This window comes from Aeromonas sp. 82P (genome assembly GCF_051919365.1).
GTDB lineage: Bacteria > Pseudomonadota > Gammaproteobacteria > Enterobacterales > Aeromonadaceae > Aeromonas > Aeromonas veronii.
Map to the genome: position 1 here is coordinate 1,855,940 of NZ_JBQBEV010000001.1, position 115,083 is coordinate 1,971,022.

Sequence of the window (115,083 nt, forward strand, 5' to 3'; positions counted from 1 at the left end):
GAACTGGCGGTAGTGGAAGGGGCGGGGGGCTGGTATCTGCCGCTCGATCGCAAGCATCTGCTGTCGGACTGGGTGAAACAGGAGAACATGGCGGTGATCATGGTAGTGGGGGCCAAGTTGGGTTGCCTCAACCATGCGCTGCTCACCTTTGCCGCCATCCGCAACGATCAGCTGCCGGTGGCGGGGTGGGTAATTAATCGGCTCCATGGTTCCATGAGCCATTATCAGGAAAATCTGGACACCCTGAGGGGCTTGCTGCCTGCCCCCTTCCTCGGCGAAATTCCGTTTATAAACAATCCGCTTGAAGCCGATTTGCAGGGGCGTCTCGATATCTCGCCGCTACTTTGACGGCATATTCAGCGAACATTCATCGAATCTCCCTAGAATGTCGACATTAACATGATCAGGTGGGGATCCCGAGTGATCCCCGGTCATGTCCCTTATCTTCACAAGGAGTCTATATGAAGCGAATTATGCTATTCCTGGTGACCAACCTGGCCGTCATGCTGGTGCTGGGGGTGGTACTCAATATCCTGTTCTCGGTTCTGGGGATCAACAAGTCCAGCATTTCCGGGCTGTTGGTGTTCTGTGCCGTGTTCGGTTTTGGGGGTTCCTTTATCTCCTTGCTGATGTCCAAGTGGATGGCCAAGCGCAGCTATGGCGTCCAGGTCATCGAGCAACCCCGTAACGAGACCGAGCACTGGCTGGTGAGCACTGTGGCCCGTCAGGCTCGCGAAGCGGGTATCAAGATGCCGGAAGTGGGGATCTACGACTCTCCCGAGATGAACGCCTTTGCAACCGGCGCCCGCCGCGATGATTCGCTGGTGGCGGTCTCCTCCGGCCTGCTCTACAGCATGAGCCGTGACGAGGCGGAAGCGGTACTGGCCCACGAGGTTAGCCACGTGGCCAATGGCGATATGGTGACCCTGACCCTGATCCAGGGTGTAGTGAACACCTTCGTGATGTTCTTCGCCCGGATCGTGGCTGGCGTGATCAGCAACTTCTTCAGCTCCAACAACGAGGAAGAGAGCAGCAGTACCGGCGGTTTTGCCTACATGATCACCGTGTTCGTGCTGGAGATGCTGTTCGGCATTCTGGCCTCCATCATCGTCATGTGGTTCAGCCGTCAGCGTGAGTTCCGTGCCGATGCCGGTGCCGCCAAGCTGGCCGGTCGCGACAAGATGATTGCCGCCCTTGAGCGCCTCTCCCGCGGTGCCGAGCCGCAGCTGGAAGGCTCCATGATGGCCTTTGGCATCAACGGCAAGCGCTCCATGAGCGAGCTGTTCATGAGCCACCCGCCCATCGAGCAGCGTATCGCCGCCCTGCGTGGTTGATAGATACTGAATGACGGGGGATCACCCCGAATAAAAAACGGCTGCCTTCGGGCAGCCGTTTTGCTTTTCAGCGTTCTTTAAAGCTTGAAGTGTCCCATCTCCTGACGCAGTACCCGTGACAGCTGCTTGAGCTTGGCCGCCTCTTGCGACACGTGGCGGGCGGCATCCCCCGATTGCTCGGAGAGGGAGGTGATGTTGCCGACGGTGGAGACTACCTCGTTGGCGGCGGTCGACTGCTCGCGCAGGGTGTGGCTGATCTCTCCCATCAAGCCGGTGAGGTTGGAGGCGTGGCTCTGGATGCTGGCGATCGCCTCGCCGGTCTGGTTGGCCAGCGTGACCCCGCGAGAGACGTTGTTGACCGTGTTCTCCATGCTGCGGATGGAGGCATCCGCCCCACTCTGGATTTTGCTAATCATCCCGGTGATCTGCTGGGTTGAGGCCGCCGAGCGACTGGCCAGATTGCGCACCTCGTCGGCCACCACCGCAAAGCCGCGACCCTGTTCACCGGCCCGCGCTGCCTCGATGGCCGCGTTGAGAGCCAGCAGGTTGGTCTGATCGGCGATACCGCGGATCACCCCGATGATCTCCGAAATCTGCTGGGTATGGCCGTTGAGCTCGGAGATGGTGCTGGCTGCATCCCCCACAGTGGTGGAGATATTCTCGATGCTGCCAAGCGTCTCTTTAATGACCCCTGACCCCTCCTCCAGGGTATTGGCTGAGACCTTGCTCAGCTCGTCGGCATGGGTGGCATTGTCGGAGAGGTGACTGATGCTCACCACCAGCTCCTCGATGGCGGCGGCCATGGTCTGGGTGCTGGTTTGCTGATCGGTGGCAAACTGGGCGGTCTGCTCGGCAATTTGGGCGATGCTGTCAGCAGAGTGGGACAGCTCCTCGGTGGAGTGGGAGACCTTGGCGATGATCCCCTTGAGGGTGGTCTGCATACCGCCGAGCAGGCCGATCAGGCTCTCTTTCGATCCTGGCGGCACCTTGATGGGGCGCGAGAAGTCCCCTTCCGCCATCATATGAAGATCGGTCTTGAGCTGTTCGACCGAGGTGCCCACCAGATCGAGCAGGGAGCGATAGGTGCGCCAGAGGAAGAACATCAACACCAGACCGAGGGCGATAAAGAGATAGCGCAACATATCGGTATTGGCGATGGCGCTCTCGACTGCCTCATGGTTGCGCTGCTCCATCATCACGTAGAAGTCATCGATGGGGGACATGATGCGCCCCTTGTTCTGGTGATAGGCCTTGTCATGCATCATGGCGATGGCTTTTTGCTGGTTGGCAACCGGATCGCCATCGCTCTGCTGCACCAGCTTGAAGGCGGCGACCTCGGTGTTGACCAGGGCATCCGAGTTGTTTTTGGCCTCGTTCAGTTTGGCGAGTTCGCCGTCGGTGAAACCGGCATCCTTCATCAGGTCGATCAGGCCACGGCGAACATTGCTGTCGGGGCGGGGATTCTGGCCGTTGGCGGCGACAAAGTCCCAGTAGATACGGTTGTAGCCATCCGGTCTCGGCTGTTCGCCGTTGCGAATGGCCAGGATCCGCATGTACTGCTGTTCGTAGGCTGGATCCTTGGTGATGACATAGGTGCGCCCGAGTCGGGTCAGATCATCGGAGGATTGGCGCAGCTCATCGGCCAGCAGGTAGGAGACATATTGTTGTCGATAACTCTCTTCCAGTTGTTTACCCGCCCAGCTATAGGCGAAAAACACCAGTGACAGCAGGACCAGGGTGATGACGGATAGCAGCAGGTTGAGCTGAAAGGCGGGCTTGTTCTGTTCCATGGTATGGGCGTCCTTTCCCTATGGCTGAGTGTCGTATGGAGCATCGCCAAGTCAATGGCTGGCAAGGCTTTTTGCTCTGAGAGTATAGGAAGGGAAACTCACAGATGAAGGCGGTGGGGACAAATTAAGGGCGGGTCAGGTGAACAAGTGTGGATAAAGATGACCGGGGTCAATTCCCCGGTCATCTGGATTGGTGTGAGTTAATGCGGCTCGATCACCCGATCATAGGATTTCAAGGTCGGTGAGCGGCACGGCGCAGCAGGCAAGGATCTTGCCCTCTGCCCGCTCGGCAGCGGTGATGGCGGGGGCATCCGGGTGGTCAACATCACCAGAAACCAGCGTCTGCTTGCAACTGCCGCAGATGCCGGCGCGGCAGCTCCATGGCAGCTCTACGCCTTGCTTGTTGGCCTGATCCAGCACTGTGCCCTGATTGTTGCCGGTAAAGGCTTGGGCGCCGATACGCAGTTGCACCGTCTGATGGGGGCGGGCCACCGAGAGAATGGCGCCGCCAAAACTCTCCTGTTTGATCCGTGCGGCCGGAACGCCGAGGGCTGCAACTTTGGCGGCAGCATCGGCCATAAAGCCGTGGGGGCCGCAGATAAAGACCTCTTTTTCGGCCAGCCCTTTGATCTGTTGCAGATGCTCATCATTGAGCCGTCCTTGCAGCCCCTGCCAGTGATTGTCCGGCTGGCTCAGGATCAGGGTGAGGGTCATCCCCTGCTGCGCCATGACGTGCAGTTCGCTGGCGGCGGGAATGTCCGCTTCGCTGCGGCACAGGTGCATAAAGTGAACCTCTTCCAGCTCCCCGCGTAGCGCCAGGGTGCGGGCTATCGCCAGCATGGGGGTGACGCCGGAGCCTGCGGAGAGCAACAGGAGGTTGCGCTCAGACCCTAAGTGAAACTCACCAGCGGGGTTGGCGGCCAGCAGCCGATCACCCACCTGCAACTGCTGGTGCAGCCAGTGGGAGATGCGGCCACCCTCCACCTTCTTGACGCTGATGCTGTAACGCTCCGGTTGATCCGGTGTGGAGCTCAGGGTATAGCGGCGCTGAATCCGCTCGTTTTTGATATCGAGACTGATGGGCAGATGCTGGCCCGGCAGGTAGTCGGGCAGGGGCTCGCCATCGGTGGCTTCGAACCAGAAGGTCTCCAGATCCCGCGCCAGCGGTTCGCGGGCCACGCAGACCAGCTCCCGCTTCTTCGGCGCGGCGGCGGGATAGACCACCGGACGGGTACGCTCCAGCACCTCGATCTCGCTGCCTGCCTCAATCCATCCCTCGTTCAGCGCCACCATATTCTGGCCGAAGTAGACCTCGCCATCCTCGCCACGGCGGTAGCGGGTAAGGGTGGCCAGCGGCTCTTTCAGGGCGTTGAAACGATCGGTGCCCGCTTCCACCGTGGTCATGATGCAGCGGCTGCAGGGCTTGACCACCTTGAATTCCACCTCGCCGATGCGGATACGCACCCAGCTGTCCTCCTCGAAGGGCTGGGTGTTGCTTGCCACCAGATTGGTGCGGAACTGGCTCATCTGGTGCAGCGCATCGGAGCGCAGATTGAGATCCTCCAGAGAGGCCTGGCTTATCAGCAGCAGCGGATAACCGTCGGCAAAGCTGACCCGGGTGCCGGTCTTCTCGCGAAAGCGATCAGAGGTTTCACCCAGCCAGAGCAGTTGCACCGTCTCCCCTGCCACCCGGCTTAGCCAGCCATCGGCTTTGGGGTCGGTGTGCAGGGCGGTGAAACGGTCGCTCCAGACTCCGGTAGCTTGCGGGGCGCGGCTGAAGTCGACCTCTTGCAGGGTGAGCGGTTCAAAGCCCGGATAGCGCAGTTGCAAGCCTCCTTCGATGGGGGTGGCCACGACCTGTTGCAGCTGGGGATGGGTACGGGCGGTGATAAAGGTGCCGTCCGGTTTGACCACCATGTAGCGGCGATCCCCTGCCAGTCCCTCTTCGGTCACCCGGGCGCGAGCCAGCGGCATACCTGCAGTCGATTTGATGGGGTAGAGGTGAATGCTGTCTAGCCTGGGCATCTTCATATCCTTGTGACGCGGCGCGATCGCCTGGAAAAAGGGGAACATAACGGTTCCCCGACGATCCGGCAATCCTTTCAAGGGGGCGGTCTATAGTTGGGAAAACAGAACAAGAGGGCATCGGGATGAAAATAAGCTGGTTGCTGGCGGGGAGCCTTTTTTGCCACGGGCTCTGGGCGCAGGAGCTGACCCTGACCACGGGAGAGTATCCCCCTTACTGCTCCGAGACGCTGAAATATCAGGGGCTTATCCCCCATGTGGTGAGCGAGGCATTCAAGAGTGAGGGGGTGAGCGTCAAGTTCCAGTTTCTGCCCTGGAAGCGGGCCTTTCGCTTGTCGGAGGAGGGAGTGGTGGATGGCACTGTCCACTGGTATGAGTCGAGCGAGCGGCGCAAAACCCATCTCTACAGCGATCCCATCCTGAGCGAAACCTATGTCTGGTTCTATCTCAAGTCCGATCCGCTGGAATGGCGCAGCTATCAGGATCTGGCGGATCGCAAGCTGGCTGCGGTCAGTGGCTATACCTACAATGCAGATTTTTTTGCAGCCATCGCGCAGGTGCCGCTGCAGGTGCAGTTCGTCACCCGGCTGCGCCAGAGCTTTGATCTGCTGCTCTCCGGCCGCGCCGACCTGACGCTGGAGAACATCGATGTCGGCTACTACTCCCTGCGTCAGTTCTACCCGGCCAGCACGGTCGATCTCTTTGCAACCCATTCAAAACCCGTGATGAAGGTCGAAGGTCACCTGTTGATCAGTCGCAAGCGCGCCAACGCTGACGAGCTGATCAAAACCTTCAATCGGGGCCTCGCCAAACTGAAAGCCAGCGGTCAGCTGGAGAAGATGTTACTTGAGTCACGTTCTGGTCTCTATGAACCATAAAGTGCAACATTTTTTGATCCTGATTCGCTAATCAGTACAAAAAAGCGGCCATTATCGACTCAGTTCCCAGTTTCTAACGCTTTCGCTTCTTCCCCATCCGGCCACCGTCCGCTTCGGCTACACGGTATCAAGCGCCATCGGGTGGGGCCTGTCACACAAAAAGAAGAAAGCAATGTATGAGCAAACAACTGGACATGACCCCATTGCCGGATCTCTCCCTGAAAACGGGAACAGGCCCGGTGCGTACCCGGCTACCCGTTTGGCGGCCAGCCCTGCCACCCTGCAATCACGCCTGCCCGGCCGGAGAAAATATCCAGGCCTGGCTCTCTTTGGCGCAGGCCGGCCGTTTTGAGGCGGCCTGGCAGACCCTGATCGAAGAGAACCCCTTGCCCGCCATTCATGGCCGGGTCTGCTATCACCCCTGCGAGAGCGCCTGCAACCGCGGTCAGGTGGATGAATCCGTCTCCATCCACGCCATCGAGCGCTTCCTCGGCGACGAAGCGCTGGCCCGTGGTTGGCTGCCTGCGCCCCCTGCGCCCGCCAGCGGCAAGAAGGTGCTGGTCATTGGCGCTGGCCCCTCCGGCCTCTCCTGCGCCTGGCACCTCAACCGGCTCGGTCATCAGGTGGAGATCCGCGAAGCGGGGCCGCTGGCGGGCGGCATGCTGCGTTTTGGCATTCCCGCTTACCGTCTGCCTCGCGATGTGCTGGATCGGGAGGTAGCCCGTATCGTGGCGGCCGGAGTGACCCTGACCCTCAACCACAAGGTGGAGGATGTGCTGCGCGAGCGTGACGAGGGGGGCTTTGATGCCGTCTTTATGGCCATCGGCGCCCATCTGGCCAAGCGGGTCGATATTCCGGCCCGTGAAGCGGGCAAGATCCTCGATGCGGTGAGCTTCCTCGAACAAGCCAGTCTGGCCGAAGAGCAGGGCTTACCGCCACCCAAACTGGGACGGCGGGTGGCCATCTATGGCGGCGGCAATACCGCCATGGATGCGGCCCGTACCGCCCGCCGTTTGGGCGTTGAAGAGGCAATGATCATCTACCGCCGCGACCGGGACCATATGCCGGCCCACGCCTTTGAAGCCGACGAGGCCGAGGAGGAGGGGATCAAGATCAACTGGCTGCGCAGCATCCGCCAGCTCGACAGCACCAATATCGAAGTGGAGGTGATGGCGCTGGATGCCGAGGGCAAGCCAGTGCCCACCGGCAAGTTTGAAACCCTCGAAGCGGATTCCCTTATTCTGGCGCTCGGTCAGGAGGTCGACCTCTCGGTGCTGGAGAGCATTCCCGGCGTGCGGGTCAACAAGGAAGGGGTCGTACAGGTGGCGGGCAACCTGATGACGGATGTGCCGGGTCTGTTTGCCGGCGGCGACATGGTGCCCTCCGAGCGCACCGTCACCATCGCCACCGGCCATGGCAAGAAGGCGGCGCGCCATATGGATGCCTGGCTGCGCGGTCGCCACTACCACAAACCGCTCTCCTACCCGCTGGTGGGGCCGGAGCAGTTGCAACTCTGGTTCCAGACCCACGCCCCGGCCAGCAGTCAGCCAGTCAAACCGGCGTGGGCACGGGATGACTTTGGCGAGATCATCGGCGGGCTGGATGAGGTAGCCGCCCGTTACGAGGCGGCGCGTTGTTACTCCTGCGGCAATTGCTTCGAGTGCGACGGCTGCTATGGCAGTTGCCCCGAGCAGGCCATCGCCAAGTTGGGGCCGGGCAAAGGCTATCAGGTGGATGCCGAGCGCTGCACCGGCTGCGGTGCCTGTCACGACCAGTGCCCTTGTCACGCCATCGAGCTGCGCCAACCGGAGGAGTCCTAATGAGACATGAACTGATCATGGTCGACGGCAACGAAGCCGCGGCCCGGGTGGCCTACCAGCTGAGTGAAGTGTGTGCCATCTACCCCATTACCCCGAGCTCGACCATGGCCGAACTGGCCGATGCCTGGGCGGCGGAGGGACAAACCAACCTGTGGGGCAACATTCCCACAGTGGTGGAGATGCAGAGCGAAGGGGGGGCTGCTGGTACGGTACACGGCGCCCTGCAGGCGGGGGCGCTCGCCACCACTTTCACCGCCAGTCAGGGGCTGATGCTGATGCTGCCCAACATGTACAAGATCGCCGGTGAATTGACCTCGGCGGTGTTCCATGTGGCGGCCCGCTCGCTGGCGGCTCAGGGGCTGTCGATTTTTGGCGACCATCAGGATGTGATGGCGGCGCGCAGCACCGGCTTTGCCATGCTTGCCTCCGGCTCGGTGCAGGAGGCGCAGGACCTGGCCTTGGTCGCCCACAGCGTCACCTTGCAATGCCGGGTGCCCTTTATCCACTTCTTCGACGGGTTCCGTACCTCCCACGAGGTGAACAAGATCACCGCCCTGCATCGGGATGAAATTCGCGCTCTTATCGACAACGACTGGGTGCGGGCCCACCGCGCACGGGCCCTCAACCCGGATCATCCCGTGATGCGCGGCACCGCCCAGAACCCGGATACCTATTTCCAGTCCCGCGAGAGCGTCAACCCCTTCTACGAGGCTGTACCGGCGCGGGTGCAGCAGTGCATGGACAACTTGGGCGAGCTGACCGGCCGCCACTATCGGCTGGTGGAGTACCACGGTGCGCCTGATGCCACCGATGTCATCGTGCTGATGGGCTCGGGGGCGGCCACCGCCCGCACCACCGTGGATTGGCTCAACCGGCAGGATCGCAAGACCGGGGTACTGGTCATTCGCCTCTATCGCCCCTTCCCGGTACAGGCGCTGCTCGACGCGCTGCCGCAGGGCGTGCGGCGCATCGCCGTGCTGGATCGCACCAAGGAGCCGGGGGCGGGCGGCGAGCCGCTGCTGCTGGATGTGCAGAGCGCGCTGATCGACGGTTTGCAGCGCGGCCTTATCAAGCGGCTGCCCTGGCTCAGTGGCGGTCGCTATGGCCTCTCTTCCAAGGAGTTCACCCCGGCCATGTGCGCGGCTGTGTTCGAGGAGCTGGCATCCGATGCGCCGCGTCCGCGCTTTACCGTGGGGATTGTCGATGACGTATCCGGCCTCAGTCTGGCCTGGCACCCCATCGGCGATCTGGAGCCTGCCAGCCGGGTGCGGGCCCTGTTTTTTGGCCTTGGCGCAGACGGCACAGTCGGCGCCAACAAGAACAGCATCAAGATCATCGGCGAGCTGGAGGGGTTCCACGCCCAGGGCTACTTCGTCTACGACTCCAAGAAGTCGGGCTCGCGCACCGTCTCCCACCTGCGCTTTGGCCCCGAGCCCATCGACGCCCCCTGGCTTATCGAGCAGGCGAGCTTTATCGGCTGCCACCAGTGGGGTTTTGTCGAATCGGTCGATCTGCTGGAGCACGCCGCCGAAGGGGCGACCCTGCTACTTAATGCTCCCTATGAGGCGGACAAGGTGTGGGGCCAGCTGCCCGAGCGGCTACGCGCCCGTATTCGCGCCCTCAATATCCAGCTCTACTGCATCGATGGGGATCGGGTGGCCGAGCAAAACGGCATGGGCAATCGCATCAACACCATCATGCAGACCTGCTTCTTCGCGTTGGCTGGCATCTTGCCGCGGGATGAGGCGATTGCGCTGATCAAGGAGAGCATCGAGAAGAGTTATGCCCGCAAGGGACCCGAGGTGGTGGCGCGCAACTTCGCGGCAGTGGACGATACCTTGGCTCACTTAAGCAAGGTGGTCATTCCGGCCGGTGAGGAGCAGATCAGCGACTATCCGTTGCCGCTGGCACCAGGGGGCAGCGAGTTTGTCCAGCGGGTCACCGGCGAGATGCTGGCGGGGCGTGGCGATCTGATCCCCGTCTCCATGCTGCCGGTGGATGGCACTTACCCCACTGCCACCAGCCGCTTCGAGAAGCGCGATATCGCCCGCGAGATCCCGATTTGGCATTCGGATATCTGTATCCAGTGCGGCAACTGCGTCTTTGTCTGCCCCCACGCGGCACTGCGGGCCAAGTTCTACCATCAGGACTGGCTGGCGACCGCCCCCGAGGCAGCCCAGTCGGTGCCCGTTACCGCCAAGGGATTCCCCGACAGCCGCTACACCCTGCAGCTCTATCCGGAGGATTGCACCGGCTGCGGTCAGTGCGTGCAGGCCTGTCCGGTGCGGGTCGGGGCCGATGAGGAACACGAGGGCGAGCGCGCCATCACCATGATGGACAAGGCGCCCCATCTGGCTGGCCAGAAACAGGCGCTGCGCTGGTTCGAGAGTCTGCCTTGGCCTGCCCGCGAGCGGGTGGATTTCTCCACGGTGCGCGGTGCCCAGTTCCTCGAACCCCTGTTCGAGTTCTCCGGTGCCTGCGCCGGCTGTGGCGAGACCCCGTACCTCAAGCTGCTGACCCAGCTGTTTGGCGATCGCATGCTGGTGGCCAATGCCACCGGCTGCTCCTCCATCTACGGCGGCAACCTGCCGACCACGCCGTGGGCCAAGAATGGCGAAGGGAAGGGTCCGGCCTGGTCCAACTCCCTGTTCGAAGACAACGCCGAGTTTGGCTTTGGTTTTCGTCTCACCGCCGATCAGCATCACGGGCAGGCGGTGGCGGCCTTGCAAGCGATGAAGGGGGAGTTGGGTGAGGCATTGGTCGAGTCGCTTATCAACGCTCCGCAGCGGCTGGAGTCGGAGATCCGTGCCCAGCGTACCCGGGTCGCGCAAGTGCGGGAGCGGCTGGAAGAGGTGAAATCCGGCAAGGCCCGCGAGCTGCTGTCACTCATCGATCAGCTGGTGCGCCGCTCGGTCTGGATCATCGGCGGCGATGGCTGGGCCTATGACATCGGCTCATCGGGGCTCGATCATGTGCTCGCCTCCGGGCGCGATGTGAACGTGCTGGTGATGGATACCGAGGTCTACTCCAACACTGGCGGCCAGATGTCGAAATCGACCCCGCTCGGTGCCGTCGCCAAGTTCGCTGCGGGGGGTAAGACGCTGGCCAAGAAGGATGTGGCGTTGCAAGCCATCTCCTACGGCAACGTCTATGTTGCCCGCATCGCCTTTGGTGCCAACCCGCAGCAGGCGCTGCAGGCCTTGCGCGAAGCGGAGGCCTACCCGGGCCCGTCGCTTATCATCGCCTACAGCCACTGTATCGCTCACGGTATCGATATGGAGTTTGGCCTGACCCAGCAAAAACGGGCCGTCGCCTCCGGCCACTGGCCGCTGATGCGCTACAACCCGGTACTGCGCAGTGCGGGGCAGAACCCCTTCAGCCTCGACAGCCTGCGCCCCTCCATTCCCCTTGCGGAATACCGGCAGGAGGAGACCCGTTATCGGGTACTGGCCCAGAGCTATCCGGAGGAGGCCGAACGGCTGATGCAGGTGGCGCAAAAAGTGGCGTGGCAGAAGTGGGCCACCTACGAGGAGATGGCCACCCGCGAGGCCAGCCATTTCCATCCGCCGGTGTGAGGATTGGTTAAGTGAAATATAACCAAGCGGGCCAATGGCCCGCTTTTTGATCGAGATTGTAAGTCTTTGCTATTGACCGAAATATTTATTTTTACGGCAAGCATAAGTCAATGTGGAAGTAATATATGAGAAATAGTTGTTGTCATTGTTGATATGCTATTCATCCTAGTGGATAATTTCCTCCTTGAATTTTTATGGGTGTAAGCTATATGGCAGGAACACAAATAATTCCAGAAAAAATAACAAGTCCAATCCAGCTTATGGCTGCGTGGTTTGTCATGTTAGTATTACTATCGTCAGTATTATTAACGGCTGCATCAAAAATTGAAAAGCCAGAATGGGCTGCTGGTTATTTAATTGTATTTACATCGGTACTGGTTTTACTAGTCATCGGTTGTGTTACCTTAATGCTGACTAAGTTCAGACCACATCTACAAGATGGAAAAGAATATGCACAATGGTTGAAGGATAAAGGTATGTATTCTTCTAGCGTTTTCATTGAGCAAAGTACATCTGCATTTAAAGGTTCTGGAAATGTGAATAGAAAATTTGTCATGGATTCGAATGTTATAAATGATGTTTCCGTTAATGTAGTTAATACATATGACTCCAATGTAATGGTTGATGCTTTAAGAACTGATGGTTTTAATGCTGATATTTATGAACCAGAAATGGAGCCATATCAAAATCATTCTGCACATGAATCTATTTGGCTTGGTTATCGTGTGAACCCTACTATCGCTACTAGAGTAATTCAATTGGCAGTTAAAATTTGGCCGCACTTGAAATATGTTCACTTATCTAATGATGGAGGATCACCGCCTGATGAAGTTCATGATCAAATATTTATTGGGGGCTCGACAAGTACGGCTGTGAGTTATGGTATAAAAGAGTGGTTATCTCAAGATTTTGAAAGATTGAATGAGTCGATGACTTATATTGATCTGCATGGGGTAGTGAGGGATAAATATTGAGTTTGCTTGGTGGGAAAGTATTTCTGGTATGGTGGAGTTAGCTCGCCAAAGAATATAGCGTTCGGTCTATATCTAGTAACAATGATGCGAAGTAAAAGTGTAAAAGATACTGGGGTAGGTAATATCTCGTTAGAGAGATGATGACTTTAAAAGTCACTAAAAGTGGGAATGATATGCTGCAACCTTGGCGGAGTTTCTCCACCTGCAGAATAAGGCTGCCTTTTCCCTCCAAGGCAGGTAAGCTGCGGGGCACATAGCGTCAAGCAGGAGAAGGGACGATGACAGAGCAATATATCGCCGGGACGATCGGCATTCTGGGGGCGGGGTGGCTCGGGCTGCCGCTGGCACGGGCCCTGCTGGCGGCAAGCAAGCAGGTAGCAGTCACGGTCAGTAGCGCCGAGAAGGCGGCCCGCCTGCAGGGGGAGGGGATCAACGCCTATCCGCTGACCATCTCTGCCAACATGAGCTCTGCCGAGATGCCCGTTGCTGATCAACAAGCGCTGTGGCCCATCCCCTGCGAATCGCTGGTTATCTGCGTACCGCCCAGCAAGACCGATGACTATCCGCAGGCGGTGGCAAAGGCCTGTCAGCTTGCCAAAGCGAGCGGCACCCGACGGGTGCTGTTTGTCAGCGCCACCTCGGTATGGGGGGCGGGCCAAGAAGAGGGTGAGCTGCCCAAACCGCGTCATGCCCGTGGCGAGCGGATGCTGGCGGCGGAGCAAGCGGTGCTGGCGGCCGGTTTCGAGGCGGTGATGATAGTGCGCCCCTCCGGCCTTTATGGCCCGGAGCGCCATCCTGGCCGTTTCCTCGCGGGCAAAACTCTCGATGGCGGCGCCCAGTCGGTCAATCTGGTTCATCTGGACGATGTGGTGGCGGCTTGCATGCTGCTGCTGGAGCGGGGCAAGGACGGGGATGTCTTCAACCTGAGCGCGCCGGTGCATCCGCGCCGCGAGCAGTTCTACCCCTTTGCGGCGCGTCAGCAGGGGCTGCCTGCGCCGGTCTTTATCGAGCCTGCCGGTGAATTTCAGCCCATCGACGGTCAGCTGATCTGCCAGCAGATGGGATTCAACTATCGCTGGCCCGATCCGGCCCACTGGTTTGCCGAGCTGGCCGCCTCGGGCAATTGAGGTTTGCCAAGGGGGTGATCGCCCCCTATCATGCCGCCATCCATGAGAGAGAGGCGGTAATGATGGTAGATACAAAACGTCACCCCGATGGGGAGTTGTTGCTGAGAACCCTGGCTATGCCAGCCGATACCAACCCCAATGGCGACATCTTTGGTGGCTGGATAATGTCCCAGATGGATATAGGTGGGGGCATTATGGCCAAGGAGCTGGCAAAAGGACGTATTTGTACCGTATCCGTCGAAGGCATGACCTTTCACAGTCCGGTCAAGGTGGGCGATGTGGTCTGCTGCTACGGCCGCTGCATGAAGATCGGCCGCAGCTCCATGAAGCTCAAGCTGGAGGTGTGGGTCAAGCCGGTACTGCGGGAAAACGATGCCCAGCGCTACTGTGTGACCGAGGGGATCTTCACCTATGTCGCCATCGACGAACAGGGCAAATCCCGCCCTGTTCCGGTGAGTGCCTGATTAAATCAGCCGGGCATTGATGATGGATATTTCCTGCTCAAGCCCGGTTTTTTGCCGTATCATGCGTTCCAGCATCTCTTCCGAGCCCACATATTGCAGGGTGTCGAACAGGCAGAGATCGCATTGAGGGTCCCGTCTTATCTGATAGACGGTGGCCAGCTCCACTTGATGACAATTTCCTTGTTGATCATAAAACGTCACGTTGTACCGAAGTTCTTTCGCCATGAGACAAGGTCCTTCTGGTTGGGTGGAACAGGGACTATCAGCTTAGTCGGCGTGAATGACGTTTGTGATGGTCGCAACAAAAAGCAAAGGCGGGCGGTTGTTAGCCAATGAAAAATAGTTATCGCATTCTTGGCACCTCCCTGCTGACCCTGGGGTTGGTAGGCTGTTTCGAGGTGCCGGATCAGAACCATCTGGTCACAGCTCAAGGGATTGTGCCGGGACTCGACTGCCAGCGTCCGCCGCTGGTAGCGTTGGCGACCACGGCGCTGCCCCGTGAATTCGGGGTGACGGTGTGGAATCTCTACAAGGGCCAGCGCAAGAACTGGCGTGAAGGGATGGACAGTTATGCCAAGGGGCAGGATCTGGTGCTGCTGCAAGAGTCGGCCACCCGTCCAGATATGCTCGACTGGCTGCGCGCCGGTGATTTCCAGTGGCAACAGCTGCAAGCCTTCACCCAGGGCGGCGTCTCGTTCGGGGTGATGACGGTGGCCAAGACCCCGCAGGCTTTCGTCTGTGGCGTGCGCTCCCCCGAGCCCTTGCTGCGCATTCCCAAATCCGGGCTGGTGAGCCTCTATCCGCTGCAGGGCGATCCTGACGGCGTCATGGTCATCAATATCCATGCGGTCAACTTCGAGCTGGGGATGGCCACCTTCCGCGAGCAGCTCAACGATTTGACTGCGCTGGTGCGCCGCCATCAGGGGCCGGTGATCCTGGCCGGGGATTTCAACACCTGGAGCGACAAACGTCAGTTCTGGTTAAGCAAACTGGTGGACGAGTTGGGCCTGCAAGAGGCCGTGCCGGTGCCTGATTTGCGCCGCACCGCCTTCGGTCGCCCGCTGGATCACCTCTACTACCGCAATCTGGACCTGGTTGAGGTGAGTTCACCGGCCACCGACAGCTCCGATCACAACCCCATTATTGCGCGCTTTGCCGCCCAGTCTGTGACCCCCTGATCGGGGATGATGTGCGCGTGCTGGCCATAAAAAATCCGGCGCCTGATGGCGCCGGATTTTTTTATACGCAACTGGCAGCAGGGGCCAGCTCGGAATGACCCGCAAGGATTACTGGTAGAGACCCAGATTCGCTTTGGCGTAGGCTTCGAAATCGGTGCAGCCACCGATGTGCTGCTCATCCAGGAAGATCTGCGGCACGGTATTGACCGGCTTGCCGGCGCTCTTGGCCAGATCTTCTTTGGTGATGCCTTCTGCATGGATATCCACGTAGCGGAATTTGAAGTCATCGCGCTGTTCGGTCAGCTGCTCGGCGATCTGTACGGCACGGACACAGTAGGGGCAACCCGGGCGACCAAAAATCACTGCAAACATATTTTCTCTCCGTTTTTTAAGCCGTTTATGTATGGCCGTTGATATGAGGCAGGCAACAGCATAGCCCTGCCTCGTGGCGACTTGAAGCCGAAATTATCGATACCCTGATTCGAGTGGGCCTATTGGCTCAGCTCTCATCGGCGATCTGGATCGGCTGCTGCTGATAGATGCTCTCCAGCACCCCCTTCTCGAATACAGTCCAGGGCCACGGCGCCTTGCTGGCACGGTAGCGCTCATGGGTGGCCGGATCTTGGGACAGGCCGCGCTGGAACATCACGAACGCCTTGCGCTGGCCGCCTGCCGTGTCGATAAAGCCCACCAGATTGGAGGTGCCGGTGATGGTACCTGTCTTGGCATGTACCTTGTTCTTCATCATGGGGGCGGTGACACTGCGCCGCCACGCCAGGGTGCCATCCACCTGAGAGCTTGGCAGCAGCTTGATCAGGCCAAGCTCGGCATCATTTTTCTGGATGAAGTTCAGCACCGACATCATCTGACGGGCGCTGATGAGATTGTGAGCGGAGAGACCGGAGCCGTCAGCCAGGGTGGCATTGCCCAGATCGATGCCGTTCTTGGTCAGAATGGCGCGCACCGCCATGGTGCCGCTGCGATAGCTGCCCGGCTTGTTGTAGTAGTGACGGCCCACGGTTTTGAGGAAGGTATCGGCATAGAGGTTGTCCGATTTCTTCAGCATCTTGGCCAGCATCACCGGCAGGGAGACCGAGTAGTGGGTGCCGAGGGTCTCTGCCCCTTCCGGGGCCTTGTGGGTGACCCGCAGCAGGCCATCATGCTTGATACCGGCACGGTTCATCGCCCAGCGGATGTTGTCCCAGCCCCAGGCTTCCACGTCGTGGATGGCGAAACGCAGTCCCTGTGGCTCCTTGTTCGGAGTAATGCAGCCCTTGAGCTCGTAGAAGTTGCCCTTGGCCATGTCCACTTCCAGTGCGCAGAACTGGCGTGCCATGTCGCCATAGCTCATCACCTCAACGTTGTCGGCACCGATGCCGATGGGCACGCCGGTAGCCACATTGCCGACCGCCGGTTTGCCAATCTGGGTGGCAGTGATGGTGCCGTAGGCGCAGTTCTTGTCGATGATGACCGAGGAGACGGGCGCTGCGAAGCAGAGGGTCTGATCCCCCCACGACCAGCCGTTGCCGCGCTCGTAGCCGTTGTAGGCGCCGGTGTTGACGTAGACATTGCCCTTGATGCTGGTGACGCCGAGCTGTTTGAACAGGGCCAGCAGATCCATGCGGGAGAGGGTGGGGTCGCCGACGAAGTTGATCCAGATATCGCCGTTGATGGTGTCACCCTGTTTGGCACCAGGCTGGGCCTGAATGTCGGTGGCGAAGCGGAAATCGGCGCCCAGCTCGAGGCGGGCTGCCAGTGCGGTGAGCACCTTCATGGTGGAGGCGGGGGCGATCATCTGATCCGCGTGGCGGGCGAACTCGACGCCGTTATTGCCCTGCACCATGATGGCGTACTGGCCACCCTGAGGGGGCGTCAGCGGGGCGGCGTGAGCCGCCAGAGAAGAAAAGAGAGCACAAAAACCAATCAACAGCCGCTGCATAACATCCTCTAACGTGACGAAGGGCCCGGCAGTGGTGCCGACCCTGATAATTCAACCCGCCGATGCGGGATCGACGGGGGTAATGCAATTCATGCCATGTATGCCGGTCGCCATCATGCCATCGAGTTGGCGGTACGATAGCGACCCTCATAATCAAAAATTTTCTCTTTTATCTGCCAGAAGCGACCCGATTTGCGGGCGATGACAAAATCCGGATGACGGAACTGGCTTTGCGCGGCCAGCACGCTCGCCAGGGTGGCAAATTCGGGCTCCAGCCCCGGGGCGGGCCAATGATGACGCACAAAGTGCTGTTGAAACAAGCGCCGTGCGCCCGGGGAGTGAAATCCGAAGTATTCACTGAGGGTCAGCCCATCCTCATCGTGGTAGGTCACCTCCAGCCGCTCCCCCTGTTTGCCGCGCCCTGCTGTGAGGGTTAGCCCGGCGCAGCGGATCACCATGCAATCCTTGAGATTGAGCGCCTCTTTAAGCTTGTCGTCAGGGTCCACCAGCAGCTGATCGCAGCTCTGGCAGCGGCGGGCGGCGATGTCGTTCTCCGCGCCGCAACCGGGGCAGATCTTGGCGCGAAAGCGGTAGTCGCACTCCTCGCGGTTGCCCTCATCATCTTCAAACAGCCCCTGACAGCGGCGACCGTAGTGCTCGATCACCTTGCCATCCTCGTCGGTTTTGCCCCAGAAGGTGTTGGCAAAACCGCAGGCGGGGCAGGGCACCTGTACCGGCTCGGTACCGGCGTGGGGGCGAGGCTCCCCCACTTCGGGGGCAAACAGGTTGAAGTTGTTGCCCGCATAGTCGAGCACCAGACAATCCTCCTTGCCCGGCGAGAGGCGCAGGCCCCGCCCGACGATCTGCTGATAGAGGGAGACCGACTCGGTGGGACGCAGCATCACGATAAGATCGACATGAGGGGCATCGAAGCCGGTGGTGAGCACCGCCACGTTGACCAGAAACTTGAGCTCCCGCGCCTTGAAGGCGTTGATGAGGGCATCGCGCTCCGGCCCCGGGGTCTCGCCGGTGATAAGGGCCGCCTGCTGGCCTCTGGCGCCAAGCAGACCGTGAATTTCGCGGGCGTGTTCGACGGTGGCGGCGAAGATCATCACCCCCTGCCGGTCGGCGGCATACTCCAGCACCTGACTCAGGATATGGGGAGTGACCCGCTGCTGGCGTTTTAGCTCGCCGTTAAGATCCGCCTCGCTAAAGAGGCCGTTCTCCCGCGCCACCAACTTGCTGAAGTTGTAGTGGACGATGGGGGCATCCACCATGCGTGGCGGCGTCAGGTAGCCGTTTTTTACCATAAAGCGCAGCGGCAGCTCGAACACGCAGTCGCCGAACAGCCGCTCGCCGTGGCTCTTGACCATGCCGTGGTAGTGGCGCCGGTAGATCCAGCCCAGTCCGAGCCGATAGGGGGTGGCGGTGAGACCGAGGATCTTGAGGGCCGGATTGGCGGCCTTGAGGTGGCCTAACACCTGATGGTACTGGCTATCGTCATCGAGCGAGACCCGATGGCATTCGTCGATGATAAGCAGCGAGAACGCACCGTCGAAGGCATCCAGATTACGGGCGACCGACTGCACCGAGCCGAACACCACCTGGGCGCTTGCCTCCTTGCGATCCAGGCCGGCAGCGAAAATATCGGCCTTGAGCCCCCACGCCTCGTACTTGGCGTGGTTTTGCTCCACCAGCTCCTTGACGTGGGCCAGCACCAGCACCCGACCGCGTGCCTTGCGGGCCAGTTCGGCAATCACCAGACTCTTGCCAGCCCCGGTGGGCAGCACCACCACGGCGGGATCCGGGTGTTTGCGAAAGTGGCTGATCACGGCGTTGACGGCGTCGGTCTGATAGGGTCTGAGAACGAACATGAGGGCGTGGCGTTTTGGCATGGTACGGCGCAGGGTGGCGCCATTATAGGGTGCTTGCTGCCACAAAAACAGCGGGCCGGCATGATGCCGACCCGCAGGGTGCTTGGTTGCTGATCAATGGAACGGGAAGATGTAGTTCATCCAGCTTGCCATGCGCAGCAGCACTTTGCGCATCACAGATACATGGTGGAAGTACTGGGTGTAGACCGCAGCCTGCCCGCTGGCACCGGCAATCATCTGATACTTGGCCCACTCGGGGTCGGTAATGGAGATGACTACCGGCAGGCGACCCGGACGCACCGCCGTGGTCTGATCCAGCAGACCGGCGTTGGCCTGCACGTTACCGGCGGCAATGGCCGGAACCACGGCGGTCACCTTGCCTTTGAAGATTTTGCCGGGTACGCCATCGATCACCACTTCGGCCTCATCACCCACCGCCAGTCGCTGCATGCTGTTCTGCCAGAACCAGCCGACGTAGGCGGTGTCATCCTTGTGGATGAAGGTCATCACCGGACGATACATGAAGGGGGTGGCGATCATGCCGGGGCGCAGGGCCAGCTGCACCACATGACCATCGCTCGGGGCATAGACCACGGTTTGTGACTGCTGGTACTTGGCTTCCATCAGCTGGGCCTGCAGATCGTTCAGGGTGGCTTTCTGCTGGTCAATCTGGGCCACGATGTCATCCACGTTGGCCTGGGTGACGTCGAGGTCACGCTGCTTGCCCACGCCACGGCGCATCAGGTCGCTGGCGCGATCCCTATCCAGCCTGGCGGAGCGCAGTCTTGCCTCAATGGACTTGAGGTGCTCGCGGTTGGATTCGACCCGTGCGGTGAGGCTCTCCACTTTCAGGCGGAACGGTTCGTCATCGAGGCGAAACAGCACGTCGCCTTTTTTCACCGGCTGGTTGGCCTGCACCGGAACCTCAACGACCCGGCCCTTGACCAGCGGCACTATGGGGGTGGAGACGTAGTAGTTGCGCGCCATCTCGGAGTAGGGGTGGTTGTAGTTCATCAGCATGATCAGGGTGCCGATGAGCAGCACGCCGCCCAGTGCTGCGGTGGGGACGGTCCACTTGTTGAGCGGGATGCGGAAGATTTTGAATATGGCGACACACAGCGCCGTGTAGGTCAGGATCAGTAGCAGGTCCATGGTCTATCCCTGTTGCTCACTCTGTTCGATAGTGTTGATACGGCTCTTCAGATCCGCCAACTCCTGCTTGAGGGCCGCCAGCTCCTCTTCATCTTTTTGCAGCCGCTGGCTAAAGCCCCAGCCCCGATCGGGGCGATAGATAGTTGCCCAGATCCAGAGGAAGGGCCACAGCACATGCAGGGTAAACAGGCTGACCCAACCTGCCACGTGAATGGCATCCTGATGAGGGTGATTCCGATGTTTGGCAATCTCGTAAGGAATATCGTGGATAACGATGACTCCATAAAAAATGACCAGCCCGACAAAGACGAGCAGACCAAGTGCAAAATAATCAAGGGCCATTTATAACCTCCACTGGCATGACGCACAGCTTAATCATTGGTTCCAACAAGCACTAAAGCAATTAAGAATCACACATTTATCGTCAGTTCGCCCGGAATCTTAAAGCTATTCGCTGTATTGAAGCTGAAGCCGTCCAACAGTTGTCTTATTAGTCTTTTTGCCATTAAAAAAGGCGCCATCAGGCGCCTTTTTGTGCTGCTTTCGCTGCATTTTTTGCTGTTTTTACCCTTCGCTGGTACTGCTGACCAGCGGCTGGCGGAACTTCATCAGGAAGGCCACGGTAATGGCCGCCGTTGCAGTCAGGCCGATGATGGTGGAGGTCCCCATCTCTAGCCCGAACCCGATGGGGGCGTTGGCCAGATAGGTGATCACCACAGCAGTCATGAACATGGCGGGAATGGTGCAGATCCAGTGCAGCTTGCCCTCTTTGATGAGGTAGGCGGCAGCGGCCCACAGCATGATGACGGCGGTGGTCTGGTTGGCCCAGCCGAAGTAGCGCCAGATCACCCCGAACTCAGCCTTGGAGATGATGAAGCCAAGGATAAACATGGGGATGGCGATCAGCAGACGCTTGGCCAGCGGCTTCTGGGTCATATTCAGGAAGTCCGCCACGATCAGGCGTGCACTGCGAAATGCGGTGTCACCGGAGGTGATGGGCAGGATCACCACGCCGAGGATGGCCAGAATGCCGCCGACTGTGCCGAGCAGGCTGGTGGAGACTTCGTGTACCACGGCTGCCGGGCCGCCGTTGGCCATGGTCGCGTTGAGTGCTTCGGTGCTGTCGTAGAAGGAGAGACCCAGGGTGCACCAGATAAGGGCGATGATCCCTTCACCGATCATTGCGCCGTAGAAGATGAAGCGGCCGGATTTTTCGTTCTGCATGCAGCGCGCCATCAGTGGTGACTGGGTGGCGTGGAAGCCTGATACCGCGCCACAGGCGATGGTGATGAACAGCAGCGGCCAGAGCGGCAGTTCGGTCGGGTGCAGGTTGGAGAAGTCCATCCCGGTGTTGTAGAAGCCTTTGCCGGAGGCGATCAGGCCAACGATGAGGCCGACCGACATGAAGACCAGCAGGGCGCCGAAGATGGGATAGAAGCGACCGATGATCTTGTCGATGGGGACTATGGTCGCGAGGATGTAGTAGGCAAAGATTGCCACAATCCAGTAGACCAGATCGGTGGAGGTGAGGTTGGCCAAGAGGCCTGCCGGGCTCAGCACGAATACCACGCCCACCAGCATCAGCAGCACCACGGCAAACAGGTTCATGAAGTGCTTGGCGGCGGTGCCCAGATGTTCACCGACCACGGTTGGCACCGAGGCCCCCTTGGCGCGTACCGACAGCATGCCGGAGAAGTAGTCATGTACCGCACCGGCGAAGATGCATCCAAAGACGATCCACAGCATGGCGACCGGGCCGTAGAGGGCACCCAGGATGGGGCCGAAGATGGGGCCAACGCCTGCGATGTTGAGCAGTTGAACCAGATAGACTTTCTTGTCCGACATCGGGACATAGTCCACCCCGTCAGCCATGGTGATGGCGGGGGTTTTCAGCTCGGGTTTCGGGCTGAATATCCGTTCGATGAATTTGCCGTATATGAAGTAGCCGGCCACAAGTAAGCCGACACAGAGGAAGAACCAGATCATTGCTACGCTCCTGCATTGTTATTTTTTAGTGTGCAGAGCGAGTCTAAAACGGTTGTGCCTGACTGGCAGGTGAAACTCCCCGAGCGGCGCTTTGGCGTGCCGAGCGGTCGGCGGCTGTGATCAGGCGCACACTCCGCAGTTCAGTCCAGCCCCAGCTGATCTTTGAGCTCCTTGAGATAGCGACGACTGACCGGCACCCGGGCGCCGCTCGGGGTGACAATCTCTGCCAGCTGGTTATCAAGCAGCCGGATCTCGAAGATGGCGTTGGGGGATACCAGATACTGGCGGTGGCAGCGCAGCAGCGGGCTCTTTTCTTCCAGCGATTTGAGGGTGAGCTGGGTGTGGAACAGCTCGCCCTGACAGGCCACATGGACCCCGCCCAGATCGGAGAAGGCATACTCCACTTGCGCGATGGGCAGCAGCCTGACCCGATTGTGCAGATAGCCCGGAATATGTTCGATAGTCGGGGCCAGCCGCTCGATGGGCTGCGGGGAGATATCCTGCTTGAGGCGAGCGAGGGTCTTGGCGAGCCGAGCGGGCTCCACCGGTTTGAGCAGGTAGTCGAAGGCGTTCTCTTCAAATGCCTGAATGGCATATTCGTCAAAAGCGGTGACAAAGACGATGCGGGGCAGGGGGTCGAGCATGGCGACCAGCTCCATGCCGCTCAGCTTGGGCATCTGGATATCGAGGAACACCACATCAGGCTTGAGGCGCTGAATAAGCGGCAGCGCCTCGATGGCGTTGGCCGCTTCCCCCACGATCTCGATGGCAGGATCGCAGGCCAGCTGTTGCCTCAGCTCTTCGCGGGCGTAGTGTTCGTCATCGACAATCAGGGTGCGGATCATGGTTGCTCCTTGGGGATGGTGAACGAGACCCGGGTCCACTGTTCCGGCTCGCAGGCAATAGTCACGCCATAGCGCTCGCCAAAGGCGCTTTTCAGTCGCCGATCGACAATGGTCATGCCCAGACCGTCGCCAGCGGGGTGCGCTTGCCAGGTGCCTGCATTATCTTCCACATGGATGGTGACGCTGGTGGGATGCTCATCGGTATAGAGGCGAATGCGCCCCTGCTCCAGCAGGGTCGAGATGCCGTGCTTGATGGCATTTTCGATCAGCGGTTGCAGGGTGAAGCTGGGCAGGTGCAGTGTGGCCAGATGGGGCGGGATCTCGTTTATCACCGTCAGCCGATCGCCAAAGCGGGCCAGCTCGATCTCCAGATAGGATTGGCAGTGCTCCTGCTCCTCCTGCAGGGTCGCAAGGCCGCTCTGTCGCTTGAGGTTCTTGCGAAAGAACAGCGAAAGATGCAACAGAAGGTCTCGCGCCTTGTCCGGATCACGCCGGGTGATGGCACTGATGGTGTTGAGGGTGTTGAACAGAAAGTGGGGGTTGATCTGGGCCTGGATAAGTTTCAACTCGGACTGCACCAGCAGTCGCTGATGCTGCTCCAGCCGACCGGCCAGCAACTGCTGTGACAGCAGGTTGGCAATCCCTTCCCCCAGGGTGTGGTTGATCTTGAGAAACAGCCGCTTCTTCGGCTCGTACAGCTTGATGGTGCCGATCACTCCTTTGTCCCCCTGCAGCGGGATCACCAGCACCGAGCCCAGCTGGCATGCGGGGGAGAGGCTGCAGCGATAGGGCTGGCTGTTGCCATCGGCAAACAGCACCTTGTTCTGGGCGATGGCCTGCATGGTGATGGCTGACGCGATGGGGGTACCCGGCAGATGGTGATCTTCGCCGGTGCCGATAAAGGCGAGGATCTGCTCGGTGTCCGTGATGGCGACCGCCCCCACACCGGTCTCCTCCTGAATGATGCGGGCAATCTTGTTGCTCGCCTCCGGGGTAAAGCCCTGACTCATGATCCCCACTGTGCGGTTGGCGATATTGAGCGCCTTGGCGGAGAAGACCCGGGAGAACTTCTCATACATCCGCTGCTGGTCGCGGATCATGCTGATAAAGAGCGCCGCGCCGCAGGAGTTGGCCAGAATCATCGGGGTGGCGATGGTGCGCACCAGCAGCAGGGATTTGTCGAACGGGGTCGCCACCAGCAGAATGATCACCATCTGCATGATCTCGGCATAGAGGGTGGTAAAGAAGGCGATGCGTGGTTCAAACAGGGCATCCGTTCGCCCCGAGCGCATCAGTCGCCAGTGCACTATGCCCCCGAGCAGCCCTTCACAGGTGGTGGAGATGGCGCAGGCGAGATCGGTAAATCCCCCCAGCGTATAGCGGTGCAGACCGCCGGTCAGCCCCACCAGAAAGCCCACCAGCGGCCCCCCCAATAATCCCCCCAAGACGGCGCCGACCGCCCGGGTGTTGGCGATGGCATCGTCGATATCGAGGCCCACATAGGTACCGAGTATGCAAAAGCTGGAAAAGATGATGTATATCAGTATCTTGTGAGGTAGTCTCACGGAATAGTTGGCCAGCGGGCGCAGCAGCGGGCTTTTCGAGAAGAGATAGGCGATCACCAGGCTGACGCTCATCTGTTGCAGCAAGGAGAGGACCAACTGCATAAAAAACGCTCCTCATAAGCCAGCTGAAAAAATAGCCAGCCCGTGAATAAGTGTGATCAGGATCTTGTTCTGTTGGCCCAACTGGGCGCAACGGGACGCCAGTTTGCCAGAACAAGTGGATAAAACCATATTAAATCAGCATGTTAAATTGATATTTGTGTAAGCGGCAGCGGGTTGATATTGATGGATGGAGCATGAATGTATCCGCTGGATACGCCACACGGAGGTGGCATGCTCCGCCCAGCCCCTTGGCTGGGCGTTTTTATACATGATCAGATGGCAACTTGTTGGTGGGGATTCGTGCAATTATTCCGGTTTGTCCAATGAGTTATCCCCAGCTTCTGGGGATAACTCAGAATGCAAAGTAGTAACAGAAGCGGCGGGTCAGATTGAAGAACTGCCGCTGTCCCTCATCCAGTTCCTCCTGTTTGATAAAGGCACTGATGGTGCGTTCATCTTCCCGCAGATCGATCATGGCGACCGCTTCCGGCCGCTGGGCCTTGATATAGGGCAGGATCTTCGGCTTGAGGGGCATGGTGGGTTCGGTAGAGAGCACCAGCGCAATGCTCTCGTCGGAGAGTTTCACCAGGGAGCCCGGTGGGTAGACCCCCAGCACCTTGACTAGCAACTTGACCAGATTCTGGTCGAACTTCTTCTGGGATAACTTGTAGAGCTGGCTGATGGCCTGACTCGGTGCCGCCGGCGTGCCACTGTTGCGGGGATGAAGCAGCTCGTCGTAGAAGTCGACCAGTCCGATCAGCCGCGCCAGCGGCGGGATCTCCCCCCCCTTGATCCCCAGCGGATAACCGCTGCCGTCGAGCCGTTCGTGGTGCAGATGGGCTACCTGACGAATTTTGGGCTCAAAGGCATTGAGTTGGTTCAGCATGTCAAATCCGTACTGGGGATGCATCTTGAGGAAGTTCTGCTCGGCCTTGTTTAGCTCACCACGCTTTTGGGTGATCTGGCTGGGAATTTTCAGTTCACCTATGTCGTGGATAAGTCCCGCAAGGCCGGTCTCTTCCAGCTCGATGGGATTCATCCCCAGTTCGCGGGCCATCAGCATGGCAATAAAAGCCACATTGAGGCTGTGTTGCAGCAGGATATCGGTGTGGGGGCTGCGAATAAGGTGGAGCCCGAGAGGCCCTTCATGCTGACTGAGGGTGAAGGCGGCATTGCGGACAATCTGGGCGGTATTGGCCAGCCCCTCATCCGGTTTGAGGTTCAGCGCCCCGAGTGCATCACGCAGCTCGCTCATGGATTGGCCAAAGGCTTTGTCGGCGGCGCGCATGGAGCGGCGAAAGGCCTTTTCGTCAAAGGGGGGCGGGCCCGAGGCAATCAGCTCTTCCAGCTCATCAAGATCAGGCCCGGCATCCGGGATATCGCCGCGCAGCAGCGGCTCTATGGGCAGATCGCTCTTGTCGGGGTCGACCATCAGCAGGGTGAGATCAAGATGACGGAGAATGTCGAGTTGCTGCTGATCCTTGATCTTGAAGGTATTGAACATAAACGGGTGGTTGGTCCATCCCGTGGGGAGATGGATATAGTGGCCTACTCTCAATTGCTCTATCGAGGCTTGGATCAGTGCCATCGGTTAACCTGCATTTCGTGAATGCCTACTCAACAAGCTAGCAAAATCCGATGGATAGACAACTAAAAATCCATTTCGGGGCCACGGAGCACCCCCTGCTGTGATGGTGCGCACGAGCGCCGTGCTTCTCCTCTTAATTCGCGCTTAAGTTTTACTTCCTACGCTGGCCCCGTCTTTTTGTTGGCTTGACCGGCCCGCTGCGCTGCAGGCCGGTATGTAGGAGTTGTTTATGCGTGTAACCCTCGGTGTACTGCAGACCAATCTGTTGCTGGTGCTCTTTTTCGCCCTGGTACTGAACTGGCCAATCTTTATGCATTTCTATACGGTGCTTAGCGCCCTGACCCATGTCAAAGCCGGATTTGCCATCTCGATCCCGCTGGTGCTGATCGCGGCGCTCAATGCCGTGTTTATTCCCTTCACGTTCCGGTTTGTGCTCAAGCCCTTTTTTACCGTGCTCATTCTGACTGGCTCCATCGTCAGCTACGCCATGCTCAAATACGGCGTCATCTTTGATGCTGGCATGATCCAGAACATAGTGGAGACCAACAGTGGTGAGGCGGGGGCCTATTTGAATGGCTCGGTTGCGTTCTGGTTTCTGCTGACCGGGCTGCTGCCTGTTCTGGTGCTCTGGTCACTGCGGATCCGCTATCCGGTTCGCTGGTATCAGGGGTTGGCGTGGCGGGCTGGTGCACTGGCTATCTCTCTGCTGTTTATCGGGGGCGTCGCGTCACTTTACTATCAGGATTACGCCTCGGTCGGGCGCAACAACAAGTCTCTGGCCAAAGAGATTGTGCCTGCCAACTATGTGCACGGCCTCTACAAATATGGGCGGGATGTGCTGTTTGCCACGCCGATCCCCTACCAGCATCTGGGGACAGATGCCAGGGTGGTGGCACGGGGAAGCAAGCCGACTTTGATGTTCCTGGTAGTGGGGGAGACGGCGCGCAGCCAGAACTACTCCCTTAACGGGTATGGCAAGGCGACCAACAGCTTTACGGCAAAAGAGCAGGGGGTGGTGTCGTTCAAAGATGTGCGCTCCTGCGGCACGGCTACTGCGGTTTCGGTGCCCTGCATGTTCTCCAACCTCACGCGCCGTGGCTACGATGACCAGCTCGCCAGCTCCCGTGACGGCCTGCTCGATGTGCTGCAACATGCCGGAGTCTCGGTGTTGTGGAAAGAGAACGATGGCGGTTGCAAAGGGGTGTGCCGCAATGTGCCGACCATCGAGATCCTCCCCAAATCCTATCCTGCGCTCTGTCAGGGGGAGTCTTGCTATGACGAGGTGTTGCTGGAGGGACTGGATCAGCAGATTGCCGGCATGAAGGGCAACAAGCTGGTGGCCTTTCATCTGATGGGCAGCCATGGCCCGACCTATTTTCGTCGTTACCCTGCCAGCGAGCGCGTCTTTATGCCGGACTGCCCGCGTAGCGACATTGAAAACTGCAGCAACGAAGAGCTGGTCAACACCTATGACAACACCATCCGCTACACCGATAAGGTGGTGGGACTGCTGATAGACAAGCTCAAGTCGCTGGAGAGCCAGTACGATGTGGGACTGGTCTATCTCTCCGATCACGGCGAATCCCTCGGGGCCATGGGGCTCTATCTGCACGGCACGCCATACAAGTTCGCGCCGGATGATCAGACCCGGGTGCCGTTGCTGACCTGGTTCTCGCCTCAGTTGCAGGCCGATCGCCAGCTTGATATGGGTTGCCTGGCGGCGGAGGCGAGCAGTCAGCGCTTCTCCCATGACAACCTCTTTCACTCCATGCTGGGGATCATGGATGTGCAGACGAGTGTTTACGACAACAAGCTGGATCTGTTCAAGCCATGTCGGGCGGGCTAAACCGCCAGCAAGCACACAATAGAAAACGGCAGCCAGTGGCTGCCGTTTTGTTATCTCGCAAGATCAGTGTCTTACTTCTGCTCCATGATGATCTGCAGCAGATCTCCCTCCAGCAGGGCACGTTTGACCAGCGCAAAGCCGCCATAGGTTGGCTGGTTCTGGAAGCGCGCCTTCACGATGGGCAGGCCACGGTGGAAGCTCGGCAGGGACTGGTGCTCTACGCAGCGGCGGATAGCCGGGAAGAGGATCTCTTCGGCAGCGGTGATTTCGCCGGCGATCAGCACCTTTTGCGGGTTGAACAGGTTGACCGTGATGGCCACGGCTCGTCCCAGATGCTCACCCACGTTCTCGATCACGCTGCGGGCCAGTTCATCGCCTGCCAGCGCCGCCTTGCACACCTCCTGAATGGTGATGTGCTTCTCCTGCAGCGCGCTCTGGTGGCCGCGGCTGATGAGCTCCTTCACCTTGTCGATGATCGCTTCGTTGGAGGCGATGGTCTCGAGGCAGCCGAAGTTGCCACAGTGGCAGCGCTTGCCGAGCGGCTCGACCTGGATATGGCCGATCTCGCCGACGTTGCGGTTCTGACCGAGGAACACCTGACCCTTGGTGATGATCCCCGAGCCTGTCCCCTGATGGACGCTCACCAGAATGGAGTCCATGCAGTCGCGGGACTCGCCGAAGAAGTGTTCGGCCAGCGCCAGCGAGCGGGTGTCGTTGCCCACGTAGCAGGGGAGGTTAAAGTGGTTTTCCAACAGCTTCGCCAATCCCAGATTGCGGATCTGGTACTTGGGGGTGTAGATGACCATACCGGATTCCGGGTTGACCAGACCCGGCATGGTGAGGGCTATGCTGATGAGATTGCGGCTGCGCTCGGCGTTGGCGTCGATGAAGGCGCCAATTTCCCGCAGCAGCATGTCGACCACGGGTTGCTGGTCGATCTCGGTCACCTGAATGACGTGCCGGTCGAGCTCCTTGCCATCGAGGTCATAGAGACTCAGTTGCAGGTAGCCGCGGCCCAGCTTGGCAGAGACAAACTGAAAGCGATGTTTGATGGTGGTCAGGGAGATGGCACGCCGCCCGCCGGTTGAGGCTTGCGGAGAGGTCTCCTTGATCAGGCCATGCTCGATCAGTTGCCGGGTTATTTTGGTCACGCTGGCCGGGGCCAGCTGACTCAACTCGGCAATCTTGACCCGGGAGATGGGGCCTTGCAGGTCGATGAGCCGATACACGGCTGCACTGTTGACCTGCTTGATAAGATCTACGTTTGCTATTTGTCCGCCAGTCATGATGTCACTGTTGTGTGTAGTGTCCGTTAACCACGGTCCCACGGACCGTGAAGTCCTGATCGAAGACAGTGAGGTTGGCTACTTTACCGACCTGGATACTACCGAGACGTGAGTCCCATCCAATGGCGCGAGCGGGGTAGAGGCTGGCCATTCTCAGTGCTTCATCGAGCGGTAATCCGACCTGCTTGACCAGATTTTCCACCCCCTCAATCATGGTGAGGGAGGAACCGCCGAGTGTACCATTCTCGTCGATGCACTGACCATCGCGTAAAAAGACGGTGGTGCCACAAAAATCAAATTTCTCAAAGCCTTCCGGTGCACCGGCTGCCGCGGTGGCATCGGTGACCAGCACCAGTCGCTCCCCCAGCGCCTTGTGAGCCAGACGCACGTTGGCCCAGTGCACATGGTGGCCATCGACGATGATGCCCGCGTAGACATCCTTGCGATCGTAGATGGCGCCCACCACGCCCGGCTCGCGACCGTTGAGGGTCGGAGTCATGGCGTTGTAGAGGTGGGTCGCAAAGCGAATACCGTTATCGAACCCGGCCATGGCTTGATCGTAACTGGCGGCAGTGTGACCGGCCGAGACCAGAATGCCCGCTTCCACCAGACGGCGGATATGGGCCGGCTCGTTGCGCTCCGGAGCCAGGGTGATTTTGGTTATGGCATCCGCGTTGGCACAGAAGAAGTCGATCATCTCGTCCGCTGGCTGGCGAATTTGCGCGGCAGGGTGAATCCCCTTGCGCTTGAGGTTGGTGTAAGGCCCTTCCAGATGGACGCCCAGCACCTCGTTGGGGTGTGCAGCCATGTAGTCACGGGTCACCGCAACGGCCTGCTTCATGTCCGCATCCGGACTGGTGATCAGGGTCGGCAGGAAGCTGGTGGTTCCGGATTTGAGGTTGGCCGCCTGCATGGTCGCCAGGGTTCCGGTGGTGATGTCGGTGTTGAACATCACACCGCCACAGCCGTTGAGCTGCACGTCGATAAAACCGGCGGTCAGGTTGGCGCCTTTGAGGTCAATCTGCTCGATGCCCGCAGGCAGTTCGGCCAGGTGAGAGATGGCGACAATTTTGTCGCCCTCGATAAGCACCCCGTAGCCGGTCAGCACGCAGCTGCCGGTGTAGAGGGTGCAGTTGGTCAATGCGTACATGACGACTCCTTACAGACGGCCGATGTTGGCGGCTTCCAGCTGCTGGAAGTAGCGAACGGTCTTGACCTTGAGCTCCATGGTGGAGGGCTCGTCGCACACCATCATTCCCTTCGGATGCAGTTGCAGGGTGGAGATGGTCCACATGTGGTTGACGCTGCCTTCTACGGCGGCCTGCAGGGCCAGTGCCTTGCCGTGACCGGTGACCAGGATCATGATCTCTTCCGCATCCATCAGGGTGCCGACACCCACGGTCAGGGCCAGTTTGGGCACCTGCTCCATGTCGCCACCGAAGAAGCGGGAGTTGGCGATACGGGTGTCTTCGGTCAGGGTCTTGACCCGGGTGCGGGAGGAGAGGGAAGAGGCCGGCTCGTTGAATGCGATGTGGCCGTCGTTACCCACGCCACCCATGAACAGGTGGATCTTGCCGTAGGACTTGATTTTGTCTTCGTAGCGCTTGCACTCGGCCACCAGATCCTCGGCATTGCCGTTGAGGATGTTGATGTTTTCGGGACGAATGTCGATGTGGCTGAAGAAGTTGTTGTGCATGAAGCTGTGGTAGCTCTCCGGGTGATCTTCCGGCAGGCCGACGTACTCGTCCATGTTGAAGGTGACCACGTTCTGGAAGCTCACTTCACCGGCTTTGTGCAACTCGATCAGGCGCTTGTAGGTGTTGAGCGGGGTGCCACCGGTGGGCAGGCCCAGTACGAAAGGGCGCTCAGCTGTCGGCTTGAACGCGTTGATGCGGTCAACGATGTAACGAGCAGACCACAGGCCTACTTGGCTGGCAGATTTCAACGGGATCAGGCGCATATGGGATACCTCTGTGTCGGGTTGCGACCGGTTTGGCGGTTGCAATTGGCTAAGACGGATTCAAGTTGTTTTATAGCGTAAATAAAGATTGCGAACTAAGCCACATCTATCCACCACCTTTATCTTGTTTGGGTGATAACGATCACGATTATCGGTTTATTAATTTGCGCAGCGAAATAAAAGCCCTAGACTGCCAATCAAGCCTTGATGGCTTATGCGTCAAACGTGATAAGCACTTAATTTCTAGAAAAACATTAACTAAGGAGAGGAACCGTGAACATTCTCGGTTATTTGCAAAAGATCGGCCGTGCCCTGATGGTGCCGGTAGCGGTATTGCCTGCCGCCGCGATCCTGATGGGGGTTGGCTACTGGATTGACCCGAATGGTTGGGGTGGTGACAGTGCGCTGGCTGCCTTCCTGATTAAAGCGGGCGCAGCCATTATCGATAACATGTCCGTACTGTTCGCAGTCGGTGTCGCTTACGGTATGTCCAAGGATAAAGACGGTTCTGCTGCCCTGGCAGGTTTGGTCGGCTTCCTGGTCGTCACCACCCTGCTGAGCCCGGGCGCTGTGGCCCAGATCAAGAGCATCCCGGTGGAGCAGGTTCCTGCTGCGTTTGCCAAGATCAGCAACCAGTTCGTGGGTATCCTGTGTGGTGTTATCGCCGCTGAGCTGTACAACCGCTTCAGCAGCGTCGAGCTGCACAAGGCACTCTCCTTCTTCTCCGGTCGTCGTCTGGTACCGATCGTAACCTCTGTCGTGATGATCGTCGTGTCTTTCATCCTGATGGCCGTATGGCCGGCAATCTACGGTGGTCTGGTCTCCTTCGGTGAGTCCATCGTGAGCCTGGGCTCTACCGGTGCTGGTATCTACGCCTTCTTCAACCGTCTGCTGATCCCGATCGGTCTGCACCACGCCCTGAACTCCGTGTTCTGGTTCAACGTGGCCGGTATCAACGACATCCCGAACTTTCTGGGTGGTCAGGCTACCATCGATGCCGCTCTGGCCGCTGGCAAGAGCCTGGAGCAGGTGAAAGGCGTGGTTGGTATGTACCAGGCTGGCTTCTTCCCCATCATGATGTTCGGTCTGCCGGGTGCCGCTCTGGCCATCTACCACTCCGCCAAGAAAGAGAACAAAGAGAAAGTTGCTTCCATCATGATCGCAGCTGCCTTTGCTTCCTTCTTCACCGGTGTAACCGAGCCGCTCGAGTTCTCCTTCATGTTCGTGGCGCCGGTACTGTATGTCATCCACGCCGTACTGACCGGTATCTCCGTGTTCATCGCTGCCTCCATGCAGTGGATGGCCGGTTTCGGTTTCAGTGCCGGTCTGGTGGATATGGTGCTCTCCAGCCGTAACCCGCTGGCGACCAACTGGTACATGCTGATCCCTCAGGGTCTGGTCTTCTTCGGCCTCTACTACACCGTGTTCCGCGTAGTGATTGCCAAGCTGAACCTGAAAACCCCGGGTCGTGAAGATGACGAAGATACTGCTCCGGCTGCCGCTCAATCTACCAACCGTACCGAGCTGGCCAAGCAATACCTGGAAGTGCTGGGTGGTCAAGAGAACCTGGTCTCCATCGATGCCTGCATCACCCGTCTGCGTCTGACTCTGAAAGACCGCAGCATCGTCGATGAGCGCAAGCTGAAAGCCTTGGGTGCGGCCGGTGTGGTCAAACTCGGTGAGCAGAACCTGCAGGTGATTCTGGGCCCATTGGCCGAAATCATCGCCGGTGAGATGAAAGCCCTGCGTTAATCGAGCGACTCGCTCACCTCAAGTCTAAGTCCATTGTTGACATAACTAAGGGCCCCGATCAGGGGCCCCATATAAAAAAGCCAAGAAAATCCAACCTTTACTTCAAATGAGAGCAGCAGTTATGAACTTGAAACATTCTCTGTTAGCCATTGCCATGTCTACCGTTTTTGTCAGCCAGGTCCAGGCAGCCGATGCCGCCAAGCAGGCAGTGGTCGACTCCCTCGCCAACAACCTGGTGGTCAAGTATGAAGTGGTCACCAACGACGGTGCCGGTGCTGGCCTCGATTGCCAGGCACTCGGTTCCGAGTGGGCGAGCTGTGGCGTTGCCAAGCTGCACCTGACCAATACCGGTGCGGACGTGACCTCCAAAGACTGGAGCATCTACGTCTCCTCCATCCGTCGTATCCAGCGTGTGGATAACGACCAGTTCACCATCACTCACCTGACCGGCGATCTCTATCGTTTGACGCCAACCGAGAAGTTCCAGGGCTTTGCCAAGGATGCCACGGTCGAAGTGCCGCTGGTGGTGGAATACTGGGTACTGTTCGAATCTGACATCATGCCGAACTGGTATGTCGCCAGCGAAGGTGCCGAGCCGAAAGTACTGGCCAGCATGAGCAACATCAATGATGCCAGCACCTACGAGAAGCCGATGCCGGCTGATGGCTGGAAGCGTACCAAGGATGACAAGAACATCCTGATGAACAGCGAGACCCGTTTCGCGGCCAACCAGACCAGCACCCTGCTGCCGGCTGGCAAGATTGACAACCAGATCCTGCCGACCCCGATGAAGCAGGTAGTCAAAGCGGGCCCGCAGGTTGACTTCTCCACCATCAAACTCAATGCCCTGGACTTGCCGAGCGATCGCGCCGAGGCCCTGAAGGCTCAACTGACCAAGCTGGGTGTTACCCTCTCCGACACCGGCTACCCGGTGACCATCAAGCTCGGCAGCAAGCTCAAGCAGGCTGAAGGTTATGACATGACCATCGGTCAGAAGGGCACAGTGATCCAGGGTCGCGACATCGACGGGGCATTCTGGGGTGCACAATCCCTGATCTCCCTGCTGGGGGTTGATGACAAGCTGGTGAGCCCGATGACCGTCGAGGATGCGCCGCGCTTTGAATACCGTGGCATGCAGACCGACGTGGCCCGTCACTTCCGCAGTCTGGATACCATGAAGAAGCTGGTTGACCAGATGTCTGCCATGAAGCTCAACGTGCTGCACCTTGGCCTGACCAACGATGAAGGCTGGCGTCTGGAGATCCCGGGTCTGCCGGAGCTGACCCAGGTCGGTAGCCAGCGTTGCCACGACGAGTCCGAAACCAAGTGCCTGATGCCGCAACTGGGTTCCGGCCCGACCAGCGACAACCAGGGTTCCGGTTTCTACAGCAAGTCTGACTACGTGGATCTGGTGCGTTATGCCAAGGCCCGCGGTGTGACCGTGATCCCCGAGATCAACATGCCGGCCCACGCCCGTGCTGCCGTGGTCTCCATGGAAGCGCGCTACAAGCGTCTGATGGCGGAAGGCAAAGAAGCGGAAGCCAACCAGTTCCGTCTGACTGATCCGGCTGACACCTCCAACGTCACCTCCGTCCAGTTCTACGACAAGATGTCCTTCATCAACCCTTGCCAGCCAGGTGCTGCCACCTTCGTGGCCAAGGTAATGGATGAAGTTGCCCAGATGCACCAGGCCGCCGGTCAGCCGCTGACCGCATGGCACTACGGTGGTGATGAGGCGAAGAACATCATGCAGGGCGGTGGCTATCAGGATCCGGCCGTCACCAAGAAAGAAGAGCTGGTCGCCTGGAAAGGTAACGTCGACTCCAGCAAGCAGGACAAACCGTTTGGCAAGTCCCCGATGTGCCAGAAGATGATCGATGAAGGCAAGATCAAGGAAGTGGGCGAGCTGCCGGTTTACTTCGCCAAGGAAGTGGGCCAGATGGTCAAAGACCGCGGCTTCTCTACCCTGCAGGCGTGGGAAGACGGTCTGAAGTACGCCAGCGGTGCCAAGGACTTCGCCACCGACAACACCCGTGTCAACTTCTGGGAAACCCTCTACTGGGGTGGCTTCAACGAAGCGATGAAGTGGGCCCACAAGGGTTACCAAGTGGTGCTGTCCAACCCGGATTACCTCTACTTCGACTTCCCGAACGAAGTACACCCGGCTGAGCGTGGCTACTACTGGGCTACCCGTTTCAACGACACGCGCAAGGTGTTTGCCTTCGCCCCGGAAAACCTGCCGCAGAACGCCGAGACCTCGGTTGACCGCGACGGCAACGCCTTCGTGGCCAAGGGTGACCAGGATCCGGTCAAGTTCAAGGGGATCTCCGGTCAGCAGTGGAGTGAAACCGTGCGTACCGATGCTCAGTACGAGTACATGGTCTACCCGCGTATCTTCTCCGTGGCCGAGCGTGCCTGGCACAAAGGTGGCTTCGAGCTGAACTATGTGAAGGGTCGTGAGTTCTCCGGCGAGACCAAGTTCGTCAACAAGGCCACCCTCAACAAAGAGTGGAACCAGTTTGCCAACGTACTGGGTCAGCGCGTGCTGCCGAAACTGGATCAGGCCGGTGTTGAATACCGCCTCTCCGTACCGGGTGCCAAGGTAGTGAACGGTGTGCTGGAAGCGAACGTGGATCTGCCGGGTCTGCCCATCCAGTACAGCTTGGACGGTACCAACTGGAGTGCCTATGACGCCGCGGCCAAGCCGAGCGTGAATGGCAAGGTTTACCTGCGTACCACCAGCTTCGATGGCAAGCGCACCAGCCGCGTCACCGAACTGAACTGATAGCAGTCAACCGTTAACATGAGGTGGGTCGCAAGACCCGCCTTTCCCAAGGGCGATGGCGCATCGGGTTTGGGAAAGGTTGACTGTGCGTGTGAGCCTTTGTTGTGTGTAATTGTCTGTTTTGTGTTTTTCATCACTTTCAGCCCCGCCTCGTGCGGGGCTTTTTTATGCATTTGGGGTGCAATGTGCCAAGCCACGCCGTTTTTAGCGGTGCAATGGCCGGGAAATGGCCCGGAAGTGCCAAATTCAGGTTGAGACAGCGCCCGTAATAAGGGATCATACCCGGCTTGACGGCGGGGGGATGAAAGGGTGCCAGCCGGCACAACTTCCGCCAGTGACGCTTTTTTGAGGTGAGCCATGAGTCAGGCGAACAGCCCAACTAACTTTATTCGTCAGATCATTGATGAAGATCTGGCCAGCGGTAAGCACAGCAGCGTGCATACCCGTTTTCCGCCCGAGCCGAACGGTTATCTCCATATCGGCCACGCCAAATCCATCTGCCTGAACTTCGGCATCGCCCGCGACTATCAGGGCCAGTGCAACCTGCGTTTCGATGACACCAACCCGGTGAAGGAAGATATCGAGTACGTAGAGTCCATCAAGCAGGACGTACAGTGGCTCGGCTTCCAGTGGAACGGCGAGATCTGCTACTCCTCCGACTATTTCGACAAGCTGCACGGCTACGCCATCGAGCTGATTGAAAAGGGTCTGGCCTATGTGGACGAGCTGACGCCCGAGCAGATGCGCGAGTACCGTGGCACCCTGACTGAAGCTGGCAAGAACAGCCCGTTCCGCGATCGCAGCGTGGAAGAGAACCTGGCGCTGTTTGCCAAGATGAAGAATGGCGAGTTCGCCGAAGGCACCGCCTGCCTGCGCGCCAAGATCGACATGGCATCTCCCTTTATGGTGATGCGTGATCCGGTTATCTACCGCATCAAGTTTGCCCACCACCACCAGACCGGTGACAAGTGGTGCATCTACCCGATGTATGACTTCACCCACTGCATCTCGGACGCGCTGGAAGGGATCACCCACTCCATCTGTACCCTGGAGTTCCAGGACAACCGTCGTCTGTACGACTGGGTGCTGGACAACATCACCATCGACTGCCACCCCCGTCAGTACGAGTTCTCTCGTCTGAACCTCGAATACACCGTCATGTCCAAGCGTAAGCTGAACCTGCTGGTGACCGAGAAACACGTCGATGGTTGGGATGACCCGCGCATGCTGACCGTCTCCGGTCTGCGTCGTCGTGGTTACACCCCGGCCTCCATCCGCGAGTTCTGCAAGCGCATCGGCGTCACCAAGCAGGACAACATCGTCGAGATGAGCATGCTGGAAGCCTGCATCCGCGAAGACCTCAACGAGCATGCACCGCGCGCCATGGCCGTGCTGCATCCGGTGAAAGTGGTCATCGAGAACCTGGCTGCCGACGAAGTGCTGACTGCCCCGGCCCACCCGAGCAATGCCGAGATGGGTACCCGCGAGTTGAACTTCACCCGCGAGATCTTCATCGATGAAGCGGACTTCAAAGAAGAGGCGAACAAGCAGTTCAAGCGTCTGGTGCTGGGCAAGGAAGTGCGTCTGCGCAATGCCTATGTGATCAAGGCCGAGCGTATCGAGAAAGATGCCGATGGCAAGGTCACCTGCATCTACTGCTCCTACGATCCCGAGACCCTGGGCAAGGATCCGGCCGATGGCCGCAAGGTGAAAGGGGTGATCCACTGGGTCAGCGCCACTCACTCCCTGCCAGCGGAAGTGCGTCTTTACGACCGTTTGTTCAAGGTACCTAACCCGGGCGCCGAGGATGACTTCGAAGCCGCGTTGAACCCGGAATCTCTGGTGATCATCGAGGGGGCCCGTGTCGAGGCGTCGCTCAAGAACGCCAAGCCGGAGCAAGCTTACCAGTTCGAGCGTGAAGGTTACTTCTGCGCCGACAACAAGCTCTCCAGCCCGGAGCATCTGGTGTTCAACCGCACCGTTGCCCTGCGCGACTCCTGGGGCAAGGTAGAAGGCTAAGCTGATGGGGCAGGGGAGACCCTGCCCTGTGTGCTGCCAGCGGCCTGCGCCGGACAATAAAAAAGCCAGCGGATGCTGGCTTTTTTATTGTCCGTTATCTGCAAGTCGTGGCCGACTTATTCGTCGTGCTTGCACTCACCAGTAGCACAGTGACCGTAGAGGTAGAGGCTGTGGTTGGTGAGACGGATATTGAATTTCTTGGCGATCTCGCGCTGACGCTGTTCGATCACTTCGTCGGAGAACTCGATCACCTTGCCGCAGTCGAGGCAAACCAGGTGGTCGTGGTGCTCCTGAGTCGCCAGCTCGAATACCGACTTGCCACCTTCGAAGTGGTGACGGGTAACGATACCGGCATCATCAAACTGGTTGAGAACGCGATAGACGGTAGCGAGACCAATCTCTTCACCCAGGTCGATCAGTCGTTTATAGAGATCTTCGGCGCTGGTGTGCTGGCAGTCCGGCTGTTGCAGGATTTCCAGGATTTTGACCCGGGGCAAGGTGATCTTGAGCCCGGCCTTTTTTAACGCTTGGTTGTTGTCTGCCATATTCTACTTATTCGCATTCTCGAAGGTGGGGTTATTCTGATGGACTGCCGCAGGAATGGCAACCTTGAACTCGCTTGGCCTGTCATTATAGGTCGTAGCCTCCCTAAAAATAAACCCAGCAATTCAAGGGGTTTAGCCATAAATGGCCGGTTGGATTGAAATAATCAATCGTGTCGTCCGACTTGCTGGCATGGCAGATGTTGATAAGATGTAACTTTCATATTTCTGGTCGGATGAGATCCATGGATTGGCTTTTTGACAATGCGGCTTGGGTGCGCCGCGCACTCAACGCCTGGCCCCCTTTCTGGGGCGCCGGTATCAAGATAGAGACCCTGAGCGATGACTTTCGCTACTGCCGGGTGACCCTCAAATCCCGTTGGTGGAACAAGAATGCCAACCGCACCCAGTTTGGCGGCAGCATGTTTGCCATGACTGACCCCATCTATCCGCTGATGCTGATGGGCTACTTCAAGAATCGCTATTACGTCTGGGACAAGGCGGGCAGCATCAACTACATCAAGCCGGGCAAGGGCAAGCTGGTGGCCGAGTTCAACCTGACCGAGGGCAAGCTTGCCGAAATAGTGGCGGCGACTGAAGGTGGCAACAAGCACTTCCCCGAATTCGAGGTCACGGTACAAGACAAGAGCGGCGAACTGGTGGCGCAGGTCAAGCGCACCCTCTATGTGCGAGCCAAACCGGAGCACAGAGGTGAATAACAGGGGAGAATGAAGGCAGGCATCGCCACTTGCAGATACAACAAGGGCCCCGTTGGGGCCCTTGTTGTCAGAGGTATGAGGGGAAGCGGATTACTCCAGCTCGCCCAGGCACATCTCTTCGTGCAGTTGCTTGCACCAGCCCTTGACGCGCTCGGCAGTCAGCTCCGGCTGGCGATCTTCATCGATACCCAGACCGACAAAGTGCTTGTCATCGACCAGTGCCTTGGAGGCTTCGAACTCGTAGCCGGCAGTTGGCCAGTGACCGATGATGATGGCGCCTTTTGCTTCGACGATGTCGCGCAGGGTGCCCATGGCGTCGAGGAAGTACTCGGAATAGTCTTCCTGATCACCGCAACCGAAGATGGCGACCAGCTTGTTGGTGAAGTCGATTTCGCCCAGATCGGGGAAGAAGTCGTCCCAGTCGGCCTGGGCTTCGCCGTAGTACCAAGTCGGGATGCCGAACATCAGCAGATCAAAGCTCTCGATGTCGGCCTTGCTGCTCTTGGCGATGTCACGGACTTCAATCAGGTTTTTGCCCAGCTCTTTCTGGATCATCTTGGCGACAGCTTCGGTGTTACCGGTATCGCTGCCAAAAAACAGACCTACACTTGCCATAGTGTTTAGTTACCCGTATTTGGTGTTAATGCTCAACGCTCAGACTGCAATGTCCACCGCAAAGGCGGACTCAATCTGTTGTTTCAGGATAGATTGGATCAGCTCGGCTCGGCTGATGTTCTGTTGTAACGCAAGTTGGTTCAGGCGCTCCAGCAACTCGGCCTCCACCTTTAACTCTACCCGCTTCAGCCCATTTTCCCGATCGCGCTTAAGCTGGTTACGCTTGTTGATCTTGAGCTGGGTCTCGCGGGGGAGTGGATTGGTCTTTGGCCTGCCGGGGCGCTTCTCATTTGCGAACAGATCCAGTGTTGTTCGATCAGTTTGCTGTTTGGCCATACATCACAGATGAAAATAAGTTAGCCGAGTCCTGAGCCTTCCCAGCCCAGTTCGATCAGCCCCTTGGCGACAAAACCCGCACAACCCAGAAACAGTACCAACCAGACGATAAAACGACCGAAACGGGGCACGTTGCCGCGCTTGAGCACGTCCTGAATGGCCAGGCCAATCAATATGAAAATGGCCACAAAGAATAACTTGAGGCCCAAACTTTCGATCAGGTCGATATGTTCACTTAGCATGGATTGCGCACACTCCTTATGACCGGCGCACTATATCACAAAGGATTTGAAACTGTTAACCGCCTGTCGACAGGAAATCCACAACCAATTTGTTGAACAGAGCCGGTTTTTCCGCATGCAGCCAGTGGCCGGTACCCGCGATGACACGCACCTTTGCCGCCGGGAATTGGGCCAGTGCAGTCTCGCTGTATTGGGGCTGCATATAGTCAGAATCCCCCCCCTTGATAAAGAGCACCGGCCCTTCGAAGCGGCGGTCATCCTCTGGCCAGCCCATGATGTTGGCGTAGTTTTGCTCAAGGGCGGGCACATTGAAGCGCCAACCCCAGCCATGCTCGCCTCTGGCGAAGGATTTGAGCAGGAACTGGCGTACCCCGGCGATCTCGATGTGCTGCGCCAGCATGGCTTCCGCTTCACTGCGGCTTTGCGGCGGCGTATGCAGGGTGGCGTTGAGTCCGGCGAACACGTTCTGGTGGCGGGAATGGGGATAGGCGACCGGCGCCATGTCGGCCACCACCAGCTTGGTCACCCGCTCTGGCGCCAGCTTGGCGACCTGCATCCCTACCTTGCCACCCATCGAGTGGCCAATCAGGGTCGCTTCGGCAATCTCCAGCCGATCCATCAGGGCCAGGATATCGGCTGCCTGGGCCGGATAGCTCATTTCGCTACTATGAAAGGAGGCTCCGTGGTTGCGCAGATCGACGCTGATGACCCGATAGTGCTCGCATAGGGCTCGGGCCAGCAGGCCGAGGTTGTCGAGGCTGCCAAACAGGCCGTGGATCAGGATGACCGCCGGGCCCTGACCCTGCTCCTTGAAGTTCAATATGCTGTTTTGTTGCAAAATGACACCTTGTCGGTCGTGGGTGCGTATCGCTGTTTTATTTAACGCACTGGAAAGAAAAGGATTTCGTCCAATGGGTTGGGATTTTATGTGGTTTTTTTTCTAAAAAATCCCGTCCGGATCGGCTATCAGTGCGGCTGATCACACACTTGGCCCGCTATTATGCCGTATTCTCGATGAGATTCATGTACATCTGCCAGCCCCTTGCTTGGGCTGTCGGGTTTGCCTATGTATAATCGCCGCATCCGAATTTCGACGAGTCCAGCGCATCCCTATGAAAACCATCGAGCTTGATGACGATCTCTACTTCTATATCGCCAGCCAGACCCGGCACATTGGTGAGAGTGCCTCCGATATCCTGCGCCGTCTGCTGGAACAGCCTGCTCACCAAGGTGTGCCGGTTGCCGAGCCAGTTGCCGTCGCGCAGCCCAGTACGGTAGCCACCCAACAAGGGCTGCAAGCCTTGCTCGATTCCGGTGAGCTGCAAAAGGAAGAGAAGTCCATCAACCGCTTTATGCTGGTGCTGAGTACCCTCTACCGGGATAACCCGGAAGGCTTTACCCAGGCCACCGAAATCAAGGGGCGCAAGCGCGTCTATTTCTCGCAGGATCCCGAGGCTCTGCGTGCCAGTGGCAGCACCACCAAGCCCAAGCCGGTACCGGAGACCCCGTTCTGGGTGATCACCAACACCAACACCAGCCGCAAGCAGAACATGGTGGCCCAGCTGATGGCCAGCATGGGCTATGGCGAAGAGGTGATCGCGCAGGTGTGTGGCGCAATTTAACGATTCTTCAAGACTCAGGCCTTGCCCGGCAAGGCCGCCATTACGCAAGGAAAACGCCATGGCTCAGCATTCCCACGCCGGTCAACCGGCCCGTTTAAGCGACCTGACCAACATCCCCCGTCTGGTCAGCGCCTACTACCTCAACAAGCCGGACATGAGCCGCCCCGAGCAGCGGGTGGCCTTTGGTACCTCCGGCCACCGCGGCAGCGCCCTGCACAATGCTTTTACCGAATCCCATATTCTGGCGGTGACCCAGGCGCTGGTGGAGTATCGCCAGCAGGCCGGTATCACTGGCCCGCTGTTTGTCGGCATGGATACCCACGCCCTGTCCGAATCCGCTTTTGCCAGCGCCGTCGAAGTGCTGGCCGCCAACGGCGTTGAAACCCGCATTCAGGCTGGCCTCGGTTTTACCCCGACCCCGGTCATCTCTCACGCCATCCTGCGCTACAACTCTGGCAAAGAAGGGGCCAGCAAGCCTGCAGCGCGCGCCGACGGCGTGGTGATCACCCCGTCCCACAACCCGCCGGAAGATGGTGGCTTCAAGTACAACCCGCCCCATGGTGGCCCCGCCGAAGGGGAGATCACCAAGTGGGTGGAAGACCGTGCCAACGCTATTCTGGAAGCGGGTCTGGCTGGCGTGAAACGGATGCCGTTCGCCGAGGCGCTCAAGAGCCCGTTCGTGGTCGAGCACGACTATGTCACCCCCTATGTGGATGATCTGAAGAACGTGCTGGACATGGATGCCATCAAGAACGCGGGCATCAAGATCGGTGTCGATCCGCTGGGTGGCTCCGGCGTTGCCTACTGGGATGTCATCGCCAAGACCTATGGCCTGAACATCGAAGTGGTGAACTACAAGGTCGACCCTACCTTCTCCTTCATGACCCTGGATAAAGACGGCAAGATCCGGATGGACTGCTCCAGCCCGTTCGCCATGGCGAGCCTGATTGCCCTTAAAGACAAGTTCGACATCGCCCTTGGCAACGACCCTGACTACGATCGTCACGGTATCGTTACCAAGTCTGGCCTGATGAACCCGAACCACTATCTGGCGGTGGCAATCCAGTATCTGTTTACCCATCGCACCGGCTGGTCTGCCGATGCAGCCGTTGGCAAGACGCTGGTCTCCTCTTCTATGATCGACCGGGTTGCCGGCGAGATTGGCCGCACCCTGAAAGAGGTGCCGGTCGGCTTCAAGTGGTTCGTGGATGGCCTCTACAGCGGCGAGTTCGGCTTTGGCGGCGAGGAGAGCGCGGGCGCCTCCTTCCTGCGCAAAGATGGCACCGTCTGGACCACCGACAAGGATGGTTTCATTCTGGCGCTGCTGGCGGCGGAAATTCTGGCGGTGACCGGCAAGGATCCGCAGGCTCACTACGATGCACTGGAAGCCAAGTTTGGCCGCTCCAGCTATCGCCGTATCGACGCCCCGGCCAACAGCGCCCAGAAAGCGGTGCTCTCCAAGCTGGATCCGGCACTGGTAGAAGCCTCCACCCTGGCGGGTGAGCCCATCATCGCCAAGCTGACCAAGGCGCCGGGCAACGATGCCGCCATCGGCGGTCTCAAGGTAGTGACTGAGAACGGCTGGTTCGCGGCGCGCCCCTCCGGCACCGAGTCCATCTACAAGATCTACATGGAGAGCTTCAAGGGCGACACGCACCTCGACCTCATCCAGCAGGAAGCCCAGCAGATCGTCTCCGCGGCGCTTGCCAAGGCAGGTGTATAAGCCACCTTCAAGTTACTGACCGTTGACAAAAAAGAGGAGCCGAAGTGGCTCCTCTTGTTTATGCGCGGGTTGAGGTGATCTAGTGTTTACGCCTCGTTACAGATCCCTGTACTCGCTCGGCGAGCTTGCCAACGTTTGAAGAAGGGGCGTGCTGGCAGCTTCATCAGGAACAGGGAGAGCAAGATCACCCCGATGCCGATCCACTGGCTGACATCCAGGGTTTCACCCACCATCAATACCCCAAGCGACACAGCCATCATGGGATTGGTGAGGGCCAGCATGCCCATCACCTCTGGGCCGTGGTGCTTTAATCCCCACAACCAGGCCCAGTAGCCCAGCGCGGTATTGAGCAGGATCAACCAGAGCAATCCCGGCGCACTAGCCGGATCCGGTAACGGCATTGGGCCAGCTAGCCACCAGGCGAGCGGGATCAGCATCAAGCCCCCAAGCAGCAATTGCCAGGCGGTCAGCGCCAGCAGATCGTTTACCGGCCAGTGGCGCATCCAGCGGCTGGATTGGCCGATCAGCACTGTGGCCAGCATGGCGCATGCAACTCCGACAGGATCCAGATTGGCAGAGGGGTTGAGCAACAGTAATACCCCAGCCAACCCCATCAATCCCAGTAGTAGCCATTTCAGGCTCGGTCGTGTGCCATCTTGCAACCAGGCCAGTAGCATCAGCACCAGCGGCAGGGTGGCACCAAGTGTACCTGCTACTGCCCCCGGCAGCCGGAAGGCCGCCACAAACAGCAAAGCGAAGAAGGCGGCAATGTTGCAAAATGCCAACAGGAACTGCTTGCCCCAGGGCAAAGGCGGCATGCGCGGATGCAACAGTAACAAGAGCAGCCCGGCAGGCATTGCTCGCCATACGGCAACCCAGTAGGGTGAGTAGTCAGTCAGGTAGAGGCTGACGACAGCATAGGTGCTGCCCCACAGCAGTGGAGCCAGCAAGGCGATCAGTATTGGCATTATTTATTTCTTCATGAAGTATCTTTGAGTAAAGATAAATTAATGCCAAATTGATTTATCATCAAGTATCTCGATATAAAGATAAGTAGTTGGCGATGGAATCAGATCATGTAGACCTGCTGCTGGCTCAGTGGGCCCGGCAGCGACCGGATCTCGACTGTTCTCCTATGGGGGTGCTGGGTCGGGTAGCCCGGATGGCGGCAATTGCCGGTCGTGAGGTGAGTGAAGAGCTCAAGGAGTGCGGCTTGCTTGGCACGGACTTCGACATTTTGGCGACCCTGCGTCGGTCGGGTGAGCCACTGACGCCGACAGTGCTCTACCAATCGGCCATGTTGAGTTCGGGTGCCATGACGGCCCGGCTCGACAAGCTGGCCGAGCGGGGACTGATAGAGCGGCAAGCGGCGCCCAGCGATCGGCGCAGCCTGCTGGTCTGCCTCACCGAATCGGGCAAAGCGCTTATCGACCGGGCGGTTGAGCTGCACGTGGCCAACGAGCGTCTCCTGCTGGCGCCACTGACCGAGGCGGAGCAGGCTCAGTTAGCGGCACTGCTCAAACGCTGGTTGCTGGAAAACGAATAACAAAAACGGGCCAGCAGGCCCGTTTTTGTTGGCAAATCAGTGCTTGACTCAGTAACCGCCTTTGGCCTCTTTAACCGCAAGCCCCAGCTGCCACACCGCCATGGCGTAGTGGGTGCTGTGGTTGTAACGGGTGATGGTGTAGAAGTTGGGTAGGCCGTACCAGTATTGGTAGCCGGTGCCGACATCGAGGCGCAGCATGCTCGACTCGCTGTGGTTGCCGAGGGTGCTGGTGGGCGTCAGCCCTGCGCGGCGCAGGGTGGCCACAGGGTAGCGGGTCTGGAAGCCATGCTCATAGCCGGGTAGTTGGCCCTGACCACGCACCGCCACCGGTTGGCCTTTCTCCCAGCCGTGGGCCTTGAAGTAGTTGGCGACGCTGCCGATGGCATCCACCGGATCCCACAGGTTGGTGTGGCCGTTGCCGTCAAAGTCCACCGCATAGCGCTGGAAGCTGGAGGGCATAAACTGGCCGTAGCCCATGGCGCCTGCATAGGATCCCTTGGGTTCGGTGGGGTCCATCCCCTCGTCGCGGGTCATCACCAGGAAGGCTTCCAGCTCGCTGGTGAAGAACTCGGCGCGACGCGGATAATCAAACGCCAGGGTGGCCAGCGCATCCAGAATGCGGGTCTTGCCCATCACCCGGCCCCAGCGGGTCTCGACCCCGATAATGCCGACGATGATCTCCGGCGGCACCCCGTAGATCTGCTCCGCCCGGTTCAGCTCGCTTGCGTATTCACGCCAGAAGTTGACGCCGTTCTGTACGTTGTCGGGGGTGATGAACTTGGCGCGATAGCGGTTCCAGGCGCCGGTCGGGCCGGTGGGCTTGGCGGTAGTCGGCGCCTGGGCATCCATCAGGCGGATGATCCAGTCGTAACGCTCTGCCTGTGCCAGCACCTGATGCAACTGGGCGTTGTCAAAACCGTGCTTCTCGACCATTTTCTGGACGAACCTGTCCACGTTGGGGCGATTGGCGAAGTCCCCCTTGCTAACCCCTTGTGTATAAACGGGTTTGCTCGATGGCGCCTGATTGATAAAGGCGCTCTTGGGCTGGGGGACGACCACGGGCTTTGGCGCGGGGGCGCTGCTGCAGCCACCGAGCAGGGGGAATAATGACAGAGTGAGAAGAGAGGCAAGGCGACGCATAGGGTTCTCAAAGAGACTGATAAAGTGTCGCAATGGTAAAACATTGTCATCCCCGTGCAAGTGTTCCGTGCGCCTTGTTTGCCGCCAATTCATCGTGCGATGGATTAGCCCTCCGGTGAGGGCTGTGCTGTTTATGGCTGGGGGGGACGCAGGGTGTGGTAACCGCTCCAGAGTCGGGTCAGGGTGGTGATGGCGCAGAGCAGGGCAAAGCCGTAGGCGAGCGGGGCGAAGGCGGCGGGCCACAGGCACATCAGCACAAAGAGGGCGATGGTCTCGCTCCCCTCGGTGAGGCCGCCCAGATAGTAGAGGGATTTGTGGTGGTAGATCGGATTGTCGATCCCCCGCTTGCCCGCCATGATGGCAAACGCCAGAAAGCTCGACCCTGTGCCCATAAAGGCAAACAGCAGGGTGGCGGCGGGCAGGGCATTGGCCGGTGTGGCGAGGGCAAAGCCCTGCACCACGGCGGCGTAGAAAATAAAGTCGAGCGTGATGTCGAGAAAGCCGCCGCAGTCGGTGATGCCGGTTTCCCGCGCCACGGCGCCGTCGAGCCCGTCCAGCAGCCGGTTGAATAGGATCGCCGCCAGCGCCCACGGATAGCAGCCAAAGGCCAGCAGCGGCAGCGCCAGCATGCCGATGGCAAAGCCGGTGAGGCTCACCTGATTGGCACTGATCCCCGCACGGCAGAGCGGTTTGGCAAGCTGGGTGAGGGGGCTGCGGATCACGGGGATCAGGTGGCGGTCAAACAAGGTGAACTCCTCGGTTAAAAACAGGATTCGGTGAGGTGGAGTATGGTGCCCGGCGCGTCGTCTGCGTCGTGGGTCACCAGGATGGCGGGGATGGCCAGCGCCTTGATCTGCGCGAACACCAGTTCGCGAAAGGCGGCCCGCAGCGGCTTGTCGAGGCGGGAGAAGGGCTCGTCCAGCAGCAGGGCGTCGGGTTTGGCCAACAGCGCCCGCAGCAGGCTGACCCGCGCCCGCTGACCCCCTGACAGCAGCTGCGGCAGCTTGTCAGCCTGATCCGCCAGCGCGACTTGTGCCAATGCGGTCAGTGCCTTTTCCCGCCGTGCGTGTTTTCTCTTGATGGTCGCTGGCATGCCGAACATCAGGTTTTCCGCCACCGTCAGATGGTCAAACAGCAGGTCATCCTGAAACAGCATGCCGATGCGCCGCGCTTGCGCGGGCAAGGCGTTGAGTGGCCGCTCGCCGAGCCTTACCTCCCCCTCCAGCCGGATCGGGCCGCTATCTGTCTGCGCGCCGGGCAGTACCCCGGCCAGCCCCGCCAGCAGGGAGCTTTTACCGCAGCCGCTGGGCCCCATCAGGGTTAATACCTCGCCGGGGGCCACCTGCAGGGCGGGCAGCGAGAGCAGCAGTTTTTCATCAAGGTAAAGTCGAAGAGGCGTGGTGCTCAGCATATGGCTGTTTCCATCATCAGAGTTCATCGTGAGCCGCCCCCCTTGAGCGCCGGATTGATCCGCGCCGGCAGCCAGAGTGCCAGCAGGTAGATAATGAGTGGCAACAGCAGTTGCAGCAGGCCGTATAGACCCGCCAGCCGCCGATTGAGGCCGCTGCCGATGGCCACCGCTTCGGTGGTGATGGTGACCACTCTGCCTGCGCCAAAGAGCAGGGTCGGCAGATATTGGGCCAAACTCACCGCCGCCCCGACGCCGAAGGCAAACAGCAGCGGGCGCGCCAGCAGCGGCGCTTTCACTTGCCACCAGGCTCGCCATGGCGTTGCCCCCAGCAGCAGGGCGCTCTGGGTGACCCGCGGATCGAACTGGCGATAGGGGCCGTGCAGGCAGAGATAGACATAGGGAAAGACAAACAACAGCTGGCTCCAGAGCACCCAGCCCCAGCCAATGCCGCTGCTTATCGAGTCATGTGCAAGCCAGTCCACCCCGAGTCGGATGCCAAACAGCAGGCTCGCCTGCGGCAGCAACAGCGGCAGGCAGATAAGCCAGAGCGGCCAGGGACGGCGCCCGGCTTGCGCCTCCAGACTGCACACCGCCATCACCAGTGCCAACAAGCCGCTCGCCAGTGCCAGCAGTGCGCTGGTTGCCAGCAGTGGCAGCAGGGTTGGCAGCAGATCCAGCCAGTAGTGACTGCTCCACTGGCTGGGCCAGAGGGCGGGAAAGGGCCAGCGGCGCGCCAGCGACCAGAGCAGCAGCGCCGCCAGCACCGCCAGATTGAGGGTGATCAGAGTGAGTGCAAAGCCCGCTGTGAGCCGGTTGGCAAAGGAGTGGGGCGCCGCCCGTTTGCCATCGAGCCAGCAGCCTTTGCCCAGCTCTTGATGAAGCCACTCCAGTAATCTGAACAGAGCGATGAGCAGTGCCGTGATGGCGAGCAGCAGCAGGGCGCCGCTGGCGGTAGCGCCGCGCCAGAGCAGGTCCGGATCCTCATACCAAAGCCACAGCCGCACCGCCAGCGGGGTGGGGGCATCGGGCCCGAGCAGCTGGGCGAGATCCACCACCGCCACTCCGTAGGCTGCCACCGCATAGATGGGCAGGCGCAGGGCGGGCCAGAGCGCCGGCAGCAGCAGGCGCCACCAGATCTGGGGGGCGCTGAAGCCAAGGCTCGCCCCCAGCCACTGCTGGCGTGCCAGCTGGATGGGTTGCTGTGCGGCCATCGCCATCAGCAGCAAAAAGGGGGTCTCCTTGAAAACGAGCAGTGCAATCAGCCCGAGCCCCAGAGGGTCGCGAATGGTCTGCCAGTCGGGAGGCAGTTCAAACCCGGTCAGAGCTGGCGAGACGAGTCGCAGCAGCCAGCCGGAGGGGGCGAGCAGAAAGGCAAAACCGATGGCAAAGGCGACGTGGGGCATGGCCAGCATGGGCGAGAGCAGGCGGCGGAGCAGCCCGAAAGCCCGGCTGTCGCTGTGGGCCAGCAGCAAGGCGGTCATCAGCAGGCTGCCGAGGGTGGAGGCGGCGCCAATCCACAGGCTCAGCGCAGCGGAGTGCCACAGGCCAGGCTGGGCCAGCAGCAAGGCGAGATGAGAGGCGGTCATCCCTTCCGCCAGCAGTTGCCACAGCCCCGCCAGCAATGGGATGACGAAGATCGCCAGATAAATGACCGCCATCCCCGTACTCATACTGGGGTGGCGTGTCAACTGGCGCCACGGTCGGGAGCGGGAAAGCGGGTGACCAGCGGCACTCATCAGTGACCGTAACGCTCGGCCCAGGCCGCTTCCAGTTTGAGCTGCCAGCTGGGGTGAGGCTCGGCCACCGCTTTGAAGCACAGAGCCGGTTGCCCCTTGGCGGGATCAGGCAGCGCATCGGCCCGCAGCACGCTGGGATCACCCCAGAAGGCCGGATTGGCTTTTCGTGCCTGCGCCGCCGGGCTCAGCAGGAAGTTGGCCACCACCTTGGCACCCGCACGGGCACTGGCGTTGAAGGGGATGGCGAGAAAATGGCTGTTGGTGAGCGCGCCTTTCTCCATGGCAACTGCCTCCACGCTGGGGGGCAGGGCGCCAATCTGGGCGGCACTCTGCGCCTCCTGCGGGTTGAAGCTGATAGCCATGGCCAGTTCGCCATCATCGAGCAGCTGGCGGGTTTCGGCGGCGCTGGTGGGGAACAGTTTGCCCTTGCGCCAGAGTGCCGGATGCAGCTCATCGAGCCAGGCCCAGAGCGGGGCGGTGAGCTTGGCAAAATCGCTCTCGGTCGCCTCCCGATAGAGGGGGGCGGGGTTTGGCGTCAACTCCAGCAGGATCTGCTTGAGAAAACTGGAGCCATGGAACTGGGGCGGCTTGGGATAGGTGAAGCGGCCGGGATGGGCCTTGGCCCACGCCAGCAGGGCTGCAGCCGAGGTGGGCGCTCTGGCGACCTCTTCGGTATCGACCATCAGATTGAGCTGGCCGATGCCCCAGGGGGCTTCAAGCCCTGCCACCGGCAGGGTGAAGTCCTCACTCACCGGCAGGCTGCTGTCGACCAGCGCCATGTTGGGTAGCTCGGCGGTAAAGGGAGCGCCGAGCAGCCCCTGCTCTTTGAGCGCCTTGAAGTTCTCGCCGTTGACCCAGAGCAGATCGATGGGGCCGCCAGCTTGCTTGCCCGCCTGCTTGTTGGCCAGCAGCTGGCTGACGCTCTGGGCGATATCATCCACCTTCACCTGCACCAGTTTGACCTGATAGTCGCGCGCCAGCTCCTGCCCGGCCCACACCAGATAGGCGTTGATCTCCGGGCTGCCGCCCCAGGCGTTGAAGTAGACGGTCTGTCCCTTCGCCTCCTCAAGGGTCCGTTGCCAGTTGTCATCAGGGGTGGCTAACAGCGGACCGCTGGCCAGCAGTGGCAGGGCGCACAGCAGGGCGTTTAGCCGCTGTTTGAGCTGTGAGTTGAGTTGTGAGAATGGCTTGAGCATAAACGTTTCCCTGATTGTCAGGCGCCACGGCGCCAGCGGTGATAACGGGCCAGCAACGGCAGCACCCGGGTGGGCTGGTGGGCCCGTTTCCATTCACCCGCCACGTATTTGTTCCCCTCCATCAGGGTGGGATAGGCGTGAATGGTGCCGAGGATCTTGCCAAGGCCGAGGCGGTGACGCATGGCGAGCACGAACTCGGCGATCCGCTCACCGGCGTGAGTGCCCACTATGGTGGCGCCAAGGATAGTATCCTTGCCCGGCACGGTCAGCACCTCGACAAAACCGTGGCGCTCCCCATCGGCAATGGCTCTGTCCAGCTCGGCCAGCTCGAAGCGGGTCGCCTCGAAGGGGATCCCCTGCGCTTCGGCTTCCTTGCGATTTAGGCCGACCCGGGCAATCTCCGGCGTGGTGTAGGTGGCCGCCGGAATGACCCTATAGTCGGCCCGAAAGCGCTTGAACTGGCCAAACAGGGCATTTACTGCCGCATACCAGGCCTGATGGGCGGCAAAGTGGGTGAACTGGTAAGGGCCCGCTACGTCTCCTACCGCCAGTATGCTGGGGAAGTTGGTGGCAAGGAAGCCATCGACCGCTAGGGTGCCGCTGGGGGCAAGCTCGACCCCCAACGCTTCGAGCCCGAAGCCGCTCACATTGGCGACCCGACCCAGTGCCAGCAGCAGTTGATCCCCTTCCACCACCTGTGTCTCATCGCCACGGCGCAGTTGCAGCCGGATGGGGAGATCCCCATCGGCTGCGGGCAGATAGTCGGCTCGTTCGGCGCGCCAGCCGGTGAGTAGCTGCACGCCATCGCGGCTTATTTGATCGGCCAGCGCGTCGGCTACCTCTCTATCTTCGCGGGGCAGCAGTTGCTCCGAGAGTTCCACCAAGGTCACGGGAATGCCGAGCAGGGCGAAGCTCTGAGCCAGCTCGCAGCCGATAGGGCCACCGCCCAGCACCAGCAGGCGACGCGGCGGAGTGCGCAGCTGCCAGAGGCTATCCGAGGTGAGGTAAGGCACCTGATCCAGCCCCGGCAGCTTGGGCACCAGCGGCCGGGCGCCGGAGGCGATGACGATATGACGGCTGGCAAGGCGCTGGCCGTTCACTTCCACCTCCCAGGGGGAGACTAGCCGCGCCTCTCCTTCGATGCACTCCACCCCAAGCCCTTCATAGCGCTCGATGGAATCGTGGGGCTCGACCTCCTTGATAACTTCAGCCACCCGCTCCATCACGGCGGCAAAATCGGCGCGGGAGTGGCTTGGGCTAAAGCCCAGCTCGTCGGCTTTACGCTGCTCTGCGGCAAAGCGGGCGCTTCGGATCAATGCCTTGGAGGGGACGCAACCGCTGTTGAGGCAATCGCCCCCCATCTTGTGCTTCTCGATGAGCGCCACTTTGGCCTTCACCGCTGCCGCGATATAGCTGGTAACCAACCCACCTGCCCCAGCACCTATTACCAGCAGGTTGTAGTCATAGCGAGCGGGTTTGCGGTAAGGGGCGAGCAGGCGCCGTCGCGCGAGGTATGTGGTCAATTTCTTGACCAGCCAGGGCATCAGCCCCAGCAGGGTCAGCGCGACCATCAGTCCGGGGGAGAGGATATTGCCGGTGCTGGTCAACTGGCCAAGCTCGCTGCCCGCCAGCACATAGACGAAGGTGCCGGGCAGCATGCCAAGCTGGCTGACCCAGTAGTAGGTGCTGACTCTGATGGGGGTGAGCCCCATCAGCAGATTGACCAGAAAGAAGGGGAAGATGGGGATTAGGCGCAGGCTGAGCAGATAGAAGGCCCCCTCCTTCGCCATGCCGGACTGAAAGGTGGCCAGCTTGTCGCCAAAGCGCCGCTCGACCCAGTCGCGCAGCAGAAAACGGGCGCTGAGAAAGGCCAGGGTTGCGCCTATGGTGCTGGCGAAGGAAACCAGTAGCAGCCCCCAGGCGACACCGAACACAGCGCTGCCACCCAGGGTGAGCAAGCTGGCGCCGGGCAGGGAGAGGGCAGTGCTCAGCACATAGATAAGCACGAACAGCAGGCTGGCCGAGACAAAGTGGCTGTCGACCCATTGCGCCACTGCCGCCTGCTGGGCCTGCAAGGCGTCCAGAGTGAGGTAACGACCGAGATCGAGGGCAAAAAAGGTGCCTATAAGGCTCCCCATCACCAGCGCAAGCAGCAGGCGGGTCCGGTTCATCAGGCGTCCTTGCTGTCGGGCTTGGCAGGGCGTTCCGGTTGCACCGGCAGCTGGCAGAAGCCCTGCGGCGCGATATCGAGGGCGGCGTTGAACTTGGCCGACATGTTCTGGAAGGCGATAAGGCCGGTCAGCTCCACCATGGCATCGTCATCGAACCAGGGTTTGAGGCGGGCCGCTTGCTCGTCGCTCACCCCATCGAGGCCAGTCATCGCTTCTGTGTAGTCGAGCACAGCTTTTTCCCGCTCGTCGAACAAGGGGCTTTCGCGCCAGTTGGCGAGCGCCTCCACCTTCTCGCTGGAGCCGGCTCTCTTTATCAGGGTCATGGCATTGATGTCGACGCAAAAACGACACCAGTTGAGCTGGGAGACCCGCACCGTCACCAGAGAACGCAGCACGGGATCGATGGGGGAGCGCTTGCGGTTGATGACCCCGTAGAGGGTGGCGACGGCGGCAAAGAGGCGCGGCGAGCGGCCCCAGCATTTGCCCGGAATAAGCACCTGACCATAGTTGCGCTTTTGCAGCCAGAAAAAGGGGCGGATAAACCAGGCATATTCCCGGTCGGGTTTGACCTCAACGCGCATCAGTTACCTTCTTGTTGTTTCACACTTACGGTTTCAAATTGGGTTTGTAGGCCTGACCGAGTCGCTCATTCAGGCGGGTCAGGAAATCCTCGATCCGCGCCCGGTTGGTGCCCAGATCGCTTTGCCCCTGACGGGAGGCTGATCGCATATCGATGCGGGTCTCTTTGGGGCCGGCAAAGACCCGCAGCGCCACATCATCTTGAAAGCCGAACCAGCCGGTGGTGACCACCGCATCCAGACCATCCGGGCTGGGTCGTACCTGCCAGCCCAGCTCCTGCATCAGTTCGTTGGCTTCAATCACCACTTCGGCAGGAGAGGCCCTGGTAAAGAGAGGACCGGGTTCTGCCTCAACTGCTTTCAGCGGTGCGCTATTTATTGGCAGATCCTGCGCCGTTCTGAGCTCTGCCGCCCAGCGCAGCTGGGGGGGATTGTAGGGATCTGTGCTCACATCGTTGATCAGCGGCATGCGCAGCGCCTGTGCCACAAAGGTCAGCGGTAGCAGCAGTGGCAAGGCGCCAAGGCCGCTGGCATAGCGGTTACGGCTCCAGGGCAGGCGTACCAGCAAGATCAGGGAGACAAGGGCTCCGATGAGACAGATCGCAAAACCGATCCACCAGGGCCAGAGATGAAAGCGGCTGCCGAGGGCGCCAGCGAGCGGGAGTAACCAGGCCAGCAGGGGCCACAAGCAAGAGCGGGGCATAGCACGGGATCCATCGTCGAATGTGGACAATGCCGAGAAGGATAAACTTAATTGCCTGATAACGTTAGTAAATTGATGCGAGTTTGGCGTGGTTTTGGCCAGTTTTGCGAGGGAGATGCAGAGGTCGGTGAAGCCCGCCTGATGCCTGATGGGAGCTTCACCGAGAAAATGGTCAGTTGCGATGACTTAGTTGCGATAGAGCACTTTAGTCTTGTGTTCTTAAGATAAATGTTGAGCTGTTCAATATTCGTTCCAAACGAAGGGGCCTTTACTGTGACTATTAACTAAACCTCTTGAAATTATGGTGATTAACCCATATATCAAATACTGACTTTGGTGGGGGTTCACATGGCGCTAGATAAGGTAGAGCAAAAGATAGTCGAGCAGTACTTTGATATGAGGACGGGCTATGTCCTACATCATAGTAACCGCACGTTTGCAGATTTTTTCGAACAGTTTGATATTGAGATTTACAATGACCGATATTGCGATATCGGCGATTCGAAAGCTAAGCGCCTTCGTTCATTTTTTGGTGATGCATCCGATCGGTTGAGTTGATATGATGAACTCTTTTGAGACCGACAGCTTCATGACATCCATCCCCGTTCACTGTCCTCGTTGCAACTCTGACCACGTATATCGCCATGGTAAGACCCCTGCTGGCCATGTTCGCTATCGTTGCCCCGTCTGTCCGCACGTGTTTCAGCTCACCTACACCTATGAAGCCCGCAAGCCTGGCGTCAAAGACAAGATTGTTGATATGGCGTTCAACGGCTCAGGTGTTCGTGATACTGCTCGCGTCCTCAAGATTGGCATCAACACCGTCATACGCACCCTAAAAAACTCGCCCCAAGGCAAGTAACCTCCGAAAAGGTGGTGCTCTATGACGTGGCGCTTATCTGTGAACTTGATGAACAGTGGGCCTATGTTGGCAACAAACAGCATCAACATTGGCTTTGGTATGCTTTTGATACCAAGAGAAAACGAGTCGTGGCCTATACCTTTGGCCCACGCAACGATGAGACATGCAGTCGGTTGCTGAGCCTGCTTTCTCCGTTCCAGATAGGCTTTATCACCAGTGATGACTGGGGAAGCTATGCCAGAGAGGTGCCGAGCGAGATGCATCTGACCGGGAAGATATTCACCCAGCGTATCGAGCGTAACAACCTGACGCTCAGAACGCGCATCAAGCGATTGGCTCGCAAGACCATCTGCTTCTCTCGTTCCGTTGAGCTCCACGAGAAAGTGATTGGTGCCTTTATAGAAAGACACCATTTCAACTGATTGGAGTCATTACCCATTTTTTAATCAGCATGACGATGAAATCATAGGCAAAGTTATACTCGCATTAATCGAAGATAACGATATCGAACAAAATTTAAATTCACCTCCCAAAAATCAGGAACTGCGCCAGCGTTGCATTGATATTGCAAATCGATTGATTAATTCGGCTACTACAGCTGCACCAACTCAACATAATCCGTTAGTGAACCCGTTTAAATCACAACAAGCTCGTGCCATAAATGAAATATTCAGCGCAGCCATACCAACTAAACCATTATTCGTAGCTTCGAGTTGTACACCCTCTAAACCGAAATATTCTCAAGCAGCCCCTTCTATGACTACACCCTCGATACCAGAAAAAGAAAAAATCTTTATTGTTCATGGGCATGATGAGCACTTGTTGAGTGAAACAGAAAATTTACTCCGCAAGCTCAATCTGGAGCCTATAGTTCTTCGCGATCAGCATAGTGGTGGCAAGACGATTATCGAGAAATTAGAAAAATATGGGGATGTTCGATACGCGGTCATTCTTTATACCGCTTGCGATGAAGGTCGAAAAATTGGTACTCCGGAAGTTAATCCTCGAGCCAGACAAAATGTAGTGTTCGAGCATGGTTACTTTATCGGTCGTCTAGGACGTGAAAATGTAGCTGCTGTTGTTAAAGGGACAGTGGAAATCCAAGGCGATATAAGTGGAGTCGTATATCACCAGTATCAGACTGGATGGCAACTTGAGTTAGCTAAAGAAATGAAACGCTCAGGTTTGAATGTTGATTTGAATCACCTATGATCACAGAAGTAATTATGAGCCCTTAAAGGGCTCAAGTAATTTCAGCAACGGGTAAGGCTCTTCCATAGAGTTGTGTTCTTAATGCAAAAAAACAAGCCTGTCTAGATTCTGTACAAAACTTTGATCAGATGGAAGCCGAACTTGGTGCGTACCGGCCCCAGCACCTTGAGCAGTTCGCCCTTGAAGACTGCATCGTCAAATGCTTTCACCATATCTCCCTTGGAAAATTCTCCCAAATCGCCAAAACGCTTGCCTGAGGGACAGGTGGAGAAGCGCTTGGCCATCTGGCCGAAGTCGGCTCCCTTCTCGATCTTCTCCTTGATCTCCAGACACTGTTTTTCGGTCTTGACCAGAATGTGCTGGGCACAGGCTTTTTTCATCGGGGCGCTCCTGGGAGTGATGGCGAAGGTTGTTAACGCCAAGGGTGGTAGCAAATCGGGGCGCAAGAGTACCCCAATTTGCCACTGGCGTCAGCCATCACAGCCCTCCCTTTATCGGCCGTATTATTGGCGAGCGCGGGTGACCAGCATGGCGCGGGGACGCGCTTGCCAGATGATCTCCAGCCCGAGCAGGGCGTAGAGGCTCCAGATGGCCAGCGGATTGAGCCACTCACCCCCCAGTTGCAGGGTCATCAGGGCGCAACCTGCCAGCAGCAAGGTGATCCCCGGCAGCCGCCAGTGGGCGGGCAGGGGGGCCAGCAGCGCCATCGCCAGCAAAATGCCGAGGCCAAACGGCAGGTTCAGGGCGGTAAAGGCCAGCGCCTGCTGGCCACTCATGCCGGTCAGCAGGGCCAGCAGGGCGCTGCAACAGGCGAGAAAGGTGATGAACTCGAGACGATCGGCAATATAGTCAGCCATCTGTTCGCTACGTGCATGCATGATGTGTCTCCTTCAGTTGATGGTTCAAGTGTGAGGGAGGGGCGCTTGCAAAGGCAGCGGGATAATTCGATTGCGCTGAACGAGCAATTCTTAATCACCCGCTACGGCGGGCTTTAGGGTGTGCCGGGACTGTTAAACGGTGAGGGTGGGGTGATGCCGACAAACTCTGTCGTGGTGGGTTTCTGGTGGTAATGAGAGGGGGAGAGGCGACAAATGGTGCCTGACGACGAAGTGAACCTTGTTCAGGGCAGGTCAATTCGCCCTCATCGGGAAAGCGGGCGGCGTCCTTGTCAGCAAAATGTGTGATTTGTGGTCAACCTCTTAAAAGATATGGTGAATTTGCCAATGGCGCCGCGCTGTCGCTGGCCGATGCCTATGTTAGGATAAGGTTCGCCATTTTTCTGGCGCGCATTTTTGTGTCACGGCCATGCACGGCATGGCGTGCTGCGCCGCATTCGGGGTTGGCCCGAAAGGGCGCTGTTTTCCTTCACCACAGATTCAGGAATATTGACCTTTGACAGGATGCATTTCATCCCTGCTGGCAGGGCGTTCACTGTCTGGCTCTGCGTTTCGCCGCGGCCTGCGGGTTCTGGGGGTGGGCCTGTTGCTGTCGCTGCTGGCTTCGCCCGCGTTTGCCGCCAAGCTCACCTATCAGGTCAAGGGGTTGAAAGGGGAGAACAAGGATAACGTTGAAGCCTACCTTAATGCCCTGCCGGTCTATCAGGAGCGGCAATACCGCCCGGCCCGCGCAAAAATTACCGAGAGCGTGCAAAAGGCGCTGCAGGTTTATGGCTACTACCAGCCGAAAATCACCCTGAGTCGCGACAAGAAAACCCCGTCCAAAGTGGTGATTGAGGTGGACAAGGGGGAGCCGGTCATCGTCTCCCGCCTCGATATTCTGCTGGAGGGGGATGCGGGCAGCGACGAGCTTTACAGCGCCCTGCTGGACAAGTTGCCCCTCAAAGAGGGGGAGCCTCTCAACCACGCCAAATATGAATCCATCAAGGCCGATCTCGGCAGCCTCGGGCTGGCCCGCGGTTACTTTGATGCCAAGCTGAGCAAGAGTCAGGTCAAGGTGTTCCCGGACAAGGGGACGGCGGAGATCTTTATTCTGTTCGAATCGGGCCATCGCTACCGTTTTGGCGAGATCCGCTACGATGCCACTCCCGAAGCGCTTCACCTGATCCGCCCGCTTATCAACATCAAGAGCGGCGACCCCTATCTCGCCATCCGTCTGGCCGAGATGTCGCAGGATGTCTCCTCCACCAAGCTGTTCCGTCAGGTCGATATCAAGCCGGTATTGAGCGAGGCGAGCAACTATCGGGTGCCCATTGCGGTGACGCTGGATAACCGGGTCGATCACGAAATCGAGACCGGTATCGGTTACGCCACTGACGTAGGCCCGCGGATGAGTGCCACCTGGGAGAAGCCCTGGGTCAACCGCTACGGCCACCGCCTGTTTGCCACCGCCAAGGTGTCGGCGCCGGAGGCAGAGCTCAGCTTCGACTACCAGATCCCGGTGGGTAACCCGCTGCGGGACTACTACTCCATCCAGACCGGCTACCAGTACAAGGACAACAACGATACCCGCTCCGATCTCACTACCATCGGTGTGCACCGCTGGACGCGGCGGCCGGAGAGCTGGGATCGGGACGTCTTTATCCGGCTGGAGAACGAGATCTATACCCAGGGCGCCGACGAGGGGAACAGCTTGCTGCTGATCCCCGGGGTCTCCTGGTCCCGACTGCGGGTGCGCGGCACTCTGGTGCCCGACTGGGGGGATCGCCAGCAGCTGACGCTGGAGTTCTCCGATCCCAGATGGGGTTCCGACATCAGCTTTATGCGGGTGTGGGGACGCAGCAAGTGGCTGCGAACTCTTGGCGATAACCACAGATTCCTGATGCGGGCCGAGCAGGGGGCCATCATAGGTGACAGCTTCTCGCTGGTGCCGCCCTCCTTGCGCTTCTTTACCGGTGGCGATCAGACGGTGCGCGGCTTTGGTTACGAGAGCATCTCCCCCACTGGGCCGGATGGCAAGCTGACCGGTGGCCGCTACACCAGCGTGGCCAGTCTGGAATACAACTACCGCTTCAGCGAGAAGTGGCTGGGGGCCATGTTTGTGGATGGCGGCACCTCTACCACCGATTACAGCGAGCCCTGGAAAATAGGTACTGGCGTCGGTGTGCGCTGGGTCACCCCCATCGGTCAGGTCAGGCTGGATCTGGCGGTCGGGGTATCGGAGGAGGACAAGCCCTTGCGGCTGCATTTCGCATTGGGGCCTGAATTATGATGTTGTCTAAACGCTTTTTTCTTTGGCCGCTGCGGCTGTATCTTGCGCGGGGGTCTGCATTGTGATCTGGCTAAAACGCATCTTTCTCTGGCTGATGGGGCTGGTGTTCCTGCTGCTCATCGGCGTCAGCCTGCTGGGCTTTACCCATCAGGGCAACAAGTGGCTGTGGCAACAGGCCAGGGCGGCGCTGCCCTCCCTCAAGGGGGAGCTGGTGGCCGGTCAGCTTGGCTATGGCTGGACCCTGGAAGGGGCCGGCTGGCAGGATGAGCTGGTGGATGTGACGGTGGATCGCGCCGTGCTCGACTGGGATCTGGGCAAGTTGCTGCAGGGGAAGCTCTGGATAAAATCCCTGGCGGTGACCCATCCGGTGGTCAAGGTAGCCGACTCCGAGCCTGCCCCGGAAGAGCCTTCCGAACCCTTTGTCTGGCGCCCGCTGCCACTCAAGATCCAGGTCGACAGCCTCAAGGTGGCTGACCTCGATCTGGCGGTACCCGGTGTTGCCGTGACGCTGGGATCCCTCGATATCGGCGCCACCCTCAACCGCAAGGGGCTGATTGTACGCGGCCCGGTGCTTGATAACCTGACGGTGACGCTGGATGACGCGGCACCCGCCAGCGCAGCCAAATCTGCCAAGCAGCCGGCCGCTAACGAGAAGCAAGCCGGTGCTGCGGTGGCGCGCAACGACAAGGCCAGCGCCGAGACAGCCAAACAGGGCAAAGGGGCGCCAGCTGCAAATACGGCAAAGGCTGCCCCCATTCTCCTGCCCGCCATTCATCTTCCTTTCCCCATCAAGCTGGAAGGGGTCAGCGCGACCCGGGTGCAATATAAGCAGGGCGAGTTGATCGAAGGGCTCGACAGGCTGCTGCTCTCGGCCACCGCTGCCGACGATCGCATCGAGGTGCGCGAGCTCTCGCTGCGCCATGCCATGGCCGATCTGGCGCTCAAGGGGCACATCCAGCTCAGTGACGACTACCCGCTGGCGGTGACCCTGGATGCCAAGGCCCGCAAGGGGCTGCTGGATGGCGAGCTGCAGGGGGAGCAGGCCACGCTGGCGCTGAGCGGTTCGGTCGGCAAGCTGGGGCTGGCGTTGTCGGCCAAGGGGCCGGTCGCCGCCAGTCTCAAGGGCTCGCTGGCCGCCCTCGACCCGGCTCTGCCTTTTGATGTGGCCCTCGACTGGAAGAGCCTCGGCTGGCCTCTTCACAAGCCTGCCAAAGATGAGCCGAGCTATCGGCTGGACAAGGGGAGCCTGACCGCCAAGGGCAAGCTCTCCGGCTACCAGTTTGCCCTCAATACCTCCGGCAAGGGGACCGATGTCCCCCCCTTCAAGCTTGCGCTGGACGGCAAGGGGGATCTGGAGCGGCTCAGCAAGATCGCCTTGCAGCTCAACGCTCTCAAGGGGGAGCTCAAACTCGATGGCAAGCTCGCCTGGAACAAGGGGATCGAGTGGCAGGGAACCACCCTGTTCAAGGGGATCAATCCGGCCGAGCTGCTGCCTGAGCTGAAAGGGACGCTGGCCGGTGAGCTGGAGAGCCGTTTCGTGATGAACGAGGCGGGTCACTGGGAGCTGAAACTGCCCAAGCTCAAGGTGGATGGCAAACTCAACCAGTACCCGCTGGCCCTCAAGGGGGAGCTTAGCGGTAATGACAAGATGGAGTGGCAGATCCCGGCGCTCTCGCTGCAAAGTGGCCCCAACCAGTTGCAGGCCAAGGGCAGCATCAGCACTGCCCAATGGAAGCTCGATGCCAACCTGCAGGCTCCCCAGCTGGGGGGTATCTATCCCGGCCTGAAAGGGGATATCAAGGGACAGGTGAAGGTCAGTGGCAATCAGCAGACGCCAAAAATCGATGCGGATCTGGCCTCCAACCGGCTCTACTATGCCGGCACCGACCTGAAGGGTATTAGCCTCAAGGGCAATGCGGTGATCGGCGCCAAACCGGCCGGTGAGCTCGCGTTGTTGGTGGCGCAGCTGAAACAGGGCGAAACCAAGCTCAGCCAGCTGGCCCTGAACCTCAGCGGCGATATCAGTCAGCATCTGTTGACACTGACCATGAAGGGTGACCCTGTTGCGGCCAACCTCAAACTGGGTGGCGGCGTGCGCGGGGATCACTGGCGCGGGGCGCTCTCCGAGTTGCGGCTGAAAACCCCGCTGCGCCGTTGGGACTTGAGCTCCCCCTGGGCGCTGGATCTCGATCTGCCGCGTCAGCGGCTGGCGATGGGGGATCTCTGCCTCGGCTCCCAGGGTGCCAGCCTCTGCGTCAAGGGGAGTCAGGTTTCCGCTGCCCAGGGGACTCTGGAGTTTGCCCTGAGCGAGTTTGATCTCAAGCGGCTGCGCCCCTGGTTGCCGGACAACTTCCGCTGGCAGGCGATGCTCTCCGCCGATGGCCGCGCCAGCTGGCGTGGCAATCAGCCGACCCTGCATGCGGTGGTGCGCACCACGCCGGGCACTTTTGTGGCAGATGGTCTCAAGACTGATTATCAGCAGCTGGCTCTGGCCCTGGATTTCGAGCGGCAGCAGGCGGCCATTCGCCTCGATTTTGCCTCCAAGCAGATCGGCAATATCGATACCGATTTGCTGATCAGGGAGCCTGCCGGTCGCGGTCTGCTCGGCGGTCAGCTCAAGTTTGACGACCTCAAGCTTAATACCTTTGCGCCGCTCATCCCTGAGGTGCGCTCCCTGCAAGGGATCATCTCCGCCGATGCCCGTTTCGACGGCACGCTGGCAGCGCCCCTGCTGTTTGGTCAGCTCAACCTGCGTGACGGTGAAGTGCAGACTCACTCCGATATGGTGACCCTGACCAAGCTGGTGACCCACCTCAAGATCGAGGGCAATCGCGCCGAGCTCGATGGCTCCATGCTGGTGGGCAAGGGACCGCTGGCGTTGGGCGGCTGGCTCAGCTGGGCCAAGATGCCGGTCAGCGGCAGCCTCACCATTCAGGGCAAGGATCTGGAGGCGCAATATCCGGGCATGGGCAGGGTCAGAGTCTCGCCCGATATCGCGGTGTCGCTGGGGGAGGAGACCCGCATTACCGGTCAGGTGGATATTCCCTGGGCACGTATTCTGGTCAAGAGCCTGCCGGATTCGGCGGTGGCGGTCTCAGACGATGTGACGGTGGTCTATGACGATCTGCCCCCGGTTACCAAGCAGGCCAGCCTGCCGCTGGCGATGAAGGTGGCGATCCGCCTTGGCAACGATGTGAAGCTCGATGCCATGGGGCTGAAGACCGATGTCTCCGGTGGCCTCAATATCCGTCAGGATCCCGAGAAACCGCTGGCAGGCAACGGCCAGCTGGTGCTGACCAATGGCCGCTTCAAGGCCTATGGTCAGAACCTCATCATCAAGGAGGGGCGGATCCTCTTCTCCGGTCCGCTGGATCGGCCCTTCCTCAACATCGAGGCCAACCGGGATCCCGATACCATCGAAGGTCAGGTGACGGTCGGGGTGCGGGTGACTGGCCCTGCCAGCAAGCCGGAGATAACTGTCTACTCCGAGCCGCAGATGGCGCAGTCGGAACAGCTCTCCTATCTGCTGCGCGGCAAAGGGCTGCAAACCAACGGAGAAGATGGCGGTTTCAACGGTCTGCTGGTGGCCGGTGCGGTCAATCAGGCCAATGGCGTGGTGTCGAGCATCGGCGAGTCGCTCGGGATGAGCGATGTCTCCCTCGATACCGCGGGCAGTGGTGACAACACCCAGGTGACGCTGTCGGCCTATCTGCTGCCGGGCTTGCAGTTCCAGTACGGGGTCGGGGTCTTCAGCCCCATCGCCGAATTCAAGCTGCGCTACGAGGTATTGCCACGACTCTATCTGCAGGCGATGAGCGGGGTGGCTCAGGCGGTCGATATCTTCTATCGCTTTACTCTGTAACGCATCATCCCGTAACAGGGCTGATATGAACGTAAACGGGAGGCACAGACCTCCCGTTTTTTATTGCACGATCGGCTGCAGGCAAACAGCGATAAGGGGCTGGAGGGTAGAGGAATAACGGATTGGGCAGACCAGAAATGCGAAAACCCGGCGCTAGGCCGGGTTTTCTGAATGATGGTGGAGGGAGAAGGATTCGAACCTTCGAAGGCAGAGCCGTCAGATTTACAGTCTGATCCCTTTGGCCGCTCGGGAACCCCTCCACAAGTGCGAGGCGCATACTAACAGATCTTCCGGTTTTGTGAACCCCCAAGCAGGATTTTTCCATTAAAAGAATTGGATTTGTGGCCGATAACCAGTGAAATCGCCATTTTCGAGAGTTATCTCATGCTGCCCAGTTCAATCCGTAATCACCTGCTCGTCGATGAGGGCCAGTTGGGGCAGCGCCTCAACCGTGACCTGCAGCATGGCGATCGCGCTGATTTCCGGTTGCATCTGGCCCTGCTGACCGATGCGGTGGAGGAGCAGCCCTGGTTTGATGCCAAACCGGCGGCCACTCCCCAGAGCCGTGACTGGCGTCTGCACTTTGCGCTGAGACCGGCAGAGGTGCTGGTGGCTGAAGGGGCGGGGAGTGACTGTAGTGCCATCAATGAGCGGTTGCAGCAAGGGGGAAGCATGGTGGATGTGCGGCTCTGGCTGGCGCTGCAAACACCGCCGCTGGCGGTCAAACAGCCGCTGCTGGATGAGGCTGTCTACGACAACCTGTCGCCGCTGGCGCGGGAGCGGTTGCAAGGAAAGCTGGCCGATATGCCACGCCAAGAGGATCCGCTGGTATTGCTGCCGATCCTCGACCGTTTGCAACAGGGGGTGGATACCCGGTTGCACTGGCTCAGTTGATGGCGCCTGTTCACTGGTGTAACGCGATGCTTGTCGGCAAATCACAGGCAACAAAAAGGCGGGTGACACCGCCTTTATGCTCTTTGGAATTTTTAGCCGTGCGGCATGCTATCAAGCGTCAGCTTCATCCGGTTGCGGCTGCTCTTTGAGCGCAGCATTGGCACGACGGGCAATCGGCTTTTCGGTATGACGGTTGAGTTGGCGCTCCAGTTTTTGCCCCAGTTCGTTGATGGCGGCGTAGAGATCCTCATGCTCTGCCTGGGCAAACAGTTTGCCGTTGGGGATGCCAGCACTGGCTTCGACAGTGAACATCAGACGCTCTTTGGAAACAATCACATGGGGTGTGATGAGAGGCACCTGAAGACGTTCGAGCTTTTCAAAACGGGATTCGATGCGCTCGCGGATAGCCGGGGTGATGTCGATGATTTTGCTGGTAATTTCGATTTTCATATTGGCCCCCTTCGGGTCGTCTTGCTTGTGTCTTCACCTTCAGATTACTCATTGGTAAAGATTGAAATGTGATCCATGTCACATAACCTTCCCTTGGCTATTCAGCAACTTATAAATTGTGATCTTTTCCGGTTTCGTGCCAAAAACAGCTTGAGCTCCATGAAACTGGCAGGCAGTATGACGGGAATAGGATCGTTTCTGTCCCTTCTTGGCAGCACTTCGTGTCGACCTCATGTCCGGTTTCCACTGCTTGATATCGCATGTTTGTACTCTTCCCTCGCAACCTCTGATCTGATGAGCGGATGCAGGGGGCGTTGCTATGCCTGATTGGACATCAAACGTGGTTGGTTGTTGTGTTGGAGTGGTAAATGAAGCAGCAGGCCACGCAAGTCATGTGGTTTTTCGATCGGCAACATGATCAGTGGAGTCTCTCTGATCAGGGGGCCTACCAGCAGTGGCAAGGGGAGGGCAATCATCCCTGGGCTACTCGCCTGTTACCGGAAGATGAGGCCGGTTTTGCCGACTTTCTCGTCCGGCTTCATGAATCACATCTGCCTGAACAGTTCATCGGTCATCTGAAAGATGATCAGGGGCAGCTCAACCATGTGCTCTGGAGCGGCCAGTTTGTGCCCACCCAGCAGATCTGCTGTGGCTGGCTGGCCCCTCTTGATACCGCCAACAGTGCGGTCTCCTCCCTCAATCTCTCTTTGCCATTGCTGCAAACCACCCTGCTCACCCAGTTGGCGCAGGCGCTCTCTGCCCGCACCGGGCTCGATTTCTTCAATACCCTGGTCAGCCAGCTGGCCCATATCCTCAAGGTGGATGCGGTCTGGGTGGGGGAGTTGTGCGGTGCCGACCGGGTCAAAGTGCTGGCCGCCGACGGGCTGGCGCAGAAGGACTATCCGCTGGCGGGAGCCCCCTGTCAGGAGCTCTACAAGCAAGGGGCCATCTGCTTCGAGGTGATCGACGAGTCGCAGGAGTATCAACCCTGGCTGGCGGCCGGGCAGACTTATTATGGTCAGCCGCTGTTTGATGCCAGAGGCCAACTTCTGGGCCATCTGGCGCTGCTCTATTCGGCCCCGGCAGATACCAGCAACCTCACCTCGGTGCTCAATACCTTCTCGGTACGGATGGTGGCCGAGCTGGAGCGCCTGCAATCCGATGCACAAATGCGCCTCTCTGCCGTTGCATTCGAGACCCACGAAGGGATTATCATTACGGATCCGGGGTTCAAGATCCTGCGGGTCAACAACGCCTTCAGTCAGATCACCGGCTTTGACAGCCAGTCGGTGCTGGGCCTGCATCTGGAAGAGGATCTCTGGCCAAATCTGGGGGGGCTCGGCTACGAGCTCAATACCCTCAGCCGCTGGCAGGGGGAGACCCAGCGTCGCCATGTCGATGGTCACACCTATCCCCAGTGGGAGATAGTGACACCGGTGCAGGATGAAAAAGGGGTGATCAGCCACTTTGTCATCTGCTTCGAGGATATCTCCGAGCGCAAGGCGGCCGAGCGACGCATTCAGGATCTCGCCTATTACGACGAGCTGACCGGATTGCCCAATCGCCGTCAGCTCCACGAGACTCTGGTGCAGACCTTCAACGAGGCGACCCGCGATGGCTTGATTGGCGCGCTGCTCTTTATCGATCTCGATCACTTCAAGACCATCAACGACTCCCTCGGTCACGCTACCGGTGACTGGCTGCTCAAGGAGGTCGCCGCCCGTCTCAAACGGTTGGTGCGACAGGGGGATTGTCTGGCCCGCCTCGGCGGTGACGAGTTTGTGTTGCTGCTGCCATCGCTCTCGGCCAGCCCGCCCCAGGCTGAGATGCAGGCCGATATCATTGCCGAGCGGCTCATCACCGAGATTGCCGCTCCTTATACCTATGTGGGGCAGGTGCTGCACATCGGCGCCAGTGTCGGCATTACCCTGTTTCCGGATCGGGAGCAGGGGGTCGATGATCTGCTCAAGCAGGCGGATACCGCCATGTATCAGGCCAAGTCCGCTGGCCGCAAGACCCGTCGCTTCTTCGATGCCTCGATGCAGCAGCAGGCGGATCGCCGTCTGCTCATTCACAACGAATTGCGCAACGCCCTCAGCCAGCAAGAGCTGACACTCTACTATCAGCCCCAGCATATGGTCGATGGCGGCGATATCATCGGTGTCGAGGCGCTCATTCGCTGGCAGCCGGCCGGTCGCTCGCTGGTCTCGCCGGCCGAATTTATTCCCATTGCCGAGGAGACGGACCTGATTGTCGATATCGGCAACTGGGTGCTGCACGAGGCGTGCGCCCAGTATGTGCTGTGGGAGGAGAACGGCATCCACATTCCGCAGATCTCGGTCAACGTCAGTGCCAAGCAGTTCCATGCCACCGATTTTGTCGAGCGGATCCACGATGTGTTGGCGCAAACCGGCATGGATCCGGCCTGCCTCAATCTGGAGATCACCGAGTCCGTGGTGCTGGGTCATGCCGAGGACACCATCAGCAAGATGACCGAGCTCAAGGAGCTCGGCATCAGCTTTGCCATCGACGATTTTGGCGCCGGTTACTCCTCCCTGAGCTACCTCAAGCGGCTGCCTGCCGATGAGCTCAAGATCGACCGCTCATTCATTCAGGACATCCCGAAAGATGGCGACAACATGGCCATCGTCGAGGCGGTGATCGCCATGGCGCGACATATGGGGTTCAACGTCACGGCGGAAGGGGTGGAGTCCCGTCAGCAACTGGAGTTTCTCAAGGCGCAGGGGTGCAGTTTCTATCAGGGCTATCTCGCTTCCAAGCCGCTGCCGGTGCCCTATCTGGAGAAATATGTACAGCGGTTGACCAGACCGGAGCAACTGCGTGAAATGCAGCTGAGCGAGTCAGAAAAATAGTCCCTGCTCCCCGCTGTAGCGCTGCCCGGCAACGGGTAGAATGAGAGGCAGTAGACCCACCGCCACCGGGCGGTGTATTGCCCTCAATGGAGATGTTCAGTGAAAGCTGTATGGGGAATTGTTTTGTCGGCGCTGTTCGTGCCGACCCTGATGGCGCAGACTGCCGACCAGACGCTCTACCGTCAGGCGTATGACGCCGTACGGGCCAATGATCAGGCCCGTTTCCAGCAAATTCGTGCCCGTTTGACCCATTACCCCCTGCTCCCTTACCTCGATTACTATCAGCTCGCCTTTCGTCCGGGGGCGGCGGATTACAACGATGTGACCCGCTTTATCCGCCAGCATGGGGATACCCCCCAGTCCAACCGGCTGGAGCGCAGCTATCTGACCTATCTGGCCCAGAGCCAGCAGTGGTCGCAGTTCCTGCGCTTCTATCCGGCCAAGCCGAGCTCCACCGATCTGCTCTGCATGCACTATCAGGCGCTCTATTACACCGGCAAGCCGAAAGAGGCGTTGCAGGGGGCGGACAAGATCTGGATGAGCGGCCAATCCCGTCCCGATGCCTGCTCAGCGCTGTTCCAGCTGTGGCAGGCATCCGGTCAGCGTACCCAGGAGAAGCTCTGGCAGCGGATGACGCTGGCGTTCGAGGCGGAAAACCCCAATCTGATCCGCCATCTTGGCGCGACCCTGGGTAGCGGCTTGCAAAGCTATGGCGATCAGATGGTGACCCTGTTCGAGCAGCCAGCCAAGGCGATGAACCCGGCCTATTTCAGCAGCAACCCCTATTCCCGCAAGCTGCTCTCCCTCGGTTTGACCCGCTATGCCAATCAGGAGCCGGAGTCGGTGCTGCGCCAGCTTGCGCTGTTTCGCAGCCGTTTCGGCCTGACCCAGGCCGAGGTGAAACCGGTAGAGCGTGCCATTGCCCGCCGCCTGCTGCTGGATCGCTCCATTGCCCAGCGCAGCTGGGTCGACAGCACGGTGAAAAAGCTGGCGGATCCCGATATCACCGAGCTGCGGGCACGTCTTGCGATTTGGGAACAGGATTGGCGTGGCCTCTCCGGCTGGGTGAAGATGATGCCGATGGCCCGTCAGAAAGAGGATCGCTGGCGCTACTGGATGGCGCGCTCCCTTGAAGTGCAGGGGCTGCAAAAACCGGCGCGGGATCTCTATCTGGAGACCGCCAACCTGCGCGGTTTCTACGGTTTCATGGCCGCCCAGCGCACCGGCGTGCCTTATCGCATCAAGAACCAGAGCGTCAAGCATGTACCGGACTGGCGCACGGCCAGTCAGCGCTGGCCCTTCCTGTTGCGGGTGCGCGAGCTTCTGTCGATGAACGAGATTGCAGCGGCCCGTTCGGAGTGGATCCACAACATGGATCGCAACCCGGTGGCCCAGCGCATCGAGTTTGGCCATATCGCCCTCAATCAGGGCTGGCACGAGCTGGCCATTCTCGCCAGCATTCGCGCCGAGGCGTGGGATGCCCTGGACCTGCGCTTCCCGCTGCCGCTCAAGCGCACCTTCTCCCAGATGGCGCAAGAGCGCACCATGAACACCAGTTTGCTCTACGCCATCTCCCGTCAGGAGAGTGCTCTCTATCCGCTGGCCCAGTCGCCGGTGGGGGCGCGCGGTCTGATGCAACTGATGCCTGCTACTGCCAAAGAGACTGCCGGCAAGCTGGGGGTGCCCTATCGCAACGAGCAGCAACTGTTTGATCCGACGATGAATATTCGTCTGGGGAGTGCCTATCTCAAGCGCTTGCTGGATGTCTATGATGGCAACCGGATCCTGGCGGCCGCCGCCTACAACGCCGGGCCGGGACGGGTAAAACGCTGGCGAGAGCAGAGTGACAACAAGCCGATGGACGTGTGGGTCGAGAGCATCCCCTACAAGGAGACCCGCAACTACGTGCAAAACGTGTTGTCGTTCGATCTCATCTATCAGCACAAGCTGCAGCAGCCGCTGCGCTTCATGTCAGAGCGGGAGCTCAATCACGCCTATTGAGTCGGGGGCCGCCAGCCGGCCCCTGTTTTCAAATTTCCCTGCTGCCGGGTATCATCGGGTAAGGTTTTGTTACCAAAGGAAACATGCCTGGTGACCTGGCTCCGGGAATTGCATCAGGCCGCAGGGTATACTCGGGCGTCGGCACCGACAGGTTCCCCCACAATAAAGGAATGGATAGTGGCAACGATTAAAGACGTTTCTCAGCTGGCAAATGTGTCTATCTCCACCGTGTCGCGGGTTATCAACAACACGGCACAGGTAGCACCGGAAAAGCGTGAGGCCGTACTGGCGGCCATGAAGGAACTGAATTTTCGACCCAACAGTTTTGCCCAGGCACTGGTCAGCAAGCGTTCCAACTGCATTGGCGTGCTGGTTGGCGACCTCTGTGGCGGCCCCTTCTTTGCCCAGATGATGCGTGGCATCGAAACCATGGTCGATCAGGCCAACAAGTTCACCATCGTCATGTCTGGCAACCACGATATCGCGCGCGAGCGTCACGCCATTCAGGCGCTGCTGCAGCGCCAGTGCGATGCGCTGATCCTCCACAGCAAGGCGCTCCCGGACGAGGAGCTGAGCGAGCTGGCGACAGGCTCTACCCCCATCGTGTTCATCAACCGTCAGGTGCCGGGCGCGGAAGATCGCTGCGTCTGGCTCGATAACCAGGCGGGGATCACCACCGCGTGCCAGCATTTGTTGGATGCCGGTCATCGCAACATCGCCTTTATCACCTCCGATGATGAAGAGTTTGTCGATGGTCAGCAGCGGATGGCCGGTTACACCCAGACTCTGGCCAGAGCCGGGATCGCCTTTGATCCTGCACTCGTCAGCCGCGCCTATGCCGACGAAAATGGCGGCTATGTGGCGATGAGTGAACTGCTGGCCCGTGGTGTCGAGTTCACGGCCGTGCTCGGTTTCAACGACGGTATGGTGGCGGGGGCGATCTCTTGCCTGCTGGAGCGGGGTTACAAGATCCCGCAGCAGGTATCGGTGGTGGGGTTCGACGATATCCCCTACGCCCGCTACATCTATCCCAAGCTCACCACGGTGCGTTACCCCATCGAGGAGATGGGCAGCCGCGCAGCCGAGCTGGCGCTGCGTCTGCTCGATCACAAGCCGGTGGACGGCCTGGCGCTCAAGTTTGAAGCCCAGCTGGTGGAGCGTGAGTCAGTCGCCTGACGTGCGTCAGACAGTGAACAACAAGGTGGCCCCATCGGGGCCACACTCTTTTCTGCGTTATCTCTCTAATCCGCTATTTATCCCGCTAGGGCGATCCGCTGCTGGCGGCGTGCCTCCACCCCTTCTGCCACCATATCGAGAAGCCGCCTTGTCTGTTCCCAGCCGATACAACTATCGGTGATCGACTGGCCGTAGCGCAGCGGTTTGCTGCCAATCTCCTGACGCCCTTCGCAGATAAAACTTTCCACCATGATGGCGGCGATGGCATGGCTACCTGCCCCCAGCTGGTTGGCAATGTCACGGGCAACCAGCAGCTGGCGGGCATGCTGCTTCTGGCTGTTGCCGTGGCTGCAATCGATCATCAGCCGGGGTGACAGATGATGCTGGCGCAGCAGCTCGCCAGCCTCTGCCACATGACAGCTCTGATAGTTGGGCAGGCGGCCACCGCGCAGGATCAGATGGCAGTCGGGGTTGCCATGGCTGCGCACCAGTGCCAGCTGGCCATCACCTGAAGGCTGGGTATAGAGGTGGGCTGCCCGGCTGGCGAGGATCGCCTCGACCGCGATCCGGATATTGCCGTCGGTGCCGTTTTTAAAACCGATGGGGCAGGGGAGGGCCGAGGCCAGTTGGCGGTGGAGCTGGGATTCGGTGGTGCGGGCACCGATAGCGCCCCAGCTGATGAGATCCCCCAGATAGAGCATGCTGGTGAGATCGAGAAATTCGGTGGCACAGGCGAGCCCTTCCTGTCCAAGTGCCAACAGTAACTCCCGGGCCTGGGATAGGCCCTTTTCCAGCCGATCGCTGCCATCGAGGTCGGGATCGAAGATAAATCCTTTCCAGCCGAGCGTCGTGCGCGGCTTTTCGAAATAGGTGCGCATCATCAGTTGCAGCTGCTCCCCGTATTGGCCCTGCAGTTCAGCCAGCCGGCCACCATAGTCGCGGGCGGCTGCTGGATCGTGAATGGAGCAGGGGCCGATCACCAGAAGCAGGCGGTCGTCCTCTCCCAGCAGAATATGGCGTGCTTGCTGGCGGCTGCGAGCGATCTGGCGAGCGAGCCGTGCCGGACAGGGTCTGGCCTTTAACATCTCGTCAGGGGTGGGCAATGTGGCAAGGGGTGAAGCATTCAGAAGTGAGGTGAACATGAGCGATCCTGATGAAAATGGAAATCTGCATGCTCTTTGCTGTCCAGTGGGGATCTCCCCCTTATTCTCTTGGTTAACAGAGCGCGGGCATGGGCCCGCGCTCTGTTATATCGACCTGGCTACCTTAGAAGCGGGCTGAGCCGCTGACGTAGTAGCTGCGACCCGGTTCGACGTTCTGGAAGACAGTATCTTTCTCTTGCAGGCGCACGTCGGTCAGGTTGTTGATCCCCAGTCGCAGGTCAAAGTTCTCGGTGACCTTGAAGCCGGTGCCGAGATCGAAGGTCTGATAGCTGGGCAGCTTGTGCAGTACGACAACCTTGTTGACGGTCTGCTCGGCAAACTGGGTGCCGGTGTAGGTGGTGCCGACAAAGGCATTGACCCGCTCGGTGGCCTGCCAGGTGATCTTGGCGTTGGCCTTGTGCTCCGGCCGCTCGGGCAGAGCCTGACCCTGATCGCCTTCCGCCTTGAGGTAGGTGTAGTTGGCGCCAAGGTTGATATCGTCGGTCAGATCGAGCTTGCCGGTCAGCTCCAACCCCTTGGTGGTGGCTTTCTCCAGGTTGTACCAGGTGCGGTCAGAATATTGCTTTTGAGGACCAGGTAACGCCTTGTTGATTAGCATGTCGTCTATGTCCGAGTAGAAGAGGGTGGCGCTGGTCTCCCAGATCCCCTCTCCTGCGATGACCCCCAGCTCGTAGTTGGTGCTGGTTTCCGGTTTGACCTTGTCATTACCATAGATGCTGCAGCGGCCTCCACAGCTCTCGGTGCTGTAGCCGTTTGTATACTGATGCGAGGCCGGCGCTTTGAAGGCCTGGCTGACACCGCCTTTCACGGTCACCACATCGTTCATCTCATAGACCAGATAGCCGCGCGGGGTGAAGTGGCTGCCGTAGAGCCCGTGGTGATCGTAGCGGCCACCGAGAGTCAGGCTCAGGCTGTCGGTCAGACCGATCTCGTCCTGAGCGAACAGCGCCTCCTGGGAGTTGCTCTCCTTGCCGCCGATATCCTGGTAACTCACCGCATCCACCAGCTCCCGATCCAGATATTCACCACCCAGGGTCAGGTAGTGGTTGGCCAGCGTCAGGTTGGTGTAGCCCTTCAAAGTAAAGTTGTTCTCTTCTTTAGGCTGCTGGTGGATTTTTAGAATGTCGTTGAAGTCATCTATCTTGGAGCTTTCGTAGTTGACCATGACGGTGGTGTCACCCCAGCTCCAGTTCCCCTTGTGGGTCAGACCAAACAGGTTGCGATCGTTTTGCTGCTGGCGGCTGTGCACCTTGTTGCCGATTTTGCGGAAGATATCGAGAGGCCGCTCATCCTGGTTGTAGAGGTAATCCAGCTCGAAGCGCTGCTGCTCATCCACCAGCCAGCTGAGGGTGGAGGCGAAGTTGCGGGTCTGTTTGGCTTCGATAAGGGGGATGCCGTCAGCGGCTTCGGTGGGGGTCCAGGCTTGACGGTCATACACCTCGCCGTTCATCCGGATCAGCAGGTTGTCGGTCAGCGGGCCGGTAAAGCCCAGGTTGGTTCTGTGCTGATCGCCGCCATCCTTGCCCTCGATGGCCTTGAAGTCGGCATCGGCCGCCCCTTGCCAGGTTTTGCCCGGCTGCTTGGTGATGATGTTGATGACACCCCCGATGGCATCGGAGCCGTAAAGTGCCGACATGGGGCCACGGATCACCTCGACCCGCTGGATCATGCCAAGGGGAACCGGAGTGTTGTCGAAGTTGCCGCCGCGCCACAGAGCATTGGAGGAGGAGAGGCGTTTGCCATCCACCAGCACCAGGGTGTATTTACCGGACATGCCGCGAATGCCAATATCGCTGCGGCCATTGGTGTCAGCTTCAGCCTGAATGCCCACTTCGTGGCGCAGCAGGTCGGCAAGGTCATTGACCGGTGCGGCGGCGATCTGTTCTGCCGTGATGACAGAGATGGAGGCCGGTGCTGAGCGGGTATTGTGCGCCGTGGTGGTGACGGTGATCACCTCATCGGCTTGAGGGGCGTTGCTGGCGGCGATCGCTTGCTGGGTCAGCAGAGTGACGATGGTGGTGGCCAGCAGGCTGGGAGCAATAAAACGGGAGGTTGAGGATTTCATTATTTACATCTTCCATAATATACAAATGATAAGCATTATCATTATCAAATTGAATTTGCTCCGATCGCAACTCTTTTTTATCGGCGAAGTTCAGTTTCGTTCGTCACCTTCTTTTGACTAAAAAGAAGTTAATGAAATTGATTCTCATTTGTATTGATCGTTTTTTCGCTCCTTGTTAGGATGCCGTTCACCCTGACATCTGGTGAGTCAAATGACTCACTTTAAGTCGTGTCAGGCAGTGATTCATTCCAAGGAGTAGCACCGTCATGTGTGACCATGCACTGGAAGGAGAGTGGCCCGCAGCAACTGCCGGGCTGGATAAAGTGTGCTGTTTTGCCAGCGGTGACAGGGTACTGGTCGCCTCCGGTATCCACGACAGTTTTACCGGTATCCCGCCGGAGAAGCTGCTCGCCCATCTGCGTCAGTTGCGCCAGCAGGGGATGGTCAATCCCATCGCCATCGGCGCCATTCCGTTTGACACCCAATCCCCCTGGCATCTGGTGATCCCGGCGCAATCGCAGTGGGTCGCAAGGGATGCGATGTTGCCCGCCAGCTGTTGCCAGCTCCATGGCGAGGTGAGTGAAGTGACCGGCTCTGCCCACTATCAGGGGGCGGTGCGGGCAGCGTTGCAGCAGTTCAGCGAGGGGCAGCTCGAGAAAGTGGTGTTGTCGCGCGCCATCGATGTGCAGAGCGCAGAGCAGACCTCCCCCGCACACGCCTATGGCTCTCTGTTGGCCCAGAATCCGGGCACCTATGTGTTCCAGGTCCCGCTGCCGGAGGGGGAGACCCTGCTTGGCGCCAGCCCCGAGCTGCTGGTGTCACGCAGCGAGATGGAAGTGGTGAGCAATCCGCTGGCGGGTTCCCGTCCGCGCCACGCGTTTTCCGATCAACAGGCGGCCTGTGTCGAACTGTTGGGGGCGCAGAAGGATCGCTATGAACATGCGCTGGTGGCCGATGCGGTCGCCACCGCCCTCGCTCCCTTCTGCCGCGAGCTGGACGTCCCTCAGGAGCCGCAGGTGATCGCCACTCCTACCATGTGGCACCTCTCGACCCGCATCGCCGGACGGCTCCATGAGCCCTCTCCCGTGCTGGCTCTGGCGCTGGCACTGCACCCGACACCGGCGGTGTGCGGCACGCCGCTCTCGGCAGCGCGTCAGGCCATCGCCCGGCTTGAGGGGTACGATCGCCGCTTCTACTGCGGCGCAGTCGGCTGGATGGATGCCGACGGCAATGGCGAGTGGGTAGTCACCATTCGCTGTGGCGTGCTTGCCGGCAGACAGCTGCGGCTCTATGCCGGCGCCGGGGTGGTGGTGGGCTCTTCGCCGGAAGCAGAGTGGCAAGAGACCGCCGCCAAGCTTGGCACCATGCTGCGCGCCTTTGGCCTCGAGAACCGGGAGCCGGAGGTGACAACATGAAGCCGCTGGTACCCTTTACCCCCTGGCCCGCCGAGCTGGCAGCCCACTACCGGGCACAAGGGTGGTGGCGCGGACAACCGCTCACCGCCCTGCTCGATGACTCTGCCGAACGTGATCCCGAGCGCACGGCCCTGATCTGTGGCGAACGCACCCTCAGTTATGGCCAGTTAAAGCGTGAGGTCGATGCGCTGGCGGCGCGGTTGGCCGCGTGCGGGCTGGGCCATGGCGATACCGCGCTGGTGCAGTTGCCCAACTGCGCCGAGTTCTATATCTGCTGGTTTGCCCTGATCCGCTGCGGCGTGGTGGCGGTGCATGCCCTCTACAGCCATCAGCGGCGCGAGCTGGTGGCCTTTGCCCGCCAGATTGAGCCCACCTTGCTGGTACTCAGCCCCTCCCATCCCGGCTTTGCCGGTGAAGCGGGGAGCTTGGCGGCTCTTGATGAGCGGGTATCGCCTTCTTGCCAGACACTGCTGTTCGAGCAGGCTGAAGGCTCCGATCTTCAGTCAGGATTTGCATGGCGTCAGCCTGACCTGATAGCCCGTGCTGATGGTTCGCCGTTGGCGGCTACTGCGTTAACCCCTACACCGACTCCTGCCGATCAAGTTGCCTTTTTCCAGCTCTCCGGCGGCAGCACCGGCACCCCCAAACTGATCCCCCGTACCCACGATGACTATGGCTACAGCGTGCGCCAGAGCGTAGCGGTGTGCGGTTGGGATGAGCGGGTGATCTATCTATGCGCCCTGCCAGCGCCCCACAACTTTCCCCTGAGCTCCCCCGGGTCACTCGGGGTGTTTTATGCCGGTGGCTGCGTGGTGCTGGCAAAGGATCCCTCTGCAGTAACCTGTCTGCCGCTGGTGCAGCGCCATCAGGTCAACTGGGCGGCACTGGTGCCACCGGCTCTGGCGCTCTGGCTGGAGGTGGCCAGCCACTATCCGCAGACCTCTCTGGAGTGTGTGCAGGTGGGCGGTGCGCGCCTCAGCCCGGCTCACGCCGAGGTGGTGGCGAGCCGCCTCGGCTGCCGCTTGCAGCAGGTGTTCGGCATGGCCGAGGGGCTGGTCAACTACACCCGCACCGAGGATGACCAGTGGCACATCGTCAATACCCAGGGTTGCCCGATGAGCCCGGGCGACGAGGTGGAGGTGCGAGGCAGCGACGGGCGCCCCTTGCCCGATGGCGAGTGCGGCGAGCTCTGGACACGTGGCCCCTACACCTTTCGCGGCTACTTCAAGGCCGATGCCCACAATCAGCGCGCCTTCGACCGGGACGGTTTCTACTGCTCCGGCGATCTGGTCTGCCGCTTGCCCAGTGGTCATCTGATGGTGGTGGGGCGCAACAAGGATCAGATCAACCGGGGTGGGGAGAAGATCGATGCCCTCGAGATTGAAGAGCTGTTGCTGACCCACCCGGAGGTGCGGCAGGCGGCACTGGTCGCCATGCCGGATCCCATGCTCGGGGAGCGCAGCTGCGCCTTTCTGATGTGCCGCGAGCCCCTCAATCTGCCCCGCTTGCGCCGTTTCCTGCGCGAGCAGGGGGTGGCCGATTACAAACTACCCGATCGCCTGGTGCTGGTGGAGCAACTGCCCCACACCCCGGTCGGCAAGATAGACAAACAGACGCTGCGCGAGCAGCTCGCCAAGGAGTGTGCATGACCATTCAATCCCTCGCCGCCTATCCGCTGCCTACCGCCGAGGAGCTGCCTACCGGGCGGGTGAACTGGCCCTTCGAACCGGGCCGCGCCGCCTTGCTGGTCCACGATATGCAGCACTATTTCGTCGACTTCTACGGGCCGGGCAATCCGCTGATCAATCAGGTCATCGACCATATCGCCACCCTGATCCGTCAGGCACGTATTCTTGGCATGCCGGTGGTCTATACCGCCCAGCCCGCCGAGCAGAGTCAGGCCGATCGGGCGCTGCTCAACGACATGTGGGGGCCGGGGTTGACCCGGGCGCCGGAGCGTCAGCCGATTGTTTCGGCGCTGGCCCCCGAGCCGCAGGATACGGTGCTGACCAAGTGGCGCTACAGCGCTTTTTGCCGCTCACCGCTGGCCGAGCTGATGGCCGGATGGGGGCGGGATCAGCTGGTGATCTGCGGCATCTACGGTCATATCGGGGTGATGCAGACGGCGGTCGATGCTTTTATGCGCGATATCCGCCCCTTCCTGGTGGCTGATGCCATCGCCGACTTCTCCCGCGAGGATCATCTGCTGGCGCTATCCTACGTCAGCCGCAATGCCGGTCGGGTGATTACCGTGGCCGAGGTGATGGCGGCCAGCAAACGCCCCCAGACTCGCGAGTCGCTGCGTGCTCAGGTGTTGGCGCGGCTGCCCGCCGAGATGCAGCATGAGCAGCCCACCGAGGATGACAACCTGCTCGACTACGGTCTCGACTCGCTGGCGGTGATGGGGCTGGTGGAAGAGTGGCGCCAGCAGGGGCTGGTGGTGGAGCTGGCCGAGCTGGCCCGCACGCCGACCCTGGCTCACTGGTGGGCGCTCCTCTCCCGTCAGCTTAATACCAGTCAACCCAATGTCAGTCAGGGCACGGCTTATCAGGTCAACGAAGAGCACGTCAGCGAACCGGAGTGCACCCCATGAGCGAGTGGCAAGGCAGAACCGTCTGGGTGACCGGCGCGGCGCAGGGAATTGGCCATGCGGTGGCACGCACCTTTGCAGAGGCGGGAGCCAGCGTGGTGGCGTTCGATCTGCAACTGGCCGAGGCGCTGCCCGGCAACGTGAAGGGAGTGGTGATCGATGTCAGCGACAGCGAGGCCGTGACCCGCTGCTGCGAACAGCTGCTGGACGAGGGACTGGGGCCCGATGTGCTGGTCAATGTCGCGGGCGTACTGGCGACCGGCAGGCTCGATGAGGTGGATGACGCTCTGTTGCTGCGCACCTTCGCCATCAACACCTTCGCCCCCTTCTACCTGATGCGGGCCCTGACCCCTTGGTTTCAGGGGCGGCGCAGGGGCGCCATCGTCAATGTCTCCTCCAATGCCGGTCGGGTGCCGCGAGTGGGGATGGGCATCTATGGCGCCTCCAAGGCGGCGCTGACCAGTCTCACCCAAACGGCAGGGCTGGAACTCGCCCCCTATGGGGTGCGCTGCAATCTGGTGTCACCGGGCTCGACCCGTACCCCGATGCTGTACGGCATGTGGCAGGAGGGGGAACAGCGCGAAGGGGAGCTGCGCACCATCGCGGGCCTGCCCGGGCAGTTCAAGCTGGGGATCCCCCTTGGCAAATTGGGAACACCCGACGAGGTGGCTGCCTGCGTGCTGTTTCTCGCCTCCGATGCCGCCAGCCATATCACCCTGCAGGATCTGGTGGTCGATGGCGGTGCCACATTGGGGGTCTAGCCCGCGCGCTGCCGATCTGGCAGGCGTGACACTCTCTTTATGGAGGAGGCCTGGCCTCCTCGCTTTTCAGCCATGCGGGCAGGGGTAAGTCGCTGCCCGCTCGATGTTTGCGCAAGGACATTCCCATGGAACAGACAATGGCGATGCGCGCCACCCACCAGCGCGGTGAGCACCCGCGCTGGCCGCTAACCACAGCTCAGGCTGGCATCTGGTTTGCCCAGCAAAAATATCCGCAGAGCCCCGCCTGCAATACCGGCGAGTACTGGCTGCTGGAGGGGGGGCTGGCTCCCCATCACTTCACCCGCGCGGTGCGCCAGACTATCGACGAGATCCCCGGTCTGCACTGCGCCTTTGTGGCTACTGCCGATGGCCCGCAGATGGTGGCCAACCCCGCCTGCTGGCAGCTGGCAGAGCGAGATTTGCGCAGCGAAGCCGACCCACTCGCGGCCGCGCAGGTCGAGATGCGTGCGCAGCTGGCCGTCCCCTTCAATCTGGCCGGGGGGCCGCTGTTTGCCACCACCCTCTATCGCCTTGGTGAGGGGCGGTGGGCCTGGTTTATTGCCGTGCACCATATCGCCATCGATGGCTTTGGCCTGAGCCTGCTCTGCCAGCGGGTGGCCAATTGGTATGAGGCGCTCTGCGTCGGCGAGCAGCCAGCACCCTGCCACTATGCGACCCAGCAGGAGTTGCTGGCCGAGGAGGTGGCCTATCAAGATTCACCGCGCGCCGCGCGGGATCGCGATTTCTTCGTGCAGCAGCTGGCCGGGGTGGAGAATCCGGCGTCGCTCTCCCGCCGTCCGGCGCAAGGGCCGGGCCCCACATATCGTCTTGAGCAGCGGCTGGCTGGCCGCCAGTGGCAGGCATTGGTGGCACGGGCGAGTCGTTCGGCCTGTCACCCATACAGTCTGCTGCTGGCGGCGGTGGCCAACTATGTGCAGCGGATGAGCGGCGCTGGCGAGGTGGTGCTAGGTATTCCGCTGATGGGGCGGCTGGGCTCAGCGGCGGCCGATACCCCCTGCATGAAGGTCAATGTGGTGCCCCTGCGCATCGAGCTGAGCGGCACCAGCCGGGTAGGGGAGTTGCTGGCACAGGTCGAGCGGCAATTTGCCGCCCTGCGCCGTCATCAGGGCTGCCGTCAGGAGTGGTTGCAACAGCGTCAGCCGGGCCAGCCGCTGTTTGGCCCTCAGGTCAACCTGATGCCCTTTGCCCGTACCCTCAGCTTTGGTGAAGGGCACAACCAGGTTCGTGGCGAGGTGCAGGTGCTGGCGGCGGGGCCGGTGGAGGAGTGCGCCTTTTACTTTGCCGAGGAGGCTGGCGCGATGACCCTGACCCTCGAAGCACATCAGGGGCGCTTCAGCCAACAGGAGAGTGAACGTCATCTGGCCCGGCTGGTAGCTTATCTGGCGGCCTGGAGTGAGGCGGGTGACGAGGCCCTGGCGGTGCGCTTGCCGCTGCTGTTGCCCTGCGAGCAGGCTGAGCTGGCGCGCTGGAACCAAACCGACCATCCGTTGCCGACCACCACCCTGAGCGCACTACTGGCCGAGGGGCTGGCGGCGGCAGATCAGAGCGCCATCGCGCTGGAGTGTGGCGCCGAGCGCTGGAGTGTGGCCGAGCTGCGTCAGCGTACCCGCCAGCTGGCCAGCTATCTGGCGGGGAGGGGAGTGGGCCCCGGTTGTCGGGTGGCGGTGGCGATCCCGCGCTCTCCTGAGCTTATTCTCGCCCAGCAGGCCATCATGGCGGTGGGGGCCGTCTATGTACCCGTTGACCCGGACTACCCGGCGGAGCGGATCGGCTACATTCTCGCCAGCAGCGATCCTGCGCTGGTGTTGACCAGTCGCACCTTGCGGATGCCGCTCGATGTGGCCGCGCCACTTGTCTGCCTCGATGCCCCCGGTGTCGCAGAGCAGCTGGCGGCGGTAGCACCTTGTGATCTGCCAGCCCCCGGGCCGGAAGATGCGGCCTACATCATCTACACCTCCGGTTCGACCGGTCGGCCCAAAGGGGTGGTGGTGAGCCACGGCGCCATCGTCAACCGACTGCTCTGGATGCAGCACATGTATCCCATCGGCCCGGCGGATCGGGTGCTGCAAAAGACCCCGGCCGGTTTCGATGTCTCCATCTGGGAGTTCTTCTGGCCCTTTATGACCGGTGCGAGGCTGGTGCTCGCCAAACCGGGCGGCCACAAGGATCCCGCCTACCTTGCCGAGCTGATTGAGCAGGCCGGGATCACCACCTTGCACTTTGTCCCCTCCATGCTGCAGATCTTTGTCACTCAGGCCGAGCCTGCCCGTTGCCGCGCCCTGCGGCAGGTATTTTGCTCCGGCGAGGCGCTGCCCGCGGATCTGGTGCAGCGCTGGTATGGGGCATTTTCAGCCCCCCTGCACAACCTCTATGGCCCGACCGAGGCGGCGGTGGATGTCACCTGGTATCCCTGCCGGGCAGACGAGGTGGTGACCAGCGTGCCCATCGGCTATCCGGTCTGGAATACCAGCATCCACATTCTCGACCCCTGGTTGCAGCCGGTGCCGCCCGGTGTGGCGGGGGAGCTCTGGATCGGCGGTGTGCAGGTGGCGGAGGGGTACTTTGGCCAGCCCGAGCTCACCGCCGAGCGCTTTATTGCCAACCCCTTCGGGGCGGGACGGCTCTATCGCAGCGGCGATCTGGCCGCCTGGCGTGAGGATGGCGCTATTGAGTATCTGGGGCGCCTCGATTTTCAGGTGAAGATCCGCGGTCAACGCATCGAACTGGAGGAGATCGAGCAGGTGCTGCTGCGCCATCCCCGGGTGGCGCAGGCGGTGGTGCTGGCCCCCGAATTTACCCCCGGCAATCGCCGTCTTGTGGCCTATGTGGTGGCCGCAGATAGCACAGAGCTGACGCTGGCCGAGCTTACACCTGCCCTTGGCGCTGCCTTGCCTGACTACATGGTGCCGGGGCTCCTGGTCACTCTGGCTGAGCTGCCGCTCATTCCCAATGGCAAGCTGGATCGCAAGGGGCTGCCACTGCCCGACATGGCGTCGGCGGTGGGTCAGTCACTGCCGAAAAACCTGCTGGAGGAGCGGCTCTGTCGCCTCTTCGCCGAGGTTCTGGGGCTGGCGCGGGTCGGCGCCGACGATAACTTCTTTGCCCTCGGCGGCCACTCCCTGCTGGCGGCGCAACTGGTGGTGCGCATTGAAGAGTCGACCGGACAGGCGCTCACTTTGGCCAGTCTGTTCGAAGCACCGAGCCCTGCCCAGCTGGCGCGTCGTCTTGGCGGCGAGCGGGAGGCGATGCCCATGCTGTTGCCCCTGCGGGCGCATGGTGCGCAGTCTGGCACATCGTGCCCCACCCTCTTTTGCGTCCACCCCGCAGGGGGGCTCGGCTGGTGTTATGCGCCACTGGTGCCCCATCTGCCGACCGACATGGCGGTCTATGCCCTGCAGGCGCGGGCGCTCTGTCAGCCGGATGCCCCGCTGCCCGTCAGCTTCGACGAGTTGGCCCTCGACTATGTGACCGAGCTGCGTCGTCAGCAGAACGAGGGGCCCTACTGGCTGCTCGGCTGGTCGCTCGGGGGGATGCTGGTGCACCGGATGGCCGCCATGCTGCAAGAGCAGGGACAGGAGGTGGCCATGGTGCTGCTGCTCGATGCCTACCCCTGTCAGCAGTGGCAGACCCAGCCGTTGCCCGACGAGCAGCGGATGCTCGATGCGTTGCTGCGGATGGGAGGCATTGCGGTTGCGGACGAGGCGCTCGATTCCCTTACTCGGGGCGACGTGGTGGCCCGACTGGGTGCAGAGGGGAGTGCACTGGCCATGCTCGACGAGCAGGTGGTGAGCGCCATGATTGAGCTGGTTGGCCACAACAACCGGCTGATCCGTCAGCCGGTCGACTACTGCTACCACGGGGAGGTGATCTTTATCGAGGCGTCAGCTTCCCGCCAGCTCTGGCTGGATGGACGCGGTTGGGAGTCGCTGACAGAAGGCAAAATCCGCTATGAGCGCTTCCCCTGCCTCCATCAGGAGATGGTGCATCCCGACTGGCTGGCGCAGGTCGGCGCCCTTATTGGTGAGCGGGTCGATGGGGTCTGGCAACAACCGTACATCCGGCAGGAGGGGGACGCATGACCCCGGTTGCCGCCATCCGGGAAGCCTTGCTGGCGGGCAAGCTGGTAGGGCTGGGAGAGCCGCACTGGCACCCGGATTTTATCCGGCGCCAGCACGTCTGGCTCTGCGATCCGGCGCTCTGGGGAGTCATGACCGATCTGGTGCTGGAGTGCGGCAACCGCCGCCATCAGGGCTTGCTCGATGCCTGGCTGACGGGGGAGGAGTGCTGGCAGGGTGAGCCGCTGACGCTGGCGCGGCTCTATCCGGTCTGGCTCGACTCCTGCGCCTTTCCTGCCTGGATGGCCCCCGAGTTTCCGGCTCTCTTTTCCGCTCTGCGCCAGAGCAATCTGGCGCGCCCTGAACATGTGCGGCTGCGGGTGCATCTCTGCGAGCCCTTATTCGAGTGGCAGGAGATGAGCCCGGAGCGGTGGCAGCAACACAACAGGGGACGGGATCAGGCGCTGGCCGACTATCTTCTAACACTTCCCGCCCGCGGCGTGGTGGTGCTGGCAGGGGCGCGTCATCTGCTCAAAGCCGCAGGGGATCCCCACTTTGCTCAGCCGACGCTGGGCCAGTTGCTGGAGGCGGCAAGACCGGGTTGGCTGCAGGTGCTTCACCCCTGGCCAATGGTTGATGGGAAGGGTGATGAGAAAGAGGAGCGGGTGTGCGAGCTGGTCGGTATCACGACTGCCGATCTCTATCCACACTGGCCGGTGCATCCGCCGCTGGAAACTCTTATCGACAGGTTGGTGCGGGTGGCTGACCGGGGACGGGAGATGCGAATTTGCCCGACCTTGCTGGCCGAGCCCTGGCGCAGCCGCTTGCTGAGTCGCGCTCACTTGCTGCCAGTTGGCATGGCCCGCCAGCTGCAACACTGGCTGGCGTAACTGCTGGTTGGAGTAACCCCTGACAGAAGTAACAGCTAACTGAAGTAACTCAATGGGGGAGCAAGGCTCCCCTTTTTCACATTTGGCATCCTGCGTTCAGTGCTGCAAAGTTGCACCATTTACGGCATACCTTGCCACTCATCGCCGAAAATTCAGCTCCTTCGCTACTTTAAAGAAGTTTCTACTGGTCTTACCTGAGTAAATTTCTTTGCTTTTTATTTAACAAAGTATTTACATCTAGGTGTCACCAGCATCGGTGACGCTCACAACGGCAAGGAGCCAGTTATGACCCATGTCTACATCCCTTTCCTTCGTTACCTCGATGCGGAAGGGTGCCCGGTCGCCACCTTACCGACCTGGCTGGACAAGGCGATACTGCACACCTTCTACCGCAATATGGTGATGGTGCGCAGCTATGACAAAAAAGCGATTGCGCTGCAACGAACCGGCAAGCTCGGTACTTTTCCCTCCCATCTCGGCGCAGAAGCCGTGGGGATTGGCATTGGTCTCGCCATGCAGCCGCAGGATGTCTACGTTCCCTACTATCGGGACATGCCCACCCTCTATGTGCGGGGCGTACCGATGGAGAAGAACCTGCAATATTGGGGCGGTGACGAGCGGGGGAGTTATTTTCTCAAACCCGATGGGACTCCCTCTGAAGATCTCCCCATCTGCGTCCCCATCGCCACCCAGATCACCCACGCCTGCGGTATTGCCTCGGCCTTCAAACTGCGTAATCAACCGCGGGTTGCCGTAGTCACTATCGGCGACGGCGGCACCTCCAAGGGGGATTTTCTGGAGGGGCTGAACTGCGCCGGTGTCTGGCACCTGCCCATGGTCATCATCGTCAACAACAACCAGTGGGCCATCTCGGTGCCGCGCAAGCTGCAATCGAGCGCTCCTACGCTGGCCCAGAAGGGGATTGGTGCCGGGGTGCGCAGCCTGCAGGTGGATGGCAACGATGTGGTGGCGGTCTACGATGCCGCGCGCAGTGCCGTAGAGCGGGCCCGCAGCGGCAAGGGGCCGACCCTGATAGAAGCGGTCAGTTATCGCCTCGGCGATCACACCACGGCCGACGATGCCACGCGCTATCGAGATGGGGCCGAGGTCGAGGCCGCCTGGGCGAAAGAGCCGGTCAAGCGGCTGCGCCAGTTTATGCACAGCCAGGGCTGGTGGGATGAAGAACAGGAGCAGAGCCTGCTGGCGGAGGCTACCCGAGAGGTCGAACAGGCGGTCGCCCGCTATGAGGCGATGGCGCCCCAGCCGCCGGAGGCGATGCTCGATTATCACTACGCCAGCCTGCCCGCCGAACTCCTGCCCCAGCGCGAGCGAGTGATTGCCAAGGGGATGAAGCAGGAGGTTGGCCATGAGTGAGATCAGTTTGCTGGAAGCGGTCAACATGGCCCTTCACTACGAGATGGAGCACGACCCTGATGTGGTGGTACTGGGCGAGGACGTGGGGGTCAACGGCGGGGTGTTTCGCGCCACTGTGGGCTTGCGCGACAAGTTCGGTTTCAAGCGGGTGATCGACACGCCGCTGGCCGAGGGATTAATCGCCGGGGTGGCGGTCGGCATGGCCACCCAGGGGCTCAAGCCGGTGGCTGAGTTCCAGTTTCAGGGTTTCATCTTCCCCGGGATGGAGCAGATCATCTGTCAGGCGGCGCGGATGCGAAACCGCACCCGTGGCCGCCTCTCCTGTCCCCTCGTCTATCGCTCCCCGTATGGCGCGGGCATTCACTCGCCGGAGCATCACAGCGAGAGTGTCGAGGCGCTGTTTGCTCATATTCCAGGGCTGCGAGTTGTGATCCCCTCCAGCCCGAGACGCGCCTATGGTTTGCTGCTCTCGGCCATCCGCGATCCGGATCCCGTGATGTTTTTCGAACCGGACCGCATTTATCGCTCGATGAAATCCGAGGTGGTGGATGACGGTGTCGGCTTGCCGCTGGATGTCTGCTTCACCCTGCGCCCGGGCCGAGATATCACGGTAGTGGCTTGGGGTGCCTGCATTCAGGAGGTGATGCGGGCGGCGAACCTGTTGGCCGAGCAGGATATCCAGTGCGAGGTGCTGGATCTGGCCACCATCAAGCCGCTGGATATGGAGACCATCCTCACCTCGGTGCGCAAGACCGGCCGGTTGCTGGTGGTGCATGAGGCGTGTGGCAGCTTCGGGGTCGGGGCCGAAATTGTGGCGCGGGTGACCGAGCAGGCACTCCCCAGCCTCAAGGCGCCGCCCAAACGGCTGACCGGCGTGGATGCAGCTGTTCCCTACTATCGCAACGAAGCGTATTACCTCATCACCGAGCAGGATATCGCCGATGCCGCTCACCAGCTGATGGAGAACCAGTGGCTATGAAATTTTTCAAATTACCGGATCTGGGTGAAGGGTTGGCCGAAGCCGAGATCGTCGAGTGGAAGGTGAGTGCCGGTGATACCGTTGCGGTCGATCAGGTGCTCTTGTCGGTGGAAACGGCCAAGGCGCTGGTGGATGTACCCTCTCCGGTAGCCGGGGTGATTGCCCGTCTCTGCGGCGCCGAAGGGGATATCCTCCATATCGGTGCGCCGCTGGTGGAGTTCGAGGGTGGCGAAGATGATGGCACCGTGGTGGGCAAGGTGAGCGCCCATCAGCAACATATCGAGGATCACTTCGTGGTAGGGGCCATTGCCCCGGGTGGTGCGCTGGTGCAAGCCATGCCTGCCGTGCGCCTGCTGGCACAAAAACTGGGTCTGGATATCGACCGGATCAAGGGAAGTGGCAGCGGCGGCATGGTGACCGAACTGGATGTGCAGCAGGCATTCGAGTCACAGCAAAGCAGTGGCAACGAATTCCTCAAAGGGTCGCGCAGGGCCATGGCCAAGGCGATGGAGCTCTCTCATCAGACTGTGGTGCCGGTCAGCATCACCGACGAGGTGGATTTGCGTCACTGGCGGCCTGATGAGGATGTGACGGTGCGCCTTATCAAGGCCATTGGCGTTGCGTGCCGCGCCGAGCCCTCGATGAACGCCTGGTTCGATGGCGAAACCCTGTCACGGCGTCTGTTTAAAGAGGTCAATGTGGCCATCGCGGTGGATTCAAAGCATGGCCTCTATGTGCCGGTGATGGAGAACGTGGCCGAGCGGGAGGGGGCAGATATCCGGCAGGGGCTGGATCGGATGATCGCCGATGTGAAGGCACGCGCCGTGCCGCGCGAGATGTTGCAGGGGGCGACCATTACGCTCACCAACTTCGGCGCCATCGCAGGCCGCTATGCCAGCCCCATCGTGACTCCGCCGCAGGTGGCCATCATAGGGGCAGGCAAACTGTTCGAAAAAGTGGTGTTCATCCATGGTGAAGCGCGTCCCGTCAGGGCATTGCCGCTGTCGATGACATTTGACCACAGAGCCTGTACTGGCGGGGAGGCGGCTCGTTTTCTCAGAGCGCTGGTCGAAGCGTTGGAAGCAGCCACCTTATAACGGTTTGTGCCCTGCCGTTGGCAGGGCACAAATTTGTTTGCGTAATCTACAAAGCCACGTATAATCCAAACCAGCTTGAAAGGGCGATAGTTATGTCAATGAATACGATGTTTCACATCTTGTCCTGTTGTTCATAAGTTAATCCCGTTTTTTGAGCTTTACCCGCTGAAAAGCATAAGTAATTATTTTGAATACAGGTTTAAAAGATATGTCTAACATGATCACCGGTACCGTTAAGTTTTTCAACGAAACCAAAGGTTTTGGCTTCATCCAGCAAGAAAACGGCCCGGACGTTTTCGTTCACTTCAGCGCCATTCAAGGTAACGGTTTCCGTACCCTGGCTGAAGGTCAGCGCGTACAGTTCTCTGTGACCCAAGGTCAGAAAGGCCCGCAGGCTGAGAACGTAACCGCTCTGTAATTCTTACAGAATTTAAGAAAGCCGTGGTACCTCTGGTGCCACGGCTTTTTGTTTATATGGCTTCTGCTACTGACTCCCATGTGCTGAATCATGCTGCTATCGCTCCTGCTTGCTGCCACCTTGACTCCGACGTCCGATGCGCCGGTACCGGTTCAATCCGCGATGGAAGCGCAGGTGATCTGCCAGCAATTTGTCCAGGTCCGGATGGGCACTGCACAGCAACCCGATGAGGTGAATGCGCGACTGGTGCCTGAAAGGGAGGGGGAGTGGCTGGTGGATGGCAAAGTAAAAGGACCCGAAGGTCCTTTGCTGTTTGCCTGTCATCTTCACCAAGGGGAGCGCTGGGAGCTACTCAACTTTTCGCTCTGGGCACCACAGCCGGTCAAAGCGGTTTGAGTGCGACCAGCAGATGTTGCAGGTGTTCAACCATGGTCATGCCAAACGGGGTGAGATAGCCGCCATCTTCTGCGCTGATGAGCCCCTGTTGATGCAGACGGGCTGCCGCCTGGCACAACTCTTCAGACATATCGCTGCGTAATTTAATCCCCAGGCTCATGTTGGCCGGATCAAAGCATGCCAGTATTTTCAAATCGTTCACGAATTCGTTAGAAACCTGGTCGATCCCAATCATGGATTTACTCCTTACGCTAAAGATGTATGCAAACTAGCATCCCCGGATCCACTTTAGTGGGCGCTGGCTCAAATTATTGATCTTTGGCTGGATGCTGCGTTTCAAATGCTGTTTTTTTCGGCGTAATCAGATGGTTGGCTGACAGCTTCGCCAAGGGCCGAGCTGGACCAAACGTGGTAGGATAGGGCACTTCTTTATATCGGACGGTCTATTGGTGGCTGTTCGCCCTGTTCAAGGTATCGCTCATGGTCAAGATCACTCTGGTATCCCTGCTGCATTCACTTTGTGCCCGCTTTCCTGTCTACCCCGCTGCTTCCTTGACGTCCCTGCTGGATGCCCATCAGGGCGAGGTATGGTTGCCTGCACGCAAGGGGGCCGACATTGCGCTGTTACGCAAGCATGCCAAGGGGGCTCATGAGCTGGCGTCACTCGATGCGGGCTGGTGTGATTTTGCCGCCAGCGACAGCGGTGATACACCCGAGCTGGATGCACTGGCCAACTACGATACAGAGATGATGGATAACCTGCTGATGTACTGGCACACCGCCGCCAAGATCAATAGCCCGATCACCGATAACCTGTTCGAGTTGCGCCGCGAGGTGGTAGATGAAGCCCATGGCGGAAAGCTTGCCGCTCTCTGGGAGCAACAACAACAGCAGCGATTTGAGCAGTTGATGAAAAGTGCGGCTGACGGTCGGGATCAACTCTGTTTCGTCGAAGTAGAGTCTGCCTACTGGCTGCGACAGAAGTTGAGCGAGCAACCTGATGTAGAGCTGATCACCCCGACCTTTTAATCAGATCTGGAAGGTTGTTGAGACGTTTTATTCGCCGCCCTGCTCTATCCTTATGGGCGTTGCTGTTTCCCCGACGGGAGTCAGGAGGCTGCAAGCTGGACAAGCTGACGACAAGATGTGAACATGGCGCCCTTTATCGAGAGAGAGACTTGGCCAATGAGCTATGAACTGAGCGACACCGAGCGCAATGCCGCGCTGCAACTGAACGCTGATTACCGTTACGATCACTTCATCAGCAAGCTGGTCGAGCATGAAGAGCTGTTCGTCCTGACTGACGAGCATGGCGTCATGATGCTGACCACCGACGATGAAGATTGCATCCCGGTATGGCCGCACCCGGAGTACGCCAAGGCGTGGGCCGAAGGCGAATGGGCCGATTGCAAGCCACAGTCCATCACCCTGAAGGTGTGGCTGGAGCGCTGGGTTGACGGTATGGAGCAGGACGAGCTGTGTGTTGCCGTGTTCCCGACCCCGGATCAGGAAGGCATCGTACTGGAGCCGGCCGATGTGGCTGACGCCATTGCCGAGAAGCAGGCCAAACGCGGCTGATCACCGAGCTATTCGCAACACCGGTTGCCAACAAAGACCCCGCTATCTGGCGGGGTCTTTTGTTTTAAGGACTTTTGCCGATGGGCTGATGCAATCAGGGCTGGCGATAAGTGGTGTCGATGATAGGCTCGGCCGGGAAAGTCTTGCCGCTCTTGATGGCTGCCCTGGTCTCGGATTTTAGCTCTTCATCAATCCACAGCAGACCGCCATAGCTGTAACCGCTGTTGTCGCCACCGAGTGGCCAGTAGAGCTGCTCGCTCTTGGGCGTTGCAGGTACTTTTGGCAGTTTGATCCATCGCCATGCCCCTTCCCGGGTATAGGGCACCTGATAGGCAGGGACGAAGCTCGCCAGCTCATAGAGCCGCTGCTGGATCTGCCGTGACAGGGCCGCCTTTTTGGCAAAGTCGAACTCCTTGTCATACTGCTCCACCAGCGCTGTGATGGCATCGTCATCGATGTTCATGATGTTGTTGGTCTGGGGCTTGTTGGCGTTGACCTTGTGGAAGAACTCCCAATAGGCGGGATAGCGGCTACTCGCCCAGGCCATCCAGGCGCTCTGGTGCTTTTTCTCCAGCATCGATTTGAAACCGGCCGAGGCATCCATCAGGTTGAGCTCCAGATTAAGCCCCGCCTTCTTGGCCTCTTCCCGCAACAGCGTGAGCCGCTGGGCGTGCTCTGCTGTGGTATAGGTGATGGCGAGGGTCAGTGACTGCCCCTTGTCGTTTTGCAAAATCCCCTGTGGCCCAACCTTGTCAAAGCCTGCCTTGGCAAAGTATTCCCGTGCCAGTTTGGGATCGAACGGACGGGCCTTGATCTCGCTGTTGGTAAATTCACCCTGACCGGAGCCATAACTGTTGAGTCGCTGGTAATCCCCCCGCAGCAGGGTGGTGAGCATCTTGTCGAGGTTGAGGGCATGCTGGACCCCGAGCCGCACATCGAGATTATTCAGCTGCGGATCGGCGGTGTTGAGATAGAGCCCCATCGGCGATTGCGGAGTCTGGTTGTAGAACCAGGTACGCGTGATATAACCCTTCTCGAACTCCGCGGTTTTGGTCTTGTCGTGCCACCAGTTGGGCATCACCAGCGGGAAGGTGTCGAGATCGCCGCGCAGGAAGTGCTGCCAGGCGATGTTCAGATCCCTGAGCACCTTGATCTCGATCCGCGCAGGATTGAAGCGATGCTGGAAGTAGCGCTCGTCATCCCCCCACCAGTTTTCAATCCGTTTGAAGGTGACCGATTTGCCCTTTTTCACCTGATCGATCTGATAGGGGCCGGTGACTGGCAAAACCTTCCAGTTGTACTCCTTGACCCAGTTGGCGGTGAGCTTGATGGCGTGGCTCGGCTCCGGGCTGATGGGCAGTGACTCGAGCAGATCCTGGCGGCTCTTTTCGGTGCCGCTGGTGATGGCCAGGGTGTGATCATCAAACTTGGTGATATCGGCTATCTGGGTGCTGTAGTAGTTGTTGTACCAGGGGTCGTTGATCTCTTTGCTGCGCATCATCTTGAGGGTAAAGAGCCAGTCATCGGCGGTCACCGGTTGGCCGTCTGACCAGCGCGCTTTGGGATTGATGCGAAAATAGAGGGTCTTGTTGTCGGCGCCGAAGGCCCACTCGTTTGCCAGCATCGGCATGGGGTTGCCGGTGACGGGATGAGTGCTCAGCAGTGGCAGGTTGGTTTCCCGCACGTAACCGGCAAAGCCGCCGTTGGAGTCGGGGCCATATTTGCGCAGGGTCAGGGGGAAGCTGGTCATAAAGGTGCGAAAGGTGCCGCCGCGTTTGGCGGCCGGATCGGCATAGAGAGGATCCTGGTTGTTGCTCTCCCACTTCAAGTCGGCAGGCAGCGTGGCACTCCAGCCAAACGGGCTCCAGCACAGGGTCAGGGTGATGGCGGTGGCGCGAATGATAGGGGAGAGTCGGCGCTCCCCGGCGGTGATGGTCGATGGCATGTCCTTGCTCTCCTGAAAATCTGCTTCCTGCAGATCACGCACTGGTGATGTCAGTCCCGATGGGGACTGGCTCATCATGAAAATTTTATCCTGTCAGGTCAATGAAATAGCGTGAATTAGCGGGTGGCCTAGGCCGCAACGCAGTGCAGGATGATCCCCTTGGCCGCAATGGCTGTCCGCATAGGGGCGGGCAGGGCATCGTCGGTAACCAGCACGTTGATCTGACCCGGCGCGCCGAGCTGGCTCGGGTGGATGGCGCCAAATTTGCTGCTGTCGGTGATGACCACATTGGTCATCCCCTTGGCCAGCACACTGTTGACCACATCGGCCCGCATCATGTCGCGGCCAGTGAAACCCATCTCGGGATGAAAACCGTCGACCCCGATAAAGGCCTTGGAGAAGTGCACCTGCTCGATGCAGAGGCGCGTGAGCGGCCCCACCACGCTCTCGCTCTGATGCTGGAACAGCCCGCCGAGCAGCACCACCTGAGCCGGGGTGTCTTTGAGCAGATGGGCGATATAGCTGCTGATGGTGATGATGGTGACCCGTTTGTGCAGGGCCAGATGGCGCGCCAGCATGGCGTTGGCGCTGCCCCCCTCGATAAAGACCGTCTCGCCATCTTCCACCAGCTGGGCGGCCCGCTCGGCGAGGCGCTCCTTGAGCAGGTAATTGATGTTCATCCGGGCATCCGGGTCATCGGTCTCCAGCGCCATGGCCGAGCCGTGTACCCGTCTGAGCAGTCCCTGTTTCTCCAGCGCGGTGAGGTCGTTGCGCACCGTTACCTCAGACACGCCGGTATGTCGGGAGAGTTCACTCACGCTCATCTTGCGAGCCTGATGGACCAGAGTGAGGATCAGTTGGTGGCGTGGATTCATGGTGCGCTCACATAGAAGGTGGTGGATAGCGGCAAGCCACCCGTGGGGTGGCTTGCCAATCATATGACGTCACAGGCGCCATGGGGTGCGCCCCGTCAGAGACTGTGCTCGGTGCGGGCGATGATATCATCTTGCGCATCCGGGGATAAGGCGGTGAAGAAGGCCGAATAGCCCGCCACTCGCACCACCAGATCCCGGTATTGATCCGGATTGGCTTTGGCTGCCAGCAGGGTCTCCCGCGAGACGATGTTGTACTGCACATGCCACCCCTTGTGCACTTCGAAGAAGGTGCGCAGCAGGCTCATCAGCTTGGCCTTGTCCCGCTCGTTCTCAAGGCTCGCCGGACTCAGCTTCTGGTTGAGCAGCACCCCGCCGAGGATGGCCGCCGTGGGCAGCTTGCCGATGGAGTTGAACACCGCCGTCGGGCCGAGACGATCCGAACCCGACGACGGGCTGGCCCCTTCCGCCAGCGGCGTACGGGCATGGCGACCATCCGGGGTAGCCATGGTGGCGGCACCGAAGGGCACGTTGGCGGAGATGGAGGAGGTGCCCGCATAGTAGGTACCGCCGATGGGGCCGCGGCCGAAGCGGGTGTTGTGCAGTCCCTTGAGCTCGTCGATGTAGCTCTGGTAGGCCTGCACCAGTAGCAGGTCAACCTCGTCCAGATCGTTGCCATATTTGGGGGCGGCGTTGGTGAGGCGCTGGCGCAGCTGCTCCCCCGCCAGTCCGGCAAAATCTTGCTCGAGTGCTTCGGCCAGCTCTTGCTGATCCACAATCCCCTGCTCGAACACCAGTTTCTTCAGGGCAGCCAGGCTGTTACCGAGGTTGGCGATCCCCACCTGCAGACCGGAGACCCAGTCATAGACGGCGCCCCCCTCCTTGATGGTCTTGCCGCGCTCGATGCAGTCATCTACCAGGGTGCTGCAGAGGATGTCATGGGCTTGGGCTTCCAGCACGCTGTCGACCACGCAGTCGATCTCGATGGATTTGCGGGTGAAGTAGCGCACCTGCTCATCCCAGCGGGCCATCACCTCGTCAAAGTTGCCAAAACTCCCGTCTCGCAGCGACTGGGGCTGGGGCAGGAATACCTTGCCTGTGGTGGCATCGCGGCCGCCATCGAGCGCCGCCAGCAGGATGCGGGCGAAGTTGATAAAGCTCATGCCGGTGCAGCGGTAGCCCCATTTGCCGGGTACGGCGGTCTCGATGCAGCCGATGGCGGCGTAGTGGTGGGCATCCTCCACGCTCACCCCGAGCTTGATGAACTCGGGGATCACCACTTCGTCGTTGTTGAAGGCGGGCATGCCAAAGCCGCAGCGGATCACCTGAATGCAGGCGTCGAGGAAATCCTCACTCATCCCGGCGTGGTAGCGCACCGAGAGGTTGGGCTGGGTAGATCTCAGCTGGCCGCAGGACTCCAGAATCGCGTAGGAGAGGCCGTTGACCCCGTCATGGGCAGTGCCATCCCGCCAGTTCTGGCCGCCGATGGTGACGTTTTGATAGAGCGGGCTGCCGGCGGAGGCCTTGGAGTGGGTGCCGGAGCGGATCTTGTTCACCTCCAGCAACTTGAGCCAGCACCCTTGCAGCAGCTCGATGGCTCGCGTCCGAGACAGGGATTCCGACAATTCCACCTCGCGGCGATACCAGGGGTAGAGATATTGATCCATCCGGCCGAACGACACCGAATGGCCGTTGGATTCGATCTGCAGAATGAGCTGGATAAAGTAGCAGAGCTGCAGCGCCTGCCAGAAGGTCTCGGGGGACTGGTGGGCGATGTGGGCGCAGTTGAGCGCGATGGTCTCAAGCTCGTTTCGGCGCTCGGGGCGAGATTCTTGTGCTGCCATATCATGGGCAAGTGCGGCGTAGCGCGCGATGTGAGCGCTGACCGCATCCAGAGTGATGGCGACGGCGTGCAGGAACTGCTCGCGCTGCAGATCGGCCCAATCCGCCAAATCTAGCCGACTGCGGCGCTCGGCCACCTTGGCCTTGAAGCCATCGAGCCCCAGCGTGAGCAGCTCCTCATAGTTGACCGCGAGGTGAGCATCCCCCGAGGTCATGTTGCCCTCGGCCTTGATGATGCCGCTCTCCAGCAGCGCTTTCTGCTCGTCGGTAAAGAGGCCGAAGCAGCGATCCTGCACCGTCTGGCCGCGCCAGAAGGGGGTTAGGGCGTGGATGATTGCCTTGTCGGTTTCGCTGACTGCAAAACCGGCGCCGGGGCGGTCTGCCAGCTCGTCGATCTCCTTCTCAATCCAGCTCACCGTGTACTCAGGATACAGTGGCGCTGCCCGCACCTGACTGGCCTGATTGCCGACGATCAGCTCGTCGTGCTTGATCCAGATGGTGCGCTCCTTGAGGTGATGGGCCAGCGCCAGCGCGCGGCGCACCGGCAGCGGCCGGGCGAGATGAGCCTGATAGGCCTCGGTGTAGTGGCGGGCACGCTCGGTGCAGACCGGTGGCTGCACTATGTGGATCAGGCTCTCTTTGTGGGCGCGGATCCGTGGGCTGAGGGTATTGAGGTCGAGCTGGGTCATGATCTTATCCTCTGGTCACAGGGGTCAGCCCCTGACGTTGGGCGTATGCGTGGGCAAAGCGGAGTAAATCGGGGTCGTCGAGCGGCGCGTCCGGCGCCTGATAGGGCAGATCCAGCAGGGCATATTTGCCCATCCCCAGCGTGTGGTAGGGGAGGAAGTGGATCTCCTGCACCGTGCCGAGGCTGGCGGCGGTGTCGGTGATGGCGCTGATCGATGCGCGGTCGGCATTGAAGCCGGGAATGAGCGGCACCCGGATCTGCATCGGCACGCCGTGCTCGGCGAGGCGTTTGAGGTTCGCGATGGGTAGCTCCACCTTGCCGCGGGTCCAGTGGAAGAAGCGTTCTTTATCGACGTGTTTGAGATCTGCCAGCACCAGATCCAGTGAGGGGAGGCTTGGCTCAATCTGGTGCCATGGCACATGGAGGCAGCTCTCGACCGCGGTGTGCAGCCCTTCGGCCTTGCAGCGGGCGAGCAGGGACGCTGCAAAGTCGGGCTGCATAAACGGCTCGCCACCGGAGAGGGTGACGCCACCGCCGCTGCGCTCGAAGAAGGGGCGATCCCGCAAGATGGTGTCCATCAGGGTGTCCAGGGTTTCATCGCGGCCGCACACCTGCAGCGCTTCGCTTGGGCAGAGGCCGCGCAGCCGTTCCATATCGCCGGCCTTGAGGGCAGAACGGCTGAGCTGGATGCCTTCGCTGTCACGCAAGATTGCCGGACAAGACTGGCTGCATAGCTGGCATCCCTCGATGCACTGGCGCCGGTCGAGTAGTATGTCCGGCTTGGGAGAGCGGCTTTCCGGGTTTTGACACCACAGACAGGCCAGCGAGCACCCCTTGAGAAACACCAGGGTGCGAATGCCGGGGCCGTCGTGAGTTGAATATCGTTGCAGGTCGAAAATCATACCGCCTCCTTTTGTATTTGCATTCTATTTGCTTTCATTCGAAAGTTGATTTGATTTCGATAAAGCTATTTGCAGATGTTTTATCGCTAGAATGGCGACATATTGAACATCCCGTTAAGGAGTTAGAGATGGAGCTGTATCTCGATACCGCCGATGTGGCGGCAGTGCGTCGCTGGTCACGGATCCTGCCGTTGGCCGGTGTCACCACCAATCCTTCCATTACCGCCGCCGGGGGATTGCCGCTCTGTGAGCTGCTGCCCGCCCTGCGCGACGTGCTGGGGCCCAAGGCGCGCCTGTTTGCCCAGGTGATGGCCAAAACCGAAACCGAGATGGTGCGCGAGGCATTTGCCCTGCGTGAGCTGGATCCGGATCTGGTGATCAAAATCCCGGTATGCGCAGAGGGGTTGGCGGCCATCAAGAGCCTGACCGCCAACGGTGTGCCGACTCTGGGCACCGCTGTCTATACCCCGCTGCAGGGCTGGTTGGCGGCGGTGGCGGGGGCGGAATATGTCGCGCCCTACGTTAACCGGCTGGATGCCCAGGGGGGCGATGGCATTGCCACCGTGCAGGAGTTGCAACAGCTGCTTGTGCTGCACGCACCGAACAGCAAGGTGCTGGCGGCGTCATTCCGTACCCCGCGCCAAGCGCTCGACTGCCTGCTGGCCGGTTGCCAATCGATCACCTTGCCGCTCGATGTGGCGGAGCAGCTGCTGAACGTGCCGGCGGTGGATGCGGCGCTGGTGAAGTTCGATCAGGATTGGCAGCGCGCTTTCGGTCGCTGATCCCGGTCGCAAGCTGATTGCCGTGATTGAGGGGGGGGGGGTGAAGAAGCGCGGGTGATGGAGATTGGCCGACTAGACTTTAAACAGGTGGCCACGTTCGCTGGCCGCCCTGCAGTCTACCGGAGGTATCCCATGAGTGACCATCTGCTACTCCCCCATGGTGAAGATTTGCGTCGTGCGGTGCTTTGGCTCAGCGAGCATCATCAGCACGATATCGCCGCCATTGAAGAGGCCAGCCTGCGTTTTGATCTCTCGCCGCTGGATGAGGAGTTTCTGATCCGGCACTGGCTCGACAGCCAGCGCCAATCATGAAGATCCGTGGTGAGGGATTAGAAGAAGTTGGCGAGGTTGATGCCAAACTCTTTGGGGTCGACCGTGTTTTCGATGCTCTCCTGCACCCCTGACTTGGCCAGATCCAGCCACTGTACGTCGAGGTAGTGACGCTGGGTGGCGTGATAGATCACCTTGACCACCGGCTTGAGCGGCTGCTGCTCGTTGCGCTGCATCACGATAGCCAGGCGCTGGTTTGAGAGCTGTACCAGAGTGCCCACCGGATAGACCCCCATGCACTTGATGAACTTGGTAACCAGTTCGGCATCAAAGTGCTGATTGATCCCCTTGAGCAGAATGCGGAAGGCCTGGGTCGGCTGCATACCTGCTTTGTAGACCCGATCCGCTGTGATGGCATCATAGACATCGACGATGCCGCTCATCCGGGTATAGAGGGAGAGCTGCTCCCCCTTGAGTCGCTGCGGGTAGCCGGAGCCATCGAGCCGCTCGTGGTGGTTGGCGGCCACCTCCAGCATGGTGGGGGTGATGCCCGGGGTATTGCTGAGGATCTCGTAACTGTGCACCACATGCTGACGCATGATGGCGAACTCCTCATCGGTCAGCTTGCCCGGTTTGTGGAGCACCTCGTCCGGGGTCATGATCTTGCCCACGTCGTGCAGCAGGCCACCCAGGGTCAGCTCCTTGAGCACGCTGCGCTCAAGCCCCAGATAGCGGCCGAAGTTAGCCAGCAGAATGGCCACGTTCATGGAGTGTTCCATCAGATAGGCATCCTTGGCGCGAATACGGGCCAGACAGAGCATGGCATCGCCGTGGGTGAACATGGTGTCCACCATCTCTTCGGCGACTTCGGCCAGCGGGGTGATGTCGATGGGTTCACCCGCTTTGAGGTGACGAATGAACTTGCCTTGCAGCTCGCGCGCTTCCTGATAGAGGCGGCGGATTTTAAGCTCCCGCCCTTCACCGTTGGCACTGGCACGGCGCCCTACCTGGGCGCTGTTGGCATTGAGATCGGGGGAGGTAACGGCGTCACTCTCGGCACTGCCCAGCTTGCTGCGGGCCAGATCGATGCGTACCGTGAGCACCCCTTGACGCACCAGATTGGCAATTTGCGCCACGCTGGTCACCAAGCCCATCTGGGCGATCTCCATCCCACCTGTCTGGCTGGCGATAGCAATGACATACATGCCGGGTTTCAGCTGGTTGATGGGAATGACGGGATAGGATGCTTGAGACTTCATGAGGGCTTCCTGACTCTTATTATTATGAGTATCGTTCGGATGGGTCACACCGGAGAAGTGTAACATCGGATGACCAGTTCGTCATAATTGGCAACCCCTTAACAGTGGCGTTGTCGCCCCCGCCCGATATAATGACGCCCCTTTACTTGTTGGACTCCGAGGTTGTGAATGCGGCTTGATAAATTTCTGTGCGATTGTTCCGATTTGACCCGCTCGCTGGCAGGCAAACTGATCCGTCAGGGTGAGGTCATGGTGGATGGCATTGTGGTCAAGCAGCCCGCCTTTCATATCAATGAGCAGAGCCAGATCGAGTTTGACGGCGTGTTGCTGACGCTGGAGCAGCGCAACCGCTATTTCATGCTGCACAAGCCGGAAGGTTATGTCTGTTCCAACGAGGATCCGGATCACCCGACCGTCTTCTTCCTGATGGATGAACCGGCGATGGGCAAGCTGCATGTAGTGGGGCGCCTCGACCTCGACACCACGGGGCTGGTGCTGGTGACCGACGACGGTCAATGGTCCCACCGCATCACCTCACCGCGCCACGAGTGTGCCAAGACCTATCACGTCTGGCTGGCCGATCCGGTGAGCCCGGATGCAATCGAGCTGTTCGCCGAAGGGGTCTACCTGCGTAACGAGACCGATAAAACCCGTCCTGCCCAGCTGGAAATTTTCGGTGAGTGCGAGGCTCGCCTGACCATCCACGAAGGCAAGTACCATCAGGTCAAGCGGATGTTTGCCTCCATCGGCAACAAGGTCGTTGGCTTGCATCGCGAGCGGGTGGGGGGCTTGACGCTTGACGAAGAGCTGGCCCCTGGTGAATACCGCGAGCTGACCGCTGAGGAGATAGCCCTGTTCTGATCAGGGATGGCGCCGGGTGTCAGTGAGTGCTGAAACCCAGCACCAGCGCCGTGCCCAGGGTGGCAATCAGTGCACCCGCCCAGGCGGCAATGGATGGCCGCTCCCCCGAGTGCCACCACAACAGCGGCAGCAGCAGTACCGGCGTGGTGGAGGAGAGAATGGCCACCATGCCCACCTCGCCCTGCCGCAGCGCCATCAGGATCAGCGTCATCCCCAGCCCCATCGCCAGAAAACCGTTGGAGGCAATCATGGCGAGGATATGGCGATTGACCGGTTTGAGCGGCATGGCCAGCGGCAAGCGCCCCAGCCGCAGGACGCAGTGGGCCAGCAGGGCACTGACCATCCGGATACCCGATGCACTCACCGCATCCACCTCACCACTCATCATCACCGGCTTGGCGATGATGGCTCCCACGCTTTGACACAGTGCCGCCGTCAGGCCAAGGCCAATTCCCAGCGCCAGATTGCCACGGATCTGCTCCCACTCGTTGCTGCTACTGCGTCTGCCAAACAGAATCGCCAGCATCACGCCGGCAAAGACCAGCACGGCCCCCAGCAGTCGCCAGCCTGTCAGCTGTTCATTAAAGAGCCACAGCCCCAGCAGGGCGGAAAACAGCGCATGGCAGGAGAAGAGCAGGGCACTGCGTCTTGGCCCCAGCCGATTCATGCAGGCAAACAGCGCGGTATCGCCCACGAAGATACCGACCAGCCCCGAGATGGCGAGCAGGGGCAGGGCGCTTGCGGTGAGGGTTTGCCAGCCACCGGTGAGCAGACTCATGGTGCCGAGCATCAGGCTGACCAGAAACATGCGCCAGCGGCTGTAGGCAAATGCGCCGAGATGACGGGCCGGTTTGACCGAAATTAGCGCTGCAACTGCCCATAAACTGGCCGACGCGAGGGCCAGCCACTCATAACCCATAAAAACTCCTGAAAAAATTAACCCGAAAGACTCCATCTCCCGGGCAAGCCCGATACAATACGGGGCGTTTTCGGGGATAACAAGAGCGGCATCAGGCATTCATCAGGCGCGCCGCCGGCCTTCCCCTCCTGCAGTGGTTTTATTCGAGGTTTTGTCATGAGGTATGGTTTCTTCCCCAAGCTGGCGCAACGCTGGCTCTCCCCGCTATTGCTTGCCGTGCTGGCAGGGCCCCTGGCCCATGCCACCACCGTTGAGCAGCAGCCTCTGCTTGCCGATCGGCAAATCCTGGTCAAGGGCAACGGTGCCGAGCCGGAGTCACTGGATCCGGCCCTGGTGCGCTCCGGTTTCCCGGGGGAGGCCGTACTGGTCGATCTGTTTGAAGGGCTGGTCAGCGAAGATGGTCAGGGGCATATCGTCCCCGCTCAGGCACAGCGCTGGGAGGTGAGTGAAGATGGGCTAGAGTGGCGATTCTTCCTGCGCCCCCAACTGAAATGGTCCAATGGCGAGCCGCTGGTGGCCGCTGATTTTGTCTATGCCTGGCGCCGTCTGCTCGATCCGGCTATCAACTCCCCTTCTGCCGGATTGCTGCTGGCAACGGGGATCAACAATGCTCAATCCATCTATGCCGGCGCGCTGGAGCTCGGCAATCTGGGCATTGAAGCGCAAAGCGATCAGATTTTGAAAATCACCCTGGAGCGGCCGGCTCCCTATTTCCTGCAGCTCATCAGTCAGCGCCCCTTTGTGCCAGTCAATCAGAAGGCGATAGCTAAATTTGGCAAACAGTGGACCGAGCCCGGCAAGCTGGTGAGCAATGGTGCGTACCGGCTGGCAAGCTGGACGCCGAACGAGCGGATCGAAGCCGAGCGCAATATCCACTACTGGGATGACCTTCACACCCGTATCGGACGGGTCACCTATCTGCCTATCACTTCGCAACATGCCGAACGGCTGCGCTATGAGGCTGGTGAAATACAGCTCACCAACAAGGTCTCCCTCGGCTATTACCAGAAGATGAAGCGCGAATCTCCGGAGCGGCTCTGGGGCTTGCCGCTGTTTGGCACCTATCTCTATGCGTTCAATCTGAAGCGCCCCGAACTGCAGGATGTGCGGGTGCGTCAGGCGCTCTCCATGGCGGTTGATCGACAGCAGCTCATTGGATCGGTGAGCGGGCAGGATGAACAGGCTGCATGGTCGCTGTTGCCGGAGATGCCGGGTTACCCCCGGGTGATATTGCCTGTGGCGCTTGAAGATATGCCAACCCGCCAGGCCAAAGCGGCAGCGTTGTTGTCAGCGGCCGGGTATAACAGTGCCAATCCACTCAAGCTGAGCATTACCTACAACAGCGCAGAAACCCACAAGCAGATGGCGATGGCCATTGCCGCCATGTGGCAGAAGCTGGGGGTGCAGGTCACCCTCAACAGTCTGGAGTGGGGCGCCTATCAGGTGGCCAAGGATAGCGGTGATTTCCTGGTGGCCAGAAGCTTCCTGTTTGGCGATTACGTGGAGCCGTCTGCCATGTTGGGCAGCTTCCGTTGTCAGGATCTGCGCAACGAGAGCGGCTACTGCAATCCCGACTTTGATCTGTTGCTGGAGCAGGCTGCCAATACGCTGGACAGCGCGAGCCGTGTTGAACTCTACCGGCATGCCGAACAGTTGCTGCTTGAGGAGGCGCCGATCCTCCCCGTGTATCATTACAATCAGATGAGACTGGTCGATCCCGCGCTGCGAGGGCTGCCCAGCCAGAATTTGAAAGGGACGATTGCCACCAAGGATCTCTATTTCAGCCCGCAGTGAGGAGCATTTCATGAAACTTGCCATCATTTCCGACATCCACGGCAGCATCATTGCGCTGGAGCGGGTGCTGACCCAACTTGAGCCCTGGCAGCCGGACCACTATCTGCTGCTCGGCGATCTGCTCAACCATGGCCCGCGCAATCCTCTGCCGGAGGGATATAACCCGGCCGCCGTGGCTGATCGGCTCAACGAGCTGGCACCGCAGATCATCGCGGTGCGGGGCAATTGTGATTCCGAAGTGGATCAGATGCTGTTGCGCTTTCCCATCACCGCCCCCTACAACCAGTTGCTGGTCGATGAGCGGCGCTGGTTTGTCAGCCATGGCCATCTTTATCGCACGGACGAGGTTCAGCTTCCGGCGGGTAGTCTGTTCCTGAGCGGCCACACCCATGTGCCGGTGCTGGAGTGGCAGGGGGAACGGATATTGATGAACCCGGGGTCAATCTGTTTCCCGCGCGGCGAGTTGCCTGCCAGTTACGGGAGCTATGAGGACGGGGTACTGCGCGTCAATGCGTGTGAGGACGGGCGAGAGTTGTTGCGACTGGTGCTTTAAAACGGACAGCAAAAATGCAAGGCCTGATAAGAGATGTCAGGCCTTGATACCGTAGGAGCGGGTGCCAGAGCGAGTGTTACCCTTGGCGTCATATGTGAGGCTGTTGCGATCGCGCAGCTGACTCAGAAAGGTTGCCAGACGACGGTTTGAGACGATGCTCAATTCAAGCAAGCGACCGTTGATATCATTTTGTGCCTGGCAGGCATCCAGTTTTGCACGAAGCTGTGCTATCTCGTCGGGATAGGCTGCCAGCTGCAGTGCCAGTTCCGGCATCTCTGCCAGTGTCTTGTCCAGGGTTTCTATCGCAGCAAGCAACTGCTGTTTGCGCTCGGTCAGTGCGGGCAGGGCCAGTGCCTGATGCTGTTCGAGCAAGCTGAACTCCTCTTCCAGAATGCCTTGCATCTGGCTGAGGTAATCATCTTGGGTGTGCAGTAACGAAGGTAAATCCATCATCCCAGAACTTTGTCCAGATTGGCCTCGAAACTGAACATCTTCTTGGCCACAGCGTCGCTGTTAACCTGATATTCACCACTCGCGACGGCTTTTTTCAGCCGTTCGACCTTGCTCTCATTGCCGGTCGAGGCGGTATTGAGGTTTTGTTGCACCTTTTGCAATTGTTGCGCCTCACTGGTCAAGGAGACGGAGTCCAGCTTGACAGTAGCCGCTTTGTTTTCGGGCGATGAGGTGACTGACTTGCTGCCTGTCCCCTGGCTATTAGCGGTATTTTGCAACCGATTATTCGCCAAGTTGTTGATATTGTTGATGGCCATTTTAGTTACCTTCGTCTGCTTTAAGGTTTGCTTACCTGTTTATCGGTGCGGCAGATCAAAACTTTAGAAAAAAGTTGTCAAGGATCCGGATTTAAAAAGTGACCGATACGGCACCTACTGCACTGACTTTACCCTCAACGGTTTTGCCGGAGCGAATATTGACGAGTTTGATGATCTCTCCGAAGCTGCCATCTTGCAAGGCTCGGGCCATGGTTTTGATCTGGAAGTTGCTATTTTCTGCCGTCAGGGTGACCTGATCCCCTTTGCACACGACACAAACCTGGCTCAAACGGATGGGTTGCCCAGGTTTTAGCTCCCGCTTGCTGCGTACTCCGATAAGAGGGGCGGTGTCAGTCAGGTAGTCGCCGCGGATCAGGGTCTGATCTTGATAGGCCAACACCAGCTGGCTTTCACTCAGTAGGTCCCCCTTGGCGATGGGGTTGGTCACAGTGACATAGGGCTTTTGAATACTGACACGCACCGGGAGATAGATGTCCCAAGGTTTGTCTTCCTCACATTTAAGGTAAACTGTTGTATTACGGCGAATTTCCATTTTTGCTGGTAAGCTGATAGTGAGCAGATCTTCGCAGCGGGTCAGTGGGAGCCGTTCATCCAGTGTGGCAGAGGTGACCTCGGCTCTGGCATCCAACGGAATATCCAGCTGGCTATAAACGAACTCTTGTGCCTTTTCTTGCAGATAAGTAGTGACGTCCGAGGCGTAGCTGGAAGATATGCTGCCAAAAAAGAGGCTGATGAGTAAAAGTCGGTTAATCATTTTCGCTCGTTGGTCGATAAGTTGTTCACGCATATCACCATATTTAACTATGATTGCTTCAGAATCTGTTCGTTGTCACATCGATAGTCTGACGCAATCCATCACGCATGCATGATTAATGCCAAGCGTTTTTAGGGAGTGTTTATGGCCAGTATCCTGGACTCGGTCAACCAACGTACCCAGCTAGTGGGGCAAAACCGGCTGGAGTTGTTGTTGTTTCGTCTCAATGGACGTCAAAGATTTGGCATCAACGTATTCAAAGTGCGTGAAGTGTTGCAGTGTCCCCCCTTGACCGTGATGCCAAAATTGAACTCCTGCATTCGCGGGGTGGCTCATATTCGTGGCCAGACTATCTCGGTCATCGACCTCAGCATGGCGGTTGGCAAACGCCCGATAGATGATCTGAGCAAATGCTTCATTATCATCTCCGAGTACAACCGCTCTATTCAGGGTTTTCTGGTGCATTCGGTCGAGCGCATCATCAATATGAACTGGGAATCCATCCTGCCTCCGCCCAAAGGTGCGGGTCGCATCAACTACATGACAGCAGTGACTGAAGTCGATGGCGAGTTGGTCGAAATCCTTGATGTTGAGCGGATATTGAACGAAATTTCTCCGGTTGCAACGGATGTGAGTGAGGAGTTGGTTCAGGCCAGCGTCGACCACCCGACTCTGGGGCGTCCTGTTCTTGTTGCGGATGACTCCTCAGTGGCACGCAAACAGGTACAACGTGCGCTTGAGGCTATCGGTGTCGAGTGTGTGTTGGCAAAAGATGGCCGCGAAGCATTGAACATGCTGCTGGAAATGACCAAAAATGGTCCTATCAAGGATCAGGTTGCGCTGGTTATTTCGGATATCGAAATGCCGGAAATGGATGGCTATACCTTCACTGCCGAGATCCGGAATAATCCCAATCTCAAGGATTTGCATGTTATTCTGCATACCTCGCTCAGTGGAGTATTCAACCAGGCAATGGTGCAGAAAGTTGGTGCGAACAATTTTATCGCCAAGTTCCAGCCTGATGAATTGGCCAAGGCCGTACAAAACGCACTCTAATAAAGAAGAACAGCTGCATGAAGACACTTTCGGACGACTTATACAAACAGTTCAGCAACTTTCTGGCGGTACAGAGCGGAATTGTGCTGGGGGATAACAAACAGTATCTGGTGAAGAGCCGTCTTTCACCTTTGATGGCTCAGTTTGGCATCGAGAGTCTGTCTGATCTGGTTACCCGTGCAATGAGTGTGCGAGAGCGTGACCTGAAAATGGCCGTGGTGGATGCTATGACGACCAACGAAACCCTCTGGTTTCGTGATACCTATCCGTTTCAGCTTCTTACCGACAAGATTTTCCCCGAGTTGGGGAAAAGTGGCCGCCCCATCAAGATCTGGTCTGCCGCATCCTCGTCAGGTCAGGAGCCCTATTCCATTGCCATGACGGCACTGGAGCAGCAGATGAAAAAGCCGGGTACCTTGCCTGGTGGCGTGCAGATTGTCGGGACGGATATTTCGACGACCATGCTCAATCAGTGTAAGGAAGGCGTTTACGATAGCCTTGCTCTGGCGCGCGGTTTGTCACCGGAGCGCAAGAAGATGTTTTTTGAGCCTTACGGTGACAACAAGATGCGGGTTGCCGAGCGAGTCAGAAAATTGACCACCTTCCGGCCACTCAACTTGCTGGAGAGTTATAGTTTGCTCGGCAAGTTTGACATTATCTTTTGCCGTAACGTGCTCATCTATTTTGCGCCGGAAGTGAAGTCGAAGATCCTCAACCAGTTTGCTGCCAGTCTCAACCCCGGTGGATATCTGATGTTGGGCGCGTCGGAGTCACTGGCCGGGTTGACCGACCGGTTCGAGATGATCCGCTGCAATCCGGGGATTGTCTACAAGGTCAAATAGGCCTGATGGCCTTGATATTCGGGGTCTGCCGAATATTGCCAGTTCATGCAAAGAGGGAAGCTACGAGCTTCCCTCTTTCTTAATCTACAGCTCAGTCTTTCTATTTACCTACCATATCTCGCCACTGCAAAAGTGGTTGCAACCTTAAGGTGGCCAAATGATGCCGTCTGACTCAATGCGCGAGATGCTCCTGCCGTTTTCGGTCTGAAATGTGCTCATACCCAAACCATCGAACTGAGTGATTTGCTTATGGCACATCTCTTGCAAACAAAATATACCAAGCAGGAGGTGTGCTATGGCTCTTTCATTTGACAAGGCATTCGGTGTGCATCAACACACCATAAGCGTTCGCGCCAAGCGTGCTGAGGTGCTTTCCAGCAATATTGCCAACGCAGATACCCCGGGCTTCAAAGCCAGGGATATCAATTTTGCTCAGGCATTGCAGGAGGCCCAGTCGCATCAGGGGTTTGGTTTGGCAACGACCAGCGAAAAGCACTTTGCCTTGAATATGGACGCCCCGGGTACCGTGCAATATCGCAACCCGCTGCAACCGGATACCGGTGACGGCAATACAGTCGATGTGCAGCAGGAGCGCAGCGAATTTCTGCGTAATAGCCTCGAGTATCAAACCTCCCTTGAATTTATGAATAGCAAGATCAGTGGCCTGCTCAAGGCCCTGAAAGGAGAGCAGTGATGAGTTTGTTCAAGGTCTTTGACATAGCAGGCTCGGCTATGAGCGCACAGTCAGTGCGCCTCAACACGGTTGCCAGCAACATGGCCAACGCGGACAGTGTCAGCTCCAGTGTGGAAAATACTTACCACGCTAGGCGGCCAGTCTTTGCCGCCCAGCTCGATCAGGCGATGTCTGACAAGCAGGGCTCAGTCGGGGTGGAGGTGAAAGGCATTGTCGAGAGCAAGGCGCCACTGCTTAAAGAGTACAACCCCAACCACCCGATGGCGGACAAAGACGGTTTTATCTTCAAGCCAAACGTCAACATGGTTGAAGAGATGGCCGACATGATCAACGCCTCGCGCAGCTACCAGACCAACGTACAGGTTGCTGATTCGGCCAAGAAGATGCTGCAGCAGACGCTCCAGCTTGGCAAAGGGTAAATAGAGGGCCTTTATTATGTCTGACATAAATAATCTTTATTGGAATCCCTCTCGTAATGCAGGCGGCTCAACCTCTAGTACCAATAATGCTTCAGCGCCCATCGGGAGTAATTCAAAAGCAACAGCGCCAAAGAAAGAGCTGGATCAGGCTTCATTTATGAAGCTGTTGACCATGCAGTTGTCATATCAGGATCCCTTCAAGCCGGTCGACAATGCCCAGATGCTTTCCCAGATGGCCTCAATGTCTACGTCGGAGGGGATCAGTAGTCTGTCTACCCAGATGGGCAAGCTTAATGACCAGATGATATCCAGCCAGGCTCTCCAAGCGTCTTCTCTGGTGGGTCAAAATGTATTGCTACAGGGCAATACAGGATTTTTAGACAAGGATGGTTCGTTATCTGCGGTCGTTGCTGTAGGCACAACGAATAAATATTCGGGCGTCAAAATTACCGTTGAGGATGAAAAGGGACAGGTTATCAAGGAGTTTCCCCTCGAAGGCGACCAAAAAGGTAATGTGGAAATTGCTTGGGATGGTAAAGACAAGGCCGGTAACCGAGTCGCCGCAGGCAAGTATGTCATCAAAGCCAGCGGCACTCTCGATGGCAAGTCGGAAAGTATTGCCACATTTGCTTATGCCAAAGTGGACAGTGTTGCCTTGGGCAATGCCACCAACCCGACTCGCCTCAATTTGAGAGGGCTGGGGAGCGAATATCTGAACAATATTCTGCAAATTTCAGGCACCAATTCAAATCCGACGGTTACACCGTCAAAAACCACGTCGACAGCATCGATCTAAGGAGCTGGATATGTCATTTAACAATGCCTTGAGCGGTGTCAACGCGGCACAAAAAGACTTGAACGTCACCGCCAACAACATTGCCAACGTTAATACCATGGGCTTTAAAGAGTCCCGTGCCGAGTTTGCGGATGTCTACGCCAACTCCATCTTTGTCAATGCCAAGACCCAGGTCGGTAACGGTGTAGCGACCGGGGCGGTTGCCCAACAGTTCCATCAGGGGGCGCTGCAATTTACCAATAACGCACTGGACCTGGCGATTCAGGGGAATGGTTTCTTTGTGACCTCTGATGGCTTGACCAATCTGGATCGTACCTATACCCGTGCTGGCGCCTTCAAGCTCAATGAAAACAGCTATATGGTTAATAATCAGGGTCATTACCTGCAAGGTTATGAAATTAACGCCGATGGCACCCCGAAGGCGGTCAGTATTAACTCTACCAAGCCGATCCAGATCCCTGATAAGGCGGGTGAGCCTGTGAAAACGACCAAGATCGAGGCAAGTTACAACTTGCCAGCTAATACAAAGCCGCTTCCGGCCGGTGCTACGGCACCAACGGTTCCTGTTCCTAACCCGCCTGATGCATCTACATTTAATCGAAAAGACTCAAATACCTATTCTGCGTCCACGTCAATTACGGTTTACGATTCGCTTGGTGAGCCACATACCATTACCCAATATTTTGTTAAAGAAGCAGATCCTGCCAATCTTGCTAACCCAGCAAATCCTACAGCATGGCGCATGTATCTTTACCAGGGAGATAAGCCTATTGATATCGATGGTGTTGGTGCGGTTACTCCGACGATGGCACCTGGTTTGGATCAGGCTCCTGCTGGTGCGAGAATCACATTTGATGCTGATGGAAAAATGATTTCACCGACTGCACCGGCGGTTATCAAGACCGAAGCATTAGGAGCTGGCGCAGGGATAATCAATAATGGTGCAGACCCTACCCAAGTCATTGAAATTTCTTTAGGTAATCTTACCTCTTACGCTTCTCCTTTCGAGGCCTATAAGTTGACGCAAGACGGCTCGACAGTCGGTCGTTTGACCAAAGTTGAAATTACCCCTGACGGTATTGTGTCTGCAACTTATAGCAATGCGACTACTGTCAAAGTTGCCATGGTGGCAATGGCCAAGTTTGCTAATGCGCAAGGACTAACTCAGGTCGGAGATACTTCCTGGAGACAATCGTTGCTTTCCGGAGACGCGTTACCGGGTATGGCAAACTCGGGCACTTTCGGGACCATCAAATCATCGGCGCTGGAGCAGTCCAACGTGGATTTGACCTCGGAGCTGGTGGACCTGATCACTGCCCAGCGTAACTTCCAGGCCAACTCCCGTTCTCTGGAGGTCAACAGTTCGCTGCAGCAAACCATCCTGCAGATCCGTTAATCTCGCAATAAATGATAATGAGAGGGGGCTTGGCCCCCTCTCTGTTTCTGTCGCATTCCCATCCTTATCCCTCCATATTTCTGCTATTGGCACTCTAATTGCATTTCTCCTGTCAGAGTCATCTGTTTGACGGAGAATTCCATGGATCACCTGCTTTATATCGCCATGTCCGGGGCCAAAGAGACCATGAACAGCTTGGCTGTTCGCGGCAACAACCTCGCCAATGCCAATACCACCGGCTTCAAGTCCGATTTTGAGCAGGCTAGAAGCATGCAGGCGTTCGGAGAGGGCTTGCCAAGCCGGGTGTTTGCCATGGCTGAGCGCCCGGGTCAGAACCTGCAGCATGGCATGCTGATGACCACCGGACGGGATCTGGACGTGGCGGTGGATGGGCCGGGCTGGATTGCCGTGCAGGATCCCAAGGGGGGCGAGGCCTATACCCGCATGGGGAATTTGCAGGTCAATGCGACCGGCAACTTGCAGACCTCGACCGGCCTGAATGTGGTGGATGACGGCGGTCAGCCAATCGTGTTGCCGATGCCGATGGAGAAACTCGAGATCAATCGGGATGGCACCATCAGCGGTCGACCGGAAGGGGCTGCCGCCAACTTGCCGGAAGATTTTCAGCGGATCAAGCTGGTCAACCCGGCCGCCGATGCGGTGGAGAAGGGGCAAGATGGCCTGTTTCGCCGCAAGGATGGCCAGAATGAACCCGCCTCTGCCAATGTCGGCCTGATTGCCGGCTCCCTTGAGGGGAGCAACGTCAATGTGGTGGATGAGATGACCAACCTGATCCGGCTGCAACGCCAGTTCGAAACCCAGGTCAAAATCATGAAGACGGCCGAAGAGAATGATGAAGCTCAAACCCAACTGCTGCGAATCAGCTAATCAAGGAGTTACACTATGAATCCTGCACTCTGGATCAGCAAGACCGGGTTGGATGCACAGCAGACCAATATTTCGGTCACCTCGAACAACCTGGCGAACGCCAGCACCGTGGGCTTTAAAAAGTCACGGGCCATCTTTGAAGATCTGCTGTATCAAAACATCAACCAGCCCGGTGGCCGCTCTTCTGCCGATACCGAGCTCCCCTCCGGCTTGATGCTGGGGGCGGGTGCCAAGGTGGTGGCGACCCAGAAAAACCACAGTCAGGGTAACGTACAAACCACTGACAACTCGCTCGATTTGATGATCAGTGGTCGTGGCTACTTTGAAATTCAGCTGCCGGATGGCAGTGCGGCCTATACCCGTAACGGTCAGTTCACCCTCAACGATGAAGGGACCATAGTGACCCCGGGTAATGGCTACCCGCTGCAACCGGAAATCCAGATCCCGGAAAACGCCCAGAGCGTTACGGTGGGTGAAGATGGCCAGGTCTCGGTGCAGCTCAAGGGCGATGGCGCTTCTCAGGTTGTCGGTCAGATCAACATCTCCGACTTCGTCAACGCCAGCGGCTTGCAGCCGATGGGGGAGAACATGTTTGTCGAGACCCAATCCAGTGGTGCTGCCGCTCAGGGGACTGCCGGTGCCGATGGCTTGGGGGTGATCAAGCAGGGGATGCTGGAGACTTCCAACGTCAACGTGACCGAAGAGCTGGTGAACCTCATTCAGGCTCAGCGGGTTTACGAGATGAACTCCAAGGTGCTCTCCGCCGTGGACGGCATGATGTCCTTCCTGATCCAGCGTACCTAATTAGGAGGTGCATGATGAAAGCCGTATGGATGCTGGGATTGTTGGTGCTGGGAGGGTGTAGCAGCACTCCCAATACGCCCAAGCCTGATGATCCCGAGTTTTCCCCCGTCTACGGGGAGTCGGAGCCGGTGTCGGTGCGACCGACAGGGGCGATTTTCCAGCCGGATCAGGTCAATGGCATCTATTCGGATATCAAGGCACACAAGGTAGGCGACATCATTACCATCGAGTTGTCGGAGTCGACCTCCGCCTCGAAAAAGGCCAATACCCAGAGTGGCAAGAATAACAAGTTCAATCTGGACCCGGTCAAATTGGGTGGCGTGCCCGTGACCGCCAGTCCCTATGATCTCTCTGCCTCCATTGCTCAAGACAGCGCGTTCAAGGGCCAGGCCAAGGCGGATCAGAGCAACAGCCTGCAGGGCAATATTTCGGTCAGCGTGGCCAAGGTGCTGCCCAACGGCAATCTGGTGGTGCGCGGCGAGAAGTGGATCATGCTTAATAATGGCAATGAATATATCCGGATCACCGGCCTTATTCGCCCGGAGGACGTGACGTCTGATAACAGCGTTTCGTCCCAGAAAGTGGCCAATGCCCGCATTTACTACGGTGGTACCGGCGATCTGGCCAATAGCCAGGAGCAAGGGTGGCTTACCAGCTTTTTCAATGGTCCCTGGTGGCCGCTCTAGGAGATGTTATGAAGTCACTCCGTCTTGTCACTCTGCTTTGCTGTCTGCTGCCCTTGGGTGTGGCCAATGCGGCCCGGATCAAGGACATCAGCTCGGTTGAAGGGGTGCGTAACAACCAGCTGATTGGTTACGGTCTGGTGGTGGGGTTGCCCGGCACTGGCGAGAAGAACAACGCCTTCACCGAGCAGACCTTCCGTACCATGCTCAACAATTTTGGCATCAAGGTGCCGGATAACATCAAGCCCAAGATCAAGGATGTGGCGCCGGTGGCGATCCATGCCGACCTGCCCCCCTTCTCCAAGCCGGGCCAGACCATCGACGTAACGGTGTCGGCCATTGGCGAGGCCAAGAGCCTGCGGGGCGGCACCCTGTTGCAAAGCTTCCTGAAAGGGCTCGATGGGCGGGTCTATGCGGTCGCCCAGGGCAGTCTGGTGGTCGGTGGTCTGGGGGCCGAGGGGGCTGATGGTTCCAAGGTAGTGATCAATACCCCGACCGTCGGGCGGATTGCCAACGGTGCGACCGTGGAGCGGGAGGTGCCCAACTCCTTCAGTCAGGGGGACACCATCACCTTCAACCTTAACCGACCCGACTTTACCACTGCGCGCCGTCTGGCCGATGTGGTCAACGATCTGGTGGGGCCCAATACCGCTCAGGCGCTCGATGCCACCTCGGTCAAGGTCTATGCCCCGCGGGATCCGGGCCAGCGGGTCTCCTATCTCGCCACCATCGAGAATCTGGAGGTGGATCCGGCCAATGAGGCGGCCAAGATCATCGTCAACTCCCGCACCGGCACCATAGTGATCGGCAGTCAGGTCAAGCTCAAACCGGCGGCCATCAGCCATGGCGGGTTGACGGTGACCATCGCCGAAAACCAGCAGGTCTCCCAGCCCAACCCGCTGGCGGGAGGAGAGACGACGGTGACCAACAACTCGACCATCAATGTCCAGCAGGAGCCGGGGCGGATGTTCAAGTTTGATACCGGTGCGACCCTGGATGATCTGGTCCGGGCGGTCAATCAGGTCGGGGTCGCCCCCGGTGATTTGATGGCCATCCTTGAGGCGCTGCAGCAGGCAGGCGCCATCGAGGGGCAACTGGTCATATTGTAACAAGCGGCAAGTGGTTGCCACGGGTGGCAATGAGGTAAGCAAAATGGCGGAGTTTGACAGCAACAGCGGCATGAATCTCGGGATGGTACAGGATATCAAGAACCTGGACCGTCTGCGCCAGATGAGCCAAAGCAAAGAGGGGCAGGCCGAAGCGCTCAAGAGTGCGTCACGTCAGTTCGAGTCAATCTTTACCCAGATGCTGTTTCAGAGCATGCGTCAGGCCAACGGGGTGTTGACTCAGGACAACCCGATGAACAGCAGCTATACCCAGTTCTATGAAGGGATGCTGGATGAGCAGCGGGTTGCCGACATGTCCAGCAAGGGGGGACTGGGATTGGCTGACATGGTGGCCAAGCAGCTCTCTCCCGAGACCTTTACCCATCAGGATGGACGGGTGCTCAAGATGCCGCAGCGTACCGAACGGACCTACAAACCCTATCAGCCACCCACGGCCGCTGCCGATGATTTGATCGCGGCATCAAAAGTTGGCAAAGATTTTGCTGAAAGAGAGATGACCGAGGAGGTCAAGGAGAGCCACGCACTCACTATGCCCCGTCGACCGCACCGCAGCATTCCGCCCATGGGACGCATGGCCAGCGAAGAGGGCAGAGCCACCGGTAGTGGGGGCAAAGAGTTCGATACACCGGAAGAGTTCGTTAATCGCCTGATGCCGCTGGCCAAGAAAGCGGCCGACAAGCTGGGGTTAAGCCCGGCGGTACTGGTCGCCCAGGCGGCACTGGAGAGCGGTTGGGGCAAGCGGGTGATCAAGGATGGCGAGGGGCAGGTGACCCATAACCTGTTTGGCATCAAGGCCGATCCGCGCTGGGAAGGGCCAAAGGCTGTGGTCAGCACGCTCGAGTATGAGCAAGGCGTCGCCTCCCGCCAGAAAGCGGCATTTCGCTCCTATGAGTCGTTTGAAGAGAGCTTCAACGACTACGTGGACTTCCTCACTTCCGGCTCTCGCTACAAGGGAGCCCTGGCGAAGGTGGATAGTCCTGATCGCTACTTTGAGGCGCTGCAACAGGCGGGTTATGCCACCGACCCGCACTACGCCAGAAAATTGAAACAGGTATTGCGCAGTGACGCCATTGCCCAATACAACGAGATGGAGCTGTAACGTATGGCAAGCGACCTGCTTGGGATTGGTTCATCGGGCGTGCTGGCACAGCAACGCCTGCTGCAGACCACCAGTAACAACATAGTGAACGTCAATAGCCAGGGCTATGTGCGTGAGCGTACGCTGGTGTATACCAATACCATCGGTCTGGGGACCGGTGACATCAAGACCCAGCGGGTAATCAACGACTATATGCAGGGGGAGGTGCGCCGTGATACCTCTGCCTATCATGCCTCCCTGACCCATTATGAACAGCTGGCTGGAGTTGACAGCTTGCTTGGGGATACCAGCAACAGCGTGGGGGCGGCCATCACCTCCTACTTCAAGTCATTTCACTCAGCCAATGAATCGCCTGCCGAGATCGGTGGGCGCAAGGTGGTGATGACGGAGTTGAGTGGCATGGTCAACCGTTTTCATACCCTCTCGGCGCAGCTCGACAAGCAGAGCGATACCCTCAACACCCGCATTGAAGATGAAACCAAGCAGGTCAACAGCCTGCTCACCAGCATCAATGATCTTAATCAGGCCATCATCCGCACCCAGGGGTCACCCGAAGAGAACCTGATGCTGTTTGATCAGCGGGATGAGGCGATCCGCCAGCTGTCGGAGAAGATGGATATTCGCACCGTAGCCCAACCCAACGGCAGCATGCTGGTCAATATGAGCACTGGCCACTCGTTGGTACTAAACGGCGGCGTGGCTCAGTTTAAAGTGATGCCCAGTGATCCTGATTCGAGAGATTTAGAGCTGCAATTAACTTTGGGTGATAATGAGGCGCTTATTGACAACGAGACCTTTGGTGGCGCCGTGGGAGGCCTTTTCAAAGCACGTAACGACCTTGAACCTACCAAGCGCGAACTGGGGCAGCTGGCCGTGGCGATGGCCGATGCAATGAACCAGCAGAACCGCCTCGGGATGGACCTGGATAATGAAATTGGCGGTGATATCTTCACCCTGCCAACCAGCAAGGGATTACCCTACGACGACAACACGGGGACGGTCGGGGCGAATGTCAGCTTCGTGCCGGGTAAGGGGACATCAGTGACCCCGTTTGATTACGAAGTGCGCTTTAGCAGCGCCGCCGGTTATGAGGTGTTCTCGCTGGACAAGTCTGGTAATCGAACCTCTGTGGCGACTGGCTCGACCCCTCCTGCAACGTTTGAACTCACGGGGCACGGCATTTCCATCGATCTCACCGGTGCGCCGGCTGCGGGTGACAGACTGTTGCTGCAACCGACCAAAAGTGCGGCCGCCGGTCTGGGTCAGCTGATCACCCGACCGGAAGACTTGGCCTTGGCCTCTCCGCTTAAAGCGGAAAAGACCACCAATAATGGCGGCGGGGCGGATATCAAACTGGGTGGCGTATTCAATACCGGTGCGGGGTCAGGTTTTGGGACCAATAGCCTGAGCCCGACAGCGCCCCAGGTGGTTAAAATCGATGGCAGTGGTAACTATCAGGTGTTTCAATCCGATGGTACTACCTTGATTGGCACGGCCCCCGCGAGCAGCAAAGGGCAAGACCTGATGTCAGCGATGATTAACCCCTTCCCCATTGGGACTGCGGTCTATGCCAACCCGAAACAGGCTCCCGGCTACGAGTTCA

The 115,083-nt window shown here is 59.2% G+C and carries 99 protein-coding genes and 1 tRNA gene (2 of these 100 only partly in view); 55 read left to right on the forward strand and 45 right to left on the reverse strand.

Features of this window, described 5'->3' with window-relative positions; all coding sequences use genetic code 11:
• Together bioD and htpX are read left to right on the forward strand one after the other, a co-directional pair.
• Positions 1-348, forward strand: the 3' portion of a protein-coding gene (gene bioD, locus ACTG2S_RS08660) for a dethiobiotin synthase (RefSeq protein WP_005337893.1). The gene continues 330 nt to the left of window position 1, outside the view; 348 of the gene's 678 nt are visible here — the last part of the coding sequence; the start codon falls outside the window, past its left edge; its stop codon occupies positions 346-348.
• Between the two features lie 113 nt (positions 349-461).
• Complete coding sequence (htpX, locus tag ACTG2S_RS08665; protein ID WP_005337890.1) at positions 462-1,334, forward strand: protease HtpX; 873 nt, start codon at positions 462-464, stop codon at positions 1,332-1,334.
• A 77-nt stretch (positions 1,335-1,411) separates the two neighbouring features.
• On the opposite strand, the gene ACTG2S_RS08670 is transcribed toward htpX, so the two are convergent.
• Both ACTG2S_RS08670 and ACTG2S_RS08675 read right to left on the reverse strand, forming a co-directional pair.
• On the reverse strand, positions 1,412-3,124 hold the full coding sequence (locus ACTG2S_RS08670; RefSeq protein ID WP_101530507.1) for a methyl-accepting chemotaxis protein: 1,713 nt from the start codon (positions 3,122-3,124) through the stop codon (positions 1,412-1,414).
• Between the two features lie 222 nt (positions 3,125-3,346).
• The gene (locus ACTG2S_RS08675; protein ID WP_274160986.1) at positions 3,347-5,197 is read right to left on the reverse strand and encodes a hybrid-cluster NAD(P)-dependent oxidoreductase; all 1,851 of its coding nucleotides are present in this window, start codon (positions 5,195-5,197) and stop codon (positions 3,347-3,349) included.
• A 77-nt stretch (positions 5,198-5,274) separates the two neighbouring features.
• Here ACTG2S_RS08675 and ACTG2S_RS08680 point away from each other — a divergent pair, with 77 nt between their 5' ends.
• The 6 genes from ACTG2S_RS08680 (at position 5,275) to yciA (ending at position 13,987) form a co-directional block, all read left to right on the forward strand.
• The gene (locus tag ACTG2S_RS08680) at positions 5,275-6,027 is read left to right on the forward strand and encodes a substrate-binding periplasmic protein (RefSeq protein ID WP_120415265.1); all 753 of its coding nucleotides are present in this window, start codon (positions 5,275-5,277) and stop codon (positions 6,025-6,027) included.
• Positions 6,028-6,203: 176 nt separating this feature from the next.
• Complete coding sequence (locus ACTG2S_RS08685) at positions 6,204-7,847, forward strand: NAD(P)-binding protein (protein WP_439982339.1); 1,644 nt, start codon at positions 6,204-6,206, stop codon at positions 7,845-7,847.
• The gene (nifJ, locus tag ACTG2S_RS08690; protein ID WP_439982340.1) at positions 7,847-11,422 is read left to right on the forward strand and encodes a pyruvate:ferredoxin (flavodoxin) oxidoreductase; all 3,576 of its coding nucleotides are present in this window, start codon (positions 7,847-7,849) and stop codon (positions 11,420-11,422) included. Before ACTG2S_RS08685 ends, nifJ begins: the two co-directional genes overlap by 1 nt.
• Before the next feature lie 209 nt (positions 11,423-11,631).
• Complete coding sequence (locus ACTG2S_RS08695) at positions 11,632-12,396, forward strand: hypothetical protein (protein ID WP_279498049.1); 765 nt, start codon at positions 11,632-11,634, stop codon at positions 12,394-12,396.
• Between the two features lie 278 nt (positions 12,397-12,674).
• Entirely contained in the window at positions 12,675-13,523 is an 849-nt protein-coding gene (locus tag ACTG2S_RS08700) for an NAD-dependent epimerase/dehydratase family protein (protein WP_274160982.1), read from the forward strand.
• Positions 13,524-13,582: 59 nt separating this feature from the next.
• Positions 13,583-13,987 (forward strand): acyl-CoA thioester hydrolase YciA, encoded by a 405-nt coding sequence (gene yciA / locus ACTG2S_RS08705; RefSeq protein WP_005337875.1) that lies wholly within the window; start codon positions 13,583-13,585, stop codon positions 13,985-13,987.
• Here yciA and ACTG2S_RS08710 read toward each other — a convergent pair whose 3' ends face one another.
• Positions 13,988-14,212 (reverse strand): hypothetical protein, encoded by a 225-nt coding sequence (locus ACTG2S_RS08710; RefSeq protein ID WP_005337874.1) that lies wholly within the window; start codon positions 14,210-14,212, stop codon positions 13,988-13,990.
• Between the two features lie 107 nt (positions 14,213-14,319).
• Here ACTG2S_RS08710 and ACTG2S_RS08715 point away from each other — a divergent pair, with 107 nt between their 5' ends.
• Positions 14,320-15,165 carry an endonuclease/exonuclease/phosphatase family protein gene (locus ACTG2S_RS08715; protein ID WP_005350508.1) on the forward strand — a complete coding sequence of 282 codons (846 nt, stop codon included), beginning with the start codon at positions 14,320-14,322 and terminating at the stop codon, positions 15,163-15,165.
• Positions 15,166-15,273: 108 nt separating this feature from the next.
• Here the strand turns inward: ACTG2S_RS08715 and ACTG2S_RS08720 are convergent, their stop codons facing one another.
• From ACTG2S_RS08720 to ACTG2S_RS08760, 9 genes are all read right to left on the reverse strand, one after another.
• Positions 15,274-15,570: a GrxA family glutaredoxin gene (locus ACTG2S_RS08720; protein ID WP_223849348.1), complete on the reverse strand. Its 297-nt coding sequence runs from the start codon at positions 15,568-15,570 to the stop codon at positions 15,274-15,276.
• Between the two features lie 94 nt (positions 15,571-15,664).
• Positions 15,665-17,104 carry a D-alanyl-D-alanine carboxypeptidase/D-alanyl-D-alanine endopeptidase gene (gene dacB, locus ACTG2S_RS08725; RefSeq protein ID WP_005350510.1) on the reverse strand — a complete coding sequence of 480 codons (1,440 nt, stop codon included), beginning with the start codon at positions 17,102-17,104 and terminating at the stop codon, positions 15,665-15,667.
• A 113-nt stretch (positions 17,105-17,217) separates the two neighbouring features.
• Positions 17,218-18,978 carry a DEAD/DEAH box helicase gene (locus ACTG2S_RS08730; protein WP_274160981.1) on the reverse strand — a complete coding sequence of 587 codons (1,761 nt, stop codon included), beginning with the start codon at positions 18,976-18,978 and terminating at the stop codon, positions 17,218-17,220.
• 114 nt (positions 18,979-19,092) lie between these two features.
• A complete protein-coding gene (locus tag ACTG2S_RS08735) occupies positions 19,093-20,130 on the reverse strand; it encodes an HlyD family secretion protein (protein WP_144712432.1) in 1,038 nt (345 codons plus the stop codon).
• Between the two features lie 3 nt (positions 20,131-20,133).
• Positions 20,134-20,472, reverse strand: a complete 339-nt coding sequence (locus ACTG2S_RS08740) for a DUF3302 domain-containing protein (RefSeq protein WP_005337862.1) — start codon at positions 20,470-20,472, stop codon at positions 20,134-20,136.
• 222 nt (positions 20,473-20,694) lie between these two features.
• On the reverse strand, positions 20,695-22,116 hold the full coding sequence (locus tag ACTG2S_RS08745) for a carbon starvation CstA family protein (protein WP_005337857.1): 1,422 nt from the start codon (positions 22,114-22,116) through the stop codon (positions 20,695-20,697).
• Positions 22,117-22,256: 140 nt separating this feature from the next.
• Complete coding sequence (gene btsR, locus ACTG2S_RS08750) at positions 22,257-22,961, reverse strand: two-component system response regulator BtsR (RefSeq protein ID WP_005350523.1); 705 nt, start codon at positions 22,959-22,961, stop codon at positions 22,257-22,259.
• Positions 22,958-24,628, reverse strand: coding sequence for a sensor histidine kinase (locus ACTG2S_RS08755; protein WP_274160980.1), 1,671 nt, complete (start codon positions 24,626-24,628; stop codon positions 22,958-22,960). Before ACTG2S_RS08755 ends, btsR begins: the two co-directional genes overlap by 4 nt.
• A gap of 352 nt (positions 24,629-24,980) precedes the next feature.
• Positions 24,981-26,216, reverse strand: coding sequence for an HD-GYP domain-containing protein (locus ACTG2S_RS08760; RefSeq protein WP_274160979.1), 1,236 nt, complete (start codon positions 26,214-26,216; stop codon positions 24,981-24,983).
• A gap of 229 nt (positions 26,217-26,445) precedes the next feature.
• Between ACTG2S_RS08760 and ACTG2S_RS08765 the strand changes: the two genes are divergently transcribed.
• Positions 26,446-28,062 (forward strand): phosphoethanolamine transferase, encoded by a 1,617-nt coding sequence (locus ACTG2S_RS08765; protein ID WP_439982343.1) that lies wholly within the window; start codon positions 26,446-26,448, stop codon positions 28,060-28,062.
• Between the two features lie 71 nt (positions 28,063-28,133).
• Here ACTG2S_RS08765 and nagC read toward each other — a convergent pair whose 3' ends face one another.
• Genes nagC through nagB form a run of 3 tightly spaced genes read right to left on the reverse strand, consistent with a single transcriptional unit; the run spans position 28,134 to position 31,308 of the window.
• Complete coding sequence (nagC, locus tag ACTG2S_RS08770) at positions 28,134-29,348, reverse strand: DNA-binding transcriptional regulator NagC (protein ID WP_439982345.1); 1,215 nt, start codon at positions 29,346-29,348, stop codon at positions 28,134-28,136.
• A gap of 4 nt (positions 29,349-29,352) precedes the next feature.
• Positions 29,353-30,498: an N-acetylglucosamine-6-phosphate deacetylase gene (nagA, locus tag ACTG2S_RS08775; protein WP_274160977.1), complete on the reverse strand. Its 1,146-nt coding sequence runs from the start codon at positions 30,496-30,498 to the stop codon at positions 29,353-29,355.
• Positions 30,499-30,507: 9 nt separating this feature from the next.
• On the reverse strand, positions 30,508-31,308 hold the full coding sequence (gene nagB / locus ACTG2S_RS08780) for a glucosamine-6-phosphate deaminase (RefSeq protein ID WP_033138914.1): 801 nt from the start codon (positions 31,306-31,308) through the stop codon (positions 30,508-30,510).
• A 273-nt stretch (positions 31,309-31,581) separates the two neighbouring features.
• Here nagB and nagE point away from each other — a divergent pair, with 273 nt between their 5' ends.
• The 3 genes from nagE to glnS all read left to right on the forward strand — a co-directional run bounded on the left by nagE (position 31,582) and on the right by glnS (position 37,864).
• Positions 31,582-33,060 (forward strand): N-acetylglucosamine-specific PTS transporter subunit IIBC, encoded by a 1,479-nt coding sequence (gene nagE / locus ACTG2S_RS08785; protein ID WP_021231106.1) that lies wholly within the window; start codon positions 31,582-31,584, stop codon positions 33,058-33,060.
• A 121-nt stretch (positions 33,061-33,181) separates the two neighbouring features.
• Complete coding sequence (locus tag ACTG2S_RS08790) at positions 33,182-35,845, forward strand: beta-N-acetylhexosaminidase (protein ID WP_005334304.1); 2,664 nt, start codon at positions 33,182-33,184, stop codon at positions 35,843-35,845.
• A gap of 357 nt (positions 35,846-36,202) precedes the next feature.
• A complete protein-coding gene (gene glnS / locus ACTG2S_RS08795; protein WP_005334302.1) occupies positions 36,203-37,864 on the forward strand; it encodes a glutamine--tRNA ligase in 1,662 nt (553 codons plus the stop codon).
• A gap of 116 nt (positions 37,865-37,980) precedes the next feature.
• Here glnS and fur read toward each other — a convergent pair whose 3' ends face one another.
• Entirely contained in the window at positions 37,981-38,409 is a 429-nt protein-coding gene (gene fur / locus ACTG2S_RS08800) for a ferric iron uptake transcriptional regulator (protein ID WP_005334301.1), read from the reverse strand.
• Positions 38,410-38,651: 242 nt separating this feature from the next.
• Between fur and ACTG2S_RS08805 the strand changes: the two genes are divergently transcribed.
• The gene (locus ACTG2S_RS08805) at positions 38,652-39,125 is read left to right on the forward strand and encodes a DUF4442 domain-containing protein (protein WP_005334300.1); all 474 of its coding nucleotides are present in this window, start codon (positions 38,652-38,654) and stop codon (positions 39,123-39,125) included.
• 90 nt (positions 39,126-39,215) lie between these two features.
• On the opposite strand, the gene fldA is transcribed toward ACTG2S_RS08805, so the two are convergent.
• From fldA to ACTG2S_RS08825, 4 genes are read right to left on the reverse strand one after another with little or no spacing between them, the layout of a single operon-like run.
• The gene (gene fldA / locus ACTG2S_RS08810; protein ID WP_005334298.1) at positions 39,216-39,740 is read right to left on the reverse strand and encodes a flavodoxin FldA; all 525 of its coding nucleotides are present in this window, start codon (positions 39,738-39,740) and stop codon (positions 39,216-39,218) included.
• 39 nt (positions 39,741-39,779) lie between these two features.
• On the reverse strand, positions 39,780-40,076 hold the full coding sequence (gene ybfE / locus ACTG2S_RS08815; protein WP_005334297.1) for a LexA regulated protein: 297 nt from the start codon (positions 40,074-40,076) through the stop codon (positions 39,780-39,782).
• 20 nt (positions 40,077-40,096) lie between these two features.
• Positions 40,097-40,318 (reverse strand): DUF2788 domain-containing protein, encoded by a 222-nt coding sequence (locus ACTG2S_RS08820; RefSeq protein WP_005334296.1) that lies wholly within the window; start codon positions 40,316-40,318, stop codon positions 40,097-40,099.
• A gap of 55 nt (positions 40,319-40,373) precedes the next feature.
• Complete coding sequence (locus ACTG2S_RS08825) at positions 40,374-41,156, reverse strand: alpha/beta fold hydrolase (RefSeq protein ID WP_274161868.1); 783 nt, start codon at positions 41,154-41,156, stop codon at positions 40,374-40,376.
• 274 nt (positions 41,157-41,430) lie between these two features.
• Between ACTG2S_RS08825 and seqA the strand changes: the two genes are divergently transcribed.
• A complete protein-coding gene (gene seqA, locus ACTG2S_RS08830) occupies positions 41,431-41,940 on the forward strand; it encodes a replication initiation negative regulator SeqA (RefSeq protein WP_075115494.1) in 510 nt (169 codons plus the stop codon).
• A gap of 58 nt (positions 41,941-41,998) precedes the next feature.
• A complete protein-coding gene (gene pgm, locus ACTG2S_RS08835) occupies positions 41,999-43,663 on the forward strand; it encodes a phosphoglucomutase (alpha-D-glucose-1,6-bisphosphate-dependent) (RefSeq protein WP_274161869.1) in 1,665 nt (554 codons plus the stop codon).
• Positions 43,664-43,749: 86 nt separating this feature from the next.
• Here the strand turns inward: pgm and ACTG2S_RS08840 are convergent, their stop codons facing one another.
• Entirely contained in the window at positions 43,750-44,631 is an 882-nt protein-coding gene (locus ACTG2S_RS08840; protein WP_274161870.1) for a DMT family transporter, read from the reverse strand.
• A gap of 95 nt (positions 44,632-44,726) precedes the next feature.
• On the opposite strand from ACTG2S_RS08840, the gene ACTG2S_RS08845 reads away from it, so the two are divergent.
• Entirely contained in the window at positions 44,727-45,209 is a 483-nt protein-coding gene (locus ACTG2S_RS08845; RefSeq protein WP_274161871.1) for a MarR family winged helix-turn-helix transcriptional regulator, read from the forward strand.
• 48 nt (positions 45,210-45,257) lie between these two features.
• On the opposite strand, the gene mltB is transcribed toward ACTG2S_RS08845, so the two are convergent.
• The 8 genes from mltB to ACTG2S_RS08885 form a co-directional block, all read right to left on the reverse strand.
• Entirely contained in the window at positions 45,258-46,349 is a 1,092-nt protein-coding gene (gene mltB / locus ACTG2S_RS08850) for a lytic murein transglycosylase B (RefSeq protein WP_274161872.1), read from the reverse strand.
• 131 nt (positions 46,350-46,480) lie between these two features.
• Entirely contained in the window at positions 46,481-47,095 is a 615-nt protein-coding gene (locus tag ACTG2S_RS08855; RefSeq protein WP_274161873.1) for a CDP-alcohol phosphatidyltransferase family protein, read from the reverse strand.
• Positions 47,096-47,109: 14 nt separating this feature from the next.
• Positions 47,110-47,760: an ATP-binding cassette domain-containing protein gene (locus ACTG2S_RS08860; RefSeq protein ID WP_274161874.1), complete on the reverse strand. Its 651-nt coding sequence runs from the start codon at positions 47,758-47,760 to the stop codon at positions 47,110-47,112.
• A 23-nt stretch (positions 47,761-47,783) separates the two neighbouring features.
• Positions 47,784-49,418 carry an ABC transporter permease gene (locus ACTG2S_RS08865; RefSeq protein WP_274161875.1) on the reverse strand — a complete coding sequence of 545 codons (1,635 nt, stop codon included), beginning with the start codon at positions 49,416-49,418 and terminating at the stop codon, positions 47,784-47,786.
• Positions 49,419-49,495: 77 nt separating this feature from the next.
• Positions 49,496-50,692 (reverse strand): ABC transporter substrate-binding protein, encoded by a 1,197-nt coding sequence (locus tag ACTG2S_RS08870; protein ID WP_439982350.1) that lies wholly within the window; start codon positions 50,690-50,692, stop codon positions 49,496-49,498.
• 17 nt (positions 50,693-50,709) lie between these two features.
• Entirely contained in the window at positions 50,710-52,863 is a 2,154-nt protein-coding gene (locus ACTG2S_RS08875; protein WP_274161877.1) for an FAD-dependent oxidoreductase, read from the reverse strand.
• Positions 52,863-53,444 carry a carboxymuconolactone decarboxylase family protein gene (locus ACTG2S_RS08880; RefSeq protein ID WP_274161878.1) on the reverse strand — a complete coding sequence of 194 codons (582 nt, stop codon included), beginning with the start codon at positions 53,442-53,444 and terminating at the stop codon, positions 52,863-52,865. The genes ACTG2S_RS08875 and ACTG2S_RS08880 overlap by 1 nt, the downstream gene beginning before the upstream one ends.
• A gap of 25 nt (positions 53,445-53,469) precedes the next feature.
• Positions 53,470-54,144 carry a DUF1499 domain-containing protein gene (locus ACTG2S_RS08885; protein WP_159143463.1) on the reverse strand — a complete coding sequence of 225 codons (675 nt, stop codon included), beginning with the start codon at positions 54,142-54,144 and terminating at the stop codon, positions 53,470-53,472.
• A 589-nt stretch (positions 54,145-54,733) separates the two neighbouring features.
• Here ACTG2S_RS08885 and ACTG2S_RS08890 point away from each other — a divergent pair.
• Both ACTG2S_RS08890 and ACTG2S_RS08895 read left to right on the forward strand, forming a co-directional pair.
• Positions 54,734-55,428, forward strand: a protein-coding gene (locus ACTG2S_RS08890) for an IS1 family transposase (RefSeq protein WP_376870036.1) whose coding sequence is annotated in 2 segments (ribosomal slippage) — positions 54,734-54,980 and positions 54,980-55,428 — 696 coding nt in all. Because the reading frame shifts where the segments join, the coding sequence is not laid out codon by codon here.
• Between the two features lie 334 nt (positions 55,429-55,762).
• The gene (locus tag ACTG2S_RS08895; RefSeq protein WP_279498057.1) at positions 55,763-56,218 is read left to right on the forward strand and encodes a nucleotide-binding protein; all 456 of its coding nucleotides are present in this window, start codon (positions 55,763-55,765) and stop codon (positions 56,216-56,218) included.
• A gap of 101 nt (positions 56,219-56,319) precedes the next feature.
• Here ACTG2S_RS08895 and ACTG2S_RS08900 read toward each other — a convergent pair whose 3' ends face one another.
• Positions 56,320-56,598, reverse strand: coding sequence for a peptidylprolyl isomerase (locus tag ACTG2S_RS08900; protein WP_100646313.1), 279 nt, complete (start codon positions 56,596-56,598; stop codon positions 56,320-56,322).
• 123 nt (positions 56,599-56,721) lie between these two features.
• Positions 56,722-57,096, reverse strand: a complete 375-nt coding sequence (locus ACTG2S_RS08905) for a hypothetical protein (protein ID WP_274161363.1) — start codon at positions 57,094-57,096, stop codon at positions 56,722-56,724.
• Between the two features lie 514 nt (positions 57,097-57,610).
• On the opposite strand from ACTG2S_RS08905, the gene tamA reads away from it, so the two are divergent.
• Positions 57,611-59,386, forward strand: coding sequence for an autotransporter assembly complex protein TamA (gene tamA / locus ACTG2S_RS08910; RefSeq protein ID WP_100646312.1), 1,776 nt, complete (start codon positions 57,611-57,613; stop codon positions 59,384-59,386).
• A 61-nt stretch (positions 59,387-59,447) separates the two neighbouring features.
• Positions 59,448-63,248 (forward strand): autotransporter assembly complex protein TamB, encoded by a 3,801-nt coding sequence (gene tamB, locus ACTG2S_RS08915; protein ID WP_201945499.1) that lies wholly within the window; start codon positions 59,448-59,450, stop codon positions 63,246-63,248.
• A 175-nt stretch (positions 63,249-63,423) separates the two neighbouring features.
• On the opposite strand, the gene ACTG2S_RS08920 is transcribed toward tamB, so the two are convergent.
• Positions 63,424-63,508 (reverse strand) — tRNA-Tyr (locus ACTG2S_RS08920).
• Positions 63,509-63,632: 124 nt separating this feature from the next.
• Here ACTG2S_RS08920 and ACTG2S_RS08925 point away from each other — a divergent pair.
• Positions 63,633-64,142 (forward strand): VC2046/SO_2500 family protein, encoded by a 510-nt coding sequence (locus ACTG2S_RS08925; protein ID WP_201903705.1) that lies wholly within the window; start codon positions 63,633-63,635, stop codon positions 64,140-64,142.
• A gap of 111 nt (positions 64,143-64,253) precedes the next feature.
• Here the strand turns inward: ACTG2S_RS08925 and hpf are convergent, their stop codons facing one another.
• Positions 64,254-64,592, reverse strand: coding sequence for a ribosome hibernation-promoting factor, HPF/YfiA family (gene hpf, locus ACTG2S_RS08930; protein ID WP_005334257.1), 339 nt, complete (start codon positions 64,590-64,592; stop codon positions 64,254-64,256).
• Between the two features lie 368 nt (positions 64,593-64,960).
• Here hpf and ACTG2S_RS08935 point away from each other — a divergent pair, with 368 nt between their 5' ends.
• The 3 genes from ACTG2S_RS08935 to ACTG2S_RS08945 all read left to right on the forward strand — a co-directional run bounded on the left by ACTG2S_RS08935 (position 64,961) and on the right by ACTG2S_RS08945 (position 70,642).
• Complete coding sequence (locus ACTG2S_RS08935) at positions 64,961-67,465, forward strand: putative bifunctional diguanylate cyclase/phosphodiesterase (RefSeq protein WP_201945498.1); 2,505 nt, start codon at positions 64,961-64,963, stop codon at positions 67,463-67,465.
• 99 nt (positions 67,466-67,564) lie between these two features.
• On the forward strand, positions 67,565-69,466 hold the full coding sequence (locus tag ACTG2S_RS08940) for a transglycosylase SLT domain-containing protein (protein WP_201945497.1): 1,902 nt from the start codon (positions 67,565-67,567) through the stop codon (positions 69,464-69,466).
• A gap of 177 nt (positions 69,467-69,643) precedes the next feature.
• Positions 69,644-70,642 (forward strand): LacI family DNA-binding transcriptional regulator, encoded by a 999-nt coding sequence (locus tag ACTG2S_RS08945; RefSeq protein WP_201945496.1) that lies wholly within the window; start codon positions 69,644-69,646, stop codon positions 70,640-70,642.
• Between the two features lie 77 nt (positions 70,643-70,719).
• On the opposite strand, the gene ACTG2S_RS08950 is transcribed toward ACTG2S_RS08945, so the two are convergent.
• Both ACTG2S_RS08950 and ACTG2S_RS08955 read right to left on the reverse strand, forming a co-directional pair.
• Positions 70,720-71,784, reverse strand: coding sequence for a 3-deoxy-7-phosphoheptulonate synthase (locus ACTG2S_RS08950; protein WP_439982356.1), 1,065 nt, complete (start codon positions 71,782-71,784; stop codon positions 70,720-70,722).
• Between the two features lie 124 nt (positions 71,785-71,908).
• Positions 71,909-73,870 carry a TonB-dependent receptor domain-containing protein gene (locus tag ACTG2S_RS08955; RefSeq protein WP_201945494.1) on the reverse strand — a complete coding sequence of 654 codons (1,962 nt, stop codon included), beginning with the start codon at positions 73,868-73,870 and terminating at the stop codon, positions 71,909-71,911.
• Between the two features lie 266 nt (positions 73,871-74,136).
• On the opposite strand from ACTG2S_RS08955, the gene ACTG2S_RS08960 reads away from it, so the two are divergent.
• The 11 genes from ACTG2S_RS08960 (at position 74,137) to ACTG2S_RS09010 (ending at position 87,866) form a co-directional block, all read left to right on the forward strand.
• Positions 74,137-75,285 (forward strand): isochorismate synthase, encoded by a 1,149-nt coding sequence (locus ACTG2S_RS08960; RefSeq protein ID WP_201945493.1) that lies wholly within the window; start codon positions 74,137-74,139, stop codon positions 75,283-75,285.
• Positions 75,282-76,934, forward strand: coding sequence for a (2,3-dihydroxybenzoyl)adenylate synthase (locus ACTG2S_RS08965; RefSeq protein ID WP_201945491.1), 1,653 nt, complete (start codon positions 75,282-75,284; stop codon positions 76,932-76,934). The genes ACTG2S_RS08960 and ACTG2S_RS08965 overlap by 4 nt, the downstream gene beginning before the upstream one ends.
• Positions 76,931-77,878 carry an isochorismatase family protein gene (locus ACTG2S_RS08970; protein WP_201945489.1) on the forward strand — a complete coding sequence of 316 codons (948 nt, stop codon included), beginning with the start codon at positions 76,931-76,933 and terminating at the stop codon, positions 77,876-77,878. The genes ACTG2S_RS08965 and ACTG2S_RS08970 overlap by 4 nt, the downstream gene beginning before the upstream one ends.
• Positions 77,875-78,636 (forward strand): 2,3-dihydro-2,3-dihydroxybenzoate dehydrogenase, encoded by a 762-nt coding sequence (gene dhbA / locus ACTG2S_RS08975; protein WP_201945487.1) that lies wholly within the window; start codon positions 77,875-77,877, stop codon positions 78,634-78,636. The genes ACTG2S_RS08970 and dhbA overlap by 4 nt, the downstream gene beginning before the upstream one ends.
• Before the next feature lie 125 nt (positions 78,637-78,761).
• Positions 78,762-82,736: a non-ribosomal peptide synthetase gene (locus ACTG2S_RS08980; protein ID WP_201945484.1), complete on the forward strand. Its 3,975-nt coding sequence runs from the start codon at positions 78,762-78,764 to the stop codon at positions 82,734-82,736.
• The gene (locus ACTG2S_RS08985) at positions 82,733-83,602 is read left to right on the forward strand and encodes a hypothetical protein (RefSeq protein WP_201945482.1); all 870 of its coding nucleotides are present in this window, start codon (positions 82,733-82,735) and stop codon (positions 83,600-83,602) included. Before ACTG2S_RS08980 ends, ACTG2S_RS08985 begins: the two co-directional genes overlap by 4 nt.
• A gap of 285 nt (positions 83,603-83,887) precedes the next feature.
• Complete coding sequence (gene pdhA, locus ACTG2S_RS08990; RefSeq protein WP_201945481.1) at positions 83,888-84,976, forward strand: pyruvate dehydrogenase (acetyl-transferring) E1 component subunit alpha; 1,089 nt, start codon at positions 83,888-83,890, stop codon at positions 84,974-84,976.
• A complete protein-coding gene (locus tag ACTG2S_RS08995) occupies positions 84,969-85,955 on the forward strand; it encodes an alpha-ketoacid dehydrogenase subunit beta (RefSeq protein ID WP_021231077.1) in 987 nt (328 codons plus the stop codon). The genes pdhA and ACTG2S_RS08995 overlap by 8 nt, the downstream gene beginning before the upstream one ends.
• Positions 85,952-87,052 carry a dihydrolipoamide acetyltransferase family protein gene (locus ACTG2S_RS09000; protein ID WP_179903571.1) on the forward strand — a complete coding sequence of 367 codons (1,101 nt, stop codon included), beginning with the start codon at positions 85,952-85,954 and terminating at the stop codon, positions 87,050-87,052. Before ACTG2S_RS08995 ends, ACTG2S_RS09000 begins: the two co-directional genes overlap by 4 nt.
• A gap of 208 nt (positions 87,053-87,260) precedes the next feature.
• Positions 87,261-87,470, forward strand: coding sequence for a cold-shock protein (locus ACTG2S_RS09005; protein ID WP_005302803.1), 210 nt, complete (start codon positions 87,261-87,263; stop codon positions 87,468-87,470).
• Between the two features lie 90 nt (positions 87,471-87,560).
• Positions 87,561-87,866 carry a hypothetical protein gene (locus ACTG2S_RS09010; RefSeq protein ID WP_108540234.1) on the forward strand — a complete coding sequence of 102 codons (306 nt, stop codon included), beginning with the start codon at positions 87,561-87,563 and terminating at the stop codon, positions 87,864-87,866.
• On the opposite strand, the gene ACTG2S_RS09015 is transcribed toward ACTG2S_RS09010, so the two are convergent.
• Complete coding sequence (locus ACTG2S_RS09015; RefSeq protein WP_005334209.1) at positions 87,853-88,101, reverse strand: TIGR02647 family protein; 249 nt, start codon at positions 88,099-88,101, stop codon at positions 87,853-87,855. The genes ACTG2S_RS09010 and ACTG2S_RS09015 overlap by 14 nt on opposite strands.
• Before the next feature lie 245 nt (positions 88,102-88,346).
• Between ACTG2S_RS09015 and ACTG2S_RS09020 the strand changes: the two genes are divergently transcribed.
• Positions 88,347-88,895 (forward strand): hypothetical protein, encoded by a 549-nt coding sequence (locus tag ACTG2S_RS09020; RefSeq protein ID WP_274161365.1) that lies wholly within the window; start codon positions 88,347-88,349, stop codon positions 88,893-88,895.
• 156 nt (positions 88,896-89,051) lie between these two features.
• Positions 89,052-89,444, forward strand: coding sequence for a DUF2750 domain-containing protein (locus tag ACTG2S_RS09025; RefSeq protein ID WP_005334204.1), 393 nt, complete (start codon positions 89,052-89,054; stop codon positions 89,442-89,444).
• Positions 89,445-89,538: 94 nt separating this feature from the next.
• Here ACTG2S_RS09025 and ACTG2S_RS09030 read toward each other — a convergent pair whose 3' ends face one another.
• From ACTG2S_RS09030 to ACTG2S_RS09045, 4 genes are all read right to left on the reverse strand, one after another.
• The gene (locus ACTG2S_RS09030) at positions 89,539-91,389 is read right to left on the reverse strand and encodes an extracellular solute-binding protein (RefSeq protein ID WP_201945667.1); all 1,851 of its coding nucleotides are present in this window, start codon (positions 91,387-91,389) and stop codon (positions 89,539-89,541) included.
• A 128-nt stretch (positions 91,390-91,517) separates the two neighbouring features.
• A complete protein-coding gene (locus ACTG2S_RS09035) occupies positions 91,518-92,264 on the reverse strand; it encodes a DeoR/GlpR family DNA-binding transcription regulator (protein WP_201945479.1) in 747 nt (248 codons plus the stop codon).
• Between the two features lie 95 nt (positions 92,265-92,359).
• On the reverse strand, positions 92,360-94,792 hold the full coding sequence (locus ACTG2S_RS09040; protein WP_274161366.1) for a formate C-acetyltransferase/glycerol dehydratase family glycyl radical enzyme: 2,433 nt from the start codon (positions 94,790-94,792) through the stop codon (positions 92,360-92,362).
• Positions 94,793-94,796: 4 nt separating this feature from the next.
• Positions 94,797-95,693: a glycyl-radical enzyme activating protein gene (locus ACTG2S_RS09045; protein ID WP_439982358.1), complete on the reverse strand. Its 897-nt coding sequence runs from the start codon at positions 95,691-95,693 to the stop codon at positions 94,797-94,799.
• 128 nt (positions 95,694-95,821) lie between these two features.
• Here ACTG2S_RS09045 and fsa point away from each other — a divergent pair, with 128 nt between their 5' ends.
• Positions 95,822-96,475, forward strand: a complete 654-nt coding sequence (fsa, locus tag ACTG2S_RS09050) for a fructose-6-phosphate aldolase (RefSeq protein WP_110302900.1) — start codon at positions 95,822-95,824, stop codon at positions 96,473-96,475.
• Between the two features lie 132 nt (positions 96,476-96,607).
• Positions 96,608-96,787: a hypothetical protein gene (locus ACTG2S_RS09055; RefSeq protein ID WP_005344504.1), complete on the forward strand. Its 180-nt coding sequence runs from the start codon at positions 96,608-96,610 to the stop codon at positions 96,785-96,787.
• 17 nt (positions 96,788-96,804) lie between these two features.
• Here the strand turns inward: ACTG2S_RS09055 and ACTG2S_RS09060 are convergent, their stop codons facing one another.
• A complete protein-coding gene (locus ACTG2S_RS09060) occupies positions 96,805-98,004 on the reverse strand; it encodes an HD-GYP domain-containing protein (RefSeq protein ID WP_274161367.1) in 1,200 nt (399 codons plus the stop codon).
• Between the two features lie 168 nt (positions 98,005-98,172).
• Between ACTG2S_RS09060 and rsuA the strand changes: the two genes are divergently transcribed.
• Entirely contained in the window at positions 98,173-98,865 is a 693-nt protein-coding gene (gene rsuA / locus ACTG2S_RS09065) for a 16S rRNA pseudouridine(516) synthase RsuA (RefSeq protein WP_274161368.1), read from the forward strand.
• 19 nt (positions 98,866-98,884) lie between these two features.
• On the opposite strand, the gene ACTG2S_RS09070 is transcribed toward rsuA, so the two are convergent.
• The gene (locus ACTG2S_RS09070; RefSeq protein ID WP_274161369.1) at positions 98,885-99,784 is read right to left on the reverse strand and encodes a DMT family transporter; all 900 of its coding nucleotides are present in this window, start codon (positions 99,782-99,784) and stop codon (positions 98,885-98,887) included.
• A 156-nt stretch (positions 99,785-99,940) separates the two neighbouring features.
• On the opposite strand from ACTG2S_RS09070, the gene ACTG2S_RS09075 reads away from it, so the two are divergent.
• Both ACTG2S_RS09075 and yfcE read left to right on the forward strand, forming a co-directional pair.
• Positions 99,941-101,578 carry a peptide ABC transporter substrate-binding protein gene (locus ACTG2S_RS09075; RefSeq protein ID WP_274161370.1) on the forward strand — a complete coding sequence of 546 codons (1,638 nt, stop codon included), beginning with the start codon at positions 99,941-99,943 and terminating at the stop codon, positions 101,576-101,578.
• A gap of 10 nt (positions 101,579-101,588) precedes the next feature.
• Complete coding sequence (gene yfcE / locus ACTG2S_RS09080; RefSeq protein ID WP_064338295.1) at positions 101,589-102,131, forward strand: phosphodiesterase; 543 nt, start codon at positions 101,589-101,591, stop codon at positions 102,129-102,131.
• Between the two features lie 36 nt (positions 102,132-102,167).
• Here yfcE and ACTG2S_RS09085 read toward each other — a convergent pair whose 3' ends face one another.
• The 3 genes from ACTG2S_RS09085 to flgA form a co-directional block, all read right to left on the reverse strand.
• Positions 102,168-102,584, reverse strand: a complete 417-nt coding sequence (locus ACTG2S_RS09085) for a flagella synthesis protein FlgN (RefSeq protein WP_191966281.1) — start codon at positions 102,582-102,584, stop codon at positions 102,168-102,170.
• A complete protein-coding gene (gene flgM, locus ACTG2S_RS09090; RefSeq protein WP_274161371.1) occupies positions 102,581-102,901 on the reverse strand; it encodes a flagellar biosynthesis anti-sigma factor FlgM in 321 nt (106 codons plus the stop codon). The genes ACTG2S_RS09085 and flgM overlap by 4 nt, the downstream gene beginning before the upstream one ends.
• 91 nt (positions 102,902-102,992) lie before the next feature.
• On the reverse strand, positions 102,993-103,676 hold the full coding sequence (flgA, locus tag ACTG2S_RS09095) for a flagellar basal body P-ring formation chaperone FlgA (RefSeq protein WP_167572525.1): 684 nt from the start codon (positions 103,674-103,676) through the stop codon (positions 102,993-102,995).
• A 144-nt stretch (positions 103,677-103,820) separates the two neighbouring features.
• Between flgA and ACTG2S_RS09100 the strand changes: the two genes are divergently transcribed.
• The 12 genes from ACTG2S_RS09100 to flgK form a co-directional block, all read left to right on the forward strand.
• A complete protein-coding gene (locus tag ACTG2S_RS09100) occupies positions 103,821-104,732 on the forward strand; it encodes a chemotaxis protein CheV (RefSeq protein WP_005334174.1) in 912 nt (303 codons plus the stop codon).
• A 17-nt stretch (positions 104,733-104,749) separates the two neighbouring features.
• Entirely contained in the window at positions 104,750-105,574 is an 825-nt protein-coding gene (locus ACTG2S_RS09105; protein WP_005350656.1) for a CheR family methyltransferase, read from the forward strand.
• A gap of 295 nt (positions 105,575-105,869) precedes the next feature.
• Positions 105,870-106,268, forward strand: a complete 399-nt coding sequence (gene flgB / locus ACTG2S_RS09110; RefSeq protein ID WP_005334169.1) for a flagellar basal body rod protein FlgB — start codon at positions 105,870-105,872, stop codon at positions 106,266-106,268.
• Positions 106,268-106,687, forward strand: coding sequence for a flagellar basal body rod protein FlgC (flgC, locus tag ACTG2S_RS09115; protein ID WP_005334167.1), 420 nt, complete (start codon positions 106,268-106,270; stop codon positions 106,685-106,687). The genes flgB and flgC overlap by 1 nt, the downstream gene beginning before the upstream one ends.
• 16 nt (positions 106,688-106,703) lie before the next feature.
• Complete coding sequence (locus ACTG2S_RS09120; protein WP_206874517.1) at positions 106,704-107,483, forward strand: flagellar hook assembly protein FlgD; 780 nt, start codon at positions 106,704-106,706, stop codon at positions 107,481-107,483.
• Between the two features lie 10 nt (positions 107,484-107,493).
• Positions 107,494-108,879: a flagellar hook protein FlgE gene (flgE, locus tag ACTG2S_RS09125; protein WP_005334163.1), complete on the forward strand. Its 1,386-nt coding sequence runs from the start codon at positions 107,494-107,496 to the stop codon at positions 108,877-108,879.
• Between the two features lie 141 nt (positions 108,880-109,020).
• The gene (flgF, locus tag ACTG2S_RS09130; RefSeq protein WP_005334159.1) at positions 109,021-109,767 is read left to right on the forward strand and encodes a flagellar basal-body rod protein FlgF; all 747 of its coding nucleotides are present in this window, start codon (positions 109,021-109,023) and stop codon (positions 109,765-109,767) included.
• Between the two features lie 15 nt (positions 109,768-109,782).
• Entirely contained in the window at positions 109,783-110,571 is a 789-nt protein-coding gene (flgG, locus tag ACTG2S_RS09135; protein WP_005334158.1) for a flagellar basal-body rod protein FlgG, read from the forward strand.
• Between the two features lie 14 nt (positions 110,572-110,585).
• The gene (flgH, locus tag ACTG2S_RS09140) at positions 110,586-111,257 is read left to right on the forward strand and encodes a flagellar basal body L-ring protein FlgH (protein WP_005350662.1); all 672 of its coding nucleotides are present in this window, start codon (positions 110,586-110,588) and stop codon (positions 111,255-111,257) included.
• Between the two features lie 8 nt (positions 111,258-111,265).
• Entirely contained in the window at positions 111,266-112,363 is a 1,098-nt protein-coding gene (locus ACTG2S_RS09145) for a flagellar basal body P-ring protein FlgI (RefSeq protein ID WP_005350664.1), read from the forward strand.
• A gap of 43 nt (positions 112,364-112,406) precedes the next feature.
• The gene (flgJ, locus tag ACTG2S_RS09150; RefSeq protein WP_274161372.1) at positions 112,407-113,480 is read left to right on the forward strand and encodes a flagellar assembly peptidoglycan hydrolase FlgJ; all 1,074 of its coding nucleotides are present in this window, start codon (positions 112,407-112,409) and stop codon (positions 113,478-113,480) included.
• Between the two features lie 3 nt (positions 113,481-113,483).
• Positions 113,484-115,083 carry the 5' portion of a flagellar hook-associated protein FlgK gene (gene flgK, locus ACTG2S_RS09155; protein WP_274161373.1) on the forward strand. It continues 404 nt past the right edge of the window, so only the first 1,600 of its 2,004 coding nucleotides appear in the window; its start codon is at positions 113,484-113,486; its stop codon lies beyond the right edge, outside the window.

Bases quoted from the DNA above. Each gene is read 5' to 3' on its own strand.
- htpX (WP_005337890.1), top strand. From the start codon at position 462: ATGAAGCGAATTATGCTATTCCTGGTGACCAACCTGGCCGTCATGCTG.
- ACTG2S_RS08670 (WP_101530507.1), bottom strand. From the start codon at position 3,124: ATGGAACAGAACAAGCCCGCCTTTCAGCTCAACCTGCTGCTATCCGTC.
- ACTG2S_RS08675 (WP_274160986.1), bottom strand. From the start codon at position 5,197: ATGTTCCCCTTTTTCCAGGCGATCGCGCCGCGTCACAAGGATATGAAG.
- ACTG2S_RS08680 (WP_120415265.1), top strand. From the start codon at position 5,275: ATGAAAATAAGCTGGTTGCTGGCGGGGAGCCTTTTTTGCCACGGGCTC.
- ACTG2S_RS08685 (WP_439982339.1), top strand. From the start codon at position 6,204: ATGAGCAAACAACTGGACATGACCCCATTGCCGGATCTCTCCCTGAAA.
- nifJ (WP_439982340.1), top strand. From the start codon at position 7,847: ATGAGACATGAACTGATCATGGTCGACGGCAACGAAGCCGCGGCCCGG.
- ACTG2S_RS08695 (WP_279498049.1), top strand. From the start codon at position 11,632: ATGGCAGGAACACAAATAATTCCAGAAAAAATAACAAGTCCAATCCAG.
- ACTG2S_RS08700 (WP_274160982.1), top strand. From the start codon at position 12,675: ATGACAGAGCAATATATCGCCGGGACGATCGGCATTCTGGGGGCGGGG.
- yciA (WP_005337875.1), top strand. From the start codon at position 13,583: ATGATGGTAGATACAAAACGTCACCCCGATGGGGAGTTGTTGCTGAGA.
- ACTG2S_RS08710 (WP_005337874.1), bottom strand. From the start codon at position 14,212: ATGGCGAAAGAACTTCGGTACAACGTGACGTTTTATGATCAACAAGGA.
- ACTG2S_RS08715 (WP_005350508.1), top strand. From the start codon at position 14,320: ATGAAAAATAGTTATCGCATTCTTGGCACCTCCCTGCTGACCCTGGGG.
- dacB (WP_005350510.1), bottom strand. From the start codon at position 17,104: ATGCAGCGGCTGTTGATTGGTTTTTGTGCTCTCTTTTCTTCTCTGGCG.
- ACTG2S_RS08730 (WP_274160981.1), bottom strand. From the start codon at position 18,978: ATGTTCGTTCTCAGACCCTATCAGACCGACGCCGTCAACGCCGTGATC.
- ACTG2S_RS08735 (WP_144712432.1), bottom strand. From the start codon at position 20,130: ATGGACCTGCTACTGATCCTGACCTACACGGCGCTGTGTGTCGCCATA.
- ACTG2S_RS08740 (WP_005337862.1), bottom strand. From the start codon at position 20,472: ATGGCCCTTGATTATTTTGCACTTGGTCTGCTCGTCTTTGTCGGGCTG.
- ACTG2S_RS08745 (WP_005337857.1), bottom strand. From the start codon at position 22,116: ATGATCTGGTTCTTCCTCTGTGTCGGCTTACTTGTGGCCGGCTACTTC.
- btsR (WP_005350523.1), bottom strand. From the start codon at position 22,961: ATGATCCGCACCCTGATTGTCGATGACGAACACTACGCCCGCGAAGAG.
- ACTG2S_RS08755 (WP_274160980.1), bottom strand. From the start codon at position 24,628: ATGCAGTTGGTCCTCTCCTTGCTGCAACAGATGAGCGTCAGCCTGGTG.
- ACTG2S_RS08760 (WP_274160979.1), bottom strand. From the start codon at position 26,216: ATGGCACTGATCCAAGCCTCGATAGAGCAATTGAGAGTAGGCCACTAT.
- ACTG2S_RS08765 (WP_439982343.1), top strand. From the start codon at position 26,446: ATGCGTGTAACCCTCGGTGTACTGCAGACCAATCTGTTGCTGGTGCTC.
- nagC (WP_439982345.1), bottom strand. From the start codon at position 29,348: ATGACTGGCGGACAAATAGCAAACGTAGATCTTATCAAGCAGGTCAAC.
- nagA (WP_274160977.1), bottom strand. From the start codon at position 30,498: ATGTACGCATTGACCAACTGCACCCTCTACACCGGCAGCTGCGTGCTG.
- nagB (WP_033138914.1), bottom strand. From the start codon at position 31,308: ATGCGCCTGATCCCGTTGAAATCTGCCAGCCAAGTAGGCCTGTGGTCT.
- ACTG2S_RS08790 (WP_005334304.1), top strand. From the start codon at position 33,182: ATGAACTTGAAACATTCTCTGTTAGCCATTGCCATGTCTACCGTTTTT.
- glnS (WP_005334302.1), top strand. From the start codon at position 36,203: ATGAGTCAGGCGAACAGCCCAACTAACTTTATTCGTCAGATCATTGAT.
- fur (WP_005334301.1), bottom strand. From the start codon at position 38,409: ATGGCAGACAACAACCAAGCGTTAAAAAAGGCCGGGCTCAAGATCACC.
- ACTG2S_RS08805 (WP_005334300.1), top strand. From the start codon at position 38,652: ATGGATTGGCTTTTTGACAATGCGGCTTGGGTGCGCCGCGCACTCAAC.
- fldA (WP_005334298.1), bottom strand. From the start codon at position 39,740: ATGGCAAGTGTAGGTCTGTTTTTTGGCAGCGATACCGGTAACACCGAA.
- ybfE (WP_005334297.1), bottom strand. From the start codon at position 40,076: ATGGCCAAACAGCAAACTGATCGAACAACACTGGATCTGTTCGCAAAT.
- ACTG2S_RS08820 (WP_005334296.1), bottom strand. From the start codon at position 40,318: ATGCTAAGTGAACATATCGACCTGATCGAAAGTTTGGGCCTCAAGTTA.
- seqA (WP_075115494.1), top strand. From the start codon at position 41,431: ATGAAAACCATCGAGCTTGATGACGATCTCTACTTCTATATCGCCAGC.
- pgm (WP_274161869.1), top strand. From the start codon at position 41,999: ATGGCTCAGCATTCCCACGCCGGTCAACCGGCCCGTTTAAGCGACCTG.
- ACTG2S_RS08840 (WP_274161870.1), bottom strand. From the start codon at position 44,631: ATGCCAATACTGATCGCCTTGCTGGCTCCACTGCTGTGGGGCAGCACC.
- ACTG2S_RS08845 (WP_274161871.1), top strand. From the start codon at position 44,727: ATGGAATCAGATCATGTAGACCTGCTGCTGGCTCAGTGGGCCCGGCAG.
- mltB (WP_274161872.1), bottom strand. From the start codon at position 46,349: ATGCGTCGCCTTGCCTCTCTTCTCACTCTGTCATTATTCCCCCTGCTC.
- ACTG2S_RS08860 (WP_274161874.1), bottom strand. From the start codon at position 47,760: ATGCTGAGCACCACGCCTCTTCGACTTTACCTTGATGAAAAACTGCTG.
- ACTG2S_RS08865 (WP_274161875.1), bottom strand. From the start codon at position 49,418: ATGGCGGTCATTTATCTGGCGATCTTCGTCATCCCATTGCTGGCGGGG.
- ACTG2S_RS08870 (WP_439982350.1), bottom strand. From the start codon at position 50,692: ATGCTCAAGCCATTCTCACAACTCAACTCACAGCTCAAACAGCGGCTA.
- ACTG2S_RS08875 (WP_274161877.1), bottom strand. From the start codon at position 52,863: ATGAACCGGACCCGCCTGCTGCTTGCGCTGGTGATGGGGAGCCTTATA.
- ACTG2S_RS08880 (WP_274161878.1), bottom strand. From the start codon at position 53,444: ATGCGCGTTGAGGTCAAACCCGACCGGGAATATGCCTGGTTTATCCGC.
- ACTG2S_RS08885 (WP_159143463.1), bottom strand. From the start codon at position 54,144: ATGCCCCGCTCTTGCTTGTGGCCCCTGCTGGCCTGGTTACTCCCGCTC.
- ACTG2S_RS08895 (WP_279498057.1), top strand. From the start codon at position 55,763: ATGACTACACCCTCGATACCAGAAAAAGAAAAAATCTTTATTGTTCAT.
- ACTG2S_RS08900 (WP_100646313.1), bottom strand. From the start codon at position 56,598: ATGAAAAAAGCCTGTGCCCAGCACATTCTGGTCAAGACCGAAAAACAG.
- ACTG2S_RS08905 (WP_274161363.1), bottom strand. From the start codon at position 57,096: ATGCATGCACGTAGCGAACAGATGGCTGACTATATTGCCGATCGTCTC.
- ACTG2S_RS08925 (WP_201903705.1), top strand. From the start codon at position 63,633: ATGCTGCCCAGTTCAATCCGTAATCACCTGCTCGTCGATGAGGGCCAG.
- hpf (WP_005334257.1), bottom strand. From the start codon at position 64,592: ATGAAAATCGAAATTACCAGCAAAATCATCGACATCACCCCGGCTATC.
- ACTG2S_RS08935 (WP_201945498.1), top strand. From the start codon at position 64,961: ATGAAGCAGCAGGCCACGCAAGTCATGTGGTTTTTCGATCGGCAACAT.
- ACTG2S_RS08950 (WP_439982356.1), bottom strand. From the start codon at position 71,784: ATGTTCACCTCACTTCTGAATGCTTCACCCCTTGCCACATTGCCCACC.
- ACTG2S_RS08955 (WP_201945494.1), bottom strand. From the start codon at position 73,870: ATGAAATCCTCAACCTCCCGTTTTATTGCTCCCAGCCTGCTGGCCACC.
- ACTG2S_RS08960 (WP_201945493.1), top strand. From the start codon at position 74,137: ATGTGTGACCATGCACTGGAAGGAGAGTGGCCCGCAGCAACTGCCGGG.
- ACTG2S_RS08965 (WP_201945491.1), top strand. From the start codon at position 75,282: ATGAAGCCGCTGGTACCCTTTACCCCCTGGCCCGCCGAGCTGGCAGCC.
- ACTG2S_RS08970 (WP_201945489.1), top strand. From the start codon at position 76,931: ATGACCATTCAATCCCTCGCCGCCTATCCGCTGCCTACCGCCGAGGAG.
- dhbA (WP_201945487.1), top strand. From the start codon at position 77,875: ATGAGCGAGTGGCAAGGCAGAACCGTCTGGGTGACCGGCGCGGCGCAG.
- ACTG2S_RS08980 (WP_201945484.1), top strand. From the start codon at position 78,762: ATGGAACAGACAATGGCGATGCGCGCCACCCACCAGCGCGGTGAGCAC.
- ACTG2S_RS08985 (WP_201945482.1), top strand. From the start codon at position 82,733: ATGACCCCGGTTGCCGCCATCCGGGAAGCCTTGCTGGCGGGCAAGCTG.
- pdhA (WP_201945481.1), top strand. From the start codon at position 83,888: ATGACCCATGTCTACATCCCTTTCCTTCGTTACCTCGATGCGGAAGGG.
- ACTG2S_RS08995 (WP_021231077.1), top strand. From the start codon at position 84,969: ATGAGTGAGATCAGTTTGCTGGAAGCGGTCAACATGGCCCTTCACTAC.
- ACTG2S_RS09000 (WP_179903571.1), top strand. From the start codon at position 85,952: ATGAAATTTTTCAAATTACCGGATCTGGGTGAAGGGTTGGCCGAAGCC.
- ACTG2S_RS09005 (WP_005302803.1), top strand. From the start codon at position 87,261: ATGTCTAACATGATCACCGGTACCGTTAAGTTTTTCAACGAAACCAAA.
- ACTG2S_RS09010 (WP_108540234.1), top strand. From the start codon at position 87,561: ATGCTGCTATCGCTCCTGCTTGCTGCCACCTTGACTCCGACGTCCGAT.
- ACTG2S_RS09015 (WP_005334209.1), bottom strand. From the start codon at position 88,101: ATGATTGGGATCGACCAGGTTTCTAACGAATTCGTGAACGATTTGAAA.
- ACTG2S_RS09020 (WP_274161365.1), top strand. From the start codon at position 88,347: ATGGTCAAGATCACTCTGGTATCCCTGCTGCATTCACTTTGTGCCCGC.
- ACTG2S_RS09025 (WP_005334204.1), top strand. From the start codon at position 89,052: ATGAGCTATGAACTGAGCGACACCGAGCGCAATGCCGCGCTGCAACTG.
- ACTG2S_RS09030 (WP_201945667.1), bottom strand. From the start codon at position 91,389: ATGCCATCGACCATCACCGCCGGGGAGCGCCGACTCTCCCCTATCATT.
- ACTG2S_RS09035 (WP_201945479.1), bottom strand. From the start codon at position 92,264: ATGAATCCACGCCACCAACTGATCCTCACTCTGGTCCATCAGGCTCGC.
- ACTG2S_RS09040 (WP_274161366.1), bottom strand. From the start codon at position 94,792: ATGACCCAGCTCGACCTCAATACCCTCAGCCCACGGATCCGCGCCCAC.
- ACTG2S_RS09045 (WP_439982358.1), bottom strand. From the start codon at position 95,693: ATGATTTTCGACCTGCAACGATATTCAACTCACGACGGCCCCGGCATT.
- fsa (WP_110302900.1), top strand. From the start codon at position 95,822: ATGGAGCTGTATCTCGATACCGCCGATGTGGCGGCAGTGCGTCGCTGG.
- ACTG2S_RS09055 (WP_005344504.1), top strand. From the start codon at position 96,608: ATGAGTGACCATCTGCTACTCCCCCATGGTGAAGATTTGCGTCGTGCG.
- ACTG2S_RS09060 (WP_274161367.1), bottom strand. From the start codon at position 98,004: ATGAAGTCTCAAGCATCCTATCCCGTCATTCCCATCAACCAGCTGAAA.
- rsuA (WP_274161368.1), top strand. From the start codon at position 98,173: ATGCGGCTTGATAAATTTCTGTGCGATTGTTCCGATTTGACCCGCTCG.
- ACTG2S_RS09070 (WP_274161369.1), bottom strand. From the start codon at position 99,784: ATGGGTTATGAGTGGCTGGCCCTCGCGTCGGCCAGTTTATGGGCAGTT.
- ACTG2S_RS09075 (WP_274161370.1), top strand. From the start codon at position 99,941: ATGAGGTATGGTTTCTTCCCCAAGCTGGCGCAACGCTGGCTCTCCCCG.
- yfcE (WP_064338295.1), top strand. From the start codon at position 101,589: ATGAAACTTGCCATCATTTCCGACATCCACGGCAGCATCATTGCGCTG.
- ACTG2S_RS09085 (WP_191966281.1), bottom strand. From the start codon at position 102,584: ATGATGGATTTACCTTCGTTACTGCACACCCAAGATGATTACCTCAGC.
- flgM (WP_274161371.1), bottom strand. From the start codon at position 102,901: ATGGCCATCAACAATATCAACAACTTGGCGAATAATCGGTTGCAAAAT.
- flgA (WP_167572525.1), bottom strand. From the start codon at position 103,676: ATGATTAACCGACTTTTACTCATCAGCCTCTTTTTTGGCAGCATATCT.
- ACTG2S_RS09100 (WP_005334174.1), top strand. From the start codon at position 103,821: ATGGCCAGTATCCTGGACTCGGTCAACCAACGTACCCAGCTAGTGGGG.
- ACTG2S_RS09105 (WP_005350656.1), top strand. From the start codon at position 104,750: ATGAAGACACTTTCGGACGACTTATACAAACAGTTCAGCAACTTTCTG.
- flgB (WP_005334169.1), top strand. From the start codon at position 105,870: ATGGCTCTTTCATTTGACAAGGCATTCGGTGTGCATCAACACACCATA.
- flgC (WP_005334167.1), top strand. From the start codon at position 106,268: ATGAGTTTGTTCAAGGTCTTTGACATAGCAGGCTCGGCTATGAGCGCA.
- ACTG2S_RS09120 (WP_206874517.1), top strand. From the start codon at position 106,704: ATGTCTGACATAAATAATCTTTATTGGAATCCCTCTCGTAATGCAGGC.
- flgE (WP_005334163.1), top strand. From the start codon at position 107,494: ATGTCATTTAACAATGCCTTGAGCGGTGTCAACGCGGCACAAAAAGAC.
- flgF (WP_005334159.1), top strand. From the start codon at position 109,021: ATGGATCACCTGCTTTATATCGCCATGTCCGGGGCCAAAGAGACCATG.
- flgG (WP_005334158.1), top strand. From the start codon at position 109,783: ATGAATCCTGCACTCTGGATCAGCAAGACCGGGTTGGATGCACAGCAG.
- flgH (WP_005350662.1), top strand. From the start codon at position 110,586: ATGAAAGCCGTATGGATGCTGGGATTGTTGGTGCTGGGAGGGTGTAGC.
- ACTG2S_RS09145 (WP_005350664.1), top strand. From the start codon at position 111,266: ATGAAGTCACTCCGTCTTGTCACTCTGCTTTGCTGTCTGCTGCCCTTG.
- flgJ (WP_274161372.1), top strand. From the start codon at position 112,407: ATGGCGGAGTTTGACAGCAACAGCGGCATGAATCTCGGGATGGTACAG.